General features: G+C 58.0%; 103 protein-coding genes and 1 pseudogene (2 of these 104 only partly in view). 44 read left to right on the top strand and 60 right to left on the bottom strand.

Annotation, left to right across the window (positions count from 1 at the left end):
* The 5 genes from ACO1VH_RS12580 to ACO1VH_RS12600 all read left to right on the top strand — a co-directional run.
* Positions 1 to 462, top strand: the 3' portion of a protein-coding gene (locus ACO1VH_RS12580; RefSeq protein WP_486244823.1) for an MdtB/MuxB family multidrug efflux RND transporter permease subunit. 2,679 nt of this gene lie to the left of the window's left edge; 462 of the gene's 3,141 nt are visible here — the last part of the coding sequence; its start codon lies beyond the left edge, outside the window; the stop codon is at positions 460 to 462.
* A complete protein-coding gene (locus ACO1VH_RS12585) occupies positions 459 to 3,578 on the top strand; it encodes a multidrug efflux RND transporter permease subunit (protein WP_486244824.1) in 3,120 nt (1,039 codons plus the stop codon). Before ACO1VH_RS12580 ends, ACO1VH_RS12585 begins: the two co-directional genes overlap by 4 nt.
* Positions 3,579 to 3,645: 67 nt before the next feature.
* A complete protein-coding gene (locus ACO1VH_RS12590) occupies positions 3,646 to 5,172 on the top strand; it encodes an efflux transporter outer membrane subunit (protein ID WP_486244825.1) in 1,527 nt (508 codons plus the stop codon).
* Between the two features lie 437 nt (positions 5,173 to 5,609).
* On the top strand, positions 5,610 to 7,088 hold the full coding sequence (locus tag ACO1VH_RS12595; RefSeq protein WP_486244826.1) for a SulP family inorganic anion transporter: 1,479 nt from the start codon (positions 5,610 to 5,612) through the stop codon (positions 7,086 to 7,088).
* Positions 7,089 to 7,185: 97 nt separating this feature from the next.
* On the top strand, positions 7,186 to 8,676 hold the full coding sequence (locus ACO1VH_RS12600) for an MFS transporter (protein ID WP_486244827.1): 1,491 nt from the start codon (positions 7,186 to 7,188) through the stop codon (positions 8,674 to 8,676).
* 70 nt (positions 8,677 to 8,746) lie between these two features.
* On the opposite strand, the gene ACO1VH_RS12605 is transcribed toward ACO1VH_RS12600, so the two are convergent.
* Positions 8,747 to 9,664 (bottom strand): AraC family transcriptional regulator, encoded by a 918-nt coding sequence (locus tag ACO1VH_RS12605; RefSeq protein WP_486244828.1) that lies wholly within the window; start codon positions 9,662 to 9,664, stop codon positions 8,747 to 8,749.
* 112 nt (positions 9,665 to 9,776) lie between these two features.
* Between ACO1VH_RS12605 and ACO1VH_RS12610 the strand changes: the two genes are divergently transcribed.
* A complete protein-coding gene (locus ACO1VH_RS12610) occupies positions 9,777 to 10,115 on the top strand; it encodes a carboxymuconolactone decarboxylase family protein (RefSeq protein WP_486245140.1) in 339 nt (112 codons plus the stop codon).
* 95 nt (positions 10,116 to 10,210) lie between these two features.
* Positions 10,211 to 11,209 (top strand): SLAC1 anion channel family protein, encoded by a 999-nt coding sequence (locus ACO1VH_RS12615; RefSeq protein ID WP_486244829.1) that lies wholly within the window; start codon positions 10,211 to 10,213, stop codon positions 11,207 to 11,209.
* A gap of 41 nt (positions 11,210 to 11,250) precedes the next feature.
* On the opposite strand, the gene ACO1VH_RS12620 is transcribed toward ACO1VH_RS12615, so the two are convergent.
* From ACO1VH_RS12620 to ACO1VH_RS12640, 5 genes are read right to left on the bottom strand one after another with little or no spacing between them, the layout of a single operon-like run.
* Positions 11,251 to 12,666: a heavy metal sensor histidine kinase gene (locus tag ACO1VH_RS12620; RefSeq protein ID WP_486244830.1), complete on the bottom strand. Its 1,416-nt coding sequence runs from the start codon at positions 12,664 to 12,666 to the stop codon at positions 11,251 to 11,253.
* Positions 12,659 to 13,333: a heavy metal response regulator transcription factor gene (locus ACO1VH_RS12625; RefSeq protein ID WP_486244831.1), complete on the bottom strand. Its 675-nt coding sequence runs from the start codon at positions 13,331 to 13,333 to the stop codon at positions 12,659 to 12,661. The genes ACO1VH_RS12620 and ACO1VH_RS12625 overlap by 8 nt, the downstream gene beginning before the upstream one ends.
* Before the next feature lie 12 nt (positions 13,334 to 13,345).
* Entirely contained in the window at positions 13,346 to 14,833 is a 1,488-nt protein-coding gene (locus ACO1VH_RS12630; protein WP_486245141.1) for an efflux transporter outer membrane subunit, read from the bottom strand.
* Positions 14,833 to 16,128, bottom strand: coding sequence for an efflux RND transporter periplasmic adaptor subunit (locus ACO1VH_RS12635; protein ID WP_486244832.1), 1,296 nt, complete (start codon positions 16,126 to 16,128; stop codon positions 14,833 to 14,835). The genes ACO1VH_RS12630 and ACO1VH_RS12635 overlap by 1 nt, the downstream gene beginning before the upstream one ends.
* A gap of 1 nt (position 16,129) precedes the next feature.
* Positions 16,130 to 19,339 carry an efflux RND transporter permease subunit gene (locus ACO1VH_RS12640; protein ID WP_486244833.1) on the bottom strand — a complete coding sequence of 1,070 codons (3,210 nt, stop codon included), beginning with the start codon at positions 19,337 to 19,339 and terminating at the stop codon, positions 16,130 to 16,132.
* A 575-nt stretch (positions 19,340 to 19,914) separates the two neighbouring features.
* Here ACO1VH_RS12640 and ACO1VH_RS12645 point away from each other — a divergent pair.
* A complete protein-coding gene (locus ACO1VH_RS12645; RefSeq protein WP_486245142.1) occupies positions 19,915 to 22,296 on the top strand; it encodes an acetamidase/formamidase family protein in 2,382 nt (793 codons plus the stop codon).
* 116 nt (positions 22,297 to 22,412) lie between these two features.
* Positions 22,413 to 22,607 carry a hypothetical protein gene (locus ACO1VH_RS12650; protein WP_486244834.1) on the top strand — a complete coding sequence of 65 codons (195 nt, stop codon included), beginning with the start codon at positions 22,413 to 22,415 and terminating at the stop codon, positions 22,605 to 22,607.
* A gap of 4 nt (positions 22,608 to 22,611) precedes the next feature.
* Here ACO1VH_RS12650 and ACO1VH_RS12655 read toward each other — a convergent pair whose 3' ends face one another.
* The 15 genes from ACO1VH_RS12655 to dctP all read right to left on the bottom strand — a co-directional run bounded on the left by ACO1VH_RS12655 (position 22,612) and on the right by dctP (position 37,337).
* Positions 22,612 to 22,815, bottom strand: coding sequence for a hypothetical protein (locus ACO1VH_RS12655; protein WP_486244835.1), 204 nt, complete (start codon positions 22,813 to 22,815; stop codon positions 22,612 to 22,614).
* Complete coding sequence (locus tag ACO1VH_RS12660) at positions 22,812 to 24,029, bottom strand: PepSY-associated TM helix domain-containing protein (RefSeq protein WP_486244836.1); 1,218 nt, start codon at positions 24,027 to 24,029, stop codon at positions 22,812 to 22,814. The genes ACO1VH_RS12655 and ACO1VH_RS12660 overlap by 4 nt, the downstream gene beginning before the upstream one ends.
* 74 nt (positions 24,030 to 24,103) lie before the next feature.
* The gene (locus ACO1VH_RS12665) at positions 24,104 to 26,419 is read right to left on the bottom strand and encodes a TonB-dependent siderophore receptor (protein WP_486244837.1); all 2,316 of its coding nucleotides are present in this window, start codon (positions 26,417 to 26,419) and stop codon (positions 24,104 to 24,106) included.
* 197 nt (positions 26,420 to 26,616) lie between these two features.
* Positions 26,617 to 27,528, bottom strand: a complete 912-nt coding sequence (locus ACO1VH_RS12670; RefSeq protein WP_486244838.1) for a FecR family protein — start codon at positions 27,526 to 27,528, stop codon at positions 26,617 to 26,619.
* Entirely contained in the window at positions 27,525 to 28,052 is a 528-nt protein-coding gene (locus ACO1VH_RS12675) for an RNA polymerase sigma factor (RefSeq protein WP_486244839.1), read from the bottom strand. Before ACO1VH_RS12675 ends, ACO1VH_RS12670 begins: the two co-directional genes overlap by 4 nt.
* Before the next feature lie 237 nt (positions 28,053 to 28,289).
* Positions 28,290 to 29,234, bottom strand: a complete 945-nt coding sequence (locus tag ACO1VH_RS12680; RefSeq protein WP_486244840.1) for an acyltransferase domain-containing protein — start codon at positions 29,232 to 29,234, stop codon at positions 28,290 to 28,292.
* Positions 29,227 to 30,126 (bottom strand): triphosphoribosyl-dephospho-CoA synthase MdcB, encoded by a 900-nt coding sequence (mdcB, locus tag ACO1VH_RS12685; protein ID WP_486244841.1) that lies wholly within the window; start codon positions 30,124 to 30,126, stop codon positions 29,227 to 29,229. Before mdcB ends, ACO1VH_RS12680 begins: the two co-directional genes overlap by 8 nt.
* 35 nt (positions 30,127 to 30,161) lie before the next feature.
* Positions 30,162 to 30,818: a malonate decarboxylase holo-[acyl-carrier-protein] synthase gene (gene mdcG, locus ACO1VH_RS12690; RefSeq protein WP_486244842.1), complete on the bottom strand. Its 657-nt coding sequence runs from the start codon at positions 30,816 to 30,818 to the stop codon at positions 30,162 to 30,164.
* Positions 30,802 to 31,518 (bottom strand): biotin-independent malonate decarboxylase subunit gamma, encoded by a 717-nt coding sequence (mdcE, locus tag ACO1VH_RS12695; protein WP_486245143.1) that lies wholly within the window; start codon positions 31,516 to 31,518, stop codon positions 30,802 to 30,804. The genes mdcG and mdcE overlap by 17 nt, the downstream gene beginning before the upstream one ends.
* Entirely contained in the window at positions 31,518 to 32,414 is an 897-nt protein-coding gene (locus tag ACO1VH_RS12700; protein ID WP_486244843.1) for a biotin-independent malonate decarboxylase subunit beta, read from the bottom strand. The genes mdcE and ACO1VH_RS12700 overlap by 1 nt, the downstream gene beginning before the upstream one ends.
* Positions 32,411 to 32,725 carry a malonate decarboxylase acyl carrier protein gene (gene mdcC, locus ACO1VH_RS12705; RefSeq protein WP_486244844.1) on the bottom strand — a complete coding sequence of 105 codons (315 nt, stop codon included), beginning with the start codon at positions 32,723 to 32,725 and terminating at the stop codon, positions 32,411 to 32,413. The genes ACO1VH_RS12700 and mdcC overlap by 4 nt, the downstream gene beginning before the upstream one ends.
* A gap of 9 nt (positions 32,726 to 32,734) precedes the next feature.
* Positions 32,735 to 34,375: a malonate decarboxylase subunit alpha gene (mdcA, locus tag ACO1VH_RS12710; protein WP_486244845.1), complete on the bottom strand. Its 1,641-nt coding sequence runs from the start codon at positions 34,373 to 34,375 to the stop codon at positions 32,735 to 32,737.
* Positions 34,375 to 35,721, bottom strand: coding sequence for a TRAP transporter large permease (locus ACO1VH_RS12715; protein ID WP_486244846.1), 1,347 nt, complete (start codon positions 35,719 to 35,721; stop codon positions 34,375 to 34,377). Before ACO1VH_RS12715 ends, mdcA begins: the two co-directional genes overlap by 1 nt.
* Before the next feature lies 1 nt (position 35,722).
* The gene (locus ACO1VH_RS12720) at positions 35,723 to 36,253 is read right to left on the bottom strand and encodes a TRAP transporter small permease subunit (RefSeq protein WP_486244847.1); all 531 of its coding nucleotides are present in this window, start codon (positions 36,251 to 36,253) and stop codon (positions 35,723 to 35,725) included.
* 58 nt (positions 36,254 to 36,311) lie between these two features.
* Complete coding sequence (dctP, locus tag ACO1VH_RS12725; protein ID WP_486244848.1) at positions 36,312 to 37,337, bottom strand: TRAP transporter substrate-binding protein DctP; 1,026 nt, start codon at positions 37,335 to 37,337, stop codon at positions 36,312 to 36,314.
* A 281-nt stretch (positions 37,338 to 37,618) separates the two neighbouring features.
* Here dctP and ACO1VH_RS12730 point away from each other — a divergent pair, with 281 nt between their 5' ends.
* The 3 genes from ACO1VH_RS12730 (at position 37,619) to ACO1VH_RS12740 (ending at position 40,359) form a co-directional block, all read left to right on the top strand.
* Positions 37,619 to 38,281 carry a GntR family transcriptional regulator gene (locus tag ACO1VH_RS12730; RefSeq protein ID WP_486244849.1) on the top strand — a complete coding sequence of 221 codons (663 nt, stop codon included), beginning with the start codon at positions 37,619 to 37,621 and terminating at the stop codon, positions 38,279 to 38,281.
* Positions 38,282 to 38,328: 47 nt separating this feature from the next.
* Complete coding sequence (locus ACO1VH_RS12735) at positions 38,329 to 39,078, top strand: maleate cis-trans isomerase family protein (RefSeq protein ID WP_486244850.1); 750 nt, start codon at positions 38,329 to 38,331, stop codon at positions 39,076 to 39,078.
* A gap of 120 nt (positions 39,079 to 39,198) precedes the next feature.
* A complete protein-coding gene (locus ACO1VH_RS12740) occupies positions 39,199 to 40,359 on the top strand; it encodes an MFS transporter (protein WP_486244851.1) in 1,161 nt (386 codons plus the stop codon).
* 89 nt (positions 40,360 to 40,448) lie between these two features.
* Here ACO1VH_RS12740 and ACO1VH_RS12745 read toward each other — a convergent pair whose 3' ends face one another.
* Positions 40,449 to 40,622 (bottom strand): hypothetical protein, encoded by a 174-nt coding sequence (locus tag ACO1VH_RS12745; protein WP_486244852.1) that lies wholly within the window; start codon positions 40,620 to 40,622, stop codon positions 40,449 to 40,451.
* Positions 40,623 to 40,738: 116 nt separating this feature from the next.
* Here ACO1VH_RS12745 and ACO1VH_RS12750 point away from each other — a divergent pair.
* Positions 40,739 to 41,387, top strand: a pseudogene (locus ACO1VH_RS12750) (HD domain-containing protein).
* Here ACO1VH_RS12750 and ACO1VH_RS12755 read toward each other — a convergent pair.
* The 9 genes from ACO1VH_RS12755 to dnaA all read right to left on the bottom strand — a co-directional run bounded on the left by ACO1VH_RS12755 (position 41,380) and on the right by dnaA (position 52,906).
* Positions 41,380 to 42,591 carry a type II restriction endonuclease gene (locus ACO1VH_RS12755; RefSeq protein WP_486244853.1) on the bottom strand — a complete coding sequence of 404 codons (1,212 nt, stop codon included), beginning with the start codon at positions 42,589 to 42,591 and terminating at the stop codon, positions 41,380 to 41,382. The pseudogene ACO1VH_RS12750 and the gene ACO1VH_RS12755 sit on opposite strands and share 8 nt — an antisense overlap.
* Positions 42,588 to 43,061 carry a very short patch repair endonuclease gene (locus tag ACO1VH_RS12760; RefSeq protein ID WP_486244854.1) on the bottom strand — a complete coding sequence of 158 codons (474 nt, stop codon included), beginning with the start codon at positions 43,059 to 43,061 and terminating at the stop codon, positions 42,588 to 42,590. Before ACO1VH_RS12760 ends, ACO1VH_RS12755 begins: the two co-directional genes overlap by 4 nt.
* An 11-nt stretch (positions 43,062 to 43,072) precedes the next feature.
* Positions 43,073 to 44,350, bottom strand: a complete 1,278-nt coding sequence (dcm, locus tag ACO1VH_RS12765) for a DNA (cytosine-5-)-methyltransferase (RefSeq protein WP_486244855.1) — start codon at positions 44,348 to 44,350, stop codon at positions 43,073 to 43,075.
* 88 nt (positions 44,351 to 44,438) lie between these two features.
* Positions 44,439 to 45,560 carry a hypothetical protein gene (locus tag ACO1VH_RS12770; RefSeq protein WP_486244856.1) on the bottom strand — a complete coding sequence of 374 codons (1,122 nt, stop codon included), beginning with the start codon at positions 45,558 to 45,560 and terminating at the stop codon, positions 44,439 to 44,441.
* Positions 45,561 to 45,624: 64 nt separating this feature from the next.
* Complete coding sequence (locus tag ACO1VH_RS12775) at positions 45,625 to 46,389, bottom strand: HAD family hydrolase (RefSeq protein WP_486244857.1); 765 nt, start codon at positions 46,387 to 46,389, stop codon at positions 45,625 to 45,627.
* Positions 46,379 to 47,143 (bottom strand): dCTP deaminase, encoded by a 765-nt coding sequence (locus ACO1VH_RS12780; protein WP_486244858.1) that lies wholly within the window; start codon positions 47,141 to 47,143, stop codon positions 46,379 to 46,381. The genes ACO1VH_RS12775 and ACO1VH_RS12780 overlap by 11 nt, the downstream gene beginning before the upstream one ends.
* Before the next feature lie 228 nt (positions 47,144 to 47,371).
* The gene (gyrB, locus tag ACO1VH_RS12785) at positions 47,372 to 49,867 is read right to left on the bottom strand and encodes a DNA topoisomerase (ATP-hydrolyzing) subunit B (RefSeq protein ID WP_486244859.1); all 2,496 of its coding nucleotides are present in this window, start codon (positions 49,865 to 49,867) and stop codon (positions 47,372 to 47,374) included.
* Positions 49,868 to 50,100: 233 nt separating this feature from the next.
* Positions 50,101 to 51,207: a DNA polymerase III subunit beta gene (gene dnaN / locus ACO1VH_RS12790; protein WP_486244860.1), complete on the bottom strand. Its 1,107-nt coding sequence runs from the start codon at positions 51,205 to 51,207 to the stop codon at positions 50,101 to 50,103.
* 316 nt (positions 51,208 to 51,523) lie between these two features.
* Complete coding sequence (gene dnaA, locus ACO1VH_RS12795; protein WP_486244861.1) at positions 51,524 to 52,906, bottom strand: chromosomal replication initiator protein DnaA; 1,383 nt, start codon at positions 52,904 to 52,906, stop codon at positions 51,524 to 51,526.
* Positions 52,907 to 53,246: 340 nt separating this feature from the next.
* Here dnaA and rpmH point away from each other — a divergent pair, with 340 nt between their 5' ends.
* The 6 genes from rpmH (at position 53,247) to ACO1VH_RS12825 (ending at position 59,660) form a co-directional block, all read left to right on the top strand.
* Positions 53,247 to 53,381 carry a 50S ribosomal protein L34 gene (gene rpmH / locus ACO1VH_RS12800; RefSeq protein WP_040041456.1) on the top strand — a complete coding sequence of 45 codons (135 nt, stop codon included), beginning with the start codon at positions 53,247 to 53,249 and terminating at the stop codon, positions 53,379 to 53,381.
* A 9-nt stretch (positions 53,382 to 53,390) separates the two neighbouring features.
* Entirely contained in the window at positions 53,391 to 53,783 is a 393-nt protein-coding gene (rnpA, locus tag ACO1VH_RS12805; RefSeq protein WP_486244862.1) for a ribonuclease P protein component, read from the top strand.
* The gene (yidD, locus tag ACO1VH_RS12810) at positions 53,780 to 54,046 is read left to right on the top strand and encodes a membrane protein insertion efficiency factor YidD (protein WP_486244863.1); all 267 of its coding nucleotides are present in this window, start codon (positions 53,780 to 53,782) and stop codon (positions 54,044 to 54,046) included. The genes rnpA and yidD overlap by 4 nt, the downstream gene beginning before the upstream one ends.
* A 10-nt stretch (positions 54,047 to 54,056) precedes the next feature.
* Positions 54,057 to 55,754: a membrane protein insertase YidC gene (gene yidC / locus ACO1VH_RS12815; RefSeq protein WP_486244864.1), complete on the top strand. Its 1,698-nt coding sequence runs from the start codon at positions 54,057 to 54,059 to the stop codon at positions 55,752 to 55,754.
* Positions 55,755 to 55,844: 90 nt separating this feature from the next.
* Entirely contained in the window at positions 55,845 to 57,239 is a 1,395-nt protein-coding gene (gene mnmE / locus ACO1VH_RS12820) for a tRNA uridine-5-carboxymethylaminomethyl(34) synthesis GTPase MnmE (protein ID WP_486244865.1), read from the top strand.
* A gap of 195 nt (positions 57,240 to 57,434) precedes the next feature.
* Entirely contained in the window at positions 57,435 to 59,660 is a 2,226-nt protein-coding gene (locus tag ACO1VH_RS12825; protein ID WP_486244866.1) for an NADP-dependent isocitrate dehydrogenase, read from the top strand.
* A gap of 43 nt (positions 59,661 to 59,703) precedes the next feature.
* On the opposite strand, the gene ACO1VH_RS12830 is transcribed toward ACO1VH_RS12825, so the two are convergent.
* On the bottom strand, positions 59,704 to 60,105 hold the full coding sequence (locus ACO1VH_RS12830; RefSeq protein WP_486244867.1) for a YidB family protein: 402 nt from the start codon (positions 60,103 to 60,105) through the stop codon (positions 59,704 to 59,706).
* 186 nt (positions 60,106 to 60,291) lie between these two features.
* Here ACO1VH_RS12830 and lpxO point away from each other — a divergent pair, with 186 nt between their 5' ends.
* Positions 60,292 to 61,191, top strand: a complete 900-nt coding sequence (gene lpxO / locus ACO1VH_RS12835; protein WP_486245144.1) for a lipid A hydroxylase LpxO — start codon at positions 60,292 to 60,294, stop codon at positions 61,189 to 61,191.
* A gap of 107 nt (positions 61,192 to 61,298) precedes the next feature.
* Here lpxO and ACO1VH_RS12840 read toward each other — a convergent pair whose 3' ends face one another.
* Positions 61,299 to 61,751, bottom strand: a complete 453-nt coding sequence (locus tag ACO1VH_RS12840; RefSeq protein WP_486244868.1) for a winged helix-turn-helix transcriptional regulator — start codon at positions 61,749 to 61,751, stop codon at positions 61,299 to 61,301.
* Positions 61,752 to 61,855: 104 nt separating this feature from the next.
* Here ACO1VH_RS12840 and ACO1VH_RS12845 point away from each other — a divergent pair, with 104 nt between their 5' ends.
* Positions 61,856 to 63,061 (top strand): MFS transporter, encoded by a 1,206-nt coding sequence (locus ACO1VH_RS12845; protein ID WP_486244869.1) that lies wholly within the window; start codon positions 61,856 to 61,858, stop codon positions 63,059 to 63,061.
* A 343-nt stretch (positions 63,062 to 63,404) separates the two neighbouring features.
* On the opposite strand, the gene ACO1VH_RS12850 is transcribed toward ACO1VH_RS12845, so the two are convergent.
* From ACO1VH_RS12850 to ACO1VH_RS12890, 9 genes are all read right to left on the bottom strand, one after another.
* Positions 63,405 to 63,629: a Lar family restriction alleviation protein gene (locus ACO1VH_RS12850; protein ID WP_486244870.1), complete on the bottom strand. Its 225-nt coding sequence runs from the start codon at positions 63,627 to 63,629 to the stop codon at positions 63,405 to 63,407.
* A gap of 197 nt (positions 63,630 to 63,826) precedes the next feature.
* Complete coding sequence (locus tag ACO1VH_RS12855) at positions 63,827 to 65,668, bottom strand: DUF4153 domain-containing protein (RefSeq protein WP_486244871.1); 1,842 nt, start codon at positions 65,666 to 65,668, stop codon at positions 63,827 to 63,829.
* A gap of 86 nt (positions 65,669 to 65,754) precedes the next feature.
* The gene (locus ACO1VH_RS12860; protein ID WP_486244872.1) at positions 65,755 to 66,003 is read right to left on the bottom strand and encodes a hypothetical protein; all 249 of its coding nucleotides are present in this window, start codon (positions 66,001 to 66,003) and stop codon (positions 65,755 to 65,757) included.
* Between the two features lie 277 nt (positions 66,004 to 66,280).
* Positions 66,281 to 66,766, bottom strand: a complete 486-nt coding sequence (locus tag ACO1VH_RS12865) for an asparaginase domain-containing protein (protein ID WP_486244873.1) — start codon at positions 66,764 to 66,766, stop codon at positions 66,281 to 66,283.
* Positions 66,767 to 66,999: 233 nt separating this feature from the next.
* A complete protein-coding gene (locus tag ACO1VH_RS12870) occupies positions 67,000 to 69,552 on the bottom strand; it encodes a chemotaxis protein CheW (RefSeq protein ID WP_486244874.1) in 2,553 nt (850 codons plus the stop codon).
* 301 nt (positions 69,553 to 69,853) lie between these two features.
* Entirely contained in the window at positions 69,854 to 70,702 is an 849-nt protein-coding gene (locus ACO1VH_RS12875) for an alpha/beta fold hydrolase (protein WP_486245145.1), read from the bottom strand.
* A 272-nt stretch (positions 70,703 to 70,974) separates the two neighbouring features.
* The gene (locus ACO1VH_RS12880) at positions 70,975 to 71,868 is read right to left on the bottom strand and encodes an MBL fold metallo-hydrolase (RefSeq protein WP_229724118.1); all 894 of its coding nucleotides are present in this window, start codon (positions 71,866 to 71,868) and stop codon (positions 70,975 to 70,977) included.
* A gap of 184 nt (positions 71,869 to 72,052) precedes the next feature.
* A complete protein-coding gene (locus tag ACO1VH_RS12885) occupies positions 72,053 to 73,258 on the bottom strand; it encodes an NAD(P)/FAD-dependent oxidoreductase (RefSeq protein ID WP_486244875.1) in 1,206 nt (401 codons plus the stop codon).
* Positions 73,259 to 73,706: 448 nt separating this feature from the next.
* Positions 73,707 to 74,552, bottom strand: coding sequence for a helix-turn-helix transcriptional regulator (locus ACO1VH_RS12890; RefSeq protein ID WP_486244876.1), 846 nt, complete (start codon positions 74,550 to 74,552; stop codon positions 73,707 to 73,709).
* Between the two features lie 427 nt (positions 74,553 to 74,979).
* Between ACO1VH_RS12890 and ACO1VH_RS12895 the strand changes: the two genes are divergently transcribed.
* Positions 74,980 to 75,768, top strand: coding sequence for an L-asparaginase (locus ACO1VH_RS12895; RefSeq protein WP_486244877.1), 789 nt, complete (start codon positions 74,980 to 74,982; stop codon positions 75,766 to 75,768).
* 4 nt (positions 75,769 to 75,772) lie between these two features.
* On the opposite strand, the gene ACO1VH_RS12900 is transcribed toward ACO1VH_RS12895, so the two are convergent.
* Together ACO1VH_RS12900 and ACO1VH_RS12905 are read right to left on the bottom strand one after the other, a co-directional pair.
* On the bottom strand, positions 75,773 to 76,756 hold the full coding sequence (locus ACO1VH_RS12900; RefSeq protein ID WP_486244878.1) for a D-2-hydroxyacid dehydrogenase family protein: 984 nt from the start codon (positions 76,754 to 76,756) through the stop codon (positions 75,773 to 75,775).
* 162 nt (positions 76,757 to 76,918) lie between these two features.
* Positions 76,919 to 77,155, bottom strand: coding sequence for a DUF2061 domain-containing protein (locus ACO1VH_RS12905; RefSeq protein WP_486244879.1), 237 nt, complete (start codon positions 77,153 to 77,155; stop codon positions 76,919 to 76,921).
* 171 nt (positions 77,156 to 77,326) lie between these two features.
* Here ACO1VH_RS12905 and ACO1VH_RS12910 point away from each other — a divergent pair, with 171 nt between their 5' ends.
* Positions 77,327 to 77,695: a hypothetical protein gene (locus tag ACO1VH_RS12910; RefSeq protein ID WP_486244880.1), complete on the top strand. Its 369-nt coding sequence runs from the start codon at positions 77,327 to 77,329 to the stop codon at positions 77,693 to 77,695.
* On the opposite strand, the gene ACO1VH_RS12915 is transcribed toward ACO1VH_RS12910, so the two are convergent.
* Positions 77,661 to 78,416 (bottom strand): phosphatase PAP2 family protein, encoded by a 756-nt coding sequence (locus ACO1VH_RS12915; protein WP_486244881.1) that lies wholly within the window; start codon positions 78,414 to 78,416, stop codon positions 77,661 to 77,663. The two genes, ACO1VH_RS12910 and ACO1VH_RS12915, sit on opposite strands and share 35 nt — an antisense overlap.
* 138 nt (positions 78,417 to 78,554) lie before the next feature.
* Here ACO1VH_RS12915 and ACO1VH_RS12920 point away from each other — a divergent pair, with 138 nt between their 5' ends.
* Entirely contained in the window at positions 78,555 to 78,911 is a 357-nt protein-coding gene (locus ACO1VH_RS12920) for a DUF1428 domain-containing protein (protein ID WP_486244882.1), read from the top strand.
* A gap of 54 nt (positions 78,912 to 78,965) precedes the next feature.
* On the opposite strand, the gene ACO1VH_RS12925 is transcribed toward ACO1VH_RS12920, so the two are convergent.
* The 3 genes from ACO1VH_RS12925 to ACO1VH_RS12935 all read right to left on the bottom strand — a co-directional run bounded on the left by ACO1VH_RS12925 (position 78,966) and on the right by ACO1VH_RS12935 (position 81,858).
* Positions 78,966 to 79,832 carry an acyl-CoA thioesterase gene (locus ACO1VH_RS12925; RefSeq protein ID WP_486244883.1) on the bottom strand — a complete coding sequence of 289 codons (867 nt, stop codon included), beginning with the start codon at positions 79,830 to 79,832 and terminating at the stop codon, positions 78,966 to 78,968.
* A gap of 11 nt (positions 79,833 to 79,843) precedes the next feature.
* Positions 79,844 to 80,842 (bottom strand): LLM class flavin-dependent oxidoreductase, encoded by a 999-nt coding sequence (locus ACO1VH_RS12930; protein WP_486244884.1) that lies wholly within the window; start codon positions 80,840 to 80,842, stop codon positions 79,844 to 79,846.
* 119 nt (positions 80,843 to 80,961) lie between these two features.
* Positions 80,962 to 81,858 carry a LysR family transcriptional regulator gene (locus ACO1VH_RS12935; RefSeq protein ID WP_486244885.1) on the bottom strand — a complete coding sequence of 299 codons (897 nt, stop codon included), beginning with the start codon at positions 81,856 to 81,858 and terminating at the stop codon, positions 80,962 to 80,964.
* Between the two features lie 137 nt (positions 81,859 to 81,995).
* Here ACO1VH_RS12935 and ACO1VH_RS12940 point away from each other — a divergent pair, with 137 nt between their 5' ends.
* From ACO1VH_RS12940 to ACO1VH_RS12955, 4 genes are all read left to right on the top strand, one after another.
* A complete protein-coding gene (locus ACO1VH_RS12940; protein ID WP_486244886.1) occupies positions 81,996 to 82,829 on the top strand; it encodes an oxidoreductase in 834 nt (277 codons plus the stop codon).
* 148 nt (positions 82,830 to 82,977) lie between these two features.
* Positions 82,978 to 83,826: an oxidoreductase gene (locus tag ACO1VH_RS12945; protein WP_486244887.1), complete on the top strand. Its 849-nt coding sequence runs from the start codon at positions 82,978 to 82,980 to the stop codon at positions 83,824 to 83,826.
* A gap of 202 nt (positions 83,827 to 84,028) precedes the next feature.
* Positions 84,029 to 84,370, top strand: coding sequence for a hypothetical protein (locus ACO1VH_RS12950; RefSeq protein WP_486244888.1), 342 nt, complete (start codon positions 84,029 to 84,031; stop codon positions 84,368 to 84,370).
* Positions 84,371 to 84,377: 7 nt separating this feature from the next.
* A complete protein-coding gene (locus ACO1VH_RS12955) occupies positions 84,378 to 84,866 on the top strand; it encodes an MgtC/SapB family protein (RefSeq protein ID WP_486244889.1) in 489 nt (162 codons plus the stop codon).
* A gap of 199 nt (positions 84,867 to 85,065) precedes the next feature.
* Here ACO1VH_RS12955 and ACO1VH_RS12960 read toward each other — a convergent pair whose 3' ends face one another.
* Complete coding sequence (locus ACO1VH_RS12960; protein ID WP_486244890.1) at positions 85,066 to 85,941, bottom strand: RNA polymerase sigma-70 factor; 876 nt, start codon at positions 85,939 to 85,941, stop codon at positions 85,066 to 85,068.
* A 163-nt stretch (positions 85,942 to 86,104) separates the two neighbouring features.
* On the opposite strand from ACO1VH_RS12960, the gene ACO1VH_RS12965 reads away from it, so the two are divergent.
* Positions 86,105 to 86,554: a carboxymuconolactone decarboxylase family protein gene (locus tag ACO1VH_RS12965; RefSeq protein ID WP_325511366.1), complete on the top strand. Its 450-nt coding sequence runs from the start codon at positions 86,105 to 86,107 to the stop codon at positions 86,552 to 86,554.
* Between the two features lie 42 nt (positions 86,555 to 86,596).
* On the opposite strand, the gene ACO1VH_RS12970 is transcribed toward ACO1VH_RS12965, so the two are convergent.
* The 9 genes from ACO1VH_RS12970 to ACO1VH_RS13010 all read right to left on the bottom strand — a co-directional run bounded on the left by ACO1VH_RS12970 (position 86,597) and on the right by ACO1VH_RS13010 (position 95,827).
* Entirely contained in the window at positions 86,597 to 87,283 is a 687-nt protein-coding gene (locus ACO1VH_RS12970) for a sensor histidine kinase (RefSeq protein WP_486244891.1), read from the bottom strand.
* A 3-nt stretch (positions 87,284 to 87,286) separates the two neighbouring features.
* A complete protein-coding gene (locus ACO1VH_RS12975; protein ID WP_486244892.1) occupies positions 87,287 to 88,600 on the bottom strand; it encodes a cache domain-containing protein in 1,314 nt (437 codons plus the stop codon).
* 37 nt (positions 88,601 to 88,637) lie between these two features.
* Positions 88,638 to 90,035, bottom strand: coding sequence for a sigma-54-dependent transcriptional regulator (locus ACO1VH_RS12980; RefSeq protein WP_486244893.1), 1,398 nt, complete (start codon positions 90,033 to 90,035; stop codon positions 88,638 to 88,640).
* Between the two features lie 200 nt (positions 90,036 to 90,235).
* A complete protein-coding gene (locus ACO1VH_RS12985) occupies positions 90,236 to 90,376 on the bottom strand; it encodes an MFS transporter small subunit (protein ID WP_486244894.1) in 141 nt (46 codons plus the stop codon).
* Positions 90,377 to 90,422: 46 nt separating this feature from the next.
* A complete protein-coding gene (locus tag ACO1VH_RS12990; protein WP_486244895.1) occupies positions 90,423 to 91,808 on the bottom strand; it encodes an L-lactate MFS transporter in 1,386 nt (461 codons plus the stop codon).
* Between the two features lie 251 nt (positions 91,809 to 92,059).
* A complete protein-coding gene (locus tag ACO1VH_RS12995; RefSeq protein ID WP_486245146.1) occupies positions 92,060 to 92,515 on the bottom strand; it encodes a DUF3788 domain-containing protein in 456 nt (151 codons plus the stop codon).
* An 88-nt stretch (positions 92,516 to 92,603) separates the two neighbouring features.
* The gene (locus tag ACO1VH_RS13000; protein WP_486244896.1) at positions 92,604 to 93,239 is read right to left on the bottom strand and encodes a nitroreductase family protein; all 636 of its coding nucleotides are present in this window, start codon (positions 93,237 to 93,239) and stop codon (positions 92,604 to 92,606) included.
* 238 nt (positions 93,240 to 93,477) lie between these two features.
* Positions 93,478 to 94,683, bottom strand: a complete 1,206-nt coding sequence (locus ACO1VH_RS13005; protein ID WP_486244897.1) for an NAD-dependent formate dehydrogenase — start codon at positions 94,681 to 94,683, stop codon at positions 93,478 to 93,480.
* A gap of 229 nt (positions 94,684 to 94,912) precedes the next feature.
* Positions 94,913 to 95,827 (bottom strand): LysR family transcriptional regulator, encoded by a 915-nt coding sequence (locus tag ACO1VH_RS13010; RefSeq protein ID WP_486244898.1) that lies wholly within the window; start codon positions 95,825 to 95,827, stop codon positions 94,913 to 94,915.
* A 98-nt stretch (positions 95,828 to 95,925) separates the two neighbouring features.
* On the opposite strand from ACO1VH_RS13010, the gene ACO1VH_RS13015 reads away from it, so the two are divergent.
* Genes ACO1VH_RS13015 through modC form a run of 4 tightly spaced genes read left to right on the top strand, consistent with a single transcriptional unit; the run spans position 95,926 to position 99,279 of the window.
* Positions 95,926 to 96,714: a TOBE domain-containing protein gene (locus ACO1VH_RS13015; RefSeq protein WP_486244899.1), complete on the top strand. Its 789-nt coding sequence runs from the start codon at positions 95,926 to 95,928 to the stop codon at positions 96,712 to 96,714.
* Positions 96,715 to 96,744: 30 nt separating this feature from the next.
* On the top strand, positions 96,745 to 97,500 hold the full coding sequence (gene modA / locus ACO1VH_RS13020; RefSeq protein ID WP_486244900.1) for a molybdate ABC transporter substrate-binding protein: 756 nt from the start codon (positions 96,745 to 96,747) through the stop codon (positions 97,498 to 97,500).
* Positions 97,501 to 97,522: 22 nt separating this feature from the next.
* Entirely contained in the window at positions 97,523 to 98,200 is a 678-nt protein-coding gene (modB, locus tag ACO1VH_RS13025; protein WP_486244901.1) for a molybdate ABC transporter permease subunit, read from the top strand.
* Positions 98,197 to 99,279 (top strand): molybdenum ABC transporter ATP-binding protein, encoded by a 1,083-nt coding sequence (modC, locus tag ACO1VH_RS13030; RefSeq protein WP_486244902.1) that lies wholly within the window; start codon positions 98,197 to 98,199, stop codon positions 99,277 to 99,279. Before modB ends, modC begins: the two co-directional genes overlap by 4 nt.
* Here the strand turns inward: modC and ACO1VH_RS13035 are convergent.
* The gene (locus tag ACO1VH_RS13035) at positions 99,254 to 100,384 is read right to left on the bottom strand and encodes a substrate-binding domain-containing protein (RefSeq protein ID WP_486244903.1); all 1,131 of its coding nucleotides are present in this window, start codon (positions 100,382 to 100,384) and stop codon (positions 99,254 to 99,256) included. The genes modC and ACO1VH_RS13035 overlap by 26 nt on opposite strands.
* 243 nt (positions 100,385 to 100,627) lie before the next feature.
* On the opposite strand from ACO1VH_RS13035, the gene ACO1VH_RS13040 reads away from it, so the two are divergent.
* The 6 genes from ACO1VH_RS13040 (at position 100,628) to ACO1VH_RS13065 (ending at position 107,568) form a co-directional block, all read left to right on the top strand.
* Complete coding sequence (locus ACO1VH_RS13040; protein ID WP_486244904.1) at positions 100,628 to 101,107, top strand: formate dehydrogenase subunit gamma; 480 nt, start codon at positions 100,628 to 100,630, stop codon at positions 101,105 to 101,107.
* On the top strand, positions 101,104 to 102,657 hold the full coding sequence (locus ACO1VH_RS13045; protein ID WP_486244905.1) for a formate dehydrogenase beta subunit: 1,554 nt from the start codon (positions 101,104 to 101,106) through the stop codon (positions 102,655 to 102,657). The genes ACO1VH_RS13040 and ACO1VH_RS13045 overlap by 4 nt, the downstream gene beginning before the upstream one ends.
* A gap of 40 nt (positions 102,658 to 102,697) precedes the next feature.
* Positions 102,698 to 105,565, top strand: coding sequence for a formate dehydrogenase subunit alpha (gene fdhF, locus ACO1VH_RS13050; RefSeq protein WP_486244906.1), 2,868 nt, complete (start codon positions 102,698 to 102,700; stop codon positions 105,563 to 105,565).
* A gap of 21 nt (positions 105,566 to 105,586) precedes the next feature.
* Complete coding sequence (gene fdhD, locus ACO1VH_RS13055) at positions 105,587 to 106,417, top strand: formate dehydrogenase accessory sulfurtransferase FdhD (RefSeq protein WP_486244907.1); 831 nt, start codon at positions 105,587 to 105,589, stop codon at positions 106,415 to 106,417.
* 23 nt (positions 106,418 to 106,440) lie between these two features.
* Complete coding sequence (locus ACO1VH_RS13060) at positions 106,441 to 106,668, top strand: formate dehydrogenase subunit delta (protein ID WP_486244908.1); 228 nt, start codon at positions 106,441 to 106,443, stop codon at positions 106,666 to 106,668.
* An 87-nt stretch (positions 106,669 to 106,755) separates the two neighbouring features.
* Complete coding sequence (locus ACO1VH_RS13065) at positions 106,756 to 107,568, top strand: ABC transporter substrate-binding protein (RefSeq protein WP_486244909.1); 813 nt, start codon at positions 106,756 to 106,758, stop codon at positions 107,566 to 107,568.
* A gap of 371 nt (positions 107,569 to 107,939) precedes the next feature.
* Here the strand turns inward: ACO1VH_RS13065 and ACO1VH_RS13070 are convergent, their stop codons facing one another.
* Positions 107,940 to 108,290 (bottom strand): hypothetical protein, encoded by a 351-nt coding sequence (locus tag ACO1VH_RS13070; RefSeq protein ID WP_486244910.1) that lies wholly within the window; start codon positions 108,288 to 108,290, stop codon positions 107,940 to 107,942.
* 71 nt (positions 108,291 to 108,361) lie between these two features.
* Here ACO1VH_RS13070 and ACO1VH_RS13075 point away from each other — a divergent pair, with 71 nt between their 5' ends.
* The 5 genes from ACO1VH_RS13075 to mnmG all read left to right on the top strand — a co-directional run.
* Complete coding sequence (locus ACO1VH_RS13075; RefSeq protein WP_188421821.1) at positions 108,362 to 109,321, top strand: LysR family transcriptional regulator; 960 nt, start codon at positions 108,362 to 108,364, stop codon at positions 109,319 to 109,321.
* Between the two features lie 187 nt (positions 109,322 to 109,508).
* Complete coding sequence (locus tag ACO1VH_RS13080; RefSeq protein WP_486244911.1) at positions 109,509 to 111,503, top strand: AsmA family protein; 1,995 nt, start codon at positions 109,509 to 109,511, stop codon at positions 111,501 to 111,503.
* 370 nt (positions 111,504 to 111,873) lie between these two features.
* The gene (locus ACO1VH_RS13085) at positions 111,874 to 113,385 is read left to right on the top strand and encodes a CoA-acylating methylmalonate-semialdehyde dehydrogenase (protein ID WP_486244912.1); all 1,512 of its coding nucleotides are present in this window, start codon (positions 111,874 to 111,876) and stop codon (positions 113,383 to 113,385) included.
* Positions 113,386 to 113,440: 55 nt separating this feature from the next.
* Positions 113,441 to 114,199, top strand: a complete 759-nt coding sequence (locus tag ACO1VH_RS13090) for a TSUP family transporter (RefSeq protein ID WP_486244913.1) — start codon at positions 113,441 to 113,443, stop codon at positions 114,197 to 114,199.
* A 164-nt stretch (positions 114,200 to 114,363) separates the two neighbouring features.
* Positions 114,364 to 115,343, top strand: partial view of a tRNA uridine-5-carboxymethylaminomethyl(34) synthesis enzyme MnmG gene (gene mnmG / locus ACO1VH_RS13095; RefSeq protein ID WP_486244914.1) — the 5' portion only. 958 nt of this gene lie beyond the right edge of the window; only the first 980 of its 1,938 coding nucleotides appear in the window; its start codon is at positions 114,364 to 114,366; its stop codon lies off the right edge, out of view.

Consider the following 115,343-nt stretch of genomic DNA (forward strand, 5'->3'; position numbering starts at 1 on the left):
ATGGGCGCACTGCTGGCGTTGCTGATTGCGCGCAGCGATCTCGGCATCATCGCGGTGATCGGCATCATCCTGCTGATCGGCATCGTCAAGAAGAACGCGATCATGATGATCGACTTTGCGCTGGAAGCCGAACGCAAGGAAGGCATGTCGCCGCGCGACGCGATCTATCAGGCCTGCCTGCTGCGCTTCCGTCCGATCATGATGACGACGATGGCGGCGCTGCTGGGCGCATTGCCGCTGATGCTGGGCACCGGCGTCGGTTCCGAACTGCGCCGTCCGCTCGGCATCGCCATCGTCGGCGGCCTGATCGTCAGCCAGGTGCTGACGCTGTTCACAACGCCGGTGATCTATCTGGCATTCGACAGGCTGGCCGAGCGCTTCGGCGCCAAACGTTTGGCCGAAGACGATACGCGTAACGACACGCTTGACGATGCATCGGGCGAGGCAATGAATCCGCCATGAACCTGTCCGCCGCCTTCATCCACCGCGCCGTCGCCACCACGCTGCTGACGCTGGGCGTCGCGCTGGCCGGCATCGTGTCGTTCGGCCTGCTGCCGGTATCGCCGTTGCCGCAAGTGGATTTTCCGACCATCCTGGTTTCGGCTTCCTTGCCGGGCGCCAGTCCCGAGACGATGGCTTCCACCGTCGCCACGCCGCTGGAACGTTCGCTGGGCCGCATCGCCGGCATTACTGAAATGACGTCGAGCAGTTCGTCCGGCTCGGCCCGCATCATCCTGCAGTTCGATCTCGATCGCGATATCGACGGCGCCGCGCGCGACGTACAGGCCGCGATCAATGCCGCGCGCGCCGATCTGCCATCCACGCTGCGCAGCAATCCGACCTATCGCAAGGTCAATCCGGCCGATGCGCCGATCATGATCATCGCGCTGACGTCCGACACAATGACGCAGGGCCAGCTGTACGACGCCGCCTCCACCATCCTGCAGCAGAAGCTGTCGCAAGTGCAGGGCATCGGCCAAGTCAGCGTCGGCGGCAGTTCGCTGCCGGCAGTGCGCGTCGAACTCAATCCGATGGCATTGAACAAGTACGGCGTCGGCCTAGACGAAGTCCGCACTGCGCTGCAGGAGAGCAATGCCAACCGGCCGAAAGGCTATGTGGAAAGCGAGCAGCGTCAGTGGCAAGTCGCCACCGACGATCAGGCGAAGACTGCCGCCCAGTACCGGCCGCTGATCGTCACCTGGCGCAACGGCGCGCCGGTGCAATTGTCCAGCGTGGCCGAAGTCACCGATTCGGTGGAAGACTTGCGCAACGCCGGCATGGCCAACGGCAAGCGCTCGGTGCTGCTGATCATGAACCGCCAGCCGAACGCCAACATCATCGAAACCGTCGATCGCGTGCGCGCCTTGCTGCCCAACCTGCAGGCGTCGATCCCGGCCGCAATCGACATGGATGTCGTGCTGGACCAGACGACGACGATCCGCGCTTCGTTGCACGACGTCGAATTCACGCTGGTGATATCGATTGCGCTGGTGATCATGGTGGTCTTCCTGTTCTTGCGCAACGTACGTGCCAGCATCATCCCGAGCGTGGCGGTGCCGATCTCGCTGCTGGGTACCTTCGGCATCATGTATCTGCTCGGTTTCAGCCTGAACAACTTCTCGCTGATGGCGCTGACGATCTCGACCGGCTTCGTCGTCGACGATGCGATCGTCGTGCTGGAAAACGTGATGCGCCATATCGAGAAGGGCATGAAGCCGCTGCAAGCGGCGCTGCTCGGCGCGCGCGAAGTCGGCTTCACGGTGCTGTCGATGTCGATCTCGCTGGTTGCCGTGTTCATCCCGATGCTGCTGATGGGCGGACTGGTCGGCCGCTACTTCCACGAATTCGCGATCACGCTGTCGGCGGCGGTACTGGTCTCGCTGGTCGTGTCGCTGACAACCACGCCGATGATGTGCGCGCGCATCCTGCGGCGTGAGACGGTGGAACAGAAACGCAATCGCTGGTATCTGGCCGGCGAACGCGTATTCGACTGGATGATCCACCACTACGAACGCAGTCTCGACTGGGCGCTGCGCCATACGCGCATCATGATGCTGATCCTGGTGGCGGTGGTCGGCTTCAACTTCTATCTGTACGGTGTGGTTCCCAAGGGCTTTTTCCCACAACAGGACACCGGCCGCATCATGGGCTTCATCCAGGCCGATCAGGCGACTTCGTTCCAGGCGATGCAGCCGAAGCTGACGGCTTTCATCGACATCATCCGTGCCGATCCGGCCGTCGCCAGCGTGATCGGCTTTACCGGCGGCAGCCGGCGCAATAGCGGGCAGATGTTCATCACGCTGAAACCGCTGAACGAACGCAAGGTCAGCGCCGACGACGTCATCAACCGGCTGCGCGGCAAGCTGGCGCGCGTACCGGGCGCGACGCTGTTCATGCAGGCGGCGCAGGATATCCGCGTCGGCGGCCGCTCCAGCAATGCGCAATACCAGTACACGCTGCAGGCGGACGAATTGAACGCGCTCGATCTGTGGGGGCCGCGCGTGCTGGAAGCGTTGCGCACCGTGCCGCAGCTGCTGGACGTCAACACCTCGCAGCAGGATCGCGGCCTGCAGATCACGCTGAACGTCGATCGCGATACCGCGGCGCGCCTGGGCGTCACGCAAGCCGAAGTCGATGCGGTGCTGTACGACGCCTTCGGCCAGCGCCAGGCATCGGTCATCTATGCGCAGCGCAATCAATATCACGTGATCATGGAAGTCGCGCCGCAATACTGGCAGCGGCCGGAAATCCTGCGCGATCTCCACGTGCGCAACAGCGAAGGCACGATGGTGCCGCTGTCGGCATTCTCCAGTTTCGAGCCGACCTCGACCACGCTGTCGGTGGATCATCAGGGCCAGTTCGCGGCGACGACGATTTCGTTCAACCTCGCCCCCAACGTCACGCTCAGCGAAGCGGCCGAAGCAATCAACGCCAAGGTCGACACGCTGCACATGCCGAACACCGTGCACGGCAGCTTCCAGGGCACGGCCAAGGTGTTCCAGTCGTCGTTCTCCAGCCTGCCGTTCCTGCTGTTCGCTTCGCTGGCGACGATCTACATCGTGCTCGGCATGCTGTACGAAAGCTATGTGCATCCGATCACGATCCTGTCCACGCTGCCGTCGGCCGGTGTCGGTGCCATCCTTGCGCTGCTGCTGTTCCACATGGACCTGTCGATCATGGGCTTCATCGGCATCATCCTGCTGATCGGCATCGTCAAAAAGAACGCGATCATGATGATCGACTTCGCACTGGTCGCACAGCGCACCGAAAACCGCACGCCGCGCGATGCGATCCGGCAGGCCTGCGTGCTGCGCTTCCGTCCGATCATGATGACGACGGCCGCCGCGCTGCTGGGCGCGCTGCCGCTGATGCTGGGCACAGGAACCGGTTCCGAACTGCGTCGTCCGCTCGGCGTGACCATCGTCGGCGGCCTGGTTGTCAGCCAGATGCTGACGCTGTACACGACGCCGGTCGTCTATCTGTACATGGACCGCTTCAGCGCCTGGAGCCACCGCATGTGGTCGCGCTGGCGCCGCCGCCATCCGTCGCCGGACACAGCGGCAGACTCGGCAACCTGAATCGGCATGTAAACAGATACGAACCGAACGGAATATGAAATCGAGATATGAAATGAATGGAAGCACAATGAAGCCGCACCGCTATCGCATCAAGCCGTCGGCCGCCGCCGTCGCCTCGGCGCTGCTCTCAACGTTACTGTTGAGCGCCTGCGCAGTCGGCCCCGACTACGTGCGTCCCGAGGTTGCGCAGCCGGCCGCCTTCAAGGAAGCGAACGGCTGGAAGACCGCGCAACCGAACGATGCGGCGCTGCGCGGCAACTGGTGGGAAATCTTCGGCGATCCGCTGCTGAATACCCTGCAGGAACAGGTCAACACATCGAACCTGAGCCTGGCACAGGCCGAGGCCGCCTATCGTCAGGCGCAGGCACTGGTGCAATCGGCACGTTCCGAATACTTCCCGACCATCACCGGCGAATTCGATGTCACGCGTTCCAGCAGTGCAACCGTGCGCAACAATCAGGTAACCAACGCCACCACCAGCGGCAGCGGCGTACGCACCAACTACGGCGCATCGCTAGGCGCAAGCTGGGAAGTCGACCTGTGGGGCCGCGTGCGCCGCACGGTGGAAGCCAATACGAACAGTGCGCAAGCCAGCGCCGCCGATCTGGAAAACACGCGCCTCAGCATGCAGGCGCAGCTGGCGCAGAACTACTTCCAGCTGCGCGCGCTCGATTCGCAGAAGGCGTTGCTGGATCGCACGCTGGCAGATTACGAGCGTTCGCTGAAGCTGACGCAAAATCAGTACGCCGCCGGCGTGGCCGCGCGTGCCGATGTGGTGCGCGCGCAAACCCAGCTGAAAACCACGCAGACGCAGGCGCTGGACATCGGCGTGCAGCGCGCACAACTGGAACACGCGATCGCGCTGCTGGTCGGCAAGGCGCCGGCCGAATTCGATATAGCGCCGGCACCGCTGACCGCATCCGTACCTGACATCCCGCTGAGCGTGCCGTCCGCATTGCTGGAACGCCGGCCCGACATCGCTGCCGCCGAACGCCGACTGGCCGCTGCCAATGCCGAAATCGGCATCGCCAAATCCGCATGGTTTCCATCGCTGGGGCTGTCGGCCAACGTCGGCTACCAGAACGACAGCATGTCGCACCTGCTGACATTGCCGAACCGCTTCTGGTCGATCGGCCCGACGCTGGCGCAGACGCTGCTCGACTTCGGCGCGCGTCAGGCGCAGACCGATCAGGCGATCGCCGCCTACGACGAAAACGTCGCGCTGTACCGGCAGACCGTGCTGACCGGCTTCCAGGAAGTGGAAGACAATCTGGCCGCGTTGCGCATTCTCGAACAGGAAGCACAAACGCAAGGCGAGGGCGTGCAACTGGCACGCAAGTCGGTGGAAATCGCGACCAACCAGTACAAGTCCGGTCTCGTCAGCTATCTGGACGTGATCACCGCGCAGACGACCGCACTGGACAGCGAGATCAGCGCCGTCAACATCCTCAATCGGCGGCTTGCCGCCAGCGTGCTGCTGATCAAGGCATTGGGCGGCGGCTGGCATGCGGAAGCCTCAGACCAAACGAATCGCGATGGCAATCACGACGCCGACGTGGTGCCGCAAAACACCGACGGCGCATCACCAGGCTGATCGTAGAGAACATATCGCCTACGAAATCGGCCGGTGATGTTGGTCGCGGTGATGTCGGTCGATTACGCAGGTGCATCACTGCTGACACGCACACCTGAGCCGCTACATGCCGGTCGCACTGTTTCCCTCATGGCACGTTTTGCCAACGATCGCCGCATCGTTTACCATGGCGCCTGCGATTGCGTGGTGATCGCTTCTCCACGTACTTCGCCCATTCCGCACATTTCCCGCATACCGATGTAGTTCACGCCTTTCCGCCATCGCCCTTCCTCTGTCTTTGCCGCGCGCTCGTCGTGCGCCGAGCGGAATGGCCTTGGCATTCCCTTCGCATCCGCGCGTGGCGCGGCATGCGCATGATCACCCCCTCGATGCAGGCAATGCGGCCATGACCATAGCCATGTCATGGCTCGCCGCATCGATCATTTCGATTGCTGCCGATGAAATACCCTTCACTGCGAGAACAATGGTTCTCGAACATCCGTGCCGACATCCTGTCCGGCCTCGTCGTCGCGCTCGCGCTGATTCCGGAAGCGCTGGCCTTTGCCGCCATCGCCGGCGTCGATCCGCAGGTGGCGCTGTATGCCGCCTTCGTCATCGCTGCCGTATCTGCCATCGCCGGCGGCCGGCCGGCCATGATCTCTGCGGCGACCGGCGCCATTGCGTTGCTGGTCGTCGATCTCGTCAAGGATCATGGCGTGTCTTATCTGCTGGCTGCCGGCATCCTGGCCGGCGTCTTCCAGATCATCGCGGGCCTGCTGCGCCTCGGTGCATTGATGCGTTTTGTGTCGCGCTCGGTGATCACCGGCTTCGTCAATGCGCTGGCCATCCTGATTTTTCTCGCGCAGTTGCCGGAACTGAACCACGGCCCCGTCGTTTGGGCCATGGTGGCTGGCGGCCTCGCGATCATCTATCTGCTGCCGCGTCTGACGACCGCCGTGCCGTCGCCGCTGATCTGCATCATCGTGCTGACGATCATCGCCATGACCTTGCATCTGCCGGTGCGCACGGTCGGCGACATGGGCGCATTCCCGGACAGTCTGCCGACGATTGCCTGGCCTTCCGTGCCGCTGACAATGGAGACGCTGCAGATCATCCTGCCGTATTCGTTCGCGATCGCCATCGTCGGCCTGCTCGAGTCGCTGATGACTGCCTCCATCATCGATGATTTCACCGACACGCCGAGCGACAAGAATCGCGAATGCCGCGGGCAGGGCATTGCCAACATCGCCGCCGGCATGGTCGGCGGCATGCCGGGTTGCGCGATGATCGGACAGTCGGTGATCAACGTGCGCTCCGGCGGACGCGGACGGCTTTCCACTTTCCTCGCCGGCATCTTCCTGCTGATCCTGGTCGTCTTCCTCGGCCCGTGGGTCAAGCAGATTCCGATGGCGGCGCTGGTGGCCGTGATGGTGATGGTGTCGATCAGCACGTTCAGCTGGCGTTCGCTGAAGAACCTGACATCGCATCCGACGACTTCATCGATCGTGATGCTGACCACCGTGATCGTCGTGGTCGCCACGCACAACCTCGCCATCGGCGTCGGCGCAGGCGTGCTGCTGAGCGCACTGTTCTTCGCATCCAAGGTACGCTCGGTACTGGACGTCACGTCGACGCTGGACGAAGAAAGCCGCACGCGTCGCTATCAGGTGCGCGGCCAGGTGTTCTTCGCGTCGTCCGAAGCGCTGGTATCGGAATTCGATTTCAAGGAGGCCGTCACCGCCGTGCATCTCGACCTGTCGCACGCACATTTCTGGGACATCACCGCGATCGAGGCGCTGGACCGCATCGTCTTCAAGTTCCGCCGCAACGGCATCGTCGTCGACGTCAACGGCTTGAATCGCGCCAGCGCGACGATGGTCGAGAAATTCGGCACGCACGACAAGGCTGGCGCAACACAGCAAGTGGCCGGACACTGACGAAAGGCCATGCTGCAGGAGAGGTAATCGGCCCGCCTCCTGCAGCCTTGCGGCATTGCGGATACCATGCCTGCTCCGCATTTCGCTTCTGGTTTTCATGGCCACCTCCTCCGCCCATTCTTCCCCCGGCAGCCAGCTCGGCGCGGCCGGGCTTGCCGTTCTTCTTGCCGGACAGCTGCTGCCGCAGATCGACTTCTCCATCGTCAACGTCGCGCTCGATGCGATCGCACAAACCTTCCACGCAACTGCGACCGAACTGGAACTGATCGTCGCCGTCTACGGCGTCGCCTTCGCGGTCTGCCTGGCGATGGGTGGCCGCCTCGGCGACAACTTCGGACGGCGCCGGCTGTTCCTGTGGGGCGTGCAGGTATTCGGACTTGCTTCGTTGCTGTGCGGCCTGGCCGGCTCGATCTGGATGCTGCTGTTCGCGCGCATGCTGCAGGGCGTCGGCGCGGCGCTGATCGTGCCGCAGATTCTGGCGACGATCCACGTCGGCCTGTCCGGCCATGAACATTCGCGCGCCATCGGCTACTACGGTGCAATTGGCGGACTGGCCTTCATCGTCGGGCAGGTGCTGGGGGGCTTTCTGGTTTCGGCCGATATCGCCGGGCTGGGCTGGCGCAGCGTGTTCCTGATCAACCTGCCGATCTGCGCGGCATTGCTGGTGGCAACGCCGCGCTGGATTCCGGAAACGAAACGCACCACACGCACCGACATCGACTGGTCCGGCACCACGTTGCTGGCGCTGGTGATCGTCAGTCTGCTATTGCCGCTGGCGCTCGGCCCGGTGCGTCACTGGTCATGGCCATACGTCGCCTTGCTCGTCGCAGTGCCGCCGCTGCTGGCTTGGTTGTGGCGCGTCGAACGCAACGAAGAACGGCGTGGCGCACATCCGCTGCTGCCGCCAGCATTGCTGCGCATTCCGAGCACGCGCTTCGGTCTCGTCATCGCCGTGCTGTTTTTTTCGTGCTGGAGCGGCTACATGTTCACGATGTCGCTGACGCTGCAGAGCGGCGCCGGATTGTCGCCGCTGCAAGCCGGCAACTCCTTCATCGCGATGGGCGCAATCTACTTCCTGTCGTCGCTGAACAGCGTGCGCTTCGTCCGCCGCATCGGACAGGCACCGACGCTGATGCTGGGCTGCGTGATCCAGATGATCGGCTTGCTGGGATTGATGCTGACGTTGAAGCTGACGTGGCCGCATCCCGGCGTGCTGCATCTGATACCGGCGACGATGTTCATCGGTTTCGGCCAGGCATTGATCGTCGGCAGCTTCTTCCGCATCGGCTTGTCCGACGTGCCGACCGAACAGGCCGGTGCCGGCAGTTCGATGCTGTCGACGGTGCAGCAGGCAGCGTTCGGACTCGGATCCGCACTGCTCGGCACGGTGCTGGCGCAGGTGTTGCACCAGGGCGGCGATTACCTGAAGGCGATCGTTGCGGCGCTGGGCACCGAATTCGCGCTGATGGCGGTGCTGCTGATCAGTGCCGTTTTCTATCACCGGCATCACGATTGGCTGCGTCAGACAGCAAATACAACCGGCGATACGGCAGGCAAGGCCGACAATACGACGCCAGTGGCACGGTGACGATCACAGACGATCGGCAGGCGCGGTCGGCACCGTCGCATACTCGCGCACGAACCGCCGCCATATCTGCCTACGCCTGACCATTGCGGCGATAGCGCCCCGGCGGCATACCCATGTATTGCTGGAATGCCTTGCCGAATGCCGCTTCCGACTGGTAGCCGACTTCCATGCCGATATCGGCTGCGTTGCGCGTCGTCCGCCGCAGCAGGTCCGCTGCAATCGTCATGCGCACCTGATTCAGGAATTCCCAGACCGTCATGCCGGCTTTTTCGCGGAAATGCCGCGCGTACGTCGCGCGCGACATCGCTGACAGACTGCCCAGCTCTTCGATCGTCCATGGCCGTCCGGGTTCGGCCAGCAACGCGCGTATCGACGGCCCCATTCGCGCATCGGAGGAGAGCGTCAAGACGTTGGCAGCATCCGGATGCTGTGCGCCGTAGGCGCGCAAGGCCATCGCGAACAATGCCTGGCTCAGCGCGGTAACGATGGCGAGCGCACCCGGCTGACGGCGTTCCGCCTCGTCGCGCATCAGCGCAACCAGCGCATGCAGATGCGATGCGCTGTCGCCTTCAACCAGCGAAACGTGTAACGGATCGGGCAACGCACGCAACAACAGCGCCGCCGGTCCGTGCGCATATTCGAAACGACCGCACAGCAGATCGATGTCCGGCTCGCCGCTGCCGACGCGCTCCAGTGTCAGCACGCCGTCGTGCGAAAAGGTCGGCCGCGTCGCGCGTTTGGCGCGCAGGTCGACATCGCGTATCCAGTGCGCGCCGCCGCGTGGAAACATCACGATGTCGCCGGCCTCCAGCGTCAACACCGAACCGTCGGGCGTCTCGATCGCACATCGGCCGTGCAAGGCCAGATGAAACGGAGCAATGTCCGTCGGCGATTGATGCGGCAGCGCAAATTTGCCTGTGAGCTGGCAGCGCAACTCCAGACTGGCCTGCGGCCGCGCAAGCTGAATCAGGCGGGTCAGTGCGTCCATGATACGAATCCGCTAAAAATGAATACGTCGCAGTATTCATGATATCGACGACGCACGCAATACTGTCTCCATGGCAGCGACGTCCGTCGCGCCGCACACCAAGGAGAAAATCATGCTCGACTGGAACAACTACCGCACCGAACTCATGCAACGCGTCGGCGATTACGCCACGCTGTCGCCGGATACCGTCAAGGGTTATCAGGCACTCGCCGGTGCCGCCACCAAACCCGGCCGCCTCGACGGCAAGACGGCCGAACTGATTTCGCTGGCCGTAGCCGTGACCACGCGCTGCGACGGCTGTATCGCCATCCACGCGCAACGCGCATTGCAGCAAGGCGTGACGCAGGAAGAACTCGCCGATGCACTGAGCGTCGCCATTGCGATGAATGCCGGCGCAGCAATGGTCTATACGGCACGCGCACTCGATGCAGTAACCGCTACCAAGGCCTGATGCACGTTACGGTCCGTTCATCGCGACGATGTATCAACACAATCATCAGCGCGATGAACCGGCCGCAACGTCTATCGCCTCATCAGGGAGAAAACATGAATACCGTCACCCCATCACAAGCTGCCGTCACAGGCAAACGCCTGAGCTATCTGCCAGTGGCCCTGTTCGGTGCCGTCATGGGACTCACCGGCTTGTCCGTGGCATGGCGTCTCGCGCATGCGCAATTCGATGCCCCCTCGTGGATTGCACATGCGTTTGCCACACTGGCCATCCTGGCTTTCATTGCACAGGGCGTTGCCTACGGCATCAAGGCATTGACCGATTTCGACGCCGTACGCGCAGAGTTTCAGCACCCTGTGGCCGGCAACCTGTTCGGCACGCCACTGGTCAGCATGTTGTTGTTGCCGCTGCTGCTGGTCGACATCAATCTGACGCTGGCACGCGTCGTCTGGAGCATAGGTGCAATCCTGATGACGGTATTTGCCTGGGCCATCGTATCGCGCTGGATCACCACTCGCCAAAAGGCCGCGCATGCCACGCCGGCGTGGATCGTGCCTGCCGTGGGCCTGATCGACATTCCGCTTGCCGTGCCGGCGCTCGGCTGGGAACACAGCCTGCACGCGGTGATGGTGTTCGCCACGGCCGTCGGCCTGTTCTTTGCCATACCGTTGTTTACGATGATCCTGTCGCGACTGATGTACGAAGAGCCGTTGCCGGCCGCCATGCAGCCTTCGCTGCTGATTCTGGGCGCACCTTTCGCCGTCGGTTTTGCGGCCTATGTAGCGACCACCGGCCGCATCGATTTCTTTGCCGAAGCGCTCTACATGCTGATGCTGTTCATGACGGCCGTGTTGCTTGGCAGGCTGCGGCATCTGCCGCGTTGCTGCCCTTTCCGCGTGGCATGGTGGGCAGCCAGCTTCCCGCTGGCCGCAACGGCAGCGACCGCATTGCGCTACGCCGCGCATGCACCTGGCGTCTTTACCAATATCGTTGCCGGCCTGCTGCTCGCCATTGCAACCGTGGTCATCCTCGGACTGGCATGGCGCACGCTGTCCGGCATCGCCAGAGGCGAATTGCAGAAACTGGTGGGTTGAAAGGCGGTTCGCGACCTACGGCCCGATCGCACGGCATCCGATCAACGCGCGATGCCGTGCGCGATCGTCAGGCCGATGGTGGTTTCGTTGTCGCGACTCTGCGCAAACACGGTACCGCCGTGCATCACGGCAATCGCCTTGACGATCGCCAGGCCGAGTCCGTGGCTGTTGCGGCTGTCTGTGCGGGACGAATCGGCCCGATAGAAACGATCGAACAGCCGATCCACATGATGCGCAGCGATCGGCATGCCATGATTGCTGACGGCGATCGTCACGCCATCTTCCGATTCAGTGATGCGGATGACGATGGCCGACTGGCGATCGCAATGCTGGATGGCGTTGTACAGCAGATTGGTGATCGCACGGCCGAACAGCGATGGCTCGATCGCCGCTTCGGCATCGCCTTCGATCTTCAACGTGCAGCAGGCATCTTCCAGCAGCATATCGAGGAATTCCGCACTCTTGCCGACTTCCTGCGCAATCGAGGTCCGCACCAGATTGTCCGGACGCATGCCGCGATCGGCCTGCGCGAGAAACAGCATGTCGTTGATGATGGTGCGCAGCCGTTCCAGTTCTTCCAGATTCGATTGCAGCACTTCTTCCAGTTCGGCGACCGAGCGTTCGCGCGACAGGATCACCTGCGTCTGGCCGATCAGGTTGCCGAGCGGTGTACGCAGTTCGTGCGCGACGTCCGCATTGAAGGTCGACAACTGCATGTATGCCTGCTCGACACGTTCCAGCGCACCGTTGAACGACAGCACGAGCCCGGCCAGCTCGCCCGGAAGCTTGCGCACAGGCAGGCGTTCGGACAGTTTCTTCGGCCCCAGCTCCTGCGCATGGCGCGACAGGTCGTCGACGGCAGCCAGGCTGCGCCGCGCAATCCACCAGCCGAGCGCCGCTACCGCCGCCACGCCGAACAGCGAGGCGAAGACCAGCGCGACGTTCAATGCGTGGCTGGTCGTGTCGAAGGCGCTCGGATCGACGCCTACCGTCAGCATCACGGTCGGTCGGTCGCCCAGCGGTGCCACCTTGCCGCTCATCGTCAGATAGGTGCGCTCCGGCATGAAGACGCGCTGTACGCCGCCACGTTCCTGGACGATCTTCACATCGGATGGAAAGGGCGTGCCGAGGCGATAGCGCGGATCGTCGCTGGTGACGATGTACGTGACGTTGCCTTCCTGCGGCGTCAGTTCCTTCAGCTTGCTTTCCAGCAGCGCCCATTTCTCGGTATTGAACATGCGGCGCGCGATCAGGCTTTCGACGAATTCGTAGCGCGTCAGGATTTCCTGCCGCTGGTGGCGATGCAATTCGTTGCACTGGATGTTGTACAGCACGACACCCACCGTGAAGAACACGCCGGCGGCCGCGAGCGCGAACATCAGCGCCAGCCGGCGCGCGATCGAGTGCGTGGCGGAATGCGTAGCGACATGTGCCGAAGACGATCCGGTTTTACTCATGCTTCTCTTCCAGCACATAGCCCATGCCGCGTATCGTATGCAGCAGCTTGGTTTCGGACGGCTCGTCCAGCTTCGCGCGCAGGCGCTTGATGGCGACTTCGACGACGTTGGTATTGCTCTCGAAATTGACGTCCCACACCATTTCGACGATCACGGTTTTCGACAGCACCTGTCCGCGATGGCGGGCCAGCACGGCAAGCAGCGCAAATTCCTTCGCCGTCAGGTCGAGCCGCCGCACACCGCGCACCGCACGGCGCGCGATCAGATCGATGTGCAGATCGGCAATGCGGATGTGCGCCGCTTCCTGCGGGCGTCCGCGCCGGCCCAACGCCTGCAGGCGCGCCAGCAATTCGAGGAAGGAGAACGGCTTGACCAGGTAATCGTCGGCGCCGCTACGCAGGCCGTGGATGCGATCGTCGACTTCGCCGCGCGCGGTCAGCATGATGACCGGGGTTTCCTTCTCGCGCCGCAAGGCCTGCAATACCGTCAGGCCGTCGCGGTCTGGCATCATGATGTCGAGCACGATCGCATCGTAATCTCCGGTCAGCGCCAGATGCTGGCCATCGATGCCGTTGTTCGCGACGTCGACCGCATATCCTTGCTCGGTCAGGCCGCGCTGCAGATAGGCCACGGTCTTCGGCTCGTCTTCGATCACCAGGATCTTCATCGTTCGCTCGCGTCAGTTGGCTGAGGTTGCGGATGTTGTTGATGTTGCAGACGTAGCGGATGCCGCTACCGGCACCGTCTGCGGCGCATGCCAGCCGCCGCCTAATGCCTTGATCAGTTTCACTGTATTCAGCAAACGCTGTCCGCGCAACTGCACTTCCTGCCGACGATAGCCGAGCAGCGTCTGCTGCGCGACGACGACTTCCAGGCTGGCAGCAATGCCGCTCTGATAGCGATCGACGGACAAGCCGAGAAAGCGATCCGCGCTGTCCGCCGCGACCTTGGCTGACGCAACTGCCTGCGTCAGCGCCGCATCGGTATTCAAGCCGTCCTGCACTTCCTGGAAGGCGGTCAGCACCGTCTGCCGATAATTCGCCACCGCCTGCCGATAGCCGGCTTCGGCGAAGTCGACGTTGGCGCTGGTGCGGCCGCCGTCGAACACGGTCTGCGTCGCGCTGACACCGATCGCCCACAGCGCCGCCGGCGCAGTGAACAGGTTGCCGATCTTGTTGGCATCGCTGCCGACCAGTCCGGACAGGAACAGCGACGGGAAGTAGGCGCTGCGCGCCACGCCGATCTGCGCATTGGCGGCGGCCATCGCGCGCTCGGCGGCGGCGATATCGGGACGGCGCTCCAGCAGCGCGGCCGGCGCCGTCAGCGGAATCGCCGGCACGTGCGCCAGCTTCGGATCGGAAGCCAGCGCAAAATCGGGCGCCGGCACACCGACCAGCATGGCGATCGCCGTCTGGTAACGCGCGCGCTGATCCTGCAGCAAGGTCAATTGCGTTTGCGTCGCCGCGGTCAACGCCTGTTGCTGGTTCAGGTCGAGACCAGACACTGCGCCTAGTTCATGCTGTGCGCTGATGTAATCGAGCGCCTTGGTCTGCGCAGCCAGTATTTGCTGCAGCAGATCGATCTCGGCATCGGCTTCGCGCAGAGCGAAATAATTGGCGGCCAGTTCGGCGGTCAGCACCAGCCGCGTGTTTTCGAAATCGGCCTGCGCCTGTTCCGCGCTGGCGGTCGCGCCTTCAGCCTGACGACGCACGCGGCCGAACAGATCCAGTTCGTAATCGACGGTGAACGCTGCATTGAAATCGTTCTGCACGATCGAGCTGTTGACCGAATTGCGATTGGTCAGCGGGCGTTCGGCCGACGTACGGTTACGCGTGACGCCGCCCTGCAGACCGATCTGCGGGAAATAGGCGCTGTTGGCGACGTTCGCCTGCGCACGTGCCTGCTCAACGCGCGTCTGCGCGATCACCATCGTCTGGCCGTTCTGCAGCGCCTGCTCCTGCAGCGCATTCAATTGCGCATCGCCGAAAATTTCCCACCATGCACCCTTTAGTTCGCCGTCACGCGGATTGCCGGCCTGCCAGCCGGGCTCGGTCTTCCACGACTGCGCCAGCGGCGCATCCGGCCGCTGATAGTCAGGGCCGACGGCGCAGCCGCCCAGCACCAGCAGCGCAACCAGTGCAGCGACAACAGCAGGGCACCGACGCATCACGATGCCTTCTCCTTGCTGACCGGCGCGTTTCTGTCTGCATTTTTGTCCGCGTCTTTCTTGCCTGCACCTTTCGCCGGTGCCGCGTCTTCCGACGCCACCACGGAAACGACATCGCCTTCGTTCAGCGAATCGGCTGGATTGACGATGAGCTTGTCCTGCGTGGTGACGCCACTGCCCAGTTCGACTGTCGTGCCGAGTTCGCGGCTGATCGATACCGGCTGCAGATGCACCTTGCCGTCTGCGCCGACGAGCGCCACGCGCAATCCTTCCGGACGGAACAACAAGGTATTGCTCGGCACCGTCAACGCCGTCTGGCTGGCGGCGCCGCTTGCCTTGATCGCGACCTGCGCATAAGCGCCCGGCAACAGCACGCCATCCGGATTCGGCAAGCGAATTTCGATCTGCATCGTGCGTGTCAGGGGATCGATCGCGCCAGCCGTGCGGGCGATGGTGCCGGTGAAGATTTGTCCCGGCAGTTCACGCAACGTCACTTCTGCCTTGTCGCCCGTCTTGATCTGCGGTGCATAGCTTTGCGGCACGTAGACATAGGCGCGCAACGTGTCACTCTTGGCCATCGTGAACAGCACGCGCGAACCGCCGCCGGCATCGACCAGATTGCCGATATCGATATTGCGGCGCGTGATCACGCCGGAGAACGGCGCGACGATGCGGCTGAAGCCGACCTGATCCTGCAGACGCTGCACGGTCGCCTTGGCCGATGTTTCCGCAGCTTGTGCGACCGCCAGTGCATTGCGCTTCTCGTCCAGATCCTGCTGCGATACTGCGTCACGCTTGCGCAGCGCATCCCAGCGTTCGAAGGTGCTTTTCGCCAGTTGCAGATTGGTTGCCGCCTGTGTCTGCGCCGCCTTCGCCTCATTCAGTTGCTGCACGATTTCCGGCGCGTCGATCTGCGCCAGCAGCTCGCCCTGTTTCACCTGGTCGCCGATGTCCTTGTACCACCTGGAAACGTAACCACTGGTGCGCGCATAGATCGGCGCTTCGATACTGCCCTGCAATGTGCCTGGCAGCCGCAGCAGATTGTCTTCTGCTGCACTCTTCGGCGAGATGACGCTGACGTAACGCGTCTGTTGTTCGCGCGAGGTTTCCGCCAGCGCGCCGCCCTTGGCAAAACGCAAGCCCATGACAATCAGGCCGCCGACCAGCAGCACACCGAGAATCGCCAACGCAACGCGCTGCATGCGCTTGAGCAGCAGGATGCGTTTGAAGCCACGCGCGGCTTCATGCTCGTGCAAGCCGTGGATACCAATGGAAGAGTGACGATCGTGGGTCATGTTAGTGACTTCCTTCAACAACAGCGGAGTGCGGCGGCGGCAAACCTTTTTTGGCAGCGCGCTTCGCCAGCAGGGAATGAATACCCGCAAATACCAGCGGCACGAAGAACAAGGTGGAGACGGTGGCGAACAGCAAGCCGCCGATGGTAGCGCGGCCGAGCGGCGCATTCTGCTCGCCGCCGTCGCCCAGGCCCAGCGCCATCGGCAGCATGCCGATGATCATCGCCAGCGCCGTCATCAGCACCGGACGGATACGCGTCGCGCCCGCTTCCAGCGCGGCGGCCAGCGGCGTCTCGCCGGCCAGCAACCGCTGCCGCGCAAATGACACCAGCAGAATACTGTTGGCCGTCGCCACGCCCATCGTCATGATCGCGCCGGTCAGCGCCGGCACCGAGAGCGTAGTGCCGGTCAGGAACAGCATCCACGCAATACCGGCCAGCGCCGCCGGCAGCGCGCTGATGATGATCAGCGGATCGATCCACGACTGGAAATTGACCACGATCAACAGGTAGACCAGCACAATCGCCATTACCAAGCCGATGCCGAGACCGACGAACGACGTCTTCATCGTTTCCACCTGGCCGCGTATCGTGACCTTCGATCCCTTCGGCAGCTTGTGCTGGATCTTCGTCACTTCGCGTTCGACTTCCGCCGCCACCGAACCAAGATCGCGCCCGCTGACGCTGACGAATACGTCGACCACCGGCGAAATGTTGTAGCGCGACACGATCGCCAGCTGGCGCGCAGACTCCACCGTGACCAGATTGCTCAGCAATTGCGTCGGCACCGCCGCATCGCCGGTGCCGACCGGAATCTGCAGCAGCGTGTTCAACGAATCGACGTTGTACTGCGGCGTCTGGATCGAGATGTCGTACGAGATGCCGTTCTTCGGATTCAGCCAGAAGGCCGGTGCAGTTTGGAAGCTGCCGGACAGCGGCACCAGCACGTTCTGTGCGACGTTGTTGGCGTTCAGGCCCAACTGTTGCATCTTGTTGCGGTCCATGTTCAGCTGCACTGTCGGCTGGTCGATGCGCTGGTGGACGTGCACATCCACCGCGCCGGGAATCTTCTTGAGTTCCTTTTCAAGCTCGGTGGCCAGATAGTAGTTGCCGACGATGTTGTTGCCGGAGAACTGCACGTCGATCGCTGCCGGCAGGCCGAAGTTCAGGATCTGCGTGACGACATCGGCCGGCTGGAAGAAGAATTCGATGCCGGGGAAACGCTTCGGCAGTTCGCGCCGCAGTTCCTGCACATAGTCGTCGGTCGGCGCATGGCCTTCCTTCAGCGCGATCTGGATTTCGCCATCCAGAGTGCCGATGGTGCCGGCGTTGCTGTACGAAAGATTGATGCCGGAATAGGGCAGGCCGAGATTGTCGAGCACCGTATCCAGTTCGTCCGCTGGAATCTTTTCGCGGATCACCGCCTCGATCTGGTCGGCCAGCCGTGCGGTTTCCTCGATACGCGTGCCGGTCGGCGCGCGGAAGTGCAGGCGCATCAGGCCGGCATCGACGCTGGGGAAGAAGTCGCGCCCCAGCGCCAGATACAGGCCGCTGGACAATACGCAGAAACCGAGGAAGATCGATGCGTAGAAACGACGGCGCGGCAGCAGCGTGCTGAGGATGACGATGTAGACGCCGCGCATGCGTTCGAACTGCGCATCGAATTTGGTGTACACGCGCTCCAGCATGCTCGGCTTGTGGTCGGGGCCCTTATCACCCTGAGCGCCATGCTTGACGTTGCGCATGAACAGCATGACCAGCGTCGGCACCAGCGTACGCGACAGGATGTAGGACGCGATCATCGCGAAGATCACGGCCTCGGCCAGCGGCACGAACAGATAGCGCGCCACGCCGGTGAGGAAGAACATCGGCACGAACACGATGCAGATACACAGCGTCGCCACCAGGGCCGGCACCGCGATCTCGCCAGCGCCTTCGAGGATCGCGGTTTCCAGATCGTGGCCCATGTGCAGATAACGTTCGATGTTTTCGATCGTCACCGTCGCATCGTCAACCAGGATGCCGACCGAAAGCGCAAGCCCGCCCAGCGTCATGATGTTAATCGTCTCGCCCAGTGCATTCAGTGCAAGAATCGACGACAGCACCGACAACGGAATCGAGATCGCAATGATGCAGGTGGTACGCCAGTTGCCGAGAAACAGCAGGATCATCGCCGCCGTCAGGCAACCCGCGATCAGGCCTTCATGCACGACGCCGCTCACCGCGGATTTGACGAAGACGGACTGGTCGAACAGCGTGGTCAGCTCCACGCCGTCCGGCAGCGTCGGGATGATGTCCTTCAGCGAAGCTTTCAGGTTGTCGACGATTTCCAATGTCGACGCGCCGCCGTTCTTCAGCACCGATAGCAACACGCCGCGTTCGCCGTTGTGGCGCACGATGTTGGTCTGCGGCGTGAAACCGTCGCGCACGTGCGCCACTTCGCCCAGATAGATGGTCGCGCCGTTGGTCGTGCGTACCGGCAGATCGTTCAGTTCATCCAGCACCTGCGGCGAACCGTTCATCTTGACCGTGTATTCGGTATCGCCGAACTTGGCGGTACCGCCCGGCAGGATCAGGTTCTGCGCGCTGATCGCATTGACGACGTCGGTCGGCGACAAGCCCTTAGCCAGCAATGCCTGCGAATCGAGATCGACCGACACCACGCGGCTCTTGCCGCCGTACGGATATGGAATCGCCACGCCCGGAATCGTCACCAGCTTGGTGCGCACCGCATTCAGCGCCGTATCGAACAGCGCCTGTTCCGACATCGACTTGCTCGACAGGCCGAGCTGGATGACCGGGATGCTGGAAGCGGAATACTGGATGATCAATGGCGGCGTCGTGCCCGGCGGCATCTGCTTGACGATCACCTGTTCGACCGCCGTCACCTGCGCGATCGCCGTCTGGATATTCGCCTTCGGCTGGAAGAACACCTTGATCACCGCCACGCCGCCCAGCGTTTGCGATTCGATGTGTTCGATATCGTTGACGGTGGTCGTCAGCACGCGTTCGTTGATGGCGGTGATTCGCTGCCCCATCTCCTCGGCCGACATGCCGTTGTATTTCCAGATGATGCTGATCACCGGGATATTGATGTCGGGGAAGATGTCGGTCGCCATGCGCTGCAGCGTGATCGGCGTGGCGAGGAAGATCAGCAGCGCCATTACGAGGAAGGTGTACGGCCGCCGCAGGGCGATTTTGACGATCCACATCTGGGTAAATTCCGTTTCTGGTAGGCCGGTGCGCCCTGGGGTATCAACACATACCGGAGCGCTCGCCAGGTATGCGCGCTTGCACACTGCAAAAGCGAGGGCGCACACGGCGCCACAGGGCAGCCAATATACCGTAGCGTCAATGTCTTGTTGCTGACCGGAAAATGACAAATCTGTCAGTTTCGGCATTGTCGTCCACGTGAGGCTGCATGCGGGTATCGCGCCGGTATAAGCATTTCTTCCACATGATTTTGCGCAATTTCATTGCAATATGAGCAACTATCGTTGCCACCCTAGTGCGCCAATTGACCAGAATTGGTTCGCCTGGAGACAAGTAGCAACTGGACAATTGTGAAAATCTTGCATTAGGCCAAACAATTCCCGTATTCGCGCCCTCGTCGCATCACGGGATTCGCGGTGCCGGCATGATTGCTATCGATTGCTTCTGGCAACCCGCGCAAAAATCATCCAAACTGGCCCATAAATCCCGGTGCATCACCCAATCGAATGGCAACGTACCAGGCAATGTCTCTATCCTGTCCCATGCAGACAGGCGGCATCTTCACGTGAGCATCATGCAAAACTGGCGATTCAATACCGACGTCATACCGAATGCCCTGCGCAACGACGCGTGGACGGAGATTCTCGCCGACCTGATGCTCAAGTTCAGTCCAAAAGGAAAGGCGGAAGCGAAACTCAGCAGCAACGGCTGGAAATGCGTGTCGACGCTGCAATCGATCTATGCCGAAATCCACGCCACGCCGCAGATCATCACCCCCGATAGCGGACTGATCCGCAGCTACCTCAACCAGGGCGGCCAGGCCGTTCTTGTCGTCCAGCTGCGTGCGGGAAATGGCTATATCAGGACGGCCGCCGAAGCCAATCAGTTCGATGCCAATCACGTACTGATCATCGATCCCACGCAGAACTGGCAGCTTGAGTTCCTCTCGGATTTCCACGCCACCTTCATCTGTTTGAAGGGCGTCAGTCTGCTGCTGCGCCTGCTGCGCTCCATTCCGGAAGGACACACGCTCATCCAGAAGGGAAGCGGCACCGCCAACGCCATTTTTGCGCTGCTCGATTCCATTTCCGGCAGTCTCGGCGACATCCGGCCGGAAGACCTGTCGCAAATTGAAGTGGCGCTGGAAAGCCTGCTGCTGTCGACGCTGGCCCAGCACAAGGGACCGCAGGTGGAAGATCTGAGCAGTTCGAAACGCTCCAGCTCCACCCAGCTCAGCCAGTTGAAGCGCGTCTGCAAGACCATCGAATTGAATCTATCCGAACCGGAGTTCTCGCTGCAGCACCTGGCCGAAGCGGAAAAGATTTCTTCGCGCTACATCCAGAAACTGTTCCTGACCATCGGCACCACCTTCACGCAGTATTTGAAGAAAAGAAGACTGGAGCGCTGCCGCATCGATCTGGCCGATCCGGCCCTGGCGCATCTGACCATTCTGGAAATCTGCGACAGATGGGGATTTACGGACGCGGCGAACTTCAGCCGTGCATTCAGCCAAGAATATCAGGTCACGCCGCGTGAATGGCGCGCCGCACCCAAACCGCAGTCGAATGCGTATCGCGGCAGTCCTGCCTTTCTCAAGCTGGACGACCAGGAAGAGATGGATTGGGATGCGCTCGCCGAATTCCATTCCGAGGGTGCCATTGGCACGACGCTGCGCCTGGCATCAACTGAGCAAGAACAGGAACAGGACAAGAAACACCACCATCTCGCCTCGACGAAGAAAACGATCCACTGGGGATACTTCTGCAAGTCGTTGAAGCCGATCCTCACCGTCGACAGCGGCGACTTCATCACGATAGAGACGATCACCCAGCACGCCTATGACGATCACGCGCTGATGATCAAGGGCGACCCCCATGCGGAAGACATCTTCCGCTGGGACCACGACGGCAAGGCGATCAATCGCCGCGGCGCGGGACCGATCGACGGTTCGGTTTACGGGAGGGGCCCGGGCGAGGGCTTTGGCGTGCATATCTGCACCGGCCCCATCATGATTCGCGACGCGCAGCCTGACGACATCCTGGAAGTGCGCATCCTCGATGTCGCATTCCGGCCAAGCCATGCGGTGCCGGGCAAGGCATATGGCAGCAACGCAGCTACCTGGTGGGGCTACCACTATCGCGACCTGATCACCGCACCCAAACAGCGTGAGGTCATCACGATTTACGAAATCGAGGAAACCGGTTTCGAGAAGTTCGCCCGCGCCCTGTACAGCTTCCGATGGACGCCGCAAACAGATCCTTCCGGCGTACGTCACGAGCTGATCGATTATCCCGGCATCCCGGTCGATCATTCCACGGTCGAAAAAAAGCTGGATGTATTGAAGGGCGTGCGCATCCCTGTCAGGCCGCATTTTGGCGTCATGGCAGTGGCACCCAATTTCGAAGGCAATGTGGATTCCGTGCCGCCGGGCTCCTTCGGCGGCAACATCGACAACTGGCGCGCCGCTCCCGGCTCCAGCGTATTTCTTCCCGTGCAGGTGGCCGGCGGGCTGTTCTCCGTCGGCGATCCGCATGCCTCGCAGGGTGATTCCGAAATCTGCGGCACAGCGATCGAATGTTCGCTGACCGGGGAATTCCAGCTCGTCCTGCACAAGAAAGGCAGCAGCAGCCAGTTCCAGGATCTGGATTTCCCCTTTATCGAAACCGCGGACGAATGGGTCATCCTGGGTTTCAGCTATCCCAACTACCTTGTCGAACTAGGCGCCACGGCACAGTCGGAGGTTTACAAGAAAAGTACGCTGGACCTCGCCATGCGCGATGCCTTCCGCAAGACGCGCAAATTCCTGATGGTCGCCAAAGGCCTGACGGAAGACGAGGCCGTGTCCCTCATGTCGGTCGCCATCGATTTCGGCCTGACGCAGATCGTCAACGGCAATATCGGCATTCACGCCATCGTCAGGAAATCCCTCTTTGCAGAGAGGGATGCATCTGCCTGAATTTCCACCTTGCTGGAAAAACAGGCACTGATGATGATCGGTCCGGGACCGAAAGTCCGACAGCTTTCCGCCTGCTGCCTATAATGGCACCGAGCGCATTTCAGATGGAGGACGCCATGCTGAGTCTGTTCGTTCGAGCCCTGCTGACAGCCGGCGGTGTCGTTGCCAGCTGGCTGGTGGCAAACGATGCCTTGAATTACCCGATCGTGAAAATGGTCGCGGCCATCTTCCTGTTCGTACTGGGAATCGGGCTTGCCATCTTCTGGCCGAAGATATCGGCATGGGTCAGAAGAGAAAAAAGCAAACCCTGATCCTTCATTGTGCCGATCGCAGTGCGCGCACGATCATGATCAGCGGCAGCGCCAGCAGGCACCACGACAGCACGTCGTAAACGTCATCGCCGATCAGCGCGCTGAGCAGGCCGACTGCACTGGCGATACCCAGTATCGTCGGCCAGCGCCAGATGCTGATCGGGCGGGATGCGTCGTTCTTGCTAGCGTTGTTATTTGCGCTATTCATCGCGCCGCTCCTTGTGTTGCTTCTTGCGTCGCTTCTTGTACTGTCTCCTGCGCCATTCCTTGCGCCGCTACCTTGTCATCAACCAGACCAATCGCTTCGGCTTCCGGCAATTCGGCAATCACCTGACGGCGACGCAGCCACAGATAAAGGCCGGTGCCGAGAATGACGATGGTCGCAATATCCAGAAAAGCCCACAGGATTTTCAACGGCAGGCCGCCGTAATCGCCGAAGTGCAAAGGCTGCGACAGGAACAGTGTCTGCACGTACCACGGCATCTCACGCATATCGGTCAGCTTGCCGGTTTCCGCGTCGATCAGAGCCGGCATCAGCAAGCGCGACGTCAACGGCGTATTGCCTTTCATGAAGACGGCGTAATGGTGCTGGCTGGTGAATACGGTGCCGGGGAAGGCAACGAAAGAAGACTCCATATGCGGTGCAGCCTTTTCCGCGACACGCACCGCATTTTCCGTTGATCCCTGATCCTGCAGCGGCGGCATGTTCTTATACGGCGCCACCATTTCGGCAAGCTGGCCGTTCTGCCAGGCGTAGAGCACCACATCACTCAAGGTGTTGATGACGCCGGTCAGCCCCACCACCATCGTCCACACCAGCGCCACGATGCCCAGCAGGTTATGCATATCGAGCCATTTCAATCTTGGCGAGCGCGATTTGCGTACCGTGCCGAATTCCAGTTTACGCATGAACGGGCTGTACAGCACCACGCCGGACACAATCGCAACGACAAACAGCAAACCCATCAAGCCGAGAAAGAGCTTGCCCGACAAACCGGCAAACATGTCCGTATGCAGTTTCAGCATCACGTACATGAATCCTTCCTGATTGTTCGGCGTGTCGAGCAAGTGTGTAGTGCGGTCGTCATAGATAAGCGACTTGAGCGTATCCGGCGGCGCCTGCAGCGATTTATTCATGCCGACGAAGATCATGTGAGGGTGCTCCTCCTGATCCCACGACAGAAACTGGATCACCTGATCCGGATAATGCGCACGCGCCGCCTCGGTAATGCGATCCAGGCTTTGACGAGACGTGTCGGCAGGCATGACGGGCGCTTCGGGTTCGCCTGTCAGATGGTCGATTTCTTCATGGAAGATCAAGGGCAAGCCGGTGATGCAGAGCATCAACAGGAATGCCGTGCAGATCAGGCTGCTCCATTTATGTACCCAAGCCCAGGTGCGTATGGATGATTTCTTGCTCATAAATATCCTTCGCCATTAATGACATATCCGCCGGCCGACAGATGTCGTGGCGGCGGATCGAAACGAATGCGCAATTAGAAGTCCACCGTTGCCGAAAGCAGGAAGGTACGCGGCGCACCGACATACAAATACCCGGCATTGGATGAAGCCCAATAATCCTTGTCGAATACGTTTTCGATGTTGGCGCGGAACGTCACCGGCTTGGCGCCGATACGCGTGTGATATCGCGCACCAAGATCGAAGCGCGTCCACGAAGGTATCTCCAGATTGTTTGCGGCATCGACGTACTGATCGCCGGTATACACGACACGCGCATTCAATCCGAGTCCCGGCGTAAAGACGTTGTCCCAGTCGACGCCCAGATTCGCCTGCCAGCGTGGTACGGCGATTGCGTCATTCCCTTCATTGACACCACCTGCTGCGCGTGTGAGCTTGCCCTGCGTATAGGCTGCGCCGCCGATCAAACGAACATGCTTTGCAACTTCGCCGAAGACGTTCAGCTCCACACCCCGGTTGCGTTGTTCACCATTCATCGAAAATACGTTGTTGAAGGTGCTTGCGCTCGGACGTTCGATCTGGAAAACGCTCACAGTCGTCGCAAACCGTCCCCAGTCGAGCTTGGTGCCGACTTCATATTGTTTCGTCTTGTACGGTGAGAATGCAGTACCACGGTTGTCTGCAGTCATCGGCGCGATCTCACCCGGAGATAGTCCTTCGATGTAGTTTGCATACAGCGACAACCCTTCGGACGGTTGCACGACCACGCCAACGACCGGCGTGACCGCCGACTCATCGTACTGATCTCCCGGCACTCCTGTGCCAAACGCGTAATTCAGTTGCTCCACATTTTGGTGACGGGCACCCAGCGTGAGTTTTACCTTGTCATCCATGAACGACAATGTATCGGCCAAAGCGTAACTGGTAAGGGTGGATTCGATATAAGGCAGCTTTTGTGGATTCAGTCCGGCCACACTGGGCGTGTCGCTGTATATCGGCGCGTACAGATTCGAATTACGTCCAGCAAAGAACGTCATGTAGATGTCCTGGTTCTGCTCGACACGGGAATAATTCAAAGCCAGCTTGTGCTTGACCGAACCGGTGTTGAATCGCAGATTGGCGCCAGCTTCGTAGGATTCGTTTTTCACATCGAATAGCTGCCAAGCCGGACTCGAGCTGAAATTGCCGGCGGTATCCAGCAGTTCCGGATTTCCCGCAAGCGCATCCATGCTGTGCCTGCGATTTCCCATACCACCATAAACAGTCAAATCATCGGTTACATCGTATTCGGCACGTGCAACGATCGTCTTGTCCGTAGTCTCGGAACGGCCATAGCCCGGATAGTTCAAGTCGGAATCTGGTGCCTTTGGCATGGCCGTCAACCCACCACCCGCTTGGAATTGACGAACAACGCGATCGATATCCTGCTTCTGATAGATCAAGTCCAGCGACGTCCGCAAGCGCTCGCCACGGTAATCCAGCGCCAGCGCATACACCTGATCTTCCTGCTGCTGCTTGTCGATCGCCGTATCGCCATCACGATAAGCGCCATTGAAACGCACACCAAATTCCTTGTTCTCTCCAAACCGCCGGCCAATGTCGACTTGGCCGCCGCCAATCGAGTCCGACACATAATTGGCCGTCACTCTTGTCAGCGGCTCGTCGGTAGCCCGCTTGGGAACGACGTTGATGGCACCGCCGACATTACCGCTCGTCGGCATGCCGTTGAGCAAAGCCGACGGACCTTTCAACACTTCCACGCGCTCCGCCATTTCCACCGGCACGCGGAAATATGGCATTAGGCCATACATGCCGTTGAGCGCAACGTCCTGACTGGCAACGGTGAAACCGCGAATGGAAAAGTCTTCGTTGATGTTGGTACGCGCGCTCGAAAGACGCACCGAAGGATCGTCAATCAGCAAATCGGATAGGCTGCGCGCCTGCTGGTCTTCAATAGCTTGTGACGTATAGCTTGTCTGGTTGAAAGGCGTATCCATGAAATTGGCATTTCCCAGCATGCCCACCTTGCCACCACGCGCCACCTGCCCACCCGCATAGGCGGGCGACAAGTCACCCGTCGTTGCCGAAACATTCACTACCGGCAATACGCTTTCGCCCGCTGCTGCTGCACTGACAGGGACGACAGCGAACGTACGCTCATCCGATGCCTGGATGCGCAAGCCGGAGTCCTGCAGCAAATGATCTAGCGCTTCGCGCACCGTCATCTTGCCCTTGACCGCCGGTGCAGATTTGCCGGCAGTCACTTCACTGACAAATACGATTTGCGCACCCGACTGACGGGCCAGCGCATTCAATGCCTGCCCAAGCGGCTGCGGTGCTATATCCAGATCGACCGGACCGATTTGCGCCAGTACCGATGCCGACAGCATCATGCCGACTGCGATTGCGGTCAGCTTTCGCTGAAACTTGTTCATTACATCTCCCATATCAAAAAAGACTTATATGGAAGATGCCGATCCAGCCTGCGCATATGTACACCTGGCGGACGAAATTTTTTGTGCAAAAATACGTTGCCAAACTCACAAGCACACAAAGGAAGGTCGATGACCACACGTCATCGCAGAGGAAATTAGCTCGCGCCGCCTGTGCGCTTGTCGTCGGTACGCGGCACGATCGCCACGCTGCCGTCCGCTTCGCGGCGCACATTCACCGATGCGAGCGTAGGCAGCATCGACAGCAATTGATCGATGCGGTCGATATCGAACTGGCCGGTGATGCGCAGGTCCGCCAATGCGGGCGACAGACGCACGCGTGCTTTACGGTAGCGCTGCAGTTCCGCGACGACGGCCGCCAGTGGCGTGTTATCGAAATGCAGCTTGCCGTCATGCCAAGCGGCAATCGCACTCGCATCGATTTGCGCCGTTTCGTTCACATGATTGCCGTCGGTTTCAACCGACTGGCCGGTTTCCAGCAGGCGCACGGCAGCCGGCTCGTTTTCTGTCGACACCTGTACGCTGCCTTCCAGCACCGTAACCTGCGCACCGCGTTTCGTATTGCGCACATTGAACACGGTGCCGATATCTTCGACACGCGTCTGGTTCGCATACACCCAGAACGAACGCCAGCGCGAATGCTCGACCTTGAACAGCGCTTCGCCCTGCGTGAGATAAAGATGCCGCGAACGCAGATGGTATTCGACGCGCAACGCGGAATCCGTATTCAGCGAAACCGCGCTGCCGTCCGCCAGCGTCCATGTACTCCGCTCACCGACAGCCGTCGCCACCTGCTCGCTCTTGTATGCGGGGTCCAGCCAGAACAGCACACCTGCCAGCGCAACGATTGCAACGGACGCGATTGCACGCTTCTTGTGCTTGCGCTCCGCTGCACGCTGGAGAATATCTTCGACGCCGGGCAGATTTGCACGCAGGCCATCCTCGAACAGCATCAGCGCATCGTCGTCCAGAGTCGCAGTACCTGACGAAGTGTTCAGTTGCCGTACGGATTCCGGATGATCTGCAATGGGTGGGGGCATGCGGGTCATGGCGCGTTCATCACCGGTGCCAGTCCGGCCACTGCACGCGCCATGTGGCGCGCTACCATGCCGCGGGAGATGCCGAGCTTGGCGGCCACCTCCACCTGCGACAGGTGATACAGCTTGTGCAGGATGAATACATCACGGCAGCATTCCGGCAATGCGCGCACAGCCTCCAGCAGTGCCTGCTCCTTTTGCTGGAAAGCGACCGTCAGTTCGCCTTCCGACATATGCGTCGGGAAGATCGATGGCGTTTCCGGCACTTCTTCCATGACCGCTACCACGCCGGCACGCAGTTTTTCCGTGCGATAGCGGTCGATCGCCAGCTGCGTGGAGACGTGGCGCAGGAATGCCTGCGGCGTCTTGATGTCATCGCGCGGCGGACGTTCCAGCAACTGCACGCAGACGTCGTGCATCACTTCCGTCGCAAATCCCTTATCACCGAACCGGCGGCGCACATGATCGACCAGTTCATCATAGTGACGAACCAGCGCAGCCATCAGCGACGAGGAATCGGAATAGTTTGATTGCACGAGACGACTTCGAGAAACGAGCGTAGCGATGAACCGCGAACGGCATTTGCAGACACCGAATAATCGATCAGATATTGCAAATGCGAATTGTTCTCATTCTATCAGATGCTATGAGGCAGGCAACCCTGTGCAGCGCAGAGATGTCGGAAAGTTGCGACACGTTCGGAAGGAAAAGAAGGAGCTCCGGCGTTTTCTTGCATCCCGGCATGATGTCCGCCGCCGCTCTCGACGATGGGTTCAGTCCAGATGCTGCTCCACCCATTTCTTGACGCCGGCCAGCGTCCGGAATTCGGCAACGGCCCGGCAATGGATGTGTGGATGGCGCGATTTCAACATTTTGGACAAGGCAGAACCGGGTCCCAGTTCAATGGCCATCGTCGTGCCGGCTTCGCTGATGGCATCCATGACGGCATGCCAGCGAATCGGCTCTGCCAGTTGACGCGCCAGTGCAGCCGGCGCAGCAGCCGCATCGTGCAGGCGCGTGCCTGAAATGCCGGCCAGCACGGCACAGGCCGGAGTACGCAAGCCGCTGGCGGCCACTGCGTTTTCGAATGGCGTTACGGCTTCGTGCATCCATGGCGTATGCGATGCGATCTGGATCGGCAGTCGCGTCACCCTGCCGCCGGCCGCGACAACTGCCGCCTCCAGTGCATCCGCCTGTTCGAGCAGGCCGCCGACGATGACGCTATCGACATCGATCTCAATGGCCGTATGGAATCCATGCGACTGCAGCAGAGGAGCAAGATCGGACAAGGTCATCCAAGCCTGCGCGAGCGAAATCGCCAGCATGATCTGCGGCCGATCCGGTGCGACACAAGCCTGCAACAGTTTTGCGCGGACCGCCGCCAGACATATCGTCTGTTCCGGAGCCAATGCGCCGGCCACCGACCACGAGGCGAGTTCACCGATGCTGTAACCGGCAACCAGCGCCGGCGGCGGCACGATATGCCGGATCGCTTCCCATGTCGACAACGCCGCGGCAATCACCAATGGTTGTGCGACCAGATTGGAAAACATGCCGGCTTCGTCGGCCAGCATGTCCTGCAACGGACGGCCGCACACTTCCTCCAGCGGCCAGCTCTGCAGCAACTGTGCCGCATGCGGATCGCTACGGACGAGATCGAACATGCCGGCGTGCTGCCCTGCCTGCCCTGAACACAGCAATGCGATCCGGTTAGCCATCGTACTCGCCGGTGAATGTGGTCAGTTGATGCACGAACCATGTTGCCGCAAACAGATCCGCCACGCCGCCGGGCGACAGTCGTCTGGCAACGAACTGCCGATGGCAATCGCGCGCCGCGGCATACCAGTCCGGATTGGCGGTGCCGCCACGCGACAGAAACGCTTGTGCGGATCGGCGCATCAATGCAGCTCCCTCCGCACCGCCGCGCGTATAAATGTTCGTGTCGTCGATATGCGCCATCAAACTGAAGAAGGTATCGATCTGCGCTTCATGCACAGCACGGCCGGCAGCCAGCGAACGATGCAGCCGCGGCAGCGCCACTTCAAACAGCGAGGGGAACCCGGCAGCCGCCTCTTCGCGTGCGCCGCCGACTGCGAAACGCATCGCGGCATGCTGGCCGTGCGAACCATAGATCGGTGCGGCCGAATGCGCGATCAATGCAGCGCCCCATTGTGTCGTCAGTGCATGGCGCAGCATCGTCGCCGAAAGCGGCGCGCAATGCCGGCGGCAATGACCAGCCGCGGCACACAGCAAACCCAGCGCGAAAATCGCGCCGCGATGCGTATTGATGCCGCCCGTCGCCGCCAGCATCGACCGTTCAGCCTCAATTCCGTATGTGCGCAACATATCGAACGAAGCGCTTTCCGCACCGGCACGCACCATCCGGACGAAGTAATGACGCAATGAAAACAGGCTACGCATGAACAGCGGCGCATCCATGTCGGTATGGCTACCGTTGTCCCATGGCGATACCAGTCCCGGCTTCGGATACAGCACCAGTTCCGCATGCAGACTGCGTATGGCCAGCCGAGCAACTTCCGAATGCCTGATGCGTTGCGCGCCTGATGCGCGCAACCGTACGCCGTCGGCGCAGCCGGCGAGCGTCGTCAAGGATGGAGAAATCGGATTGTTTCGTTGCACGGCACTCATTCCAGTTCAGCCAACAGCGAAGCACATGCGGTCAGGTTTACCGCCTGCATGCTCTTGGCAAGAATGCGCATCGTCTCCGGCCTGGCCGACGCATCTGCCCATTCTTTCCATGCCACGGCGCGTCCCGACGGAAACACGATCTCGCCGTCCAGCGGCAAATGTTTCGCATGAACCTGCAGCAACTGCAATCCTTGTTGAAGATGGCTGCGCCCGCGCGGATAAAACAGCAGATCGATATCCGACGACGTCGTCAGATAGGAGAGCTTCGTCATCGACTGCATGGCAGCCGAGCCGTAAACATGAAAGGCCAGTTGAGCCCGCGCTGCCGCCTCGGAAAAATCCGCAAGCGGCTTCTGCCATTGTGACGGCAGTGTCGACCTTGCTTCGTCGATTGCAAGCGGCATGGCATGCCGTGCGATGTCGGCAACATTCACGATGAAGCCGATACGCAATTTGTTGCCGGTCTCATCTGGCGGCAACGGCAGACCGAGGCAAAGCGTACCGGCTTGCTGCGCGCCTTCATTCCTGCGCACGATGACGGGCCAATCGTTTTTTTCCCACTGCGCAAAAACACCGGCATGGGCAGGAAGTTGCGCACGTGCCGCTTCCCAACCCGCCTTGTTCAGCCAGATTCTGTCATGCCGATCGAACATCGTCCGCTGCCACCACTGCCTGCGCCACCGGCAACGCCAGCTTGCGGCCGCCGCGCTCCAGACCGCGCGCGCTGCGCTGATCCGCCTTGTCATCCTGCCGCAAGGCCTGCATCAGGCACGATGCGAGATCGCCTTCCCAGATCGCTTCCACGCCGCCCATGTTCAGGTAGTTGACCGCGCCCGGTGCAAAAACGGGGTTGCTCTTGGCCAGTTCGACCAGCTTCTCTTCCGGTACCTTGGTAATGCGCGCCATTGCCGGCAATCCCATCACGCGAATTTCCGCCTCGGGCAAGGCGTAGCAGGCATCGGCCATCAATCCGCTGGTGATGAAACCACCCGACAATGCCTGATCGTAAACCAACCCGATCACCGGATGGCCGCGCCGCCGCGCCACATCGATGCATTTGCCCAGATGCGCCATGTAATGATTGATGCCCAGCATTTCGTCGCGATGCCGCAACCGCTGGCCTTGCGTATCGATCAGGATCACCAGCGGCCGGCCGGGATGATCGCGCATCGTCTGCAGGATGGCGGCGGCCTGCGCCAGCGCGATCTCCACGCCGATAGGCGTATGTCCCGTGGTGCCGATCACCGTCACCGTCTGTTCACCGATGGTGCCGCTACCGCTCAGAAAATGATCGTGTTCGACGATATCGTGCCCTTGCGGGAAAAGCTGTGCTGCCAGCGCCTGCCATTCCATCATCGTTCTCCTGCGCGCAGCGCTTGCGTTTGCTGCATGAATGCCGATGCCTCCAGCATCGGCAGACGCTCCGGATCGATCACACCTAGTGCCGACCAGATATCCATCGGTTCGGTCAATTCGCCGAATGTCGCCAGTCGACGCTCGAGCATCGCATGCTCGCGCTGCAGCGCTTCCAGCGTCACTTCCGATGGCGCCTGTTTGCATCGGGCCAACGCTTCGATTGCCGCACGGCGGAAAGCGGCGATGTCATCCGGTACGATCACATCGCAGTCGCCCAGCAGATAGCGATGCTTGCCGCCGGACGTGCGCCAGACCAGCGCGCGATCGCTGGCGTCGAACTCCTCGACGCCGTATGTCGTTTCGATCACCTCCGGTCCCGACATCGCCAGCCTGCCTTCTTCCGACATCACGATCGCATTGGCGCAGCAAGCGACGATACCCATGCCGCCGAAGCAGCCGTTGGCACCGCCGATCAGCACGATGACGGGAATGTTCGCAGCACGTGCATCCAGCACGGCGCGCATCACTTCGGAAACGGCGATCAATCCTGCATTCGCTTCATGCAAACGCACGCCGCCCGTTTCCAGCATCAGGATCACACCATCGGCACGATCGGCAATTGCACGCTTGAGCAGGCCGACCAGCTTGGCGCCATGCACCTCGCCGACGGCTCCGCCCATGAAACCGCCTTCCTGCGATGCCGCCATCACCTTGCTGCCGTCGAGCACGCCGCTGCCGATCGTCACGCCGTCGTCGAACGAGCACGGCGTATCGAGCTGGGCCAGATGCGGACTGACGATACGTTGCGCCGGCGGCAGAAATTCCGTGAACGATCCGGCATCGAGCAATTGATGAATACGCTGGCGCGCGTTCGCTTCGAGATAACTGTTCATGAAGCCGCTCCCTGCAACGATTCGACCGCCTGATCCAGGCGCAGGCTGACGACGGCCGGCGTCGCACCGACGTCGTTGATCGCAATGCGCACGTTCGCCAGCGACCAGCGCGCGTGGAAATCCGACACCACGGCTTGCCAGATGGCGCCGAAGCCGACTGCCGCCGTATTCACCTCGACTTCGCAGCCGCCGTTCAGGTCCGTCGATTCGATCAGCACTTCGAGATTGCCCGAACTGACCACGCCGATCAGATGCGCCTGCGGCGCCACGCGCTTGCGGCCGTTTTCAAAACGAAAATGCAGTGTTTCCATATGCGTGCCTCACCAGTTGCGGAAGCGCTTCGGCGGCGCATACAGTCCGCCCGATGCGCGCACCAGGTCCTTCATGTTCTTTGCCGCCAGCAGATCGCGCGTGGCCATGCGCTTGTCGATGCCGAGGTCTTCCGCGCGCACGACGATGCCGCGGTCACGCAGGTTTTCCACCATGCGCTTGTCGCGCGCCATGCCGACCTGCGTGTAGCCCGCCACACCGCGGATCGCCTGTTCGCGCTCTTCATCGGTGCGGCACAGCAACAGGTTGGCAATGCCTTCCTCGGTCAGGATGTGCGTGACATCGTCGCCGTAGATCATCACCGGCGGGATCGCCAGATTCGCCTGTTCCGCCAGTTGCCATGCATCGAGCCGCTCGACAAACGCCGGCTGCATGTGTTCGCGGAAAGTTTCCACCGTCTGCACCACCAGTTTCTGGCCGCGCGGAATGCTGTTCTTGCCGTGACGCGCCTGCTCGCCGGCCTTCAGCCACGCGTTGCTGACATGGCGCCGCCCGCGCGCATCCGAACCCATGTTCGGCGCTCCGCCGAAACCGGAGATGCGTCCCAGCGTCGCCGTCGATGAATTGCCTTGCAAGTCGATCTGCAGCGTCGAGCCGATGAACATGTCGCAGGCATAGAGACCCGCCGTCTGGCACATGGCGCGATTGCTGCGCATCGAACCGTCACGCCCTGTGAAAAAGACATCCGAACGCGCTTCGATGTAACGCTCCATGCCCAGCTCGGAACCGAACGAATGCACCGATTCGACGAAACCGGCCTCGATCGCCGGAATCAACGCAGGATGCGGATTCAGCGCCCAGTGCCGACCGATCTTGCCCTTCAAGCCGAGCGATTCAGCATACGTCGGCAGGATCAGTTCGATCGCCGCCGTATCGAAACCGATGCCATGGTTGATGCGCTCGACGCCGTATTCCGCATAGATGCCCTTGATCGCCATCATCGCCATCAGCACCTGCACTTCGGAAATTTGCGCAGGATCGCGTGTGAACAACGGTTCGATGTAATGCGGCGTCGGCGCCTGCACGACGAAATCGACCCAGCCGGCCGGCACGTCGATGCGTGGCAGCACGTCGACGATTTCATTGACTTGCGCAATCACGATACCGCTCTTGAAGGCGGTCGCTTCCACGATCGGCGGCGTGTCTTCCGTATTGGGGCCGGTATACAAATTACCGTCGCGATCCGCCGCCTGCGCCGCCACCAGCGCGACACGCGGCGTCAGATCGATGAAGTAGCGGCCGAACAGTTCGAGATAGGTATGAATGGCGCCGATATTGATCTTGCCGGCGGCCACCAGCCGCGCCAGTTGCGCTGCTTGCGGACCAGAGAAGGAAAAATCGAGCTTCGATGCAATACCCTTGTCGAACACATCCAGGTGTTCCGGCAAAGCCAGCACCGACTGCAACATGTGCAGATCGTGGATGCGAGCGGGATTGACGCCGCACAACGCGCCGGCCAGAAAATCCGCCTGCTTCTGGTTGTTGCCTTCCAGGCAGACGCGATCGCCCGATTCGATCACGGCTTCGAGCAGCGCGACGATCTTTGCCGGATCGGCGATGCGGCCGGTCACCGCCAGGCCGCGTTCCATCCGCTGGCGGCGGTTATCGGCGAGCGTATTCCATTGTTTCATCACGATCCGACTTTATTGGGGAGATAGGTCACGATTTCCGGGAAGACTGCCAGCAACGCAATGAACGCCATCATGATCAGAATGAACGGAATCACCCCTCTCAGGATTTCGCTATTGCGCGTTTCCGGCGAGATGCCCTTGATGACGAACAGGTTGAGCCCGACCGGCGGCGTGATCAACCCGAGTTCCATATTGATCGTCAGCACGATGCCGAACCAGATCGGATCGAAGCCGTTGGCGATGATGCCCGGCAGGATCATCGGCGTCACCATCAGGATGATCGCCACCGGCGGCAGGAAGCATCCCAGTACCAGCAGCAGCACGTTGACCCAGAACAGATAGGCCCACTTGGACATCTCCAGCGCAGCCATCCATTCAGCGGCGCTTTGCGTGATGCGCAGATAGCTCATCACATACGTAAACAGAAAAGCCATCGCAATGATCATCATGATCATGCATGACTCTTTCGCAGCGCCGAGGAAGATCGCGCGCACATCCATCCAGCGATAGCACTTGTAGACGAGCGCCACCAGCAGCATTGCGCCGAAGGCGCCGATGCCGGCGATCTCGGACGGCGTGCCGAGTCCGCCATACATCGCGTACATGATGACCGCAATCAGGATCACGAACGGCAGCAGACGCGGCAGCACCTCGAAACGCTCGCGCCAGCTGTAGGTTTCCGCCATCGGTGCGATGACCACATCGGTTTCGCCCGCCGCCGCTGCCGCATCGGCGCGACGAATCTGTTTCGATGCGCTGTAGACCACATAGGCAGCGAAGAAGAACGCCAGCAACAAACCGGGAATGATACCGGCCAGGAAAAGTTTGCCGATCGACTGTTCGGTAATCAGCCCATAGATGATCAGCGTGATCGACGGCGGAATCAGGATGCCGAGCGTGCCGCCGGCAGCGATCAGGCCAGTCGACAGCGCATCGGAATAACCGCGCTTGCGCATTTCCGGAATGCCCATGCCGCCGATGGCCGCGCAAGTTGCCGGACTGGAACCGCATAAGGCAGCAAAAACCGTACAGCCGATCACGTTGGCCACACCGAGCGAACCTGGCATCTTGTGCATCCAGCGGTAGGCCGATTCGTAAAGATCGACCGCCGCCCGTGTCTTGCCGATCGCCGCTCCCATGATGATGAATAGCGGAATCGTCAGCAGGGTGAAGTTATCGAGTTCGCCGTACAGCGTTTCTGCCAGCAATTCCAGATTCATTGCGGGCATGAAGAAATACATGAAGCCCAATGCGCTGGCTCCCAGCGCAAACGCGATCGGCATGCCGGAGAACAGCAGGATCAGCGTCACGCCCAGGTACAACAGGCCAATTTCTAGCGTTCCCATCTCAGGCTCCCGTCAGATTCTGCGGCTTTTCGTGCACGTTGCGCACTGCCAGTGTTTCCAGGATCTGCACGATCATCTGCAATCCCGTCGTGGTCAAACCGAACGCCATCAGAAAATAGGGAATCCACAGCGGCGGCGCCCATGTCGAACTGGTCGTCCATCCCTGCTCGTACGCATCCCAGCTGTAATGCCATGCGTTGTGCGCCACCACGAAAACCACGATGGCCGACAACGCATCGCCGATCATCAGGCGAATCCGGTTCCATCTCGGCGACATCACTTCGTCCAGCACCTCGATGCCGACATGACCGCGTTCTGCCTGCGTATACGCCGCCGCCAGAAAGGTGGCCGCAATCAGCAGATAGACGCAAAATTCGATCATCCAGTCGTTGGCAATTTGCACGTAATAGCGCGTGATGACTTCGTATACAAGTGCCACTGTCGCAATCACGATCAACAGCGCAGCAATAATCGCCATCCATCGGTTGAAGCAGCGCAGTCCGCCACCGAGAATCCGGATCAATTTGTTCATAAGGACATTCCTGGAAAAATGCCTGCAACCGAGGTTGCAGGCATTTTCAATCAGACGATTACTTGACGGCTTGCGCCATGTCGAGCAGTTGCTGGCCGTTCTTCACCTTCTCGGCAAAGTTCTTCCATGCGGTCTGCTTGGCCAGTTCACGCCATTTCGCGAAAGCGGCGTCATCCATATCGGATGCCTGTGCGCCGTTCTTTGCATAGACTTCGCCGAGTCGCACGTCGTCCTTCTTCGACTCTTCCATCGCGAATTTTTCCAGATCCGCGCCGACTTCCGTCACGATCTTTTGCTGTGCCGGCGTCAGGCCATCGTAGGTGCTCTTGGCCATCAGCAGCGGCTCGAACATGAACCAGAACGTATTCTTGCGCGCAGTCGTCACGTGCTTCGCCACTTCATACAGGCGGAAGCTCAGCAGCGACGTGCTCGACGTCACGGCTGCATCCAGCACGCCGGTCTGCATCGCGTTGTAGATCTCGGACGAAGGGATGTTGGTGATCGAACCGCCGGCACCTTTCAGCATCAGGTCCATGTCCTTGCTGCCGCCGCGAATCTTGACGCCTTTCACATCGGTCGGCTCGACAATGGCCTTCTCTTTCGATGCCACGCCGCCTGCCTGCCACACCCAGGTAATGATCTTGACGCCTTTGCCTTCCACCACATCGCTCAGCGCCTTGCCGATCGGCGCCGTTTTCCAGCGCAGTCCCTGCTCATAGCTGGTGACCAGTGCCGGCATCAGGCCGAGATTGGTTTCAGGGATCTTGCCGCCCTCGTAGGCGAGCGGCAGCACCGTCATGTCGAGTGCGCCGGTTTGCATCGCAGAGAATTGGCCGGTCGGCTTGACCAGCGACGCGGACGGATAGATCTGGAATTTCAGTTCGCCGTTCGTACGCTTTTCAACCTCCTGTGCGAATTTCACTGCCAGGCGATGACGAAAATCGGCTTCGGGGCCGTCGCCGCCCGGGAATTGATGCGAAATCTTGATGACTTTCGGTGCGGCGAATGCCGCGCTGGAAAACCCGACGGCGAGAGCGCCGGCCAGGACGGAAGATAACGCCGACTTCAGGAAAATCCTTCTCATGTTGTGTCTCCTTATGCAATTCTTGTTTGAAAGATTCCGGCTTGCGGCCTGTCCGCAAGACACGATGCACGCCCGACGAACCCTGCTTCGCTGGCAGGCAAACCGGAAAATCCCGTGGCGGGAAGGCCGGTGAGTCACACCGTTCGCATGCGCAACATAACATCTGCTTTTCTTTTTGTGTATACAAGAATACATTTAACAAATACACAGTCAAGAATTAAATATAATCCGCCCTGCATACTTACTAGCCGGTCGTTTTATTCGCGAAGAAGCTGCTCCACATGAAAAAACGCTCTGAACTGCTACGCGAAGCCATCGAGGAAATGATCGCGGTCGGCAAGCTGGCGCCCGGCCAGCACCTGGACGAAACCGAACTGGCAACGCAGTTCGGCGTTTCGCGCACCCCGATCCGCGAAGCGCTGATCCAGCTCGCGTCGATGGGCATCATCGTCATGCGGCCGCGGCGCGGCGCGATCGTCGCAGAAATCAGCCCGCAGAAGCTGATCGAGATGTTCGAGGTCATGTCGGAAATCGAAGCGATGTGCGCACGGCTTGCGGCTCGCCGCATGTCACCGGCCGATCATGCGGCGCTGCTGGCTGCCCATCATGCCTGCGAAGAAGCGCGCAACGCGCCAGACCCCGACGAATATTTCTATCGCGGCGAGACTTTCCACCAATGCATTTACGCCGGCAGCCACAACGCCTTCCTGATCGAACAGGCGCGCACGCTGCATCGGCGCTTGCGCCCGTACCGCCGGCTGCAACTGCGCGTGCACGGCCGCATCGACAAATCGTTTTCCGAACATGACGCGGTGGTCAAGGCGATCATCGAAGGCCGCAGCGACGCCGCCGGCGAACTGCTGCGCGATCACATCATGATTCAGGGCCACAGGTTTACCGACCTGATCGCGTCGCTATCGCGCATTTCCAATCAAGCCGCCTAGCAATTACATCGGCGGTACCGCAGCATCAACCGCAACAGGAGCGCCGCATGAAGAGCTATCGCATCGGGCAGATCGTCCCGAGCAGCAACACCACGATGGAAACGGAAATTCCCGCCATGCTGCGCGCGCGGGAAGCAATCGCGCCGGAACGCTTCACCTTCCACTCCAGCCGCATGCGCATGAAGCGCGTGACAAAGGAAGAACTGGCCGCCATGGACGGCGACTCGGATCGCTGTGCGCTGGAACTGTCGGACGCACGCGTCGACGTGCTTGGCTACGCTTGCCTGGTTGCCATCATGAGCATGGGGCGCGGCTATCACCGCGTATCGTCGGCACGCCTGCATCAGCGCACTGTAGAGAACAACGGCCCGGCACCTGTGGTGACCAGCGCCGGCGCACTGGTGCACGGGCTCGGCAAGATTGGCGCAAAGAAGATTGCGATCGTGGCGCCTTACATGAAGCCGTTGACGGAACTGGTCGTCGATTACATCGAACACGAGGGATTCGAGGTGCTGGACTGCATTTCGCTCGAAATACCGGACAACCTTGAAGTCGGCGCGCGCGATCCAAACGCATTGATCGAGATCTCGAAACGCCTCAACGTCGCCAACTGCGATGCCGTTGTTCTGTCGGCCTGTGTACAGATGCCTTCGCTGTCATCGATCCAGCCGGTGCAGGACAGGATTGGTCTGCCGGTCGTTTCGGCTGCTGTCTGCACGACCTACCAGATGCTGGAAGAGCTCGGGCTGCAAACCGTCGCGCCCAATGCCGGCGCACTGTTGTCCGGCAAATATTGATCGACGCGACGCCTTCGCATCAGTCAATGACCGGCGGCATCGACACGATCCAAGCTCGCCGTCAAACGGCATACATAAGTCTATGTATGATGCATGCCAACATCTGCCACGCATGACGTAATGCAGCCAGTCCTTCTGATCGTCGTCGCCCAACTGTTCGGCACTTCGCTATGGTTTTCCGCCAATGGCGCGGCCGGCGACCTGATGCGCGCATGGCATTTGACCACTGCCGACATCGGCTTGCTGACCAATGCCGTCCAGCTCGGCTTCATCATCGGCACACTGACGTTTTCGCTTTCCGGGTTGGCCGACCGCTTTGCGGCAAGCCGCATCTTCTCTGCTTGCGCCGTATCGGGTGCGGTATTGAATGCGATGTTTGCCTTCGGTGCGCACGACTTGCAAGCAGGGCTGCCATTGCGATTCGCCATCGGCTTTTGCCTGGCAGGCATCTATCCGCTGAGCATGAAGCTGATCGTCAGCTGGGTGCCGGATAAAGCAGGCAATGCGCTGTCGCAACTGATCGGTATGCAAACGATCGGCGTAGCCCTACCTTATGGCGTGCGTGCCGTCGGCGCAAGCTGGCCATGGCAGCCGAGCATGCTGGTTTCTTCCGTCCTGGCATTGATTGCGGCAGCGATGATCTGGCGGTTGGGCGATGGCCCGCATCTCGTACGGACTGCAGGGGCGTCGCTCGACATACGCCGCCTGCTATCGATTTTTGCGATTCCGAATTTCCGTGCTGCCGCGCTCGGATATTTCGGCCATATGTGGGAACTGTATGCGTTCTGGACCTTGGTACCGACGTTCATTGTCGTATCCGCAATCGCCTCGCACTCCGACGCAGCCCTATCCGGTTGGTCCTTCATCGTGACGGCAGCGGGCGCCATCGGATGCATGGTCGGCGGATTGTGGAGCAGGCGTATCGGCAGCGCACGCGTCGCCGCGGCCGCACTTGTCACATCTGCATTGTGTTGCGCACTCTTTCCTTTGAGCGGCACGTGGGGAATTGCAGCAAAAATTGCTTTACTGCTGGTCTGGGGAATTAGCGTCGTTGCTGATTCGCCGCATTTCTCCGCGCTGTCAGCTAAAGCCTGCCCGCCTGAGATGGTCGGCAGCGCGCTGGCATTCCAGAACGCAATCGGCTTTGCGATCACGATGGTATCGATTCAGATTGGAGTCGGCACAGTCGAAAATTGGGGCAGCACTGTAGCCTGGCTGTTGCTGCCAGGGCCGCTGCTCGGCCTGATAGGATTGCGGCGCCTGATCAAGGCAGGCGCCTGACCACAGGCATGCGGCCGAATTTGCAACAAGAATGGCATTGATCTGGCGATCAATTCTCGTACGGTGTCCGGCTAAACAGCGCCAGGCAATCATCGGCTGCCGTGATACACACCCGCATCCACTTCGCCATACACCTGCACGCCGGAAGCGCCTGAATTTGTATCCTGCGGATAGCTGGCGTACCCGCTGCTGCAACCTTCCAGTACGAGCAATACCGAAGCCAGCACACATACCGCGCCAAGAAGTCTTTTGACCTTTTTCATGGCTGACCTTTCGTCATAACGGCAGGACGCCGTCGCCTCCATCATCGCACGAAATTCCTTTGTTGACGTGAAATCTCGCTTATCCTGATACGCTCCTTTTAACGACAATTATTTTCATGCACGCAACACTGCAAGACTGGCAAGTTCGACTGGCTGCAGTTGCTGGTGCCAACGGGTCAGGAAGACGGCGCACACGATCTTAACCATCTTGATCGTGTTTGGAAAACCGCGCAAACCCTGCTCGCCGAACACCCCGAAGCCGATGCTGCTATCGTACAAGCTGCGTGCTATCTACATGACTTGGTCAATCTGTCGAAAAACCATCCCGAACGTGCCGATGCATCACGCCTGGCTGCCCAGCTAGCACATGAACAGCTTGCCGCCGCCGGCTTCCCTGCCGACAAACTGCCCCGCGTCGTCCATGCCATCGAAGCGCACAGCTTTTCCGCCGCCATCACGCCAACTACCATTGAAGCCAAGATCGTGCAAGACGCCGACCGGCTCGACGCATTAGGCGCAGTCGGCCTCGCACGGTTGTTTTACACGGCAGGAAGAATGCAATCCGCGCTCGCCCATCCGACCGATCCAGCTGGAACCGAACGCCCGCTGGACGACCATGCCTACGCACTGGATCACATTGAAGTCAAACTCGCGACCTTGCCCGCCACGATGCAGACGGTAGCAGGCCGCACATTAGGAGAAGAAGGCCCCACAACCCAGTCGGCTTCTCAGTCGCAACAACAATCGCCCTCTCGGACTACATAATGGCTTGTTTTGATTTCACCAAATGAATGAAATCCTTGAGCGTAAACAGCCATTCCCGCTGTTTTGAAGTAAACGTGGAATGGTAGCTTCGTGGAACGACCAATTGGAGGCTATGAGCCATCATCTGTGCAGTTTGGTTCTCCGAAATACCAGCTTCTAAGGTGCACAAATGTTTATTTTGGATTTGAGCAGCTTCTGCAAGAACTTGGCGCCATCGATCTTTACACGACGTTTTAACGCCAAGCATTACCAGACGGTCGTGAGCAAAGTTCTGATCATGATATTCCCGAGCGCCGGGAAACAGAAAATCGGGCTTTTGCTTATTTTCAGTTATCCCTTGTGTATCAAATCGCAGACCGAATGCTTTGAATATTGGCGTCAAATGATTTTGTAGAGCACTTCCGGCACGTGACTTTCTTCGATTCTGAACACTAAGGGAAAGATCAAGAAAGTCCTTTACGTTGGGAAAACCGGCTGCAATTTTTGAACTGAGAAAATGCTCTTCTAATGTTCTAAAGAGAATGAATTCTTTTTCGTACCACGCGAGTAAAACTGCATCAGGGTCATCCTGAGGATTGAGATTTAAACCATCGCGCACAAATTTCGAAAGAACTGCAGTTTCAGGAAATTTTCCTTCAAACTGCCTGAGCATCTGCTCTAAATAGTTTTCATCCGTTTCTGCTGCTTCGATACCGACCTGTTCGAGAATCAGTCGACTTACGAAGTCAAGCTTCACCTGATCGTTCTCAATTTCGCCTTTCACCGAAAAGCCCGGATGAGTTAGATCACTTTCCCCCATCAGCCACATCAGCTGGTTTTCTATCGTTGATTCAGCTTCTGCCACAATCACAATTAATGAGTCGTCTGGCTTTCTTGCGATAAGTAGCAGGTCTCCTTCATTCGCGTTATCGGAAACTGCCGTCGAAGGAAAGTACAGACGATTTTCCGAACGTGTAGGATGGTTCTCCCTTGCGTCATACCATGTCACAAAGCCCTCTGCTTCGATCGGCTCAGGGTCATCATCATTGAGATAAAAAAAAGTGGCATTAAAACTGCGTCTCGGGATTGCCGGCCCCAACACCGAGGCCAGTTTACTTACGCCATTAAATTCGTGTTGATGAGAGATCTCCTGGTGGACCTCCACTGCAGAAAGACGTTTAACCGCCACTCCTTTGAAGTATTGTGACAGATAGCCTTGTTTCATTTCCCCCCCTTGGTCTTTGGCTCTGTTTCAAATTGTTTTTCTTTACCCAGTAGCCAACAATGAATTATGTCCGCTAGCTCGGCCAAAGCCGCGGGTTTCATATTACGAACAGAGCATTCCCAGACAGTACAGACACGCCAACCAGTCTTTAGCAGTTCGTCCTTGACGAACCTATCACGAGCACGATTTTTCCCGAACTTCAGATCCCAGAATTCGATATTGCTTGAAGGACGCTTAAACAGATAGCATTCGTCGCCATGCGCATGCCAGAAGCATCCGTGAACAAAAATGACGGCTTTGAAACGAGGAAAGACCAGATCCGGCTTGCCGGGCAGGTCTTTGCTATGAAGTCTGTAACGGAGGCCTTTAGCGAAGAGAAGCTTTCTAAGAGTCATTTCAGGAGCGGTGTTACCTCCCCTTATTTTTGACATCATGACGCTCCGGGCAGCAGGAGTAACAATATCTGCCATAAGCGTTCGTATTAGAACAGACGTGGATTTGCTGCGTCTTTTTCTAGTTCTTTCATCTCCATGATGAATGGCTTCATAAAGCCTGCCACGTGCGTTATCAGCGGCACTACTACAGAGTTACCGAATTGCTTATAAGCTCGAGTATCAGAGACCGGAATCTTGAAATCGTCCCCATAGCCCATCAGACGGGCGCATTCACGCGGCGTCAGTCGGCGCGGATTTTTGCCTTTGCCGCGACTTACAAGTATTTCCGAACCGTCTTTGTAATATCGCGCTGAAAGTGTTCTCGCCGTGTCGTTTTTTGTAACGAGGCCAAAACCAAAACCATTACCAGCCAAGCGATGCTTTTCTGCATAGGCCTGCAAATACTTCCAGAGGTTATCCGTCAGCACATATTTTTTCTGCACTTTGCCTTTGGCATCTATGCACCGGCCGTCATCGATATCCACTTCGGTTCCGTCTTCAGGATGAAGAATAGAGGAGAGTTTTGGACCTGATTCAATATTCGGCAGATTCAGATTTTTCCATTCATCGCCAAGCGCCTCCTTAAAGCCAATATCCTTGCGGAATCCGATGATCAGAATACGTTCACGATGCTGCGGAACGAACCGCTTACCATCAATGACTTTATAGGTCAGGTCATAGCCTAGTTGGTCCTGCAGTACGCCTCGAATTACACGAAAAGTATTACCTTTATCATGACTGAGAAGATTTTTAACGTTCTCGAGAAGGAAAGCTTTTGGCCGTTTTACCTCAATAATTCGCTGCACATCAAAGAACAACGTTCCTTGTGTTGTACATTCAAAACCGTGCGGCAACCCAAGTGAATTTTTTTTTGAGACACCAGCAAGCGAAAATGGCTGGCATGGAAAGCCTGCTAACAGAACATCATGATCCGGAATTTGATTCTTCGGATCGTCAATAGCAGTGATGTCGCCGAATATTTCATGATCATCGTTGGGGAAGTTTGCTTTATAAGTTTTCTGAGAGTAGCTATCCCACTCACTTGTGAACACGCACTTTCCACCTTGCTCATCAAAACCCTTTCGTATGCCACCTATTCCTGCGAAAAGGTCTATAAAAGTGAAGTCATGCGCATCTGACGCAGAAGTTCTAGAAAGAATGTTTCGTAAGACCTGCAAGGCATTTGCATCTACAGGAGTATCACCACTCTCCCATCTAGCGATTGTTCTTGGTACTTTGTTCAGAAGAGCAGCCAATTCCTTTTGCGTATAGAGTTTTTTCGCTTCTAATAAAAGAATTCTTGCGTCTGGGATCGGATTGTTCATAACGCCCTCTGGGAATAATAGAAGACATTGTGTCATCTCTTATTCCCAGCGTCAACGATTTACTGTATGAATATACAGTCCAGTTCGTCTAAACTCTTCGCTTGTTTGCTGCATCTGCAGTAATGGCTTTGAGTTCTGCGTAACTGATAGGCGAAAGCTCGCCCATTGAACCTGTCAACAAAGCTTCTGCAAGTTTTTGACGCCCACTGTCGCCTAATGCCAATCCGCGATGTAACAGACACATTTGATCCCACCGAATTTGCACTTGAGACCTGTAACCGTGACGTTGGCCGGAATCCGCACCAGTCGTGTGAAGTGTGCCGTCATAAAAAGCGTTATCGTCAAGATTGATTATCAACCATGCCCAATATTCGTTAAGTGACGGGCTAATCCAACTTAACGGCGACTGTTCTTTTTCCCATCTCGGCCCGACTAGGATGATGTGCTGCATGTGGATGTTCATCGTCGCCATTGTCTGCATGGTATTTAGGTGAGGATAACGATCAATCCCAAAAACCTTACTACGGCCGGTAGCAGGAAATTTTCTTTTAAATTCAATATATGTCAGGCGCCCCTCTGATGTGAGAACGATGGCATCCAAGTCTGTTCCATCACGACCTAAGTAACGCCGAAGCATACAGTTCATGAATCGACGTTGAATGGAAAGGGCTGTAAGTGTTTTAGCTAGCTTTGGCTTTTTTAGCCACTGAAAAGCTAAGGCTGCGGCATCACGGTTTACGGAATCCATGTTCCGTACTTCACCATTAGTGATACCAGATAGCCCAGAAAGCACTGCGGAAAGCTGCGTTGCGGAAGTCCATTTTCCGTTTTGCCGTTCGGAGGCCAGAAGCAATGCGCCAGTACGCCTCACCTTAAAACAGCGAGCCGGTGACTTGCCATAGCGATCGTACCGGAATGCTTCTAATCTTGTTGCCAGCTCTTCATCGCATCGATTCCATGGGGTCGCTTCGTCTTCAATCCGAAACCAAAACGCCGGCGCACCGAATCTGTCATATCCGATATGCCAACCGAATGAAAAGAAAAGAAACTCCGTTGACTCACCAACAGCCTCTAGATGTTCGCGGAATAGCTGTTCGAATATGAACGCATCTATTCGCTTCGAACCCTCAACGGACAACTGGCGAAAAATGTCGTCTTGATTGTCGTGAGAGATAGTGCCAGCGTCAAATGAATCGCAAATTTCTTTCATACAATTACTGCAAATTTTTTTGTGTGATCCCGAAGTAAGGAACAGCTAAATAATTAGACCGTCTTTACTTTGTAAGAAATTGCGCGGTCCATTCAGACGGAGTAATCATTTTCGCGGATTTCGGATTCGCCAATAAATCTATGGCATCTTCCAAATTTTCTACCTTGAAGAAGGGGCGAATAGGCGTCACGCCGTATTCTTGGCGCCAGTAATACGAGTGATGAGTGTACAGATACAAGATGCAGTTGGCATTTGCAGCTAGAGCAGGATTGATATCCGACCGAATCGAGTCACCAATTACCCAGGTTTTTGGTGGTGTATATCCCGCAGTCCGAATTACACGCTCAAAATCTGACGCTTCTTTCTTTGCGACGATTAGTGTGTCATCGAAATAGTCAGCAATTTCAGCGTATACGATCTTCTTTGTCTGCAGGAAGTCAACACCCCTAGTCATCAGAATTAGCTTGAATCTTTCTTTTGTCCATTCAAGGAGTTTTCGTGCACCGTCGATTAATTCTGGTAGCTCGTTTAGCACGATGTCGCCACATTCATGAATGGTTTGTTCGAGCGACTGACTTCTTTCCAGACGGCCATTGTTTACGAGATGTGAATAAACCTCTAGCATCGTATAGCCGTACCGCTCGGGGGCAAAACCAAACTTTCCTAGACTTTTTGCATCCGTATCTTCAAATAACTCACGCATATCATCTGGATGAAGACCGTACTTACTAAGTGCTTCAATAAAGCTTTCCCTTGCTGTCCAATACACATGACTAGTGTCAACTAACGTGTCATCGAGATCGAAAATAATAAGCTGATCATGGGGCATTAGTTCTTCCGTCTTTCTTTGAGGCGCCGGCTTTCTTGGCCGGTGCAGGCTGTTGTAGATGGCTCAGTTCGGCATTAGTTTTGGATGTCAGACTGGGGAATACCGCAATAACGGCGAATATGGCGGCTATAACAGCAGCGATCATTCCAACAACTGATGAAATCATCACGACCCATGATAACCAGTGGCTACGGATAAGCCCATTGATGTCCTTTTCCGATATAGACAATAGCTGAGCCAACGATCCAATTGATTTTTCGACGACCTTCTTGTTTGTACTTCTTTCGAAGTCTGGCCTATTTAAGAGTGAGTTGGGAGCTTTGTAAGTAGGATCGCAAGTCCTACCTAAACAGTCGAACACCACGGTAAAAATTTTTTCTCCCAACTGCAATGGCAGGGGCACCTTCCTGAGGTTTAAAGCCACGATGGTTAATGGCCCGCTGTATCCAGGGTCAACATGGCCCGGATTCAACACCAACAGTCCTTCCGAACTCTGACTATTCATTGCGTATGCTGTCGCGGCGATATTGTGAGGAAGATGCAGCTCTTCCAATGTCAACATGGTGACTACTTCACCAGGTGCAATAATTATCGGCTCCGCAGACTTCTTATGCGCTTCATTGATGATATGACCATTTCTGAAAATCGTTCCAATGACCATGTCATAACTTGCTGGCTCGAGTCTACTTAGATCGTAATTTTTTATAATTTGGTTATCAATTATTAATTGCTTAATGTCTACATTTGTAAGCATTTGTTGTCTCCCTGGAACATCGCATTAACCCTTGCATACTTCTTAATGCGCAGCCAATCACTTCGGCGGTTTAGTCAATAAAGCGTTACAACAGAAGTCCTAGGACGTATTACTTGAAATCTATTCATAGCATGCAAGCATCACAAACAAAAAAACGGCCTCTCCTGAGGCCGTTTTAGACTTACATTCGTTGAATCACTAGCGATAAGAAGCTACAACTTACAGCTATTAGATATCAATATTCCCCGCCGCCAGCGCATTCGTCTCAATGAACGCGCGACGCGGTTCTACATCGTCACCCATCAACGTCGTGAAAATCTGATCCGCTGCAATCGCGTCTTCGATCTGCACCTTTAGCAAACGGCGTACATTCGGATCCATCGTCGTTTCCCACAGCTGTTCGGGATTCATCTCGCCCAGACCTTTATAGCGCTGCTTGCCGACACTACGTTCAGCTTCGCCGCGCAGCCAGTTCATCGCCTGGTGGAAATCGCCGATGGCGCTGACCTTGGCTTTGTCACCGGCGCCACGTTGTACAGTGGCACCCGGACCGATCAAACCCTTGAACGTTGCTGCGGCTGATGCAAGCACGCCGTAGTCCGGACCAGCGACAAAATCAGCATCGAAGCCGGTAACCTTGATATTGCCGTGGTACATGCGCTCGATGCGCAATGCGAACTTATCCGCCAGTTCGTCGTGCACAACGCTGACCTTGACAGCCGGATCGTCGACGCCTTGCTGCAGGCGAGCAGCCGATTCGTCAGCAGCTTGCTGCGAACCGAGGTCCAGCGTCACACCGGTCATAATGGCGGTGAGAGCTGCCGAATCGATCGTGCGCGTCAGGCGATTGATGATCGCGTTGGACGTGTTGTACTGGCGAACCAGTTCCGACAACGCTTCACCGGTAATCGGTGCGGCACCTTCGTTCGGCGTGATGGAAGCATCGTTCAATGCGATCTGCATCATGTAGACGGCTTCTTCCAGATCATCTTTCAGATAACGCTCGTCCTTGCCATGCTTGACCTTGTACAGCGGTGGTTGCGCGATGTAGACGTGACCACGCTCGACCAGTTGCGGCATCTGGCGGTACAGCAGTGTCAGCAGCAGCGTGCGAATGTGGGCGCCATCGACGTCAGCATCGGTCATGATGATGATGCGGTGATAGCGCAGCTTGTCGATGTTGAATTCATCAACGCCAATCGACGTGCCGAGTGTGGCGATCAGCGTAGTGATCTGTTCGCTCGACAGCATCTTTTCGAAACGCGCCTTCTCAACGTTCAGCACTTTGCCGCGCAGCGGCAGGATTGCCTGGAACTTACGGTCACGGCCTTGCTTGGCAGAGCCGCCTGCGGAATCACCCTCGACGATATACAGTTCGCACAGCGCCGGATCTTTTTCCTGGCAGTCGGCCAGCTTGGCGGACAAGCCCAAGCCATCCATCACGCCCTTGCGACGCGTCAGTTCGCGTGCCTTGCGTGCTGCTTCGCGTGCACGTGCAGCTTCGACGATCTTGCCGCAGATGATCTTGGCGTCGTTCGGCTTTTCCATCAGGAAGTCGGTCAGCGTCTTGGCGACGATCTCTTCGACCGGGCCGCGCACTTCGGAAGACACGAGCTTGTCTTTCGTCTGCGAGCTGAATTTCGGTTCCGGTACTTTGACGGACAACACGCAGGTCAAGCCTTCGCGCATATCGTCGCCGCTGACTTCAACCTTGGCTTTCTTGGCCAGATCGTTTTCTTCGATGTACTTGTTGATGACGCGCGTCATCGCTGCACGCAAACCCGTCAGGTGCGTGCCGCCGTCGCGTTGCGGAATGTTGTTGGTGAAGCAGAGCACCTGTTCGTTGTACGCATCGTTCCATTGCATGGAAACGTCGACGCCGACCAAAGTACCTTGTTCCGACTCGCGCTCGCCAGTTGCCTGGAAGACCGTCGGATGCAGGACGCTCTTGGCCTTGTTGATGTATTCGACGAAACCGCGCGTGCCGCCTTCGAACGCGAAATCTTCTTCCTTACCGGTACGCTGATCGGTCAGCTTGATGTGCACGCCATTGTTCAGGAACGACAGCTCGCGAATGCGCTTGGCGAGAATGTCGTAGTGGAATTCGACGTTCGTGAAAATTTCCTCGTCGGCCCAGAAATGCACTTCGGTACCGCGCTTGTCGGTTTCACCCAGCACCTTGATCGGGGAGACGACGTGGCCGTCAATGGTTTCAATTTCGCGATTGACCGGTGCGCCACGCGAGAATTCCATCGAGTGTACTTTGCCGTCGCGACGAATCGTCAGCTTCAGCTTTTTCGACAGTGCGTTCACGCAGGACACGCCCACGCCGTGCAGACCGCCGGACACCTTGTACGAGTTCTGGTCGAACTTGCCGCCGGCGTGCAGCTCGGTCATGACGATCTCGGCCGCGCTGCGTTTCGGATCGTGCTTGTCATCCCACTTGATACCGGTCGGGATGCCACGGCCGTTGTCGGTGATCGAGATCGAGTTGTCCGAATGGATGGTGACGTGGATTTCACTGCAGTGACCTGCCAGCGCTTCGTCGATGGAATTGTCCAGCACTTCGAAGACGCAATGGTGCAGACCGGTGCCGTCCGACGTATCGCCGATGTACATGCCAGGACGTTTGCGGACCGCTTCCAGGCCTTCGAGGATCTGGATGGAAGACGCACCATACTGGGCGGATTGCGAGGATGGATTCTCGTTCGGGATCGCGGACATAGCTACCTTCATTACAGTGATGGATGATGCAACAGGGAGGTCTTTTCTTGCCTGGCTTCGCGGAAAAGCGCGGAGGGGATGAAGGAAAAGGCGTCGGAAACTACAGTTGCGGTATTCATCCTAATTGGGGGCGAAGTGCCTGTTTTTAAAGCGGTTTTTCGCTCTAAAACCGGGATTTCGCACACCCAATCATTGGGGAAACAAAAGGCGTTTTACGTGAGTAAAACCCCTTATCAAATACGCATCGGCATCACGACATACTTGAAGTCGGGATTTTCCGGTACGGTCAACAATGCCGATGAATTGGCATCGCCAAGCGCAATGTTCACATTGTCGCTCTTGAGATTGTTCAGCACGTCGAGCAGGTAGGTGACGTTGAAGCCGATATCGACGCTGTCGCCGCCGTAATCGATTTCAACTTCTTCCACTGCTTCTTCCTGATCGGCGTTGGTGGAACTGATCTTCATGCTGCCGGGCGCAATCACACAGCGCACGCCCTTGAACTTGTCGGACGTCATGATCGCCGCACGCTGCAGCGAACGCAGCAGGGTGTCACGGCCGATCGTGAAGTTGTTCTTGTAGCCCTTCGGCACCACGCGCGTGTAATCCGGGAACTTGCCTTCGACGAGTTTCGAAATCAGTTCGATATCGCTGAAGGTCAGCTTGACCTGGTTGGTGGCGATTTCCAGATCGACTGGCTGGTCGGTTTCTTCCAGCAGGCGCTGCAGTTCCAGAATGGTCTTACGCGGAATGATCACTTCCTGACGCGGGAATTCCTGCTCGGTCGCAACCTGGCAGAACGCGAGGCGGTGACCGTCAGTCGCCACGGCGATTACGTTCTTGCCATCGACCACCAACAGCAGGCCGTTCAGGTAGTAACGGATGTCCTGTTGCGCCATCGAGAAGTGCACCATGTTGAAGAGGTGCTTCAGCGTCTTCTGCGGTAGAGTGACCTTGGCGTTGTATTGCTCGGCTTGCGCTACCGTCGGGAATTCCTCGGCAGCCAGCGTCTGCAGCGCAAAGCGCGACTTGCCGGACTGCACCGTCATGCGCTTGTTCGACAGCGACAGTGCGACGTCGCCGGAGTCGGGCAGCGCACGCAGGATGTCCAGCAGCTTGCGTGCGGCAACCGTGGTGGACGCAGCATCGTTGCCGCTGCCGACCTGCGCGTGCGTAGTGATCTGCACTTCGATGTCGGTCGACAGGAAAGAAACGCGCTCGCCATCCTTGCGAATGAGGATATTGGCCAGAATCGGCAGCGTGTGCCGACGCTCGACAATACCACTCACTATCTGCAACGGACGCAGCAGCGCATCTCGTTGGGCTTTGACCAATTGCATAGTTAGATCCTTATCGATAGAGAGTTAAACAAATGCGCGAATACGGTGCTCAATAAAAATCAAACGCCGGCGACTTTGTCACGCCCCGCCGGCGCTCGCCGCGCCATGTCCGTTTATCTCCTCTTGCCGGAAAGTCTGTTGAGACCAGTTCTTTCCCGATGGTCGGACGGCTCGGCAACAACTGCGTATTTTGACAGAAACACCCGGCTAAAAACCCCAAGTCGGCGTGATTTTGTCCCTAATCCGACTTATCCACCTGCTATCCACCACTTATCCTACGGATATCCACAAAGTTATCCACAGGCTCGTAGGCAGCTCAACCTTTCAGCGTTTGCTCCAGCACATGCAATTCATGATTGCATTCCGGGCTCTTGCTCCGGTCGGCGCCGATCTTGCGAACCGCATGCAACACGGTCGTGTGATCACGGCCGCCAAACAGCTCGCCGATCTCCGGCAGGCTCTTTTGCGTTAATTCTTTAGCAAGGTACATCGCGATCTGGCGCGGCCGGGCAATATTGGCCGGGCGCTTCTTCGAATACATGTCGGCGACCTTGATATTGAAGAAGTCGGCGACCGTTTTCTGAATATTCTCGACGGAAATCTGGCGGTTCTGTACCGACAGCAGATCCTTCAGCGCATCCTTGACGACCTCGATCGTGATGTCCTTCCCGTGGAAACGGGAGTAAGCAAGAATCTTGCGCAGTGCGCCTTCCAGCTCGCGCACGTTGGAGCGCAGATGCTTAGCGACGAAGAAAGCGACGTCGTCGGAGAACGTCACGCCTTCCTGTTCCGCCTTTTTCAGCAGAATCGCCACCCGCATTTCCAGCTCCGGCGGCTCGACGGCGACCGTCAAGCCGGAATCGAAGCGCGAAATCAGCCGCTCATCCAGACCGGAGATTTCCTTCGGATAGGTGTCGCTGGTGATGATGATCTGTTTCTTGGCCGCAATCAGCGCTTCGAACGCATAGAAGAATTCTTCCTGCGTGCGACTCTTGCCGGCAAAGAACTGCACGTCATCGATCAGCAACAAGTCCAGCGAATGGTAATAGCGCTTGAAGTCGTCGAAACCCTTGCGCTGGTAAGCAGTCACTACGTCGCGAACATACTGTTCTGCGTGGATGTAGCGAATTTTGACGTTCGGATTGTCGGCCAGGATCTGGTTGCCGATCGCGTGAATCAGGTGGGTTTTACCAAGGCCGACGCCACCATACAGGAACAGCGGGTTGTACGAACTGCCCGGATTATTGGCGACCTGGATAGCTGCGGCACGAGCCAATTGGTTGGCCTTGCCTGTAACGAAACTCTCGAACGTCAGCGCGGTATTGATGCGGCTTTGGTCGCGACGCGGCGCTTCTTCAACTGCGGCGGGAATTGCTTCCGGCATCCCGGCCGGCATGCCATCATCCGGCGGTGCTTCACCGTTGGTTGTACGCAACGCCGGCTTCTTCGCAGCGGACAGCCGCGGATCCAGCACAAACTGGACTTCGACCGGCATTTCCCAGAATTCGGCGGCGAGGGTGGTGATGCGGCTGGCGAACTGGGCCTTGACCCAATCCAGCTTGAAACGATTCGGCGCGGCGATGCGCAAGGTGCCGTCCTCGTAGTCGAGGGGCGCCAGCGGCTTGATCCACGCGCTGTATTGTTGAGGCGTCAACTCCTGTTCCAGGCGGGCGGAGCAGCTTTGCCAAAAGTTTTCCATGAATCGTCTTTTTTTGATCTCTTATATAGAGAGGCCTTACTGCCTTCCCTTGGTGGTCTATTGATGCCTGACGGCCGCCACGCGTCGCGCTATTCTACCCCCGTCGAACGAAGTTATCCACAGGCCGGCGGTTTATTTCAAAAGTTGCCAGACCGTCCAAACGCCGCTAAGTAATTGACAAACAAGCGGAAAATGCTGTTTAATTCCGGGTTCACTACCCACGATGTTGGACCGTTGCGTTGTCGCTTCAGAGGCAATCAACATGCGCCAGCTTTTGCCCACGTCCAAGCGATGGGCGCGTGATGTTCCGATTACTTTTGCCGATTAGCGAGACAACAAAATGAAACGTACTTACCAGCCTTCCGTCGTACGCCGCAAGCGCACCCACGGCTTCCGCGTCCGCATGGCGACCCGTGGTGGTCGCGCCGTGCTCAATGCACGCCGCGCCAAGGGCCGCAAGCGCCTGGCTGTCTAAGCAGATGGCGTGACCGGCGACCGCTCGTTCGAGTTTGCACGCGATCGACGGATCGTTAAAACGGATGAATTTTCATCCGTTTTTCGTTTGCGTCCCGTGTACAGAACTGCGCATTTCGTCCTCTACGCACGCAAGACCGAGCTGCCGCACGCCCGCCTGGGCGTGGTTGTCGCCAAACGCCTCGCACCACGCGCCGTGACGCGCAACACCATCAAACGCATGACACGCGAACTGTTTCGACAGGCGGCCCTGCCGCAGATCGACTGCATCGTTCGCCTGTCGCAACCCGTCAATGCCAAAACGGCGCCGGCAACCGGCGCCGGCCTTCGCGTATTGTTGCGCGAAGAATTGACGCGGCTGTTCGATTCCCAACGCCTGCGCACACCGGGGGCAAACGCATGAAGACCTTGCTGTTGCTGCTGGTGCGCGCCTATCAACTGGGTATCAGTCCCTTCCTCGGCCAGAACTGCCGCTTCTATCCCAGCTGTTCGCAGTATGCGATCGAAGCAATTGGCCAGCATGGCGCGCTGAAAGGCAGCTGGCTGTCGGCCAGACGGCTGTGCAAATGCCATCCCTGGCACCCAGGCGGCGTCGATCCCGTCCCCGGATCGCCGACGCAAACCTCTTCTTCAACCGCTTGCGGTTGCGGCCATTCCCGAACCTGATTAAGAGCTTATGGATACCAAACGTACCATCCTGTGGGTTGTGTTCTCGTTTTCGCTGCTGATGCTGTGGGACAGCTACAACCGCTATGTCGGCAAGCCGCCGATTTTCGGACCGGACACCACGCAAAAGGCAGCACCGGCTGCCGGCAGCACCAACACGGACACTGCCGCAGCTGCGGACGCACACGTCCCGACGGGTACGCAAGCGGCAACGCCGAACGGTGTGCCGGCTGAAGCCAACGCTGCTTCGAAAAACGAGCGCATCGTCATCACGACGGACGTGATCAAGGCCGAGATCGATACCGCCGGCGGTGAGATTCGTCATCTGGAGCTGCTGAAGCATCACGAAAGCGGCCATCCGGACAAGAACGTCGTGCTGTTCGATTCCACGCCGCCGCGCACCTACCTCGGCCAAAGCGGCCTGACGGGCGGTGTTTATCCGAACCACAAGACGATGTTCACGGTGCAGCCGGGTTCGCGCGATCTGGGCGACGCCAACCAGCTGCAACTGGTGATGACGGCGGAACAGGGCGGCGTCAAACTGATCAAGACGTTTACCTTCAAGCGCAACGACTATCGCGTCGACATCAAGCATGACATCGTCAACAACACCGGCGCACCGATCACGCCGTCGCTGTATCTGCAACTGGTGCGCGATGGCGGCAAGCTGGACAATGAATCGCACTTCTACAGCACGTTCACCGGCCCGGCCGTCTATTCCGATGCCGACAAGTTTCAGAAAGTGAACTTCGATTCGATCGAAGAAGGCAAGGCTGATCACGCGACCAAGACGAAGGATGGCTGGATTGCATTGGTTCAGCATTACTTCGTGTCCGCCTTCATCCCGCCGGCAAACGTGCAGCAGGAAATCTATACGCGCAAGCTGGCGACCAATCTGTATGCCGTCGGCTCCATCCTGCCGGTGGGCACGGTTGCACCGGGTGCTACCGCATCGATGGACACCACGCTGTACTCCGGTCCGCAGGAATCCACCCGCCTGGAAGAAGTCGCGCCTGGTTTCGAACTGGTCAAGGACTATGGCTGGCTGACGATCATCGCGCGTCCGATCTTCTGGCTGATGACGCACATCCACCAGTTGCTTGGCAACTGGGGCTGGACCATCATCGTGCTGACCATCCTGATCAAGTTGGCATTCTTCCCGCTGTCGGCCGCCGGCTATCGCAGCATGGCGAAGATGAAGCTGGTCACGCCGAAGATGACCGACATCCGCACCCGCTACAAGGGCGATCCGCAGAAGATGAATGCGGCAATGATGGAGCTGTACAAGACCGAGAAGATCAATCCGCTCGGCGGCTGCTTCCCGATCGCGATCCAGATTCCAGTCTTCATTTCGCTGTACTGGGTGCTGCTGGCCAGCGTCGAGATGCGCAATGCGCCGTGGCTGTGGATTTCCGATCTGGCTTCGCCTGACGTGCTGTTCGGCGCCTACAACATCTTCGGTTTCCATCTGACCATCGGTATCCTGCCGATCCTGATGGCCGTGTCGATGTTCGTGCAGACCAAGATGAACCCGACGCCACCGGATCCGATCCAGGCGAAGATCATGATGTTCATGCCGATCGCATTCTCGATCATGTTCTTCTTCTTCCCGGCCGGCCTCGTGCTGTACTGGGTGGTCAACAACATTCTGTCGATCGCGCAGCAATGGGCAATCAACAAGAAGATCGCTGGCGGCAAGAAGGCATAAGCGTTCGCCACTTCACCAACAGTCTGAAAAAGCCCGCACCTTGCGGGCTTTTTTGTTGCCGCTCGCGGGCAACAAACTTAGAATGACTTCATGAACTTCGACTCCTCCCCCATCGCCGCCATTGCCACCGCACCGGGGCGCGGCGGCATCGGCATCGTCCGCATCTCAGGCAAGGACCTTTCTTCCATCATCGCTGCCGTCTGCGGCCCCGACAAGCCGCTGCAGCCGCGACAGGCGACGTATCTGGGTTTTCTGAACACCGATGGCAGTATCATCGACAAAGGATTGGCCATCCACTTCAAGGCGCCGCATTCTTATACCGGCGAAGACGTGCTGGAGCTGCAAGGCCACGGTGGCCCGATCGTGCTGCAGATGCTGCTGACGCGCTGTCTACAGGCCGGCGAGGGCATCGGTCTGCGCATGGCACAACCTGGCGAATTCACGCACCGCGCCTTCCTCAACGACAAGCTGGATCTGGCCCAGGCCGAAGCCGTCGCCGATCTGATCGAAGCCTCGACGGAAGCGGCGGCGAAATCCGCGTCGGAATCGCTGTCCGGCGCCTTCTCCAAAACCATCCATGATCTGGTTGAGCGCGTCACGCGCCTGCGCATGCTGGTCGAGGCGACGCTGGACTTCCCGGAAGAAGAAATCGACTTCCTGCAGCAATCCGACGCGCGCGGCCAGCTTGATGCGATTCGCGAGGCGCTGCAGCAGGTATTCAAGCAATCGGCACAGGGTGCGTTGTTGCGCGACGGCCTGAACATCGTACTGGCCGGCCAACCCAACGTCGGCAAGTCGTCGCTATTGAATGCACTGGCCGGTAACGATGTCGCCATCGTCACGCCGATCGCCGGTACCACACGCGACAAGGTGATCGAAACCATTCAGATCGAAGGCATCCCGATCAACATCATCGACACCGCCGGCATTCGCGGCGCGTCCGACGCCACCGACGAAGTAGAACGTATCGGCATCGAACGCACATGGTCGGCCGTCGACAAGGCTGACGTTATCGTCCACATGCTCGATGCCAGTCGTGGCCCCACGCGTGCAGACGAAGAGATCGTCGCACGCTTCCCGACGAACGTGCCCGTCATCCGCATCTGGAACAAGATCGACCTGTCCGGCCACAAGCCGGCCATCGATCGCATGCCGGACGCCACGCACATCTATCTGTCGGCCGCCGATCTGTCCGGCACGGACTTATTGCGTAGCGAACTGCTGCGTCTGGTCGGCTGGCAGCAGACTGGCGAATCGCTGTACCTCGCACGTGAGCGCCACCTGATCGCTCTGAAATCCGCACACGATCATCTGGAGATGGCGGCACAGCATGCCGCACACGACAGCGCGACCTCGACACCGGCGCTCGACCTGTTCGCCGAAGAACTACGACTCGCGCAGGAACGGCTGTCGAGCATCACGGGTGAATTTACGTCGGACGACCTTCTGGGCGTAATCTTCAGCCGATTCTGCATCGGCAAGTAATACCGCCCCCTGTCACAGAGCGGCACACCCTCATCAGTTCCATTTCCCATGCCTGGCTCGCACACCGAGCCAGGCACGCTTTGCCGTCCAGCCCCGTTTTGCGCGACAATACCGGTCTATCAAGGTTTTGCGTCGCCGATCCTCGATCAGCCGCATCGCTGCAGTTCCCCTGAACCTTCCACAAGCGCATCGCTCATGACCACGTCCAAAATCATCTACACCCTGACCGACGAAGCCCCGGCGCTGGCGACCTATTCGCTGCTGCCCATCGTCGAAGCTTTCACCCGTTCGTCCGGCATTGCTGTCGAAACGCGCGACATCTCGTTGGCCGGTCGCATCATTGCGGCCTTTCCCGAATTCCTGACCGACAGCCAGAAGATCGACCCGGCGCTGGCCGAGCTCGGCGAACTGGCGACGAAACCGGAAGCCAACATCATCAAGCTGCCGAACATCAGCGCGTCGATCCCGCAACTGAAGGCAGCAATCAAGGAACTGCAGCAACAAGGCTACAAGCTGCCCGACTATCCGGAAGAGTCGAAGGACGACAAGGAAAAGGACATCAAGGCACGCTACGACAAGATCAAGGGCAGCGCCGTCAATCCGGTACTACGCGAGGGCAACTCGGATCGCCGTGCCCCATTGTCGGTAAAAAATTACGCGCGCAAGCATCCGCACAAGATGGGCGCATGGAATGCCAATTCGAAGACGCATGTTTCGCACATGAACAGCGGCGATTTTTACGGCAGCGAGAAATCGGCCGTCATTGAGCAGGCAGGCAACCTGCAGATCGCCCTGGTTTCTGCCGATGGCAAGACGACCGTGTTGAAGGAGAAAGTCGCCGTCAAGGCAGGTGAGATCGTCGATGCCGCAGTCTTGAGCAAAAAGGCCTTGCGCGATTTTCTGGAAGCGCAAGTGATCGATGCAAAGGCGAAGGACGTGCTGTTCTCGGTGCACCTGAAAGCGACGATGATGAAGGTCTCTGACCCGATCATCTTCGGCCATGCGGTTTCCGTGTTCTACAAGGATGTGTTGGCCAAGCATGCCGCCACGCTGAAGGAAATCGGCTTCGATCCGAACAACGGCATCGGCGATCTGTACGCGCGTATCAAGACGCTGCCGGCCGACAAGCAGGCGGAGATCGAAAAGGATGTACAGGCCGCTTACACACAACGTGCCGCCGTCGCGATGGTCAATTCCGACAAGGGCATCACGAATCTGCACGTACCGAGCGACACCATTATCGATGCATCGATGCCGGCGATGATTCGCGAATCGGGCAAGATGTGGAACGCCGAAGGCAAGCTGCAGGATGCGAAGGCCGTTATCCCGGATCGCTGCTATGCCGGTATCTATCAAGCAGTCATCGACGACTGCAAGAAGAACGGCGCCTTCGATCCGGTCACGATGGGTACGGTGCCCAACGTCGGCCTGATGGCGCAGGCGGCCGAGGAATACGGCTCGCACGACAAGACCTTCGAAATTCCCGCCGATGGCACAGTGCGCGTCACCGATGAAAAAGGCGCGGTCGTGCTGGAACAGAAAGTCGAAGCCGGCGACATCTTCCGCATGTGCCAGACCAAGGATGCGTCGGTGCAGGACTGGGTCAAGCTCGCCATCAACCGCGCACGTGCAACGAATACGCCGGCCGTATTCTGGCTCGACGACCAGCGTGCGCACGATGCACAGATCATCGCCAAGGTGAACCGCTATCTGAAGGATCACGACACGAAAGGTCTGGATCTGCGCATCCTGTCGCCGGTCGAAGCGACGAAGTTCACGCTGGAACGCATCCGCAAAGGACAGGATACGATTTCCGTCACTGGCAACGTGCTGCGCGACTATCTGACCGATCTGTTCCCGATCATGGAACTTGGCACCAGCGCGAAGATGCTGTCCATCGTTCCGCTGATGGCCGGCGGTGGCCTGTTCGAAACCGGCGCGGGCGGCTCTGCACCGAAGCATGTGCAGCAGTTCGTGGAAGAAGATTTCCTGCGTTGGGATTCACTCGGTGAATTCATGGCGCTGGCCGCGTCGCTGGAACATCTGGGTCATGCCGATGGCAACAAGAAGGCGCTGGTGCTGGCGAAGACGCTGGATGAAGCTACCGGCAAATTCCTCGACAACGACAAGTCGCCGGAGCGCAAGGTTGGCGGCCTGGACAATCGCGGCAGCCATTTCTACCTGGCGCTGTACTGGGCGCAGGTGCTGGCTGCACAGACCGAAGATGCCGCTCTGGCAGCTCAGTTCAAGGCTCCGGCCGAAGCGTTGACCGCGCAGGAAGCAACCATCGTGACCGAACTGAAAGCAGCGCAGGGCAAAGGCGTCGATATCGGCGGCTACTACCATCCCGATACCGCAAAAACCAGCCAGGCAATGCGTCCCAGCGCCACGCTGAACGGCATCCTGAACGCGATCGCCTGATAAGCCATCCGGTTTCGGCATAACGCCGAAACCGGAAACCAGCTCAACCCAGCTTGGTCAGCATGCCGAGCAGGGCGGTAGTGTCAAAGCCACCGGAAGCCGGTACATTGCCGCCTTCCGTTGCCTGATCGACGATCTTCGGCAGCAATCCGGTCAACGCTTCCAGTACGGCCGGCTTGCTCTGTCCGCTTTCGGCGGCAATGTTGTCCACTGTGGACGGCGCCAGCACGCTGCCCAGTTGCTCCGCCGTCACCGGCAAATTCGCTCCCGAGCCAATCCACGACTGCACGATCTCGCCCAATCCGCCTTGCTGGAAGTTGGCAATCAGTCCTTGCAAACCACCGGGATAATTGGCCAGTTGCTTCAATACGATGGGCAGCAAGCCGCCGCCATCTTTCGCCAACGCGCCAGCGGCCATGTTCGTCAGGTTGTCCAGTAAGCCCATACGGTTCTCCTTTTCATAAATGCGACAGTCGGATCATGCTCAATACGCCTGCTGGAGGCGTTGCGCAAATGCTAACACGCGTTGATCGCCAAACAAGATTGACGGCAGTTGAGTACAATTTGCTTTTTCGCATTTCTACCCCGCATTCCCAACGTTTTCACACCGTAATCACAGCCCTCTGCCATGATTAAATGGACTCTCATCACGCTGTTTCTCGCCAGCGTCTGCTATACGCATTACCGCGGCAAGATACGTTATCGCTGGCTGCGCCAGTCGACCGATCATTCGACCTTCATGGCGCCAATCAACGCGTTCATGACGCTGTTTTCCAGCCAGCCCGACAAGCCTTATCACGACGTCGATAGCTATCCTGAACTGAAGAAACTCGCGGAAAACTGGCACATCATCCGCGACGAGGCGATCGCGCTGCAGGGCGAAGGTGCCATCAAGGCATCGGCCAACATGGACGATGCCGGCTTCAATTCCTTTTTCCGTCGCGGTTGGACCCGTTTCTATCTGAAGTGGTATGGCGAAAGCCACCCGTCCGCCGTGCAGCGCTGCCCGCGTACGGTTGCCCTGCTGGATTCGATTCCGAGTGTCAAAGCGGCGATGTTCACGCAACTGCCGCCGGGTGCCGATCTCGGCCGCCATCGCGACCCGTATGCCGGCTCGCTGCGCTATCACCTCGGTCTTGTAACACCGAACGACGACCGCTGCTTCATCGATGTCGATGGCATCCGATACAGCTGGCGCGACGGCGAAGCAGTGATCTTCGACGAAACCTACATTCATTGGGCTGCCAACGAAAGCGACAAGAACCGCATCATCCTGTTCTGCGATCTGGAGCGGAAGATGAAGTGGGGCTGGGCGCAGGCGGTCAATCACTGGTTCAGCAGCACGGTGATGGCGGCGACGGCGGCACCGAACGACATGGGCGACCGCACCGGTGGCGTCAACAAGGCGTTCAAATACATCTACTCGGTGCGCGCCGCCTTCAAACGCCTGAAGGCACGGAATCGTCCGCTGTACTACGGCATCAAATGGTCGTTCCTGATTGCCATCGTGGTCGCAATCGTGGTGGTCTAACGCCTTGGGCGTTGTTGTATCACTATAAAAAAACCCGCTTCGGCGGGTTTTTTCATGAATCAGTCCGGCCAGTCATAACCACATCTTTGGTTATGCAATCATGGCATTCAATCGGCGCTGACTTTTCGCACTTCGGTACTGTCCGCTGTCAGTATGGTTCCGTCTTTCGCGATCGGCACCATCACTGGAACCGGCTTGCCTGTACGTTTATCGATGAGCACCGAATGACGCTCGCCGCGCTCGAACAGGTGTTTCTCTCCCCATTGCCGTAACGCCACCACGATGGGAAACAAGCTTTCCCCCTGAGTCGTCAGAATGTATTCCTGATAAGCCGTACCATCCGAGGCCGCCCGTGTTTCCAGAATGCCGGCGTCCACCAGCTTGCGCAAACGGTCGGACAGAATATTGCGAGCCATGCCCAGGTTGCGCTGGAAGTCACCGAAGCGACGCGTACCATCAAAGGCATCGCGGACGATGAGCAACGACCAGCGATCTCCAATCACATCGACAGAACGGGCAACCGGACAAGGCTCGCCGATCGAAAGCTTGTTACGTGGCATGACATCTCCTGGCAGACAACAAGAACACTCTGGTTGCATTTTAAAACCACATGACATAACATTCAATCAGTTTTATTTTGCAACCAGATTGAATGGACTTGATCATGAACGGTTCTCCTGTCTCGTCGGCTTTGCCACGAAGTCTCGTATGGCTGTTCGCTACGGCCAGTGGCTTAAGCGTGGCGAATGTGTATTACGCACAACCGCTGCTGGATGCATTAGCACTGGATTTCGGCATTAGCCACGCAGCTGTCGGCGGTGTCATTACGACTACGCAAATAGGATGCGCATTGGCTTTGCTGTTGCTGGTGCCACTAGGAGATCGAGTGAATCGCCGACGCCTGATGGCGATTCAATTGCTGGCTCTGGTAGCGGCGCTGGTTGCAGTAGGCATGGCACAGTCTGCACCTGCAATGTTGGTCGGCATGCTCGGCGTGGGTTTATTGGGTACGGCGATGACCCAAGGATTAATTGCCTATGCGGCCAGTGCAGCCGCGCCTTGTGAGCAGGGCCGTGTTGTAGGGGCTGCGCAAGGTGGCGTATTTATCGGATTGCTGTTGGCGCGCGTCTTTTCGGGTGGCATAAGTGACCTGGCCGGCTGGCGTGGTGTTTACTTCTGCGCCGCCGTGCTGATGCTGGCAATTGCGCTGCCGTTATGGCGACGTTTGCCCAACTTGCCCGCAACCATGAATGCCATGAGCTACCCACGCCTCATCGTTTCAATGTTGACGTTGCTACGGCAGGAACGGGTACTCCAGGTGCGCGGCGTGCTGGCCCTGCTGATGTTCGCCGCATTCAACATCTTCTGGAGCGCACTGGTGCTACCTCTTAGCGCGCCGCCATACCAGTTTTCGCACACCACCATTGGCGCTTTTGGACTTGTCGGCGTGGTGGGCGCGTTGGCTGCTGCACGTGCCGGACAGTGGGCCGACCAAGGATACAGTCAGCTTACCAGCGCGGCAGCGCTAACCGTGTTGTTATTGGCATGGTGGCCGCTGTCATTGATGGAGCGCTCACTGGGCGCATTGGTAATCGGTATCGTACTGCTCGATTTGGGTGGCCAAGCGCTGCACGTCACCAATCAAAGTCTGATTTTTCGGACCCGCCCAGAAGCGCACAGCCGCCTGGTTGGCCTCTACATGTTGTTCTATGCAGTCGGTAGTGGATTGGGGGCAATCGGTACGACGGCCACGTACGCATATGCCGGGTGGCAGGGTGTTTGTCTACTAGGAGCCGCTGTCAGTCTGGCAGCATTATTGTTCTGGGGCGCGACCTGGCGAACCATGCCGCTGTCGATACCTCGGACCTGATGGAATTGAAAAACCCTGCATGTGAAGTGGGATGTGCTGTCGTGCCGAAATGCAATTTCGCCGATTTTCCGACAGCAGAATGTGCCAAACTCCGATACTGATCCCACTTTACGACTGCAATGATGCTTACTGCAGCGGCGCTTGCCGCAGCACGATCATGGAGCCGACATGAGCAAACTCGCGATCATTGGTTTTCTTTCCGCCGCTGCAGCCTTAAGTTTTTTCTGCTCCAGTACTGCACACAACGATAGTCACGGACATGGTATCGCGATCGCTCAAACGCGCTAACAAACAAAAACGGCCTGATATACAGGCCGCTTCTTTCTAAATTGACGCTACGGCGTCAGGAGTGAACAGGGATATTTTCGCGTTTGTTCCAGGCCTCGACAGCCTTTTCGCTATTCCGTGCCGGAGTATCGCCGCTAAAATGCGGAGCATTGTGATGCAATGCACATCCCTCATGAAGACAATGTACATAGCTGTAGGGCAACTCTGATTCAAGATAATAAGATTGCTTCAACTCCGCCACATCGCCGCACAGCGGGCATTCTTTCAGTGCCTTGTCCATTGTTCTCTCCTGTTTGATTGCTAGCCAAACTACGATAATTTCAATTCGCTAGAATTCCGCCGCTACCTCCTTGTTTGTTTTTGTTTCTGACGGCAGACCGGTTTCAGTCCACTCGATTTGATTCTAGTCCCAAATCATCCGACGTTGTGCTTCAGTTGAAAATCATGCATCTGAAGCCGCTTATCGAAGATCGTTTTTCAACGATGGTCCTCCGCACAACGCAGGTTACCCTTCTCGGACGGCTGTATATGCAGGCGTCTTCCGCCGATTTCCAGATCCTGCCACGCCGGCTCCACCACGCGATAATCGCCGCCTTGCAGTGCCTCTATCATGTCCTTGCATCGTGCGCCGAAGATGACTGCGCTCTTGCTCCATTGGCCGTCCGTCGTATCCTGCGTAAAGACGGCGATCTCGCTATAGAGGTTGTCGTTCTTCAGCAGAATATCGGCATGACCATCGCGATTGACGTCTTTCAGATAGGCGTTGCAATGCCTGTCGCGGAAACGCAAGCAGTCCGGCACATTCGCCTTGTCTTTCCATTCCTGCTGCAGAAAGCTTTCCGGCAGCGCCTCAGTCTTCGGCCAGACGGTGATGTCATGTGTACGTGAAGCGGCATCGGCAACAGGATTGCCGTCATTCGGGTCCCAACGGTTTTTCTTGTTCAATGCCGTTTCGGCCTGCCTGCGGATGATGGAAGCATCGGCCCCGGCCGCGCTCGTCTTCAAATCCTGCAACGCTTCCTTGCCGTAACGCTTTCCTTCGAAACGCAAATAGTTGTAGTCGAAGGCTGCAGCCGCGATCTTTCCGCCTTCCAGACGCGCCATCTGGCTGGCGACAGACAGGCGCGCGGGATCGCCGAGCGGCGAGAACAACACAATCAGCATTGCCAGGATCACGAATGCCGTCGCAATATTGGTCGGTGCAATACGCGCCAGCCAAGTACCGCGCTGGATCGCTGCCCACAGATAACCGCAGGCATAGCAGGCTGCTACCAGCAGGCCAGCAGCAGCGATCACGCGATCGGCAGTCCAGCCATACTGCCGCACGCGCAACGACAGTGAATAGATGGCGATTGCCACCATCGGCAACAGCAATAGGCAGGCGATGCGCGCAACGACGCGCAGGATGCGCACGACTCGCGGCCCAAGCTCGCCACCCTGGAATGCGGCATTGATCAGCAGGATCAGCACGGCTGTCGCACCCAGCAATACCGAGGTTGCATGGCGCGTCGCCCACAGCGGTTCGAGACCGACGAAAGGCAGGCTGACGACAAACCCGCCGACGATCAGTGTCGCTACCGGCAACAGCCATGACATCAAGACCAACAGCAACCCGCGTATACCGCGCACGATGCCGGGACGCACGTCGGTCACATGCAGCGCAACGGCAAATGCGAAAGCCGTTACCGTTACTGAAAACCACGGGCGCGTCAGCAAATGCCGCAGGAAATCGAGCTTGACCAGCATGAATAGCGCGCTGCCCAGCCACAGAATCAGCCATAGCACGCCAATGAACAGCAGCGAAAACGTGATCTGAATGCACAGCTTCCACGACGTCTCGAAATACGTCGGATAACGGGCGATGCGCCGCCCGTCGGCAGCACCGGCGAGCACCAGTGCATGTGCGATATAGAAACCCGTCGCAAGGAAAAACAGCAGCCACCCGGAAAACGGATATCCGCCAGGTCTGATGCCGGCAAGCGACCAGCCGCTCGGCACATCCATGTTGCGCCAGACATCGTGCATCGCCAGCAGAACGCAGACGACCGCCGACGCCATCATCCAGATGGTCAAACGCCGATTGCCAAGATGACCGAGGCCGGAAATGAATAGCGGCGGCACCAGCAGGAATACGGTCACCAGTGGCACAAACAGATAGGGATACGCGGCTGGCCAGCCAGTGTGCTTGGCCGACCAATAGAGCGCATAGAGGACGACGCCCTGCAGCAGGCCGCTGATCGTGCGCAGTCGCGCAACGCGTCCGCTGACGATGGATTCCGGGATAGACGATTCCTCGTCCCTGCCTGCCGTCGTATGCATGCCTTCCTCCGCTGGTGATATATGCGATGCCGCACTCTACCCGATTGCGATGGCAGCGCCATACCGCAAACGCGGGAAAGCCGTCGCTACTGATTACGGAAAATGTACAGCGCTGCGCATAACGCGCCGCCGATCAGGTACAGCAACGAGGTACGCGATACCGCATAAGGAAACAGCATCAATGCCACGCCTATCCATTTCGGATATGGCAAACCGGCTTTCCTGCCGTATCGCCATGCGGCGTAACCGATGATACCGAACAGGATGGCGCCAAACAGATAGGCTGGACTGGGCAATTGCAAACCGGCGGCAGCCAGGGCATCGAGGTTATCCATAAGAGTTTCCGGAAATACGCAATCGGTGTGACGCCGCTATCCGATGTCACGGACGGCGAGCGATGCGAACGCATCAGAGAACGTTCCGGTCATGACAGGTATATGACAGCGCACACAAAATGATGCAATCGTATGTGCCGTCATAACGGCGTCACAATCGGTCGTTATTCTCTGCTTCGATACTTCTCCAAGTATTGATATTCTCTTTTAGCCCGCATCCGGAAGTGCGGGCTTTTTTTTGCGATCGCTTTGCGCGTTACCGCACATGCCAGTCGGCTCAAGCCTTCTCGAACACGCCTTCGACGCGATTCTTGCGCACGTCATCCCAGGTGAATATCCGGGCATTCATCGCGATGTAGACGCCATGCGGCAAGGTCTGCGCAATACCGCATGCGAAGCCGAAGTTGAATAGCGCATCCGAGTTCTTCACTTCGTACGGAATCATTGCGCCGGTCAGCACGATGGTCTTCGGCAGTTGTGCCGCACCCAGCACTTCGGCAGTCTCCTTCATCGTATCGGTGCCGTGGATGACGACGATGCTTTTCTCGTCGGCGCGCAGGCAGCAGGCGGCAATACGCTGGCGATCCGCATCGTGCATATCCAGCGAATCGAGGAAAGGCAGCTGCTCGAGCTGAACCGGGATGGTGATGCGGGCACGTTTGATCACATGTGGCAGATGGCCATGGCCGAAGCCAAGCTTGCCCTCGATTTCATCGTAGTGCTTGTCGAACGTGCCGCCGGTAGCAATGATGCGCAGGGTCATGGAAGTGTGTCATCCGATGTATTTGTTATGAAACACATCATAGCGCGCGTTTTCGAGCCGCGGAAGATGTCTGCAGTCATTCGGTATAGATGAGCCGACAAACGGTCATGGGTGCGGCCAAGGCCACACATTGCCCGCATGAATGAAACCTGCGCGAGATGGCGGCAGCAGCTCGACCATTTCACATGGATTCCGGCAGCCGCCAGACCGAATTATCACGTTCAGCCCTCCCTTCACGCGGCAATCTTCATTGCCGCAGCCGGGATCTCCTCGTCGTTCAACACGGCAAACAGATGATCGACGTTGATTGCCTGAATCAATAGTTCGCCCTCGTTGGCCTGGATCACTTCGGTCACCAGCATGCCGGTTTCCGGCGCAGCCAACGGTGTCGGCACGATTTGCGATGGTTGAAATTCCGGCACGCCGTGCAGTTCGCTGACCAGCAAGCCAATACTCTTACCATCGCGCTCGATGACGATAACTTGGCTGCTGCTGTCGATCTCCGATTTCGTGCCGCGCATCAGGTGACCAAGATCGAACACCCAGACGAAGCGGCGCGATTCGTTCTCGTGGTTCAGCGCCAGCAGGCCGATGCGCTCGGCGCGGCTTCCCATCGACATCGGCGAGATTTCCGATGCCGGCAGCGCTTCCTGCGCGTATTCAGCATCGATCGCGAACAGCGAACCATCGATGAAGAAGGTGGCGAATTCACGTCCCGGCGGTGCAGTCGGATCCAGCTCCAGCACGGCATTCGCATGTTTGCCACCGGCTTGCTGACGTTCTTCGCCGAAGGCGAAATAGACGACCGCGATCACATCCTCACAATAGCCGTCCGAGGTCTTGAATTCGCGATAGCCGTGCGACACCGTGCAGCCCATGATCGCGTAATGGCCGTCATGGATCACTATGCGCGATACGCTGCGGCCATTGTCCATCTGCAGCAATGCCGGATCGAGATCCACCTGTGCACCGACCGGGCGTGCCGGATCGGTACTGGAAATGATGCGGCCGTTGCGATCAATGAACAGTGCGCTGGCCGCCTTTTTGTCGCCGAGGGCACTTTTCAGCATCGCGGCGAATTCCGGTTCAGCGTCGAACACGATGCCGATACCGCCGACTACCTGTGACGCGCTTTCCGGATGGCGGATCGCAGCGTGATAGACATAGGTCGGACGGCCGCCGTACAACGGCGTCGGTGCGAACGGTGTCACGTAGTACTGCTGGCCGTTGGTCAGCGACAGCACTTGCGACAATGTCGCTTCGTCGATTTCCGAACCGTTGATCTGCAGCCCATCGCCCTTGAAATCGGTGCTGGCAATAATGATGCCGTCGCGGTCGTAGACGAAGATACGCGTATAGACCGTATAGAGCGAATTGATGTAGCCGAGGATTTCATCGATGCGCGCGACCTTTTCCGGCAGATGTTCCGGATCGGCCAGCGCCGCCTGCAGTTCCGGCGTCAGCGCCCACCAGCGGCAGTCGTCGGAACGTTCATAAAGGTTACGGTCCAGCAGATCGACCATCAGATGCGACACGAACTCCGAATCGCTGAGGCTGGACGACAGCACGGTTTCGTACAGGTCGCGAATCGATTGCGAAAACAGTTCGTTGCTGCGCGCGCCGGTTTCGCTGATCTGTTCGAGGATGGTTTTCAGCTTCAGCAGTTCGCCGTTCTGGCCGGCGGTCATCACCTGGCCGTTCCAGACCACACGGCGGATCGTCTCGGCTGCACTCATAATCTCGAACAGCGGCGGGCAGAACGATTCGGCATGCGACAGCAGGCCATCGGCCACACGCTTGTCGAGCGAGATCAGCGCATCGGTCGCACTGCCAGTAAAGGCCAGCTCGACCGGAATCATTACCTGTCCCTGCCATCCTGGCGGCCCCATATAACCTTGGTAGCCATCGGCAGAAAAAGTACGTGCCAGATATTCGCGACCGCCGTAGACGACCAGCTTCGGTTCGTTGTCGCGATTGACCGGCACCGTCGCACCGACTGGAATCCAGCGCGGGTCGGCACTGGCGATGACGCGGTTGTCGCCGTCCAGCAGCAGCATGTTCGAACGCTCGGCCGGATCACGGTGCGAACGGAAAATGCCGGCCATCTCTTCTTCGAAATGGAAGCACAGGCACAGCGCACCGACCACCGCGCCAGTTTCCGGGTGATGCATGCGGCGCGCGTAGATCAACGCCTCGTGCTTGCCGGGACGCAGATCGGTGGCACGGAAGATTTCGACGTAGGTGTCGGATTCCAGCGTCTGTTGCAGCAGCGGATCGATCGTACCTTCCAGCGGCGTGGCTTCGTCGATTTGCACCAGCACATTGCCGGCGGTATCGAGCAGCAGGATTTCATCGTAGACCGTGTACTTGTCGCGATACGCACGCAGGCGTGCGCGGATCATGTCCACATCGTCGTGCATGCCGGCGACGAAGGCGCACAGCTCGCGATCGGTCGCGAGGAAGCCGACGTCGGCCGTGCGTTCGTACAGGTTGCGTACGACGATGTCGATCACGTACTGCGCCTTGGTGCCGATTTCCTCCAGCACGTTGGCAACCTTCTCGCGCACCAGACTGGTCACCAGTTCCTGCTCGAGGCGATTGAAGCCGGCGCGCGTGGCTGCCATCGTCGGCAAGATAGCTTTCGCTTCGACCGGGCAGTTCATCTTGGCCGACGCTTCGATCATGCGCCAGATCAGATTCAACTCTCGTAGCGACTGCTCGCAGCGGCTGACGTCGCGCATATAGGGAAGAAACGTATCGATCTGCAGCGGGGCGTGGGCGTCCATGATGAATCCTGATTTCCTGATAATTGCCGCAGACAGAGGGCTCTGCCCGCATAAATCTCCTATAGCAATTAGCAGACCAGCATCTCACATTGTTCGCCAGACAATGCCCTGCACCGAAACGTTTCATAAGGAACGCATGCGTGAGGTGTTCGACGAATGCATTCACGCATCCGCGCACCGTCGTGATGCAACGTCGCACATCTGCGCAGCCTTACAAGGTTTTGTCGCAACATACGTGACAAGGCCCGCAAAAGCGGGCCTCGTCAGTCGTTGCAACGCAGCGAAGCAAGTTTCGCGAACTTCAACCCTTGAAGAAGGTGAGAAGATCTGGATTGACGATCTGAGGATGCGTCGTACAAAGGCCATGAGGCAGGCCCTTATAGGTGATCAGCGTTCCTTTCTTCAATAGTTTGACCGTGAGAGGAGCAGAATTTTGATAAGGAACCACTTGATCGTCGTCGCCGTGCACAACGAGGACAGGCACAGTGATCGCTTTCAGATCTTCCGTGAAATCCGTCTCGCTGAAGGCCTTGATACAGTCATAGTGGGCTTTGGCGCCGCCCATCATGCCTTGGCGCCACCAGTTCCAGATAACACCTTGATCAATCTTCGCACCGGGTCGGTTGTAGCCGTAGAACGGTCCGCTCGGCACATCGAGGAAAAATTGCGCACGATTCATCGCTAACGCGGTGCGGAAGCCATCAAGTACTTCGATCGGCACACCACCAGGGCTCTTTGCCGTCTTCATCATGATCGGAGGCACCGCACCGATGAGTACCGCCTTGGCTACACGACCGGGCTTGGCACGAGCAACATAGCGGGCCACCTCGCCGCCGCCGGTCGAGTGTCCGACGTGAATCGCATTCTTCAGGTCGAGATGATCGGTGAGCGCCGCAACATCGGCAGCGTAGGTATCCATGTCATTGCCAGTATCGGTCTGTGACGAACGGCCGTGACCCCGGCGATCATGTGCGATCACCCGATATCCCAGATTAAAAAAATACATCATCTGGTTATCCCAATCATCGGCGGAAAGCGGCCAGCCATGATGGAAAACGATGGCTTGCGCGTTCTTGGGTCCCCAGTCCTTGTAGAAGATCTCAACGCCGTCTTTAGTTTTGACGAAACTACTACCTGTATTGCTGGTCATGGTTGTCGCTCCTTTTAGTGAGGTTGCTGCGATTGCGATATGTGGAATCATGGACAACCCTGCCAATGCAAGACCGCCCTGCAGAACTTCGCGCCGTGTTGCCGTGAAAGGTGAACCGGAATCGTTTTCTGACATCGTCTTCTCCTTGGAGAGATCGGAACAGGTGCCTCAAATGACTGCTCGCAGATGGTTGAACCAGAGCGTCGAATTCATTAACGCCATGAATACACGCTCTGGTTCCGTGCCCTGCTGCAGGCATAAACCGGCAACGCTCAGTAATCCCAGAAGATCGGCACCCAACGGAAGGCATCGCCGTCGACTGCTACCCGGCCGACGGACGGGAATGGCAGGTGTGCTGCCACCAACAGTCCGCCGTTCTCTGCCAGTTCTTGGAAAAGGCCGATCCGGACGCGGGTCGATTCCTCAGGATCATGTTCGAAGCCGTTTTGCCATTCGGGGTGGTCGAATCCCACCGGGAACATGGCATCGCCGGCGAATGTCAGCCGCTCGCCGTCAGATGTGAGATCGACCACGCTGTGTCCCGGAGTGTGGCCGCCGGTGAGACGCACAACCACGCCCGGCGCAACCTCGTACTTGTCTTCGAAGATCTGCAGACGGTCGCGATATTCGTTGTAGAAGCTCGTGGCAGTCGTACGCAGTACGCCCGGCACCGGCTTTGGCATGACGGTGTTGGAAAAATCCGGTGAGGTCCAGAACTCCACTTCCGTACGAGACACATGAATCCGCACATCCGGACGCAGCCGCTTTTTCATTTCGTCGACGAGCAGTCCGCCCACATGGTCCATGTGCATATGGGTAATGATCACGTCGGTGACGGATTCAAGGGCAATACCGGCGGCCTCCAAGCGCTGAGGAAACTGCCCGGCACGCGGAAAGCCGGAAAACTGCGCTCCCAGTCCGGCGTCGATGAGAATGGTCTGATCGCCGGTGCGCACCACCATCACGTTCAACGGCCAGTCGTATGCCTCCTGCGGCAGGAAATTGTCGTCCAGCCAGATCGCCAGATCGGCTGGGGCAACATTAGTTGCCATCGTCGAGGTAGGCAGCGGCAGCACCCCGTCGCTGATCACCAGTACGTCCATCTCGCCGAGCCGCAATGCATAGCGCGACGGAACCAGTTCCTGCGACGCGTTGACGATGCCCATATCAGTGTGCGTGTCGCGGCTGATCGGTTTTCTCTTTGTTTCCAGCTGAGTGTTGCTGATCATCTGATTCATTTCTATCTCCAGTTGAGTGTGGTGGATCATCTGCTTCAGTTTTGAAAACACGCGCTCGACTTCGGGTGAATCATTTTCCGCATGGGAAGCGCGGCCCATGCGGATGGATGTCTTAGAGATCGGTGACACGCTCCGGATCGGCGGAAGCGAGTGCAGCGGCGCGCTCGGCTTTCGGTGGATAGATCCAGACGGTGTTGATCTCCTGCTTTGTCTTCTTGGCGACGTCGCCGACCATTTCCACCACACGATCCCAGCCACGCGTGAACAGCGCGCCGGCTTCGCCGAGGTCGAGGCAGGTGACGTAGGCTTTCTGGTGATAAGGCTTAGTCGCAACGCCGAGCAGCTCCGCCGCAGCGTTATTGCCCGCGAACGCGCCCATCCGTGTGGCGTGCTGGCACGACATCAAGGCAACGTTGCCGTCGTCGTCGCAGGCAGCGCGCGCCGCATCGCCGGTGGCGAAAACGCCCTGAACACCCGGCACGCGCAGATCGCGATCGACCAGCAGACGGCCGAAGTTGTCGCGCTCGGCGCCGATTTGCTGCGTCAGTGGTGCAGCACGAATACCTGCTGCCCAGATCACGGTCTGGCTTTCGATGTGTTCGCCGCCGGACAAGGTCACGCCGGATGCATCGAGCGAGTCGATGCCGGCGCCGAGACGGGTTTCGATACCGAGTTTTTGCAGCGCTTCGTCGATGACTGGGCGGGCTTCCGTGCCCATGTCCGGTGCGATCACGTCGTTGCGATCGACGATGATGATGCGGGTCTTGGCATCCTTACCGAGAATGGTGCGCAGACGACCCGGCAATTCGGTTGCCGCTTCGATGCCGGTGAAACCGCCACCGACGACGACGATCGTGTCACGTCCGTTCGTGACCGGACGTTGGGCAAGGCCATGCAGATGCTTGTCGAGGGCAATTGCGTCGTCGAGCGAGTCGACGCTGAAGCCGTATTCGGCAAGACCTGGAATGTTGGGGCGGAACAAACGGCTGCCGGTGGCGACGACCAGACGGTCGTAGGAGAGCGATTTGCTCGCACCGTTTCCGTTGGCGATCTGCACCGTACGGGAATTGGTATCGACCGTCTCCGCGCTGCCTTGTACATAAACAACGTCGATGGCATTGAGCACATCCAGTAGCGGCGCGGTCAGGGTTTCAGGATTCGGCTCATAGAGGCGCGGACGAACAACCAGCGTCGGCTCCGGGGCCACCAGTGCAATTTCCAGTTCCTTGGGCGAGGTACCTCGAATGTCGCGCAGACGTGCTGCGGAAAGTGCAGCGTACATACCGGCAAAGCCGGAACCAATGATGACGAGTCGCATGTGATACTCCTTTGATGTAATGAAGTGAACGATTAATGAAATCGCGCACACGATTGCGGCTTGATGCGGTTGCATGCTGCTGATGAAGTTGCCAAACTTTTCTTCATCGGTTGTTGTCGTGAGCACAGCCGTAATTTAGTTAATTGCAACGGCAGCGGCTCCAGAGCAATTGATCCGGTTGTAGAGAGATTGCTATTAAGGTGTGCGCTTTCGTTAATAACGACGCGTCAATTACGGTGCGTCATTACCGGCCGTCCTGTCGGTCAGGCGCTAAAACATGGGCTTAAGAGGGATGAAGAACACTACGATCAGCACGGCGAATGTTTCCGTATCGCACGACATTTACGGGATTCGAGCCGCTATGGATGTTCAGGCCGCGCTGTGGGGAGGAGGTGTCGGGCCTTGGATGGAGAAGAAGGGTAATGACTTGATTGTTGCGCGATTGCGGTTAACGCATGCGGCGTCGCCAATCGCTCGGGGTTTCCCCGGTCAGTTTGCGGAAGCTTGCGGCAAAGGCTGTTTGGGAGGTGTAGCCGAGCGTCGCCGCGACCGACATGACAGACATGTCGGTGTCGCGCAGCATGTTCATAGCTTGATCGAGCCGGTGCTGGCGCAGCCATGCGTGAGGTGAAAGCCCGGTACTTTCCTTGAAGGCGCGGCAGAAGTGGAAGCGCGACAGGCCGGCTTCCGCGGCGAGCGCCGCCAGTGAAACGTCTGCGTCGCTGTCGGACCGCAAACGCTCGACTGCACGCAACAGCGTCTTCGGCGCCAGTCCGCCCCTGATCGGCTGAATCGTGGTCGGTGCACCGGAGTGTGCAGCGAGGAGTCGTGTAGCCAGCAGATCGATCAGTTGCTGCCGGAACAGTGTATCCAGCGCCTCGTTTCCGGACAGGCAATCTGCCGCGCTCAGGAGCAAACGGGAGGTAACGGGATCAGGTTGCGCCGTCCGCTCCAGAAGATCGACAGGGGTGGCGATGTCCGCTTCGCCGACCACGCGTTCGAGTGAAGCGTGGGGAAGATAGAGTTGGACCACATCGACGGGTTTCGGTATATCCCATCGGGAGCTTGATCCTTCCGGAATGATAATGACAACCCCGGGACGAAACGTTCCGGTCACAACGGATCTTCCCGAGCGCCGCTCCATACGCTGGACCGAGCCGTTGTAAGCCATGATGACGTGATGCGTCATGGGCTGTACGACATCGTGCAAAGGATCATGTTTCCAGTGTGCGATACCCGCACCGGACGAATCCAGCACCATACGAAATGGTGTGGTGCCGAGCACACGTGCCATTTCCTCATCAGCAAGACGACTATCGGAAGCCGGTGATCTGCTCCGGTGCACCTCAGGCCTGGCTCGCGCGTTTCCCGAGGGAGTGTGCAAGATTTTGGGCGGCGGCATACTTCGCTCCTGGAAGAATGGCTTTCACGTGGCGGAAACTATTTAAATTTCCGAGGCACGCGACGGTCATTGCACCATTTACGTAGCGAGATTCTTGTTTGATTTATTAACCAGCATGCCAGGCGGGAATCATACTCCCATGAATACCGGGGCATGCAGATTTGCCAAGAAAATTCTTTGATAAATATGTGACAACAACGTGAATTCAGCTTGGCGTGGTTTCAGGTACAAATTGATGGCGTAACCGTCGACATGTGGAAATCCCGCTAAACTAATGCCCCATTGGCATCTGCCTTTTTTGCAACCGACCGCTGTAACCATGAAACCCATCGCACCCGGCACCGTGATCTTCCATCGCCATCGTGGCTATGGCGTGATCACGGCCGTCAATCTGATGACGGGATGGATTTCAGCGCGCTTCGGCAACGAAATGCGCACGCTCGATCTCAATCTGTCGAGCGACGAAGTCCAGCATGCCGATGGCGAACCCATCCTGTTCCGTCGCGCACCGCCGGATCAAATGCCGCATGCGCGTCTGATGGCGATGGTGCGCCAGTTGCATCAGGCCGGTTATCAACGACTGTATTTATATAGCTGGCCGAAACCCTCCGGCCTGCACTGGCGCTGGCATCTGTTTACCGGACCGCGCAACTGGATGGAACGTCCGTGGCGCGAAGGCTGGTACGGCTCGGGGGCCGATTACATCTTTAATCCGGTGATGGGCTGGGGCGACGCTCCCGGCGAGACGACCGAGGAACTGGCCAGTACACTGGCGCAATTCGATCCGGTCGGCATGGCACAAGCGCTGGGGCGCGACGAGGATCACACCGCGTGGTTCGAAGCCGTCTGCGAAATCTTGCTGCCGGACTATACGTATACGCTAGGCTGGGACAGCCGCGACGGTCGGTTGCCGGACGCGCTGCCGATCATTCCGGTGCGTCGCGGCGTACCTCCCTACAGCGGCCCACCCTTACCGTGGCCGCCGGGCTGGATCAAGATGTGGGGCGGCGGTCATCTGGCGACCACGACGGCGACCTTGCTGCCGTCAAGAAAACGCAACTCCGTCGATCGCGGCACGGACGACACCGAATCCGATATCGTTCGCTGACGTTTCAGTCCGGCTGAACCTGCAGTACATTGCGCGGCGTGCCATTCGCGAAATCGACGATGTTCTGGAACGCGCTGCGGAAATACAACTCGTAGCTATCCTTTTCCACATATCCCAGGTGCGGCGACGCCAGCACGTTTTCCATCTGCAGCAAGGGCGAAGTCGGCGGCAACGGTTCGCTTTCGTAGACATCCACGGCCGCATGGCCGGGGCGGCCCGCTTGCAGCGATGACAGCAACGCATCGTGCTGCAGCAGTTCGGCGCGGCTGATGTTGACGAACAATGCATCGGGTTTCATCCGCTGCAGATCGTCCGCCGATACGATACCGCGCGTCTGTTCGTTCAATCGCAGGTGCAAGGACAGCACATCTGATTCGGCAAGCAACGCCTCCTTCGATGCTGCAAGCCGATAACCGTCCTGCGCAGCAGTAGCAAGACTCGCTTCACGCCCCCACACAACAACGTCCATGCCGAACGCCTTGCCGTAGGCGGCGACACGGCGGCCGATCCGGCCATAGCCCCAGATGCCAAGCGTGCGACCTTTCAGTGTTCGACCCAACGTGTTGCGCTGCGGATGCAGCGAGGCGGTTTGCCACAAACCATCCTTCAGGTTGGACAGATATTGCGGCAGCTTGCGCATGGCCGCCATGATCAACGCCCATGCGAGTTCGGCCGGCGCGGTCGGATCGCCGATGCCTTCGCAGATCGTGATGCCGCGCGCGGCGGCAGCGGCCGTATCGATATGGCCGCTCACCTTGCCGGTCTGCGAAATCAGTTTGAGATTGGGCAGCTTTTCCAGCAACGCGCGCGACAATGTCGTACGTTCGCGAATCAGCACCAGCACGTCGAATTCCCGCAGGCGAATCGCCAGCTGACCGACACCGCGCGCACTGCTGGTGAAGACTTTCACGTCATGGCCCTGCAGCAGCGAAAAGCAGTCGAGGTGGCGGACGCAGTCCTGATAGTCGTCGAGAATCGCAATCTTCATCGTGGAAATCCGGCAGGTATCGATAGATAACAGAGCTTCGTATTATCCGACAGCCGCCCACGATTTAGCCGCACACAATTTCACAGGCAATGAACAAACCATGAACGGCAATAAAAAAGCCGCTGATGTCAGCGGCTTGATCCGATTCACGAAACGCTCCTGTCAGGCATTTTGTGCATTGCGCACAACGGCAGGGGAATCATCACTGCGCGATTCAACTTTGTGCCGTATCCGCTCCCAGAGCCGATCATGTATCGGCAACAGGATCACGTTACAGATCGGCTCCACCACTGCTGCCACGCCGCCCAGCGCAACCGAACCCGTGAATGCGTACATGACGGCAAAAGCAACGCTCATGTGCAAAGCGACCTGACTGACGGTTCTCGCGGCGGTGACCATGATTGAATCCTTTCTTTGTGTGTTCGGAGGAGCTGATGAAGCAAAGGATAATCATTCTCGTTTAATAGAACAATTAAATATATTTGAATAAATTAATAGCCATTAACTATAAATTGAGATTCGGCGTACAATAGGCGACAAGCAACGCTTTTCTTCTATCCAGGCTCATCCGTGTTTCAACGTTTCCTGCGCACCTGTGCGCTGACCTTCCGTTATCTGCGCAGTTTGTTCCATTTCCTGTGGGCAATGCAGGGGCGCGAGCGTACGCGTTTGTGGCATGAAATGAACCAGATGCGCGGGCTGATTCCGCTGTTGATGAAGCGGCGCAACGGCGAGCACTGGACGGAACTGGATCGCCGGCGCATCCGCGTGCATTTGCATAAGCTGATGGAATTGAGCCCTTACATGTTGCTGTTCATCGCACCGGGCGGCTTTTTCCTGCTGCCGGTGCTGGCATGGTGGCTGGATCGACGTCATCCGAAACCGCAGCCGGAACCGGAACTGATCACGGCCGATATTCCGGAGCAGCTCCCGCAGTAACGGAAGCATCGTAGACGGCAGCTGTGTGCCCGCGTAGACGGCGATAGCCTGCCATCGTCAGATGCAACCCCATGCATGTTGCCCACACAAACCATAGCGACCACAAGTTGTGCGAGACGAAATGCGCACCGCGCACGACTTGTACGGCGCTCATGACCGTTCCCAGCACCAGACTGAAAACCAGCACGCGACGTGCCCATACCGGCGCCTTCTCGCGCAACGCGAAATAACCGGCGATCAGCACGAACCCGGCGGAAGCATGGCCGCCTGGCCAGCACTGTCCCTTGTGCACGATCGTCGTTACCGCATCGAATAGCGGAAACCAGTAATCGCTGCCGCCGTAGACGGCCAGATCATAAGGGCACGAGTGAGGACTTGCTCCCTTCAATGACTGCACCAGCCATGATGCGAGGCCACCCATGACGATGAAGGTCAGCAGTACTTGCCGCCAGGATTGCAGTTTGCGTACGCGAATGGAGGCAAGCGCAAGACCAATGCAGATCAGCCAGGCGACCACACTGATTTTCTTCAGCACGATATGACCCCAGAAAAACAGCGTGTGATTGTGTTCGAGCGGAAATGTTCGTGTTGCCGGATCGAAGAAGTGTTGTGCCACCCAAAAATCGAATGTCCCGCTACGCGCAATCCACGCAAACGCGATACCGGAGGCAATCAGACCAAACAGATTGACGAAGATAAAACGACGCGGAGTATTTCCCACTGTGCACTTCCCGGCAGGCAATCATGAAACGGTAGAAATTACCGTTCCGCCAGTTAAGAGCACGTTAAGAGCCATGTTTTTTGCGGTAGATTACGGCAGCCAAACCCCTTTTTTCCTTCCCATCATGAGGAGACGAACATGGCCTATGTAGATGGTTTCGTGGTGCCGGTACCAAAAAGCAATCTCGATCAATACCGGGAGATTTCGACCCAATGCGGCAAGGTATGGATGGAGTACGGCGCATTGCAGTATCGCGAGAGCGTGGCCGATGACGTCAAGCCGGGCAAGCTGACCTCGTTTCCACAAAGCGTGGACCTCAAGGAAGACGAGACCGTGATCTTTTCGTGGATCGTTTATCAATCGCGCGCGCACCGCGATGAAGTCAACGACAAGGTGATGAAGGATCCGCGCATCGCCGGCATGTCGCCGGAGACGATGCCGTTCGATGCACGGCGCATGATCTACGGCGGCTTCGAGATGATCGTCGATCTGTAACGACAATCGGTTCCTACATTTCCTGCATTGCCTCTGCATCAAGCGCCATGCGCCTCATGCACGTACATCGCGCACGCGGATCAAACCTTCCTGCGCCACCGTCGCCACCAATACACCCTCACGGGTGTACACGTGCGCCATGCACAGGCCGCGTCCGTGCGATGCATTCGGCGTTTCGATCGCGAACAGCAACCATTCGTCCATGCGGAACGCGCGATGAAACCAGATCGTGTGATCGAGGCTGGCGATCTGCATACGCGGATCGCCGACGCTTATGCGGTGCGGTTGCAGGGCAGTCCACAGCAAGCCGTAATCCGAGATATAGGCGAACAGGCTTTCGTGCACATACGCATCGTCCGGCAGACGCGTCGGCGTACGCACCCACACATGGCGATGCATGCTGCCTTGCGGGCCGCTCAGTAAATCGCCGTCATGCTCCGCACGAAAGTCCATCGGTACCGGGCGGAACGGCCAGGCTGCACCGCCATGCTTCTTCCATGTCTCGACACTGGAAGGAAGCGTTTCCGGATCGGACATCGGCGGCGGCGCCTTCTGATGCGACAACCCGTCTTCCGGCGACTGGAACGACGTCGACATCACGAAGATGCGCTTGCCATCCTGCTTGGCGACCACGCGTCGCGTGCTGAAGCTGCCGCCATCGCGCACACGTTCGACTTCGTATTCGATCGGCAGACGCAAATCGCCCGGCAGGATGAACAGCGCGTGCAGCGAATGCGGGCGACGATCGGCCTGCGGCACTGTCATGTTCACCGCATGCAATGCCTGTCCCAGAACCTGCCCGCCGAACACATGCGGCACGCCCATGAAATGACTCTGCCCGATGAAACTGTCCTCGCCCGCCGGCTTCAGTTCCAGCAGTTGTACGATCTCATCAGTGTTGAACAAAGTCGGGTCAAGCATGGTTTGGTCCATCATGACTTGCGTACATCGGCCACGATTTCATACGAGCGTTTGCGCGCTTCATGATCGTAGGCCATTGTATGGATGATGAGTTCATCCACCTGCGTGGTATCGAGAAATTTCTGCAGTTGCGCTTTTACCGTAGCTGCATCGCCGATGATCGACCCGCGCAACATCGATTCGACCGAGATGCGTTCATGCGGCAGCCACGCGTCGTCCATGCTTTCGACGGGAGGCGGCAGACGTGTCGGCTCGCCGCGCACCAGCGCCAGATGCATCTGCTGCTGCGAAGTCGCCATGCGCTGCGCTTCTTCTTCGGACTCGGCTGCGAACACGTTGACGCCCACCATGGAATACGGCTTGTCAAGCGCGCCCCGACGGAACGTTTCGCGATACAAGCGTAATGCCGCCAACATGTAATCCGGCGCGAACTGGCCGGCAAAGGCAAACGGCAAGCCGAGAAAGCCGGCCAGCTGCGCGCTATAGCTGCTGGAGCCCAACAGCCAGATCGGCATGTCAATTCCCTGGCCCGGCACCGCCTGCACCGGCGCGTCTTCATCGGTCGGCTGGAAAAACGCACGCAGCTCGTTCAGCTGACGCGGAAATTCGCTGCCGTCATCATTGATCTGGCGTCGCAATGCGCGTGCCGTCGCCTGATTGGAGCCCGGTGCGCGGCCAAGGCCCAGATCGATACGGCCCGGATACAGGGATGCCAGCGTACCGAACTGTTCGGCGACAACAAGTGGCGCGTGATTGGGCAGCATGATGCCGCCGGAGCCGACGCGTATCGTCGACGTCGCGCCCGCCACGTGGCCAATGACGACGGCCGTCGCGGCGCTGGCGATGCCCGGCATGCTGTGATGCTCGGCCAGCCAGATGCGGTGATAGCCAAGCTTTTCCACGTGCTGCGCCAGATCGCGCGAACGACGGAAAGCATCGGCAGCATCACCGTCGACGGTGATCGGTGCCAGATCCAGTACGGATAGGGGAATGTCTTTCAGCGATTTCATGGGGAATCCCGGTATTGTCGATCCTTATGGATTCTGCTCCGCATGTCACGCACGGATACGCCGGAGCAGATCGACAGCATAGCGTGATTCGCCAATTCGTTCCGGCGACCGGATCATCGCTATCTGCGCGCCGCCTGCACGAATTCGACAAACGCTTTCAATGCAGCCGGCATCTGCCGCCGGCTCGGGTAATACAGGTAGAGGCCGGGATAATGCGGGCACCAGTCGTCCAGCACCGTCTGCAAATAGCCCGCCTCAATGTATGGCGCGGCCATCTGTTCGAATGCGTAGGCAAAACCCACGCCGTGCATGGCGGCATCCAGCATCAGGCCGACGTCGCTCAGCGTCAGCGGACCGTCCACTTCGGTTTCCAGCCGGATGCCGCCGCGCTCGAATTCCCATCGATAGACGACGCCGCTGGGGAAGCGATGGCGGATGCAGGGCAAACCCATCAAATCCTTTGGATGCTTTGGCTTGCCCTGCTGCTTGATGAAAGCGGGTGTCGCCACGACGATCGATCGTTGATAGGGTCCGAGCGGAACCGCGATCATGTCGGCCTCGATGCGTTCGCCGAAACGCACGCCTGCATCGAAACCCGATGAGACCATGTCGACGAAGGCGTCGTTGTCCACAATCTCCACCTTCACTTCCGGATAGGCTTGCAGGAAGGCAGCGACTATCGGCAGCAGCACGATTTGCGTCGATGATCGACCGGACGTGATGCGCAACGTGCCGATCGGCTTGCCGCGGAAATCGTTGAGATCCTCCAGCGCATCGTCGATGTCTCGAAAAGCCGGATCGACGCGCGCGAACAATCGCTCACCGGCTTCTGTCAGCGCCACGCTGCGCGTGGTGCGATTGAACAGCCGCAGATCGAGACGCTCCTCGATACCGCGCAAGGCATGGCTGAGCGCCGACGGCGACAAGCCCAGCTCGACCGCCGCGCGGCTGAAGCTGCGATGCCGCGCGATGCAAAGGAAGATCACAAGGTCCGATGGCGAGATGCGCTGTTTCATGAATTTCCCGATTTATGAATTTTACTCACAAGCCTTTTCGAAATTATGGGGATTATCACATCAATCCCTTCGTCCTACAGTACATCCAACGCGACACACAGTGTGTCGCACCAACAAGGACGAAAAGGAGAAACATCATGCGTACATGGTTCATTACAGGTGCATCCCGCGGCTTCGGCGAATTGATCGCGAAAAAGGCATTGGAGGCAGGCGACGCCGTCGTCGCCGCTGCCCGCAAGACGGAAGGCGTAGCCGAACGTTTCGGCAACCATCCGAACCTGCTGCCGGTGCAGCTGGATGTCACCAACGAAGCGCAGGCGCACCAGGCCGTTGCCGAAGCCGTCAAGCGCTTCGGCCGGATCGACATCCTGGTCAACAATGCCGGCTACGGCCTGCTGGGTGCCGTCGAGGAAGCCAGCCGCGAAGAAATCGAACCGCTGTTTGCCACCAACGTGTTTGGCGTACTGAATGTGACGCGCGCCGTGCTGCCGCACATGCGTCGCCGCCGCAGCGGCCACATCATCAACATCTCGTCGATCGGCGGCTATCAGGCTTATCAGGGCTGGGGCGTCTATGGCGCGACCAAGTTTGCCGTGGAGGGACTGTCGGAGGCACTGCATCAAGAGCTGCAGCCGCTGGGCATTCATGTCACCGTCGTCGAGCCGGGCTTCTTCCGCACCGATTTTCTCGACAGCAGTTCGCTCGCAAAGTCGGTCAGCATCATCGATGACTACGCCGATACGGTCGGCACGATGCGCAATGTCGCCGGCGACCTGAATCACGCGCAACCTGGCAACCCGGCCAAGCTTGCCGAGGCGTTCATCAAACTGGCCAATGCCGAGCAACCGCCGCAGCGCCTGCCATTGGGTAGCGACACGATTGCACGCATCGAGCAAAAGAATCGCCAGGTTGCCGACGAACTGGCACGGTGGCGCGATCTGGCGCAGTCCACCGATTTCGTGGCCGCCTGAACCGGCTGCCTGAGCTGGAGATCACGCGCCAGCCGGTCGATGGCCGGCGCGTTTTCTCCGATCGGCGTAGAGTTTGGTCTGCCGGCGTGCATGCACCGCCGGCTGTTTTCATTTGTCCACCTCATCGTCTGTCTCATCGAGGAAAAACATGACCGCACAAAAACAACCCGTCTGGTTCATTACCGGATGTTCGACCGGCTTCGGCCGCTATCTCGCCGCCCACACGCTGTCACTCGGTTATCCGACCGTCGTCACCGCGCGCAATATCAAGCAGGTGGAAGACCTGGTTGCCGGCCATGAAGATCTTGCACTGGTGCTGACGCTCGATGTAACGAAGCCTGAACAGGTTGCAGCCGCCGTCGATGCAGCGGAAAAACGGTTCGGTCGTATCGACGTGCTGGTCAACAATGCGGGCGTCGGCTACTTCGGCTCGTTCGAGGAAAGCAACATGGCCGCCGTGCGCAACATGTTCGAGATCAATGTCTGGGGCCTGACCCAAATGACGCGCGCGGTGCTGCCGCTCATGCGCCGCCAGCGAAGCGGCCATATCGTCAACATCTCGTCGGTCGGCGGCCTTGCCGCATTCCCGGCGCTGAGCTTCTACAACTCGTCGAAATTTGCCGTCGAGGCATTGTCCGAAGCGCTGTCGCACGAAGTTGCGCCGCTCGGCATCAAGGTGCTGATCGTCGAACCGGGCCCGTTCCGCACCGACTGGGCAGGGCGCTCGGCCGATGAACAGCCGGTCGCCATTCCGGATTACGACGCTACCGCCGGCGAGCGCATGCGCATGATCCGCGGCTACAGCGGCAAGCAACCAGGCGATCCGCAACGGGCCGCCGCCATCATCGTGCAAACGGTGGAAACAGCCAATCCACCGTTGCGACTGCTGCTCGGCAAGGCGGCCATGAACGGCGCGCGCAACAAGCTGGCGTGGCTGCAGCGTGATTTCGACGACTGGGCCGAAGTGAGCGCCTCTGCGGACTTCCCGGAAGATTGAAGCCAGGGTGCTGCATCACGAAACCGGGACGACGATTCCGCTGTTTCGTGATGCGCCACGGAAAATTTCACGCCTGTTTTGCAACATGCGCCAGCATCGTCCGTGTAAGTTTTTCATTTCGGTATGTCAGTCGAATTAGTTCTTACCAAGCGCGAATTCGCTCACTACAATGAGGATTCGCGATATTGGAAAGGAGATCGACATGTTCTCAGTCCGTTCCGTTCTGGCTTCAACGTTGTCTTCCACCATGCTCGTCGCACTGCTTGCCGGTTGCGATCGCGCAGAAACACCTCCAGCGCCGAAAACAGGAGACTCACCGGGCACGAGCGGCTCGGTCGCAACGCCGCCCAGCAGCATGCCAGCACCGGAAACTTCCACGCCATCTTCATCGTCGGGAAATACGATGGGCGATAGCGGAGACGCATCCGGCCCCACGCAAGCTCATCCCAAAGATTTGACCAAGCAGGAAGAGAGCACCACCATGCCGAATTCCGGCCAGGTGAACAACCACTCCACAGCCAATCCCATCACCGACCAAAAATAACGGCGTGATGGATACCGGCACGCTGGTCTGGCAAACGCTGCGCGAAGAATTTTCCGACATCAGCGATCCGGCACAGGTCACGCGGGTCTGCGTGCGGTTGCTGGTCGCTGTTCTGCTCGGCGGACTGCTCGGCTACGAACGCGAATCGCGCGGCATCTCCGCCGGCTTGCGCACGCACATGCTGGTCGCACTCGGCGCCGCCATCTTCGTGCTCGTGCCGCTGGAGGCAGGTGTCAGCCAGGCCGACCTGACCCGCGTACTGCAAGGCGTGGTAACCGGCGTCGGCTTTCTCGGTGCCGGCGCGATCATCAAGCTGAATCAGGAACAGGAAATCAAGGGGCTGACGACTGCCGCCAGCGTCTGGCTGACTGCCGCGATCGGCGTGGCAGCCGGCATGGGCCGCGAGATGACGGCGATTCTCAGCGCGTTGCTCGCGTTGTTCATTCTCGCCGTGCTGCGTCGCGCCGGCAGCGAACGCCGCAACGAAACTACTTAGTACGCCTAACAAAACCTTTCGACATACCTCCGAAGTACGTAAGCGTAAGAAAGATTGATAGATGTCTGCTCGTCACTCATGACAGATGCGCAGCCTTCGAGAACGATGGAACCATCCAAGAGTCAGCTCAACCACCCAGCGCCATCGTGGCAATAGAAGCCTCGACACCATCGCGTGCTAGACCACTAGCAAAAGAAAATTACTGTAGTGAAGGAATCGTTTGCAATTTGTCTGGATTCCTTACCACATATATGCGTGAGATTGTATCGGCGTCGACGCAGAATGACTGTACTGATTCAAGTTTTCCATCAATGTACCGGATTAAGCCCGGTTCGCCATTTACACGCGCCATTCTGTAGACGACCCGTCCACGGAAAGCGTTTTCGACTGCCCAATAAAGTCCTGCCACACGTCCTGTCCCGATGAGAACCTTGTCCAGCGACGGGACTTTTCCTCCACCGTCCGCCCTGTATTCGACATCCGCCGATAGAAGTTCCTTCATTGCATCGCGATTGGCATTGGCTGCCGCTTGCATGAAATTTTCTAGCACGACGCGATGCGTATTCTTCGAGACCGTGAAACGCGGGTTTTCCTCACGTATCCGTTCTTGAGCCCGATGGACGAGTTGTCTGCAGGCGGCTTCGCTTTTGCCAAGCATAGCCGCAACGTCAACATAATCCTGGTCGAATACTTTTCGCATCAGGAACGCAGCACGCTCCTCCGGCGTCAGCCGTTCCATGACCCACAACATTGCGACGGAAACCTCGCTTGCCAATTCCGCAGCTGTTTCAGGTGTGTCTTCGACCATCTCGACAACAGGTTCTGGAAGCCACCAACCGGTGTAGCTTTCGCGCTCGTTTTTTCGGTTTCGCAAGCGATCTATCGACAGCCGTGTCGTGATAGTTACTAGCCATGCTTCAGCCGACTTGATTTCATCATGCGAGCTGGTGGAAAAGCGCAGCCAAGCATCCTGTACGACATCTTCGGCGTCGGCGCGCATGCCAAGCATGCGATAGGCAATCAGGAAAAGACGTGGGCGTAAGGCCTCGAACACGAGCAGGTCGGCGGACTTCATAGTTACTCTAGTCTTAAACAGTACTTTCTAGACGGTTCAGCGCCGACCGTTGTGACAGATCCATGCGGTGTTGTCACAGCCGCACAAGGTCGCGCGTCTTGTAGATAGCGGCCGGATTTTGTCAGCCGCATGACTAATCACCTCACGAAAGGAAGTACGAACGATGAATCGCGCAAACTGGTTTCAAGTTTCGCAGGAAGGCGCCAAGGCGCTGGGAGCACTCCATCATTACGCAACGACGGACACTGGTCTGGAACCCGAACTCATTCATCTTGTTTTTCTCAGGGTTTCTCAATTGAATACCTGTGCTCACTGTATCGATGTCCACACCCGCGATCTTGTCAAACACGGGATGTCCGTCGAAAAGATTGTACTGGTGCCGGTATGGGCCGAGGTTGAATATTTGTTTTCGGACCAGGAACGCGCGGCCCTTGCATGGGCGGAAGAGGTGACGCGCGTGAGCGAAACCCATGCGTCAGACGAGGCATACTCGGCAGCACTGGCCGCGTTTGGAGAAAAGGCCTTAGTCGAACTGACGATCGTGATCGCCACCATGAATGCGATCAATCGCATGGGAGTCAGCTTCCGGTTGAAGCCGCGTGCAAGGGCTTAGAACGGAGGTACTCTAAGGCGAAAGTATCAAGAAAGCCGATGTTCAAGCCAGCAGGTGCACGGTGAATTCGGTACCTTGGCCTTCTTCGCTCTTCACCAATATCGTGCCGCCGTAGCGCGCCACCAGCGTGTAGCTGATCGATAGTCCGAGGCCGGTGCCACCTTGACGCTTGGTCGTGAAGAAGGCGTCGAACACGCGCGGCAAGTCTTCGCGACGGATGCCGGCGCCGGTATCGGCAACACGGATGTCCACGCCGCTGGCATCGTTCTCGCCATGCCAGTCTGCCGTCGTGATTGTCAGGCTGCCGCCGTTCTTCATCGCATGGATGGCGTTAGTAAATAGATTGATCAACACCTGCTGCAATTCACCGCGATTGATCGGTACCGCAATCGTAGCGCCCTTGTGATGTTCGACGCGGATATCGCACTGGTTCAGCAGATGCCGCACCAGCACCAGTGAATCGGTGACCACATCGTCCACCATGATCGCTTCGACATAACCGGCAAACTCGCCCGGATTGGCGAACTGCAACAGCTTGGTAACAATCGTGTTGATGCGCTGGATCTGCTGATCCATCAGTTTTAGCTCGTCCTGCACCGGCGCGGCAGCCTGGCCCAGCGTATCGCGCAGGACGTCGAGATTGCCTTGCAATACCGCGACCGGATTGTTGATCTCGTGCGCAACGCCGGCGGTGATCTCGCCGATGGCGGCCAGCTTCTCTGCCAACACGAGTTACTGCTGCGCCTGTACCAGCAGCTTGTTGGTCGCTTCCAGTTCCATCGTGCGCTCGACGACCTTGCGATCCAGTTGTTCGCCCCAGGTCTTCAGTTCGTAGTTCTGCGCCTGCACGGTATCCAGCAATTCGTCCAGATGCCGCGACAGGCTGCCCAGTTCGTCGCCGGTCGGCGTGCCGCCGCTACGCGCATCCATGTCGCCCATTTCGACTGCCGTCATCGTGCGGTTCATCGCTGCCAGCGGTGTATAGATACCGCGCGCCACGCGCAACGAGAAATACACGCCGCCCATGCCGATCACCGCAAACAATGCTGCCAGCAGGAAGAAGGCCGTTTCCTTCGCCTTGCGGAACGGTTCCTCTAGATAACCGACATACAGCATGCCGACACGCCTGCCGAAGCTGTCGCTGATCGGCTCATAAGCGGAGATGTACCAGTCGTGCACGACAAAGGCGCTGTCGAGCCAGGTCTTGCCGTCGTTGAGCACGTGATTGCGCACTACCTGCGATGCACGCGTGCCGAGCGCGCGGCGGTTACCGAACAGTCGCACGTTGGTGGCGATCCGCACGTCATCGATGAACAGCGTGGCAGTGCCTGCGCTGCCTTCCGGCAGTGAGCCTTCCGCGTAGACGAGGCTGTTGATGGTATCGACGAAGGGCAGGTTCTGATTCAGCAGCACGCCGCCTTCGAGCACGCCGAGCATGCGGCCTTCGCCGTCGTAAATCGGCGTGGCGGCGTGGATCACCATGCCGCTGGTTTCAGCCGTCTTGCTGGTCGGCGTGGCATTCGGTGTATCAACCAGTTCGAGATGCGCCTGCTGCACCAGATGTTCGTCAAGCTGACGCAACTGCGCTTCCGTATAGATGTCGATGTCGTTGCTGGCGTTGCCCTGCAGCGCCGACTGCACAATGGGCCAATGCGAATTGTCGAGTACGCCGAGCGCCACCGTCGACACGCGCAGGTGTCCTTCCGTATCAAGAAAATTCAGGAAGTCGAGTCCGAGCGCGATCTGCCGTTCTGCCAGCAACTGCTGGATGGATGCATTGCTGCCGTCTTCGATGGTCTTCACCAGCGGATGCGAATTGCCGAGACTGGAAACGTCGAGGCCGACGCGATCGCGCACATGCAGGAAATATTCGTGCGCTACCGCCAGGTCGCTACTGACCTTGAACGTCAATAGCCGGTCGTAATAGCCGACGCCCCAATAGAAGATCAGAAAAAACAGGATGGGCAGCACCGTCAGGAACGGCACCAACGCCACCAGCAGCAGCTTGGTGCGCACCGATGCGTTGCCGAGAATGGGCAACGTCATCCCCCATTTCATGAAGCGGCGCATCGCGTTCAATTGTTCAGACGCCCCATTCGGCACACTTGCGTTCCAGCGTCTTGCGCGACACGCCCAGACGCCGGCTGGCCTCGGTCTTGTTACCGCCGCTTTCGGCAAGGATCTTCAGGATGTGCTGCTTCTCAATCGCTTCCAGCGAGACTTCGCCGTCCGCATCCGTCGCATTAGTCGCCGCACGATTGCCGAACACGGCATCGGGCAGATTGCCAAGGATCAGCCAGCGTTCGACCAGATTGCGCAGTTCACGCACGTTGCCCGGCCATGAATAGGCAGCCATCGATGCCAGCACCTTGTCGTCCAGCAGACGTGGCGGCACGCCGAGTTGTTGCGCCAGTTGCCGCACGAAACTGGCAGCCAGCGCCGGAATGTCTTCGAGCCGGTCGCGCAACGGCGGCATCTGCAGTTGCACGACGTTGAGCCGGTAGTAGAGATCTTCGCGAAAGCGACCCGCAGCCACTTCCTGTTCGACGTTGCGATTGGTTGCGGCAATCACACGCACGTCCACCGGAATCTCGCGATCCGCGCCGACCGGCCGGATTTTCTTTTCTTCCAGTGCACGCAGCAGCTTGACCTGCATCGGCATCGGCAGCTCGCCAACCTCGTCGAGAAACAGCGTGCCGCCCTGCGCATAAAAGAACAAGCCTTCGCGCGACGAAGCCGCACCGCTGAATGCACCTTTCACATGACCGAACAGTTCGCTCTCGATAATGTCCGGCGGCACCGCGCCGCAATTGATCGGCACGAAGTGATTGCGCGAGCGGTTGCTGAGAAAATGCATCGCACGTGCCGCGACTTCCTTGCCGGTACCGGATTCGCCGGTGATCAGTACGGTGCTGGGGACCGATGCCAGACGCGTGATCGCATCGTGGATAGGTTGCAATGCAGCCGACTGGCCAATCAGGCCGTCTGCGCCCGCCAGATCGGCATGCTGGTCCAGCTCGCGGCGCAGCACGAAGTTTTCACGGCGCAGATGCGAACGATCGAAGCAGCGGCCGATGGCGCTCAGGATCTGATTGACGCGAAAGGGCTTCAGCAGGAAATCGGCCGCACCGGCACGCAGCGCGCGGATGGCGATATCGAGATCGGCAAATGCTGTGATCAACACCACGTCGTTGTACAGTCCGCGCGCGCGAATTTCATGCAACCAGTCCACACCCGATTTTCCGGGCAGGGAATTGTCGAGAATGATCAGATCGAAATGCTGCTGGCCGAGCAATACCGCGGCATCCTCGACCGATTCCGCCGTTTCCACGCGGCTGCAGCGACTGGCCAGCGTGCGCTTCAGGAAACTGCGCATGCCGGGTTCGTCGTCGACGATCAGAATCGAGCGGTGCTGCCAGCCGCCAAAAGCTTCGGTGAATGATTCGTCGGCATTCGAGGCCGTCGTTATTGCAGCGCTCATCAGGTATTCGTTCATTTATTCGGGCGATGCCCATTGTGCCGCGATTTTGCCGGCCGCGAAGCAGATGCAGAGATGCAAATTTTTCGCGGCGCACCGTGCACACATGAAAATGCCATGAAAAAAGGCGAGAGGCATGCCTCTCGCCCTGTTGCGGATGTTATCGCGCGAAGTTACCCGCGATATTACCGCGATACGGTTTCTTACTGGAACAGCGCGGCCGCTTTCTGCAGCGTGGACGATACTCCCCATACAAGCGGAATACCGACGTACAGCCAGAAAATCACCATGAGGATCGGATTGGTAGGACGGACTTCTTCCGTTGTCGAGTAATGCGTATTCATGAATATGCTCCTTGGAGTAGGTTCGATGGCTTCGGTCGATTCGAACTCAATGCGCGCCGGCCAGATCCGGCTCGGCATTGCGCAGTTGCTGTTCGGTCATGTGATGGCGACGATCCACCGGCTTGACCAGCATGTTGCAGATGAAGCCCAGCACCAGCAGGCAGGCCATCACGTACATCGTCACTTCATACGAAGCGGCCTTGTCCACGCCATGCTCGACCTGGTATTGGCGAATGTAGTTGACCAGCACCGGACCGAAGATGCCGGCTGCAGCCCAGGCGGTCAGCAGACGGCCGTGGATGCCGCCGACGTACTTGGTACCGAACATGTCGGCCAGATAGGACGGGATCGTCGAGAAGCCACCGCCGTACATGCTGATGATCACGCAATAACACAGCACGAACAGCGCGACGCTGCCGATCTGGCCGGTATGCGGAACCACCATGTACAGGATGATGCCGAGGATGAAGAAGACGTAATAGGTGTTCTTGCGGCCGAGATAGTCGGAAGCGAACGACCAGAAGAAGCGGCCGCCCATGTTAAACAGACTCATCAGGCCGACGAAACCGGCAGCCGCGGCCGGCGTCACGCCGCCCTTGAAGGTTTCCTGAATCATCACCGATGCCTGGCCCAGCACGCCGATACCGGCCGTCACGTTCAGGCAGAGCGCAAGCCACAACAGGTAGAACTGCGGCGTCTTCAGCGCTTCGTCGATATGGACGTGGTTACGCGTGATCATGCGGTTTTCCGTCACCGGCGGCGTCCAGCCCTTCGGCTGCCAGCCTTCTGCCGGGATGCGGATCGTGAACGCGCCGATCACCATCGAGATGAAGTACAGGATACCCATCACGACGAAGGTCTGGATCACGCCGACCGAGGTGGCGCTCTTGAAGGTATTCATCAGGAACACCGACAGTGGTGCGGCGACCATTGCGCCGCCGCCGAAACCCATGATCGCGAGACCGGTTGCCATGCCGCGACGATCTGGGAACCACTTGATCAGCGTCGATACCGGCGACACGTAACCGAGGCCAAGGCCGATGCCGCCGATCACACCGTAACCGAGATATAGCAACCAGATCTGGTGCAGCGCTACGCCGATTGCCGAAATCATGAAGCCGCCACCGAAGCAGCAGGCGGCGACGAACATCGTCATGCGCGGGCCGACCTTTTCCAGCCATTTGCCGCCGAACGCGGCGGACAGGCCGAGGAAGAAAATCGCGAGACTGAAAATCCAGCCGATGGTCGTCAGCTTCCAGTCATCCGGAGCAGAACTGTCAATACCGATCACCTTCGATAGCGGACCGTTGAACACACTGAATGCGTAGGCTTGTCCGATACACAAATGAACTGCCAATGCGGCCGGCGGCACCATCCAGCGATTGAATCCCGGACCGGCGACCGTTCTCTCTTTTGCAAAAAATTTGAGCATGTGGAATCTCTCCTCTGATTTTTCGTACGCAGCGTCGCACTGCGTCGGACGGAAACATTCCGTCGTTGGGGCTTCATAAAGGCAATCCACATGCCAGCAGGAGAAATAACCCAAGTACTTGATTTTCAAGAGAGTTCAGATGCTCTACTTTTCACGACAGCGACAATTTGACGCATCACTGCGACAAATTGTCTGTTGAACTATGTTTTGCTGATTGATGAATTACGGAATGAACGGCAGCACTGCCGCGTTCAGCCACGAGGTGGTGGAGGGCGCTTCATGCGTACAAGCTCGAGTACATCTTGCCGATCGGTTTTTGATGAGATGGTGACTATTAACCATTTCCCGTCAGGGTATGACCGGGCATCATCGTAGAGCTCGACTAACTTTGGGCTCCATGTGTAACGCCGGTCTTCAAACTTTTGTTGCTCTGCTTTTCCCAAAACCACCAAGACTGACAGTTGTTTGTATGCGGGTATCAACGTACAAAACGCGTTGGTTTTCTTGTAGCGCAGGGACCAACCACGCTTCTTACCGCCATAAAGCCACTCCGGCGTAAAAACACCGGGATAGGATGTGTCGATCCAGCTTCGCAACGCCATCCAATGTTTGAACGCCTTCAGCCCCATCCAATAGCGAATCGTGTTCTCATCAGGTGTTGCTGATTTGTCGCTGATTCTGTCTCCGACTTGAAGAGGCAGCTCCATGATGTGCTTCCGCGATTTTGTCAGATTCCTCAGAATCGACGTTGCCTTACCAGGCTCGATTTGCTTGCTCATGACAGTTTCATTTCGCCTATACCAGATCCAGTACGTCGATCACGGGCATACGCGGCTTCTGTGGCCAGTTGCCAGAGCGCTCCGGGCCCACGGTCAACAACATCACCGGGATTTCGTCTTCAGCCAGACCAAACTCACGGTGCACAGGCTCGGCGTCGAAACCGATCATCGGCGTCGAACCCCAACCCAGCGAGCGGGCGGCGTAGATAATCGCGGCCGTACCGAAGGTCGCCGTGCGCATCGCCTCATCGCGATCCCGCTCGGGTTGATTGTCGTATAGCCTGCGCGCATTCAATTCCCATTCCGGTACCAAGTGCGCTTCCATAATGCCGGCTTCCACCACCGGTGCTAATCGCGCGGGGATGGTGCTGGCATCAGCCAACTTGCCGATGACGATGAAGGTAACGGCGGCATCGGTTATCGCAGGCTGATCCCAGGCGAGCGGACGCAACCTCGCCTTGGCTTCGGGCGTCCGGACTGCGATAAAACGCCAGTTCTGCAGATGAAAGGATGTCGGTGCGCTCGTACCGATTCGCACGAGCTCGCGAATCTGATCGTCACTCAAGGTGGCGGTTGGGTCGTAATACTTGGCGGCACTACGGCCCAATAAGCATTCGATGACAGGATTGGTTTTGAGGACTTGGTTGTTCATGTCTATTCCTAAAGCGATATGTTGAGCAGATCTCCAAAAAGAGTCTTCACTGTAGGTCTCTCAAATATGGATTTCGAGACTGCGTTGACTCAGAAAAATGCTCTATAGGCTCAAAATGATGGGACTGCCCATCCGGCCCGCTTCAGGAAATCGAAATTGAGGAATTCAACAAGAACGATAAGACGACAACCAACCGGCAATCGCCGCAGCCGGTAACTACGGCGATGCCAGTATTGTGTTACTTGACCGCTTTGAACTTCGCGGCTTCTTCGGAACCGCCGGTGGCGTTGCCGTCGCTGTACGAGTGCGCGCCGACACCGGCCAGCTTGCCGCCCTGGACGATCAGATACTCGTCGCGGATCGGACGGCCTTCGAAATAGCATTCGAGAATTTCACGCGTGCCGGCGGCATAACGCGCTTGCGCGGTCAGGCTGGTGCCGGAGATGTGCGGCGTCATGCCGTGGTGCGGCATCGTGCGCCATGGATGATCAGCCGGCGCCGGTTGCGGGAACCAGACGTCGCCCGCGTAGCCGGCCAGCTGGCCGCTTTCCAGCGCCTTGACGATTGCATCACGGTCGCACAGTTTGCCGCGTGCGGTGTTGATGATGTACGCGCCGCGCTTGAAGTATTTCAGCGTTTCTTCATTGACCATGTGTTCCGTTTCCGGATGCAGCGGGCAGTTCAGCGTGACCACGTCGCATGCTGCAGCCAGGCTCTTCAGGTTGCTGTGATAGGTCAGGTTCAGTTCCTTCTCGACCGCTTCCGGCAGGCGGTGGCGATCCATGTAGTGCAGCTTGACGTCGAACGGTTTCAGTAGGCGCAGCACGCGCAGGCCGATACGGCCGGCGGCAACGGTACCGACACTCATCGCTTCCAGATCGTAGGAACGGGACACGCAATCGGCGATGTTCCAGCCGCCTTTGACGACCCAGTTGTACGACGGGATGTAATTGCGCACCTGCGACAGGATCATCATCAAGACGTGTTCGGCCACCGAGTGGCTGTTGCAGTAGGTGACTTCGGCCACGGTGATGTTGTGCTTGTTGGCTGCTTCCAGATCGGTGTGATCGGAACCGATGCCGGCGGTGACGATCATCTTCAACTTCTTCGCACGAGCGATGCGTTCAGCCGTCATGTAGGCCGGCCAGAATGGTTGCGAGATGATGATTTCCGAATCGTGCAGTTCGCGGTCCAGCACGCTGTCGGCGCCATCCTTGCTGGACGTCACGACCAACTGGTGGCCGTTCGATTCCAAATATTTGCGCAGGCCGAGTTCACCCGACACGCTGCCGAGCAAGGTACCCGGCTTGAAATCGATGGCTTTTGGCGTCGGCAGCGTCTGGCCGTCCGGATAGATCGAAGGTTGCGCGACTTCATCGCGTGCATAGGACGTCGGGTGACCGGTGACGGGATCGTCGTACAGCACACATAAAACTTTGGCCATGATGAGGCTTCTCCATAAGATGATGATTGTTATTGCGTCAGGGAATCGAAACGCCGTGCCGGCTTTCTCTTTCTGCTGCATGCCGGCACCGGGCGATGCCAACCAATTCATCTTAGGAATGAAGCAATACGACGGTCCAATCGTTTGATGTGATGGACTGATAGCTGCGACTTATGTCGCCTGTTTTTATGTTGCCTGTTTTGTTGCCTGTTTCAGGTGCTCAGGTTTGTCATGTCGGCGACAGGTAACGATCGAATCGCGTCTGCAGATCGATCTGCATGGCAATGTTGCGCGCGGCGGTGACGATAGGAGAACAGGGATCGTGAGCCAGGGAAATGAGGCCGATGGAACGGCTGAGTTCCGGCACCAACGGAATCGCCGCCAGCTCGCCGCCCGGCTCGAACAGACATAACAAGCTGTGTGGCACCACACTGAACAATGCCGCATGTCGCACCTGTGCATACAACGCGAACACGGAATCGGTCTCGACGACGACATTGGGCTGCACGTCGGCGCGGCGAAAGGCGGCATCGACGATGCGGCGGTTCTGCATGTCCGGTGTCAGTAGGCACATCGGTAATTCGGCCGCTGCTTTCCAGTCGATCTCGCTGCGCCCGTCTAGCGCGGCACGGTCACGCGCCAGCAGCATATAGCGCTCGCGGTATAGCGGCTGCACGTGAAAACCGTTCAGCCGCTGGTCTTCCAGGTACGTCAGGCCGACATCCAGTTCGAAATCGTCGAGCCGGCGCATGATTTCTTCCGAACTCAGCGACAACACCAACTGCCGCAGATTCGCGTGTTGCGTGCGGCAAGGTCCCGTCAACAGTGAAACGATGGGCATCGTGGTCGGGATCGCACCGAAGCGCAGCGTGCCAGTCAAGCGCACGCGCGACATCGATGCTTCCTGCTTCAGTCCTTCCAGCGCCGCCAGCGTCTGGCGCGCCCAGTCGAGAATGCGTTCGCCTTCGGGCGTGAATCCCTGAAAACGCTGGCCGCGCTGCACAATAGCCACGCCCAGTTCGTTTTCGAGATTGCGTACCGCGGCTGACAACGCCGGCTGGGAAACGCAGCAAATTTCCGCCGCGCGGGCGAAATGCTTTTCGCGGGCAAGCGTGACGAGATAGTCGAGTTGACGTACGAACATGATCAGATCTTCAGAACGGTGTTGCCTACCGTTATGTCGTTAAAAGTAATAATGTATATAATAACGACTTTTACTAGATTCTTTCGATCGCAATCGTCATGAACAAATCCGACCCACCGGTCAAGATGGAAGGGCTGTCGAAAGCGCGCGGAAAGCGCTGGGATCATCTCGAATTGCTGGAACGCATCGATGCCTGTGGTTCCATCTCGGCTGCCGCCACTGCCATGGGCATGAGTTACAAAGCCGCGTGGCAGGCCGTCGAATCGATCAACAACCTGTCGCGCGAACCTGTGGTTATTCGTCAACCGGGCGGCAGCACCGGCGGCGGCACCTGCCTGACCGAATATGGCCGCCGCATGGTGGCAACCTATCGTCGCCTGGAGGAAGCTTGGGCGGCGGTGCCATCCGTCATCGGCAGCATGGCCGATTTCGATCAGTACTACAACCTGAGCCGGAGATTCGATATGCAGACCAGCGCCCGCAACCAGTTTCTCGGCACCGTCAAAGCCGTCAGCAAAGGCGCCGTCAACGCTGAAGTCATCCTCGATATCGGCCGCGGTGAAGAGCTGGCTGCGATCATCACCAACGACAGCGCCGACCATCTGGCGCTTGAACCGGGCAATGAAGCTTATGCACTGATCAAGGCACAGTGGATCATCCTGACCACCGACGACTTCAAGACCAGCGCACGTAATCGCCTGACGGGTACCGTGGTGCGTTGTCAGGAAGGTGCGGTCAACGCCGAGGTCGTCATCGAGCTGCCAGGTGGCAAGACCGTTGCCTCCATCATCACCAACGAAAGCGTGAAGACGCTCGGCCTTAAGGAAGGTGTACGTGCGTCCGCGCTGATCAAGGCATCGCACATCATTCTTGCAGTGGCCTCCTGATCGATTTATCCACCACTCTCGCTCATCATCATGAAAACTTTTCCCGAGTCCCTGCTCGTCGGTCTCGTAGCGTTCGGCCTTTCGTCGGCTGTATTGGCTGAAGAACTTCAGGTGGCCGTTGCCTCCAACTTCACCGCACCAGCCAAGGTCATTGCCACCGATTTCGAGAAAGCCACCGGCCACAAGGTCGTGCTGTCGTTCGGCTCCACCGGCAAGTTCTACACGCAGATCAAGAACGGCGCACCGTTCGACGTCTTCCTCGCCGCCGATGACACGACGCCTGCAAAACTGGAAAAAGAAGAGGGCATCGTTGCCGGCTCGCGCTTCACCTACGCCACCGGCAAGCTGGTGCTGTGGTCGGCCAAGGCGGACTATGTCGACGCGAAGGGTGAAATCCTGAAGAAAGGCACGTTCGCGCATCTCGCGGTCGCTTCGCCGAAACTGGCACCATACGGCGCCGCCGCCGTGGAAACAATGAACAAGTTGGATGTCTACGATGCGCTGCAATCCAAGTTCGTCACTGGAGAAAACATCGGCCAGACCTTCTCCTTCGTCTCCAGCGGCAATGCCGAACTGGGTTTCGTCGCACTGTCGCAAGTGTTCGAGAACGGCAAATTGAAGAGCGGTTCCGGCTGGATCGTGCCGGCCAATCTGCATGAGCCGATCCGTCAGGATGCCGTCATCCTGACGCATGGCAAGGACAACAAGGCCGCTGCTGAATGGGTCAAGTACCTGAAGTCCGAACCGGTCAAAGCCGTCATTCGCTCGTTCGGTTACGACCTGTAGTTCCTGACAGGAAGTTCTTCACTTGAGCGATCCGAACATCAGCGCCGTCGTCCTTACCCTGGAACTGGCGGCGCTCACCACGCTGATTCTGCTGCTGATCGGCACACCTTTGGCGTGGTGGCTGGCGCGCACGCGTTCGTGGCTGAAGGGTCCGATCGGCGCCTTGGTGGCACTGCCGCTGGTACTGCCGCCCAGCGTAATTGGCTTCTACCTTCTGGTGACGCTCGGCCCCAATGGGCCGATCGGCAAACTGACCCAGGCTGTCGGTCTGGGCACGCTGCCTTTCACCTTTGCCGGCCTCGTGGTCGGCTCCGTTCTCTATTCAATGCCGTTCGTCGTGCAACCCATTCAGAATGCGTTCGAGGCAATCGGCGAGCGTCCGCTGGAAGCAGCTGCAACATTGCGCGCATCGCCGCTCGATACCTTCTTCAGCGTCATCCTGCCGCTGGCACGCCCCGGCTACCTAACGGCGACGGTGATGGGCTTCGCGCACACGGTCGGCGAATTCGGCGTCGTGCTGATGATAGGCGGGAATATTCCTGACAAAACGCGACTAGTCTCCGTGCAGATTTACGATCATGTCGAAGCGCTGGAATACGCGCAGGCACACTGGCTTGCTGCCGGCATGGTGGCGTTCTCGCTGCTGGTGCTGATCACGCTTTACACGCTGAATCCGACGGGACGCCGCAAGAATCCATGAAAGACGATCACGTTCTGGCGCGTTTCAATGTCGACTACGGCACCTTTCATCTCGATGTCGATCTGGCTCTGCCGGGCCGCGGCATCACCGCGCTGTTCGGTGCTTCCGGCTCCGGCAAGACGACATGCCTGCGTGTAATTGCCGGCCTGGAACCTGCTTCGCGCGTGTTCCTGCAGGTGAATAAGGAAATCTGGCAGGACGATGCCAGCAATGTCTTCATTCCGACCTGGAAGCGGCCGCTCGGTTATGTTTTTCAGGAAGCCAGCCTGTTTGCGCATCTCAGCGTACAGCGCAACCTCGAATATGGCATGCGCCGGATTCCCGTAGCAGAACGGCGGGTGTCGCTCGATCATGCGATCGAACTGCTGGATATCGGCCACCTGCTCGCACGCAAACCCGACAAGCTTTCCGGCGGCGAACGGCAGCGCGTCGGTATCGCGCGTGCGCTGGCCACCAGTCCGCGCATTCTGCTGATGGATGAACCGCTTGCGGCGCTGGACGCGCACCGCAAGGCGGAGATCATGCCTTATCTCGAACGCCTGCATGATGAGCTGGATATTCCCGTGCTATATGTCAGCCATTCGGCGGACGAAGTCGCACGGCTGGCGGATCATCTGGTCCTGCTCGAAGCCGGCCGTGTCGTCGCCAGCGGACCGATCGACGCATTGCTGACGCGCCTCGACCTCGGCGTGGCGCATGGCAGGGATGCCGGCGCGATGGTGACGGCAACCGTCATCGATCACGATCCGACGTTTCATCTGACGCAAACAGAATTTTCCGGCGGCAAGCTGCAGCTGCCGCAACTCGATATACCCGCAGGTCGACAAGTTCGTATTCGGATTCAGGCCCGCGACGTCAGCTTGAGCCGCGTACCGGTGCACGATTCCAGCATCCTGAACATCATAGAAACGACCGTCACCGAACTCGTGGAAGACGGTCCTGGTCAGGTGATGGTCGGGCTCGACGCAAACGGCACGCGTCTGCTGGCCCGCATCACGCAGAAATCACGCGCGACGATGAATCTGATGCCAGGCAATCGCGTCTATGCGCAGATCAAGGGAATTGCGATTCTGAGGTAACCGAAGACGCCGGCGGCGTGTTGCGCCGCACCGCGGTTTGGCCGAATGCCTCGGACAGCAGCAGGATTTTGCCCGTATCGCCGGACTCATATCCGGCCAGTCCGTTGATCACCTTGCGGAAATAACCGGACTGCACGACCTCGATCACGTGCTGGATCAAGGGATCGTCCATCATCGACAGCGGCAGCGCCATGAAATAGCGCTCCTTCACCAGTGGAATGAAATCCAGTCCGAAGCGCTGTGCCGCCGTCTGCACGCCGACGCCGACGTCCGCCATGCCGCTGGCGATATAAGCCGCGACCGCCGAATGCGTGAATTCGTTGCTTTGATAGCCTTCGATATCGAACGGCGAAATGCCAGCGCCGGCCAGCATCAGTTCCAGCAGCATGCGCGTGCCCGAGCCGATCTGGCGGTTGACGAAACGCACGCCGGGCCGCACCAGATCCTGCAATGTCTGGATTTTCTTGGGATTGCCCGGCGAAACGAACATGCCCTGCGTGCGCACCGCTAAATGCAGCAGGCAGTGTTCGCGCGGATTCAGCCATTGCGCGTAGCGTTCGACTGCCTTTTTCTCGAATTCGCCAAGCGGCACGTGGAAACCCGCTAGATCGCATTCACTGCGCGACAAGGCTGCCACCGCATCCGTACTGTTGCGGTAACGCAGATCGACCGGCAGGTTGGCCTCGGTCAATTGATGCAGCAGAGCATCGACGGCGAAACCGTGACTGGCATCCAGCCGCAAGGGCTTGGTCTTGCCGACGATAGTCTTGCCGATTTCGTTTTCCAGTTCCGACGCCAGGCTTTCCAGCGTGGGCGACAGGCGCGCGCGCACGCGACGGTCAGCCCAGATCAGTTTTTCGGCCAGCGGTGTCAACGTCGTACCGCGGCCGCGGTCGGTATTTAATAGTGGCGTGCCGAAAAGCTGCTCGACATCGCGCAACATGCCCCACGAATAACGATAGGACAATCCCACCAGCCGCGCGGCCTTCGAAATCGAGCCCGTCTTCTGGATAGCCATCAGCAGATCGAGCAAAACCGCCGTGTCCAGCGGCGCCTCGCCATCGTGCGAAATTTCCCAATGCGGATTGATGATGACTTTGAACATATGTTCTACGGAGCCTATGTGTCGTTTACGCCGCTTTCCCGGATATGCAAAAGATAGCCTATTGAAGCGGGGTTTTCCCGGTGCTACCTTTCAGCCGTTGGAAAGGGTTCGCCCTCGAACTATATGCTATTAAAAGCATATGTACAAGACAAATTTCATAAACCAAGGAAGCAGTATGTTCCCGTTTCATTTCACGACTTCGCGGCAGGTGTTGCCATCGATGTCGTTGGTAGGAGCCTCTTCATGAGCACCCAGAACACATTCGACATGGCCGCAGTAGAGTCCATCATCGCCCAGCGTAAGGAGATGCCTGGTGCGTTGTTGCCGATTTTGCATGACATCCAATCCGCTATCGGATACATCCCGCCCAGCACCGTCCCGACTATCGCGGACAGCCTGAACATTTCCCGCGCGGAAGTGCACGGCGTGATTACCTATTATCACTTCTTCCGCCAGCATCCGGCTGGCAAGCACGTCGTGCAGATCTGCCGCGCCGAAGCCTGCCAGGCTCGCGGCTGCGAGGATCTGGCATCGCACGCGAAGGAGTTGTTGGGTTGCGATTTCCACGGCACCACGGATGACAGCAAATTCTCGCTGGAAACGGTGTACTGCCTCGGCCAATGTGCGACCGGTCCTACCATCCAGATCGATGACGACCTGTACGCACGCGTCTCGAAGGAAAAATTCAATCGCCTGATCCAGGCAAAGCGGGGTGTGCAATGACCGTCACTATTTACGTTCCGCGCGATTCCAACGCGCTGGCGCTGGGCGCCAATGAAACAGCGGCCGCCATTGCCAAAGAGGCAAAGGCGCGCGGCGTCGACATCAAACTCGTGCGCAACGGTTCGCGTGGCATGTTCTGGCTGGAACCGCTGGTTGAAGTCGCGACCGACGCCGGCCGCATCGGCTTCGGTCCGATCGAAGAGCACGAAGTTGCCGGCCTGTTCGATGCCGGTTTCCACACTGGTGGCAAGCATCCGAAAGCGCTCGGTCTGGTCGAAGAAATTCCTTACCTGAAAAAGCAGGAACGTCTGCAGTTCGTCCGCGTCGGCATCACCGATCCGGTATCGCTGGATGACTACCTGGCGCATGAAGGTTACGTTGGCCTGAAGAAAGCCATCGCCATGGAACCGGCTGCCATCGTGCAGCAAGTGACCGATTCCGGCCTGCGCGGTCGCGGCGGCGCGGCTTTCCCGACCGGCATCAAGTGGAAAACCGTGCTGGGTGCGCAAGCCGACCAGAAATACATCGCCTGCAACGCCGACGAGGGCGATTCGGGCACGTTCTCCGATCGTATGGTGATGGAAGACGATCCGTTCATGCTGATCGAAGGCATGACGATCGCCGGCATCGCCGTCGGCGCGACGCAAGGCTATATCTATGTGCGTTCCGAGTATCCGCACTCGATCGCCAACCTGAACGAAGCCATCGAGAACGCCAAGGCAGCCGGCTACCTCGGTGAAAACATCCTCGGCTCCGGCCGCACTTTCCATCTGGAAGTGCGCAAGGCTGCAGGCGCCTATGTTTGCGGCGAAGAAACCGCGATGCTGGAAAGTATTGAAGGCAAACGCGGCATGGTGCGCGCCAAACCGCCGCTTCCTGCACTGGAAGGCCTGTTCGGCAAGCCGACCGTCATCAACAACGTCATCTCGTTGTCCGCCGTGCCGCTGATCCTGTCGCGCGGCGCCGAGTTCTACAAGAACTACGGCATGGGCCGTTCGCGCGGCACGCTGCCGATGCAACTGGCAGGCAACCTGAAATACGGCGGTCTGGTCGAGAAGGCGTTCGGCGTGACCCTGCGCGAACTGCTGTACGACTTTGGCGGCGGTTCGGAATCGGGTCGCCCGATCCGCGCCGTGCAGGTCGGTGGCCCGCTGGGCGCCTACATGCCGGAATCGCTGTTCGACACGCCGTTCGACTATGAAGCATTCGCTGCGGTCAACTCGACGGTCGGCCACGGCGGCTTGGTCGCCTTCGACGATACCGTCGACATGTCGAAGCAAGCACGCTACGCCATGCATTTCTGCAAGGCGGAATCGTGCGGCAAGTGCACGCCGTGCCGGATCGGCTCGACCCGCGGCGTAGAAGTAATGGACAAGATCATCGCCAACCAGAACCGGCCGCAGCAGATCAAGCTGCTGCGCGACCTGTGCGACGTGATGGTCACCGGATCGCTGTGCGCGATGGGCAGCATGACACCGTTCCCGGTGCTGTCGGCCCTGAACCACTTCCCTGAAGACTTCGGCGATCAGCCGATGGCAAATGCGGCTTGATGCTGCAGCCTAACGCAACGCAAGCTAACTGGAGCGAAACATGAACTTATTGAATGGCATCGATTACGGTACGCCGAAGCGCGAATCCGAAAATCTGGTCACGCTGGAAATCGACGGTAAAACCATCAGCGTGCCGCAAGGCACCTCCGTCATGCGTGCCGCTGCAGAAGCCGGCATCAACGTGCCGAAACTGTGTGCAACCGAAAGCCTGGAATCCTTCGGCTCTTGCCGCCTGTGCCTGGTCGAGATCGACGGCCGCCGTGGCTATCCGGCGTCGTGCACGACGCCGGCCGAAGCCGGCATGAAAGTGCGCACGCAAACCCCGAAACTGGCCGACATCCGCCGCGGCGTGATGGAGCTGTACATCTCCGACCACCCGCTGGACTGCCTGACCTGCCCGGCCAACGGCAACTGCGAACTGCAGGACATGGCTGGCGTCGTCGGTCTGCGCGACGTGCGCTACGGCTACGACGGTGAAAACCATCTGAGGATGGAGAAGGACGAATCCAATCCGTACTTCACCTACGATCCGTCCAAGTGCATCGTCTGTAACCGCTGCGTACGTGCCTGCGAAGAAACGCAAGGCACCTTCGCGCTGACGATCGACAGCCGCGGCTTCGATTCGCGCGTCTCGCCGAGCCAGTACGAAGACTTCATCGACTCCGAGTGCGTCTCCTGCGGCGCCTGCGTCGATGCTTGCCCGACCGCTACGCTGACCGAGAAGACCGTCATCATGATGGGTCAGGCCGAACACAGCAAGATCACCACCTGCGCCTACTGCGGCGTCGGCTGCTCGTTCCGTGCCGAAATGAAAGGCAACGAAGTCGTGCGCATGATCCCGAACCCGGACGGCGGCGCGAACCAGGGCCACGCCTGTGTCAAGGGCCGTTTCGCATGGGGCTACGCAACGCACAAGGATCGTATGCTGAAGCCGATGATCCGCAAGAAAATCTCGGATCCATGGCAAGAAGTGTCGTGGGAAGAAGCGATCAACTACGCTGCTTCCGAAATCAAGCGCATCCAGGCCAAATACGGTCGTGGTTCTGTCGGCGGCCTGGTGTCGTCGCGCTGCACGAACGAAGAAGGTTATCTGGTGCAAAAGCTGGTGCGTGCTGCGTTCGGCAACAACAACGTCGACACCTGCGCCCGCGTCTGCCACTCGCCGACCGGCTACGGCCTGAAAGTCACGATGGGCGAATCGGCTGGTACCCAGACCTTCGCTTCCGTGATGAAGTCGGACTGCATCCTGATCATCGGCGCCAACCCGGCTTCGGGTCACCCTGTGTTTGCATCGATCATGAAACGTCGTCTGCGTCAGGGCGCCAACCTGATCGTCGTCGATCCGCGTGAAACCGAAATGGTCAAATCGGCCCACATCAAGGCCGACTATCACCTGAAACTGAAACCGGGTGGCAACGTCGGTATCGTCAACGCATTGGCGCACGTGATCGTCACCGAAAAACTGTACAAGGAAGACTTCATCCGTGCGCGCTGCGAATGGGATTCCTTCGAAGAATGGATGGAATTCGTCGCATTGCCGGAAAACTCGCCGGAAGCGATGGCACCGCTGGTCGGCGTATCGGCTGAAGACATCCGCGGTGCAGCACGTCTGTTCGCAAAAGCGAAGAACGGCTCGATCTACTACGGTCTGGGCGTAACCGAGCATGCACAAGGTTCGACGACCGTTATCGGCATCGCCAACCTGGCAATGGCAACCGGTAACGTCGGCCGCGAAGGCGTGGGCGTGAACCCGCTGCGTGGTCAGAACAACGTGCAAGGTTCCTGTGACATGGGTTCCTTCCCGCACGAACTGCCGGGCTACCGTCACGTTTCCGACACCACGGCGCGCTCCGAATTCGAAGCGGCATGGAACGTCAAACTGGATCCAGAACCAGGCCTGCGTATTCCAAACATGTTCGACGCAGCGATGGAAGGCACCTTCATGGGCCTGTACTGCGAAGGCGAAGACATCGTCCAGTCCGACCCGAACACGCAACACGTTACCGCGGCACTGGAAGCGATGGAGTGCATCATCGTTCAGGATATCTTCCTGAACGAAACCGCCAAGTATGCGCACGTATTCTTGCCGGGTTCGTCGTTCCTGGAAAAAGACGGCACCTTCACCAACGCAGAACGCCGTATTTCGCGCGTGCGTAAAGTGATGCCGCCGAAATCGGGCTATGGCGATTGGGAAGTCACGCAGATGCTGTCGAACGCACTCGGCTATCCGATGAACTACACGCATCCGCGTGAAATCATGGACGAAATCGCCGCGTTGACGCCGACCTTCACCGGCGTCAGCTTCAAGCGTATCGACGAACTGGGCGGCAGCATCCAGTGGCCATGCAACGCCGAAGCGCCGGAAGGCACGCCGACGATGCACATCGACGAATTCGTCCGCGGCAAGGGCCGTTTCATCCTGACCAAGTACTACGGTTCGGGCGAGCGCACAAGCAAGGACTTCCCATTCATCCTGACGACTGGCCGTATCCTGTCGCAGTACAACGTCGGCGCCCAGACCCGTCGTACGTTCAACAACATGTGGCATAGCGAAGACCGCCTGGAAATCCATCCGGATGACGCAGCGGAACGCGGCATCAAGCAGGATGACTGGGTTGGTATCACATCGCGTGCCGGCCAGTCCGTACTGCGCGCTGAAGTGACCGATCGCATTCAGCCGGGCGTCGTGTACACCACGTTCCACTTCCCGGAATCGGGCGCGAACGTGATCACGACCAGCTCGTCCGACTGGGCGACCAACTGCCCTGAATACAAGGTAACCGCGGTTCAGATTACGCCAGTCAGCCAGCCGTCCGAATGGCAACGTGCGTACTCGCGTTTCAATGCCGAGCAGGAAAGCTTTGCGAGTTCCAAACTCATTCCTCGCGAAGCGGCGGCAACGAAGTAAAGCCTGGACAGGACTGGCGTGATGAATGCCTTTACCGACGACGAACGCAGTGCGCTGGTCCGTGTCTCCGTTGAAAAATGGGATGCGGACCGGCAGGTCGTCTGCGAAGACGATGTTGCAGAGGAAATCCCGGTCGCACTGGAGTACAACGGCATTTCGCATGCCGTGATGATGGCATCTCCTTACGACCTGGAAGACTTTGCGCTGGGGTTCTCCCTCAGTGAAGGCATACTGAACGACAAGTCCGAGCTGTACGATTGCGAAGTCATACCCGGATGCGACGGCATCCAGGTTCAGATGCAGATTGCGACCGAGCGATTCGTCACGTTGAAGGATAAGCGCCGCAATCTGACGGGCCGTACCGGTTGTGGATTGTGCGGAGCCGAAACACTGGAACAGGCAATTCGCCATCCGGATGCAACGGTCGGCACAGTGCGTCTTTCGGCTGAACAGATTCATGCCGGTATGAAGACCATGCGCAGCATGCAGCGCCTACAGAAATACACGGGCGCCACACATGCAGCGGCATGGATGAATGCCGACGGATCGATCGAACTGGTTCGCGAAGATGTGGGCCGGCACAATGCGCTCGACAAGCTGATCGGCGCCATGTCCAAGAAGCGACTGGATTTTTCTACTGGCGCCGCGCTGATTACCAGCCGTGCCAGCTATGAAATGGTGCAGAAATCGGCAACGAAGGGCATCAGCTTTCTGGCAGCCATCTCGGCGCCGACCAGCCTGGCGATTCGATTGGCCGAAGAAGCAAACGTGACCTTGGTCGGTTTCGTTCGCGATCAAAGTCACGTCGTTTATGCGCAATCGCATCGCCTGATTCGCGACGGTTTGAAATAACAAACATCAAGCAAGGGATAACAATGAGCGGCAGCAACATAGATAATCTGGTCTCAATGGCCAACCAGATCGGCGATTTTTTCGCGCCAATGAAAGACCACAAGAAATCGGCAGATGAAATCGCCGGCCACCTGAGAAGAACTTGGGATCCGCGCATGCGTACTGCGTTGATGAATCACGTCGAGCAGCATGGTGGAGAAGGATTGAATCCGATCGTCTTGGAAGCCGTACGCTCGCACAAGATGATCTGATTGGGATCAACCGATCACCATCCAGCATGGGCTGCGTTACCAATCGGCGCGCAGCCTTTTATTCATGATTACCAGGAGGAGAAATTCATGACACGTCGAATCGTTTTCCGTTTTGCTGCTGCCTTGCTGGCATCGGCATTTATTGCGCCGGCCGCTTTTTCGCAGCAGGTCATCAAGCTTTCCACCACGACGAGTACCGATAATTCAGGCTTGCTTCCGTATCTGCTGCCGACCTTCGAAAAGAAAACGAATTCCAAAGTGCATGTCATTGCGGTGGGTACCGGCAAGGCACTGGAGTTGGCAAAGAATGGCGACGTTGACGTGACGCTGGTACATGCACGTTCACTGGAAGACAAATTTGTCGCAGAAGGTCATGGCGTCAACCGCCGTGATGTCATGTACAACGATTTCATCATCGTCGGTCCGGTCAGCGATCCTGCAGGCATCAAGGGCAGCCACGACGTATTGGCTTCAATGAAGAAAATCGCCGACAAGAAAGCTAAATTCATTTCGCGCGGTGACAATTCCGGTACCGATGTAATGGAAAAATCGTACTGGAAAGCGATCAACGTCAAACCGGAAGGCAGCAACTATGTTTCGGCAGGCCTCGGCATGGGCGAGGTACTGACGATGGCTGGCGAACTGCAGGGCTATACGCTGACCGATCGTGCGACCTATGGCGCCTATCGCGCCAAGACCGGCCTGGCTGTCATGGTCGAAGGTGACAAGAAGATGTTCAACCCTTACGGCATCATCGCGGTCAATCCGGAAAAATACAAAAACATCAATTACAAAGGCGCAATGCAGTTGATCGACTGGATTACGTCAGCTGAAGGCCAGAAGATGATCGGTGAATACCGGGTTAGCGGCGAACAGGTTTTCTTTCCCGACGCAAAATAACGTGTCCACACACTATGAAAAGCGCGGGTGCTCCCCGCGCTTTTTTATTTTCACTCCGTCCGTTCATTATGCCGGCGGATAAAAAAGCCCCGCAGAGCAATCGGCTCGCGGGGCTGAGCTTCCTTGAGAGGGAAGAGGAGACACGGGGTAGGAACAAGAGCCATCGAATCTTGGCCAAGCCTTGTTCCTGAATTACTTCGGTTACGGAATTCCTGCTTTTACTGATCGCCGGCATCCCGCCACATTTCGACCTTTGCGATCCCTGGCCGTTGCACTATGGGCTGATTTAGCAGTCAGACCCAAAATACATCAACGAGTTGATTGAATGATTGACTTTCATTCAACCGATTCGTTCGTCATGCGTTAGGCAATTAGGCAAAAGCCGCTTGCATACGCAGGGCGATGGCGCGCTCCGGCTGGGTTTGAGCGATCGAGTTGGCTCGGCTGTTCAGCAATTGCACCGATTTTTGCACTTGAACCGCTTCTTTCTTTTTGGAAACCTTTTTCGTAATTGGCAACTGCGAGCCATATGCCGCTTGCATACGCAGGGCGGTGGCGAGTTCAGGGTTCGTTTGAGCGATACGGTTTGCCTGGCTGTTCAATGCATAGGCAGAAACACGGGTTTTTGATAATGTAGACATAATAATTTCCTTTCCTTGTATAAGTTTCTCTTGTTGATGCATTGCAGTATAGGGACTGTAGAGATATAAATCTAATTTCATTTTTGGATACCAGCTATAATCATTGTGAATATTAAGGCGTCCAAAATTTTCTTCTTTTGGTAAACGACAACATGAGTTTTCTCACCCTGGATTTGAACCTGCTGCGCGTATTCGATGCCGTCATGACGGAGCAGAACCTCACGCGTGCCGCCAACCTGCTGGCCATGACCCAACCGGCGGTATCCAACGCCCTGCGGCGCCTGCGTGAAACCCTCGGAGACGAGCTCGTCATCCGTACGGCGCATGGTGTCAAACCGACGTCGCGGGCGGCTGAACTATGGCCTGTGGTACGGCGCGCACTCTCCGATCTGGAAGCTGCCGTTACGCCCGACACGTTTGACGTCTCGCGCGTCAACACAACATTCCGTATGGCAATGGCCGATGCCACTGCCGCGCTGTGGCTGCCGTTTCTCGTCAGAGCGGTTGAACGCGATGCGCCGGGCCTGAATGTCCGCATGGTTCCGCTAACCACGCGCGAGCCGCGGCCCATGTTGTTGCGCGGGGATGTCGATCTGGCGATCGGGTTTTTCCCTGGTGTAGCAGCCCAGCTCGCCAGTGGCCAGAACACGGCCATTTCGCAGATTCGCCATGAGCGCCTATACACCGGTGAATATGTCTGCGTGATGCGTAAAGGGCATCCGCTGGCCAAGGAAGAATTGACGCTGGATAGCTATTGTGCGGCGCATCATCTGCTGGTCAGTTTTTCCGGCCGGGCGAAAGGTCTGATGGACGATGCCTTGACCGAACTTGGTCGTGAACGGCGCATCCTACTGACAGTAAATCAGTTCTTTACTGCCGGTCGCGTCGTCGCCAGCTCCGATCTGATCACCGTACTGCCACGTCACCTGATTGCGGCAACCGGTATGGAAGACGCATTGATTGCGAAGACCCTGCCTTTTGAGCTGCCGGACGTCCACGTCGATATGCTGTGGCATGAACGCGATGCACGAAATCCCGCCCATAAATGGTTGCGTGAGCAGTTGAGCGCCAGTACCGAAGAAGGTATCGGGCCATTCAAGAAACGGCGTTGACTATCGTCGTAATCTGACGATCCAACTGGAAAAGAAGCCTCGCCCGAAGCGAGGCTTTTTATTTGGTGCGGATCTCAGGCATGCCGTGTGTGCGATTCCGCACATGGGATGGCTGAACTCGCCTTTGGCCCCGGAGTCCTATTTTCATCCTCATTGATCGGGGGCTCCCATGCGGACACGAAAAATAATGTGGTGGAGCGCGCTCGCGTTGCTGGTGCTGCTCTCGCTTTGCCTGACTCTGCTGCTGACCTTCGACTGGAATAAGGCAAAACCCTGGATCAATACACGCGTGAGCGAAGCGGCCGGAAGGCCGTTTGCCATCAATGGCGATCTTTCGCTGACGTGGGAGCGCACCCAATTCGATAGCGGGACGTGGCACGACTGGTTGCCTGTACCTCGCCTGAGCGCCCACAACGTCACGATGGGCAATCCCGATTGGTCCAAACTGGATCGCAACATGGCTGAGATCGGCCACATCACGTTTTCCGTCAATCCGATTCCTCTGCTGTCCAAAAATATCGTCATTCCCACGCTACAGCTGGACGATCCGAAGCTGGTGCTGGAACGCATCGCAGACGGCCGCAACAATTGGACCTTCAAGAAAGACGAGGATTCACCACCTTCAGCATGGACGCTGGATCTTCAGCATCTGCTGCTTCATAACGGCGAGATTGCGTTGAAGGATGCCATCAAGCACATCGATGCGAAAGCCGAAATCGCATCGATTCCTGCGAGCGACAAAAACGACTTCGTCATGGAATGGAAGGTATCCGGTTCATTCAATCGCGCGCGTATCAGCGGTGACGGCAAGGCTGGTGCATTGCTCGCGTTACGCGACGAGAAAAAACCTTTTCCGCTACAGGCGCGACTGAATGTCGGCAAGACATCGATCAGCGTGAACGGCACGGTGACCAAGCCGCAAGCACTCGCTGCAGTGGACATGCGCCTGAAGCTGTCCGGCGCCAGCATGGCGGATCTTTATCCACTGACAGGTATCACGTTGCCGAAGACGCCACCGTTCGCGACAGAAGGACATCTGACGGGCGTCCTCAATGCAGACGGTGGCAAATGGACCTACGACAAATTCAGCGGCAAGCTTGGTGACAGTGATTTATCCGGCACCTTGACCTATGAAGGCAAGCAACCGCGCCCGCTGCTTTCGGGAACGGTGGTTTCCAATCTGCTGCAGTTGAATGATCTGGGTCCGATCATCGGTGCTGATTCGAATGCAAGCAAACGCGAGCGGGGTGTCGCAGTGACGCAACCGGAAGACAAGCTGCTGCCTGTCGAGAAATTCACGACCGATCGATGGGGCAGTATCGATGCGGACGTCAACATCACCGGCCGCAAGATCGTGCGCGATGCCACGCTTCCGATCGAGAATCTAAATACGCACCTGAAACTGCAGGACAGTGTCGTTACATTGACGCCGCTGAATTTCGGTATCGCCGGCGGCAATCTGATCGCCAACATCAAAATGGATGGACGTCAGCCTGTCATCAAGGCTGAAGCAAAAGTTTCTGTGCGCAGGCTGAAGCTCAAAGAGTTGTTCCCGACGATACCGACGATGCAGGCAAGTCTCGGTGAAATCAACGGCGATACGTCGTTATCTGCGACTGGCGATTCCATCGCAACCTTCCTGGGATCATCGAATGGTGAAATCAAGGCATTGATCAGTGAGGGAACGATTAGCAAGCTGCTGCTGGAACAGATCGGGCTGAACATTGGCAATGTGGTGATCTCGAAACTGTTTGGGGACAAACAGGTGGAGCTCAACTGTATGGCGATGGATCTGGGGGTGACCAATGGCTTGGTAAAAACGCGTACGATGATTCTCGATACTAGCGATGCCGTCATCCATATCGATGGCACTGTCGATCTTGCACAGGAAAAACCGGATCTGACCATTCGGCCGGTCAGCAAGGGTGTGCGTATTGTGTCTCTGCGAGCACCTCTTTACGTGCGAGGAACGTTGAAGCATCCGGACGTGGATGTCGACAAGGGCGTGCTGGCTGCGAAAGCGGGGGGAGCGGTTGTACTGGGTGTGCTGGCACCGGTTACATCCTTGCTGCCGTTGATCAACGTCGGTTCAGAGGAAGAAAACAAATGCCGGGATTTGCTGCATCAGGCAGCAGAAAAACCGGTTGCGCCTCCTCCAGGAAAATCTTCGAAAAACCGTTGATTCTTTAAAAGGAGGGGATGTTTTATCGACTACGGTTTTTCGGGAATATGCCGCTGATGTGATTCTGGTTTTATTTAAATGTTTGTATATATGAATAGTAGTAATAGTTAACGCAGGTGGTTTTCTGTGGATAACCTAATAAAACCATGCAGGATCAAGAACTTGGATTCAGGATAAGCGCTTGTACAACGCGTGTATGACACAAGGATGGATTCTGTATAAATAAATCTCTGAAAGTTTTCACCAGCTTATCCACAATCTATCCACGCATTCTGCAAAGCTTTGCCCACAGCCGGCGGCGGCAATATCTTGCCTTGCGTGATACGCTCTTTCCCGTTTTACATCATCTAAACATCACTCGGGAATGGACATGAAGCAGATTCCGACTATCGGTCATTTTATCGGCGGTCGCCTGGTTGAAGGCGGAATCGGCAAGCAAGCTGTGTTCAATCCTGCCATTGGAGAAGTAGAGAGCGAGGTCTGGCTGGCAGATGCCAGGGAAGTGGAACTGGCTGTTTCTGCCGCAAAAGCTGCAGCAACTGCGTGGGCCGATACGGCTCCGTTGAAGCGCGCTAGGATCCTGTTTCGGTTTAAAGAGTTAATAGAAAGACATCATGACGCACTGGCTGAAGCGATTACGCGTGAGCATGGCAAGGTGCTCAGTGATGCAAAAGGGGAAGTAAGCCGCGGTCTGGAGATCGTCGAGTTTGCCTGCGGCGTTCCGCAATTATTGAAGACCAGCTTTACGGATAACATCGGAGGCGGGATCGATAACTGGAATCTGCGCCAGCCACTGGGGGTGACGGTCGGTATTACGCCTTTCAATTTTCCATTCATGGTGCCGATGTGGATGGCACCCGTTGCGCTAGCAACCGGCAATACCTTCATCCTGAAGCCATCCGAACGCGATCCTTCTCCGTCGTTGATGATTGCCGAATTATTGAAAGAGGCAGGCTTGCCCGACGGCGTTTTCAATGTATTACAAGGTGGAAAGCAGGTTGTCGACGGATTGTTGCAGCACCCGGATGTGCGTGCGGTTTCCTTTGTCGGCTCCACGCCGATTGCCGAATATGTCTATGCAACCGGGACAGCGCGGAAGGGCGCCTACCCCTTGCGTGTTCAAGCACTGGGCGGAGCAAAGAACCATCTGGTCGTGATGCCGGACGCCAATCTGGAACAGGCGGTGGACGCATTGATGGGCGCAGCATACGGTTCGGCTGGCGAAAGGTGCATGGCTGTTTCCGTTGCAGTGGCGGTAGGCAAGGCGGCGGATAGTTTGGTGGAGGCGTTGATTCCACGTGTGCGTGCCTTGAAGATTGCAAACGGCATGGACCCGGAAGCGGAAATGGGGCCGGTCATCACTGCGGAACATAAAGCCAAGATAACGGAATATATCGACGCTGGCATTCAGGCCGGTGCAAGCTTGCTGGTGGATGGCCGAGGCTACTCTGTGACCGACCATGAAAACGGCTTCTTCTTGGGTGGTAGCTTGTTTGATCATGTAACACCGAATATGCGTATTTACCGGGAGGAAATATTCGGTCCAGTCTTGTGCGTGATACGCGTTCCCGATGTAGAGGCAGCGATCGATCTCATCAATGCGCACGAATTCGGAAACGGCGTCTCTCTCTTTACGTCCGATGGCAACACGGCGCGAGAATTTTCCCGCCGGATAGAAGTAGGTATGGTGGGTATTAATGTGCCGATCCCTGTGCCGATGGCCTGGCATTCCTTTGGCGGATGGAAACGATCGATGTTCGGTGATTTGCATGCCTACGGGGAAGAGGGTGTTCGTTTCTATACGCGATACAAATCCGTCATGCAGCGTTGGCCGGAATCCCTGAACAAGGGTGCCGAGTTTGCGATGCCACTGAACAAATAGAACAAGAGAAATAAAACAAGCGATGTTTCACGTGAAACACTAATCCGGCGAAACGATGGATTATCTGATTCTGGCGATCGCCGCCTTTGCAGCGGGCATGATCGACGCTGTCGTGGGCGGCGGTGGATTGATCCAACTACCGGCACTATTCTCTGTTTTCCCAAATATGTCACCGGCCACCTTGTTGGGAACGAACAAGCTTTCCGGTGTTTGGGGAACGGCGGCTGCGGCTGCAGGATTTGCCCGCAAGGTGCAAGTCCGATGGAGTACGGCAGTACCGGCCGCGTTGGCGGCATTTGCCCTGTCGTTCGTCGGCGCCTTTACCGTTACGCATATTCCGGCGGACTTCGTGCGCAAGCTTTTGCCGTTCGTTTTAGTTGCCATTGCGATCTACACGTTCCGAAAAAAAGACTTTGGCAGCATTCATGCACCGCTGCATACCGGTGGAAAAGAACGCATTATCGCGGTGCTGGTCGGAGGAGGCATCGGATTTTATGACGGCTTCTTTGGACCGGGGACTGGCAGTTTCCTAGTGTTCCTGTTCGTGCGCTTCTTCGGCTTCGACTTCCTGGGGGCATCCGCTGCCGCAAAGGTGGTCAACGTCGCTTGTAATACGGCAGCCTTGCTGTGGTTCGGATATAGCGGCCATTTGTTGTGGCAATTGGGTTTGATGATGGCAGTCTGCAATGTGCTTGGATCGCTCACCGGTATCCGTCTGGCCGTGCGCCACGGGTCCGGATTTGTCCGCAAGCTATTCTTGGTCGTAGTTGGCATACTGATTTGCAAGACGTTGTATGACGGATTTTTCCGCTGAAATACTGTTCAAGCACTGTTTCACGTGAAACATTCTGCGGACTTCCTTTGGCTTGAATTGTGTCCAAGGAGCGATTAAAGGATGGCCGCGGGCGAAATAAAATCAAAAAGACCTTATAATCTCGCCTCTGCTTTGACTTACTTACCGTCTCACCGAGGCGCATCATGATTTTTCCTGATAAATTCGACGTGATTGTTGTCGGCGGCGGCCATGCCGGTACCGAGGCTGCGCTGGCGTCTGCTCGCATGGGGCAGGCCACACTGCTGCTGACGCATAACATCGAAACACTCGGTCAGATGTCGTGCAACCCGTCCATTGGCGGCATTGGCAAAGGACATCTGGTCAAGGAAGTCGATGCAATGGGCGGTGCGATGGCTATCGCCACCGATGAGGCAGGCATCCAGTTTCGTATTCTGAATTCATCGAAAGGGCCGGCCGTGCGCGCTACCCGTGCGCAGGCTGACCGTCTTCTTTATAAGCAGGCGATTCGTTCCCGCCTGGAGAATCAGCCGAATCTGTGGTTGTTCCAGCAGGCGGTCGACGATTTGATTGTCGACGGCGATCGTGTCATCGGTGCGGTGACGCAGGTCGGTATCAAGTTCATGGCGCGCGCCGTGGTGCTGACGGCCGGGACTTTCCTCGACGGCAAAATTCATGTTGGCCTGAACAATTATTCCGGCGGTCGTGCTGGTGATCCGCCGGCGGTATCGTTGTCGGCACGTCTCAAAGAATTGCAATTGCCGCAAGGCCGTCTGAAGACCGGTACGCCGCCACGCATCGATGGTCGCACGATTGATTTCTCCGTGATGGAAGAGCAGCCGGGCGATCTGGACCCGGTGCCGGTATTTTCGGTCATGGGGTCGGCAGCCATGCATCCGCGACAAATGCCGTGCTGGGTCACGCATACCAACGAACAGACGCATGACATCATCCGCAGCGGGCTGGATCGCAGCCCGATGTATACCGGCGTCATCGAAGGTGTGGGTCCGCGCTACTGCCCGTCGATCGAGGACAAGATCCATCGTTTCGCCAGCAAGAATTCGCACCAGATTTTCCTGGAGCCGGAAGGACTGACGACGAACGAGTTCTATCCGAACGGTATCTCCACCAGTCTGCCGTTCGACGTCCAACTGAATCTGGTCCG

The organism is Oxalicibacterium sp., from assembly GCF_057353965.1.

Coding starts and splice junctions, on each gene's coding strand:
- ACO1VH_RS12585 (WP_486244824.1), top strand. CDS start 459: ATGAACCTGTCCGCCGCCTTCATCCACCGCGCCGTCGCCACCACGCTG.
- ACO1VH_RS12590 (WP_486244825.1), top strand. CDS start 3,646: ATGAAGCCGCACCGCTATCGCATCAAGCCGTCGGCCGCCGCCGTCGCC.
- ACO1VH_RS12595 (WP_486244826.1), top strand. CDS start 5,610: ATGAAATACCCTTCACTGCGAGAACAATGGTTCTCGAACATCCGTGCC.
- ACO1VH_RS12600 (WP_486244827.1), top strand. CDS start 7,186: ATGGCCACCTCCTCCGCCCATTCTTCCCCCGGCAGCCAGCTCGGCGCG.
- ACO1VH_RS12605 (WP_486244828.1), bottom strand. CDS start 9,664: ATGGACGCACTGACCCGCCTGATTCAGCTTGCGCGGCCGCAGGCCAGT.
- ACO1VH_RS12610 (WP_486245140.1), top strand. CDS start 9,777: ATGCTCGACTGGAACAACTACCGCACCGAACTCATGCAACGCGTCGGC.
- ACO1VH_RS12615 (WP_486244829.1), top strand. CDS start 10,211: ATGAATACCGTCACCCCATCACAAGCTGCCGTCACAGGCAAACGCCTG.
- ACO1VH_RS12620 (WP_486244830.1), bottom strand. CDS start 12,666: ATGAGTAAAACCGGATCGTCTTCGGCACATGTCGCTACGCATTCCGCC.
- ACO1VH_RS12625 (WP_486244831.1), bottom strand. CDS start 13,333: ATGAAGATCCTGGTGATCGAAGACGAGCCGAAGACCGTGGCCTATCTG.
- ACO1VH_RS12630 (WP_486245141.1), bottom strand. CDS start 14,833: ATGCGTCGGTGCCCTGCTGTTGTCGCTGCACTGGTTGCGCTGCTGGTG.
- ACO1VH_RS12635 (WP_486244832.1), bottom strand. CDS start 16,128: ATGACCCACGATCGTCACTCTTCCATTGGTATCCACGGCTTGCACGAG.
- ACO1VH_RS12640 (WP_486244833.1), bottom strand. CDS start 19,339: ATGTGGATCGTCAAAATCGCCCTGCGGCGGCCGTACACCTTCCTCGTA.
- ACO1VH_RS12645 (WP_486245142.1), top strand. CDS start 19,915: ATGCAAAACTGGCGATTCAATACCGACGTCATACCGAATGCCCTGCGC.
- ACO1VH_RS12650 (WP_486244834.1), top strand. CDS start 22,413: ATGCTGAGTCTGTTCGTTCGAGCCCTGCTGACAGCCGGCGGTGTCGTT.
- ACO1VH_RS12655 (WP_486244835.1), bottom strand. CDS start 22,815: ATGAATAGCGCAAATAACAACGCTAGCAAGAACGACGCATCCCGCCCG.
- ACO1VH_RS12660 (WP_486244836.1), bottom strand. CDS start 24,029: ATGAGCAAGAAATCATCCATACGCACCTGGGCTTGGGTACATAAATGG.
- ACO1VH_RS12665 (WP_486244837.1), bottom strand. CDS start 26,419: ATGATGCTGTCGGCATCGGTACTGGCGCAAATCGGTCCGGTCGATCTG.
- ACO1VH_RS12670 (WP_486244838.1), bottom strand. CDS start 27,528: ATGACCCGCATGCCCCCACCCATTGCAGATCATCCGGAATCCGTACGG.
- ACO1VH_RS12680 (WP_486244840.1), bottom strand. CDS start 29,234: ATGGCTAACCGGATCGCATTGCTGTGTTCAGGGCAGGCAGGGCAGCAC.
- mdcG (WP_486244842.1), bottom strand. CDS start 30,818: ATGTTCGATCGGCATGACAGAATCTGGCTGAACAAGGCGGGTTGGGAA.
- mdcE (WP_486245143.1), bottom strand. CDS start 31,518: ATGGAATGGCAGGCGCTGGCAGCACAGCTTTTCCCGCAAGGGCACGAT.
- ACO1VH_RS12700 (WP_486244843.1), bottom strand. CDS start 32,414: ATGAACAGTTATCTCGAAGCGAACGCGCGCCAGCGTATTCATCAATTG.
- mdcC (WP_486244844.1), bottom strand. CDS start 32,725: ATGGAAACACTGCATTTTCGTTTTGAAAACGGCCGCAAGCGCGTGGCG.
- mdcA (WP_486244845.1), bottom strand. CDS start 34,375: ATGAAACAATGGAATACGCTCGCCGATAACCGCCGCCAGCGGATGGAA.
- ACO1VH_RS12715 (WP_486244846.1), bottom strand. CDS start 35,721: ATGGGAACGCTAGAAATTGGCCTGTTGTACCTGGGCGTGACGCTGATC.
- ACO1VH_RS12720 (WP_486244847.1), bottom strand. CDS start 36,253: ATGAACAAATTGATCCGGATTCTCGGTGGCGGACTGCGCTGCTTCAAC.
- dctP (WP_486244848.1), bottom strand. CDS start 37,337: ATGAGAAGGATTTTCCTGAAGTCGGCGTTATCTTCCGTCCTGGCCGGC.
- ACO1VH_RS12730 (WP_486244849.1), top strand. CDS start 37,619: ATGAAAAAACGCTCTGAACTGCTACGCGAAGCCATCGAGGAAATGATC.
- ACO1VH_RS12735 (WP_486244850.1), top strand. CDS start 38,329: ATGAAGAGCTATCGCATCGGGCAGATCGTCCCGAGCAGCAACACCACG.
- ACO1VH_RS12740 (WP_486244851.1), top strand. CDS start 39,199: ATGCAGCCAGTCCTTCTGATCGTCGTCGCCCAACTGTTCGGCACTTCG.
- ACO1VH_RS12745 (WP_486244852.1), bottom strand. CDS start 40,622: ATGAAAAAGGTCAAAAGACTTCTTGGCGCGGTATGTGTGCTGGCTTCG.
- ACO1VH_RS12755 (WP_486244853.1), bottom strand. CDS start 42,591: ATGAAACAAGGCTATCTGTCACAATACTTCAAAGGAGTGGCGGTTAAA.
- ACO1VH_RS12760 (WP_486244854.1), bottom strand. CDS start 43,061: ATGGCAGATATTGTTACTCCTGCTGCCCGGAGCGTCATGATGTCAAAA.
- dcm (WP_486244855.1), bottom strand. CDS start 44,350: ATGAACAATCCGATCCCAGACGCAAGAATTCTTTTATTAGAAGCGAAA.
- ACO1VH_RS12770 (WP_486244856.1), bottom strand. CDS start 45,560: ATGAAAGAAATTTGCGATTCATTTGACGCTGGCACTATCTCTCACGAC.
- ACO1VH_RS12775 (WP_486244857.1), bottom strand. CDS start 46,389: ATGCCCCATGATCAGCTTATTATTTTCGATCTCGATGACACGTTAGTT.
- ACO1VH_RS12780 (WP_486244858.1), bottom strand. CDS start 47,143: ATGCTTACAAATGTAGACATTAAGCAATTAATAATTGATAACCAAATT.
- gyrB (WP_486244859.1), bottom strand. CDS start 49,867: ATGTCCGCGATCCCGAACGAGAATCCATCCTCGCAATCCGCCCAGTAT.
- dnaN (WP_486244860.1), bottom strand. CDS start 51,207: ATGCAATTGGTCAAAGCCCAACGAGATGCGCTGCTGCGTCCGTTGCAG.
- dnaA (WP_486244861.1), bottom strand. CDS start 52,906: ATGGAAAACTTTTGGCAAAGCTGCTCCGCCCGCCTGGAACAGGAGTTG.
- rpmH (WP_040041456.1), top strand. CDS start 53,247: ATGAAACGTACTTACCAGCCTTCCGTCGTACGCCGCAAGCGCACCCAC.
- yidD (WP_486244863.1), top strand. CDS start 53,780: ATGAAGACCTTGCTGTTGCTGCTGGTGCGCGCCTATCAACTGGGTATC.
- yidC (WP_486244864.1), top strand. CDS start 54,057: ATGGATACCAAACGTACCATCCTGTGGGTTGTGTTCTCGTTTTCGCTG.
- mnmE (WP_486244865.1), top strand. CDS start 55,845: ATGAACTTCGACTCCTCCCCCATCGCCGCCATTGCCACCGCACCGGGG.
- ACO1VH_RS12825 (WP_486244866.1), top strand. CDS start 57,435: ATGACCACGTCCAAAATCATCTACACCCTGACCGACGAAGCCCCGGCG.
- ACO1VH_RS12830 (WP_486244867.1), bottom strand. CDS start 60,105: ATGGGCTTACTGGACAACCTGACGAACATGGCCGCTGGCGCGTTGGCG.
- ACO1VH_RS12840 (WP_486244868.1), bottom strand. CDS start 61,751: ATGCCACGTAACAAGCTTTCGATCGGCGAGCCTTGTCCGGTTGCCCGT.
- ACO1VH_RS12845 (WP_486244869.1), top strand. CDS start 61,856: ATGAACGGTTCTCCTGTCTCGTCGGCTTTGCCACGAAGTCTCGTATGG.
- ACO1VH_RS12850 (WP_486244870.1), bottom strand. CDS start 63,629: ATGGACAAGGCACTGAAAGAATGCCCGCTGTGCGGCGATGTGGCGGAG.
- ACO1VH_RS12855 (WP_486244871.1), bottom strand. CDS start 65,668: ATGCATACGACGGCAGGCAGGGACGAGGAATCGTCTATCCCGGAATCC.
- ACO1VH_RS12860 (WP_486244872.1), bottom strand. CDS start 66,003: ATGGATAACCTCGATGCCCTGGCTGCCGCCGGTTTGCAATTGCCCAGT.
- ACO1VH_RS12865 (WP_486244873.1), bottom strand. CDS start 66,766: ATGACCCTGCGCATCATTGCTACCGGCGGCACGTTCGACAAGCACTAC.
- ACO1VH_RS12870 (WP_486244874.1), bottom strand. CDS start 69,552: ATGGACGCCCACGCCCCGCTGCAGATCGATACGTTTCTTCCCTATATG.
- ACO1VH_RS12875 (WP_486245145.1), bottom strand. CDS start 70,702: ATGACCAGCAATACAGGTAGTAGTTTCGTCAAAACTAAAGACGGCGTT.
- ACO1VH_RS12880 (WP_229724118.1), bottom strand. CDS start 71,868: ATGGGCATCGTCAACGCGTCGCAGGAACTGGTTCCGTCGCGCTATGCA.
- ACO1VH_RS12885 (WP_486244875.1), bottom strand. CDS start 73,258: ATGCGACTCGTCATCATTGGTTCCGGCTTTGCCGGTATGTACGCTGCA.
- ACO1VH_RS12890 (WP_486244876.1), bottom strand. CDS start 74,552: ATGGCACGTGTGCTCGGCACCACACCATTTCGTATGGTGCTGGATTCG.
- ACO1VH_RS12895 (WP_486244877.1), top strand. CDS start 74,980: ATGAAACCCATCGCACCCGGCACCGTGATCTTCCATCGCCATCGTGGC.
- ACO1VH_RS12900 (WP_486244878.1), bottom strand. CDS start 76,756: ATGAAGATTGCGATTCTCGACGACTATCAGGACTGCGTCCGCCACCTC.
- ACO1VH_RS12905 (WP_486244879.1), bottom strand. CDS start 77,155: ATGGTCACCGCCGCGAGAACCGTCAGTCAGGTCGCTTTGCACATGAGC.
- ACO1VH_RS12920 (WP_486244882.1), top strand. CDS start 78,555: ATGGCCTATGTAGATGGTTTCGTGGTGCCGGTACCAAAAAGCAATCTC.
- ACO1VH_RS12925 (WP_486244883.1), bottom strand. CDS start 79,832: ATGCTTGACCCGACTTTGTTCAACACTGATGAGATCGTACAACTGCTG.
- ACO1VH_RS12930 (WP_486244884.1), bottom strand. CDS start 80,842: ATGAAATCGCTGAAAGACATTCCCCTATCCGTACTGGATCTGGCACCG.
- ACO1VH_RS12935 (WP_486244885.1), bottom strand. CDS start 81,858: ATGAAACAGCGCATCTCGCCATCGGACCTTGTGATCTTCCTTTGCATC.
- ACO1VH_RS12940 (WP_486244886.1), top strand. CDS start 81,996: ATGCGTACATGGTTCATTACAGGTGCATCCCGCGGCTTCGGCGAATTG.
- ACO1VH_RS12945 (WP_486244887.1), top strand. CDS start 82,978: ATGACCGCACAAAAACAACCCGTCTGGTTCATTACCGGATGTTCGACC.
- ACO1VH_RS12950 (WP_486244888.1), top strand. CDS start 84,029: ATGTTCTCAGTCCGTTCCGTTCTGGCTTCAACGTTGTCTTCCACCATG.
- ACO1VH_RS12955 (WP_486244889.1), top strand. CDS start 84,378: ATGGATACCGGCACGCTGGTCTGGCAAACGCTGCGCGAAGAATTTTCC.
- ACO1VH_RS12960 (WP_486244890.1), bottom strand. CDS start 85,941: ATGAAGTCCGCCGACCTGCTCGTGTTCGAGGCCTTACGCCCACGTCTT.
- ACO1VH_RS12965 (WP_325511366.1), top strand. CDS start 86,105: ATGAATCGCGCAAACTGGTTTCAAGTTTCGCAGGAAGGCGCCAAGGCG.
- ACO1VH_RS12975 (WP_486244892.1), bottom strand. CDS start 88,600: ATGACGTTGCCCATTCTCGGCAACGCATCGGTGCGCACCAAGCTGCTG.
- ACO1VH_RS12980 (WP_486244893.1), bottom strand. CDS start 90,035: ATGAGCGCTGCAATAACGACGGCCTCGAATGCCGACGAATCATTCACC.
- ACO1VH_RS12985 (WP_486244894.1), bottom strand. CDS start 90,376: ATGAATACGCATTACTCGACAACGGAAGAAGTCCGTCCTACCAATCCG.
- ACO1VH_RS12990 (WP_486244895.1), bottom strand. CDS start 91,808: ATGCTCAAATTTTTTGCAAAAGAGAGAACGGTCGCCGGTCCGGGATTC.
- ACO1VH_RS12995 (WP_486245146.1), bottom strand. CDS start 92,515: ATGGAGCTGCCTCTTCAAGTCGGAGACAGAATCAGCGACAAATCAGCA.
- ACO1VH_RS13000 (WP_486244896.1), bottom strand. CDS start 93,239: ATGAACAACCAAGTCCTCAAAACCAATCCTGTCATCGAATGCTTATTG.
- ACO1VH_RS13005 (WP_486244897.1), bottom strand. CDS start 94,683: ATGGCCAAAGTTTTATGTGTGCTGTACGACGATCCCGTCACCGGTCAC.
- ACO1VH_RS13010 (WP_486244898.1), bottom strand. CDS start 95,827: ATGTTCGTACGTCAACTCGACTATCTCGTCACGCTTGCCCGCGAAAAG.
- ACO1VH_RS13015 (WP_486244899.1), top strand. CDS start 95,926: ATGAACAAATCCGACCCACCGGTCAAGATGGAAGGGCTGTCGAAAGCG.
- modA (WP_486244900.1), top strand. CDS start 96,745: ATGAAAACTTTTCCCGAGTCCCTGCTCGTCGGTCTCGTAGCGTTCGGC.
- modC (WP_486244902.1), top strand. CDS start 98,197: ATGAAAGACGATCACGTTCTGGCGCGTTTCAATGTCGACTACGGCACC.
- ACO1VH_RS13035 (WP_486244903.1), bottom strand. CDS start 100,384: ATGTTCAAAGTCATCATCAATCCGCATTGGGAAATTTCGCACGATGGC.
- ACO1VH_RS13040 (WP_486244904.1), top strand. CDS start 100,628: ATGAGCACCCAGAACACATTCGACATGGCCGCAGTAGAGTCCATCATC.
- ACO1VH_RS13045 (WP_486244905.1), top strand. CDS start 101,104: ATGACCGTCACTATTTACGTTCCGCGCGATTCCAACGCGCTGGCGCTG.
- fdhF (WP_486244906.1), top strand. CDS start 102,698: ATGAACTTATTGAATGGCATCGATTACGGTACGCCGAAGCGCGAATCC.
- fdhD (WP_486244907.1), top strand. CDS start 105,587: ATGAATGCCTTTACCGACGACGAACGCAGTGCGCTGGTCCGTGTCTCC.
- ACO1VH_RS13060 (WP_486244908.1), top strand. CDS start 106,441: ATGAGCGGCAGCAACATAGATAATCTGGTCTCAATGGCCAACCAGATC.
- ACO1VH_RS13065 (WP_486244909.1), top strand. CDS start 106,756: ATGACACGTCGAATCGTTTTCCGTTTTGCTGCTGCCTTGCTGGCATCG.
- ACO1VH_RS13070 (WP_486244910.1), bottom strand. CDS start 108,290: ATGAAATTAGATTTATATCTCTACAGTCCCTATACTGCAATGCATCAA.
- ACO1VH_RS13075 (WP_188421821.1), top strand. CDS start 108,362: ATGAGTTTTCTCACCCTGGATTTGAACCTGCTGCGCGTATTCGATGCC.
- ACO1VH_RS13080 (WP_486244911.1), top strand. CDS start 109,509: ATGTGGTGGAGCGCGCTCGCGTTGCTGGTGCTGCTCTCGCTTTGCCTG.
- ACO1VH_RS13085 (WP_486244912.1), top strand. CDS start 111,874: ATGAAGCAGATTCCGACTATCGGTCATTTTATCGGCGGTCGCCTGGTT.
- ACO1VH_RS13090 (WP_486244913.1), top strand. CDS start 113,441: ATGGATTATCTGATTCTGGCGATCGCCGCCTTTGCAGCGGGCATGATC.